The sequence below is a fragment of the Streptomyces sp. NPDC090442 genome (assembly GCF_044769405.1).
Classification (GTDB): domain Bacteria; phylum Actinomycetota; class Actinomycetes; order Streptomycetales; family Streptomycetaceae; genus Streptomyces.
Map to the genome: position 1 here is coordinate 55,683 of NZ_JBIVXW010000006.1, position 110,663 is coordinate 166,345.

The window sequence follows — 110,663 nt, forward strand, 5'->3', positions numbered from 1 at the left end:
GCGCTGCGGCCGACGACCACGGCGTGCCTGCCGGCCAGTTCGACGCCGTAGTGGTCCAGCAGGCGGACGATGCCGCCGGGCGTGCAGGAGGCGAAGCCGTCCATGCCGAGGCTCATCGCGGCGAAGGAGTGGGCGGTGACGCCGTCGACGTCCTTCTCGGGGGCGATGGCCTCGAAGGCCGCGCGCTCGTCGATGTGCGGGCCGACCGGATGCTGGAGCAGGATGCCGTGCACGCCGGGGTCGGCGGAGAGTTCGCCGAGGGTGTCGACGAGCGCGGCGGTGGTGGTGTCGGCCGGCAGCGCGACGTGCCGCGACTCGATGCCGGCCTTGGCGCAGCGGTCGCGCTTCATCCGGACGTAGGTGACCGACGCGGGGTCGTCGCCCACGAGGACGGTGGCCAGACAAGGGGCTTGGCCGGTGCCCGCGGTGAGTTCCGCGGCGCGGGCGGCGGCCTCCTCGACCATGCGGCGGGCGAGCGCGCTGCCGTCCATCAGGCGGGCGGTGGGGGACGTGGTCTGCGACATGGCGCCTCCTGAGCGTCGTACGTCGTACGGGATCGCCCAGGCGCACGGCATTGGCCGGTCAGGCCGAGCCGCTCCCCGGTGGTACTCCACCCAAGCGCCAGTCACGGCTCGCGCCCCACTGTAGGCGATGGCCCGGAGAAGGCCCATGGGTGGTGCCGCCCGCCGCGGTCATGGGGATTGCTGGCCTGGACTGGAGGTGTAGGGCGCGGTGGTGGCCTCCCATTGGCTGAGGATGCCGTCCCAGTCGTGCTGGGCGACGGTCATGGCGCTGGGGTCCCAGGTGGGGGCGGAGGCGAGTCCGGGTTGGGGTGACCAGGTGGCGGCGTCGGGTGGGGACCAGGAGGCGTAGGCGTCCTGTGTGGCGGCCCATGGGGTGGGGTGGGCGGCAGACGCCCAGGTGGTGTGCGGCTCGTAGGGCGGCGCGGGCGCTTGGGGTTCGGCGCGGGGGAAGTGGCCGGGATCGGAGGGGGCGGCGGGTTGGCCGTCGGTCATCCGGCGGTGCCGGCCGATGCGGTCGGTGGGCGCGGAACGGGAGGTGCTGGATTCCGCGGCGAGTTGGTGGGCCCGGGCGTTCAGGATGGTGACGTCCAGGCCCAGTTCGGTGGCGAGCGCGGTCAAGTCGGCACCGGTGTGGTGACTGTGGACCAGGACCGCGTCCAACGCCGGCGACCAGCCGGGCTCGCTGACGGGTGCCCCGACCGGCGCGGACGCGAGGTGGGGTGACGGGGCGGGGCGGGGCGGGACGCGGGTGGCGGCGGGTTCGGGCGGGGGCGCCGGGGCGGGGGCCGGGGGCACGGGAGCGGCGGCGCGGGGCCGGCCCGGTGGGGTCGGGATACCGACCGCGGGTGGCGAGGTGGGGCGGGCCGGTTCGGGGCGGACCGCGGCGCGGCGTTCCCGGGCGGACTCGTCGAGCAGGCTCTTGGCCACCGCCCGGGCGTCCTCCTTCCCGACCGTGCGACGGGCCAGGCGCACCTCGCGGGTGTCGAGCCCGAGCAGGTCGGCGACCACCTCGTCGCTGCCCACGGTCACCGCGAAGGCCGCCAGGGTCCGTGAGCGGCGGGCCTCGGCCTCGTCGAGGAGTCCCTGCGTCCGGCGGACCTCGTCATCGCTGATGCAAAACGCCTGGGCGAGTACCGCGTGGCGCTCCCACAACTCCCTCGGTTCCATGTCTGCGACAACGCTTTTTGGCCGTTCTTGGACCGGTTCTCCACCGGAGATCACTGTAAGAGGTGATATTCCCTGCATCACGCGCAGCGCTTTGGGATGTTATGAGACGAAGCACGGAGGCCGAACGGGGGTGCGCGCAGTGACCGTTCAACGGAACGAATCGTTTCAACGACCATGAGTGCTCCGACTTCCGTCACGGTCGCCGGCCACGGCCGGACCTCGTTCGTCCCCCGCCCCGCGGGGGACCGGCACGCTCCCCTCAGCACAGAGGCGGTGCGCGCATCGCCGCGGATCAACGCCGAAGTCATCCGACAGACGCCGGTCTACGCGGGGTTGTTGAAGACCTATTTGGAGCGGTCGGCGACGGTGCCCGGTGTCGCCGACCCGGAGTGGCAGCGACTGGTGTCCTACCGGGCGCTGATGGAGGAGACCGAGATCGCGCTCAACGCACTGCGGCCGCACCGGGCGCCGGACGTGCTGCCGGCGCGTCACCCCCTGCCCGTCGCGCCCGGCGGTTACGGACGCGAACTGACGTCGGCGTACGGGGCGTTGAGGCCGGTCGCCCACCCCTGAGGCCCACCCCTCCCCGCACATGCGCGTGGGCCCGGGTACCGGACCCGGGCCCACGGAGGTGCGAGGCGACGCGACGGTCAGAGGAGCCCGAGGAAGCCCATACCGAAGAGCCCGCCGCGGCCCAGGCCGGGGCGCTTGAGCTCCTCGTTCCCCCGCTCGTCGCCCTCATCGTGACGGCGGGAGTCGTCCCGGCGACCGACCTCGTCGTCCCCGCGACCGACCTCGTCGTCCCCGCGACCGAAGCCGCCGTCGTCGTCATAGCGGCGGTTCTCGCCGGTGCGGCCGAAACCGTCGTCGTAGCGCCCGCGCCCATGCTGGCCATGCTTCCCACGCCGACCTTCCTGGCCGTGAGACACGTGGCACCGGCTGTGCGCGGTGCATCGCGCGGACTGCGCGTTGCTGGGAGCCGCGGTCGCGACCCCCGCCGTCGGGACCGTCAGGGCCGCCGCGGCGAGGCCCGCCACCGCGAGCCCGCGAGGAATCGAACGAAGCATTGTTCCACCTTTGCTCGACTGGGCAGAAAACAGACATTCTCCTGCAAGCGCGACAATAATTGGCTTATACGACTAGATGTGGCGACCCGCCGGAGAATCACCGGAACGCACCACGAACCGGGGCGCGCCTCGCGCAACGGTGGGCGTCCGGTCTCACTCGGCCGGCGGCAGGTCCTCCATCAGGGTCCCCAGCGCCCGCCCCACGAGTTGGACGACGACATCCGGATCGGCGCCGGCCAGCGGCTGCTTGCCGACCACCACCCGCATCAGGCCGATGCCCAGCAACCAGGACAGCGCCAGATCGCCGCGCAGCGCGCCGTCGTCGGCGCGGGAGAGCGTGGCGAGCACCTCGGCGTACTCGTCGCCGAGCCCGCGGAGCGCCTCGGCGATCTCGTCGCTCCCGCCGATGGAGCGCAGGCAGACCTCCAGCGACCGGTCGTTGCCCGGGCCGCCGCCCTCGGCGAGCATGCCGCGCAGCGCGACCTCGAAGAGCCGCTCCGCCGGGGTGGTGCGCAACTGCTCATGGCCGCCGCGCGCCATCACCTCGCCGAACAGGGCCTTCTTGGAGCCGAAGTAGCGGAACAACAGGGCCTGGTTGACGCCGGCGCGGGAGGCGATGTCGCGCACCGTGGCGCGTTCGTAGCCGCGTTCGGCGAAGAGTTCGGAGGCGGCGTCGAGCAGCAGCAGCCGGGTGCCGCGGGCGCTCCGGCGGGGTTCGGCGGGGCCCGGACCCGGTGGGCTCCCCCCGGCCTCCTGCGTCGCCTCCTCCTGCGTGGCCTCCCTCATGGACACTCCCCTTTCCGTCGGTTTACCGGTTGGCCGCCGCGGTCCGTCGCGACGGCCAAGACGCCGTGCGCAATTCATCGTTGACCACCTCGCGCGCGCGTCCTACGGTATGTAAGCAGGTGCTTACACGAGGGAGGTCACCGTGACCACAGCCGACACAGCACCCCTTGCCTACCCCTTCAACATCGCCGAGAGCCTTGATCTTTCGGCGGAATACGAACACGCGCGCAGCCGCGAGGGCCTGCTGAAGGTCCAGATGACATACGGCGAGCCGGCCTGGCTCGTCACGCGGTACGCCGAGGCCCGATTCGTCCTCGGCGACCAGCGGTTCAGTCGGGCCGAGGGCGAACGGCACGACGAGCCCCGGCAGTCCGAGGGGAGCCGCAGCGGCGGGATCCTCAGCATGGACCCACCGGACCACACCCGACTGCGGACCCTGGTGGCGAAGGCGTTCACCGTCCGCCAGGTGGAGAAGCTCCGGCCGCAGGTCAAGGAGTTAACCCGGGAACTCCTCGACGAGTTGGAGGCCGCCGGGCCGCCGGTGGACCTCGTCGACCGGTACGCGCTGCCGATCCCGGTGGCCGTCATCTGCCGGCTGCTCGGGGTGCCGACCGAGGACCGGCCGCAGTTCCGGGTGTGGAGCGACGCCGCACTGTCGACGAGTTCGCTGACCGCCGCGGAGTTCGACGCCAACCGCGAGGAACTCCGCGCGTACATGCGGAAGTTGATCGAGCAGCACCGGAAGGAACCGCAGGACGACCTGATGACCGCGCTGATCGACGCGCGGGACGTCAACGACCGGCTCTCCGAGCTGGAACTGATCGATCTGTGCGTGGGCATCCTGGTCGCCGGGCACGAGACCACCGCCACCCAGATCCCCAACTTCGTGCTGGCGCTGCTGGACCACCCCGAGCAACTGGCCCTGTTGCGGGAGCAGCCCGAGCTGGTCGGGGGCGCCGTCGAGGAGCTGCTGCGGTTCGTCCCGTTGGGCAGCGGGGCGGGGCAGCCCCGCTACGCCCTGGAGGACATCGAGGTCGGGGGCACGCTGGTGCGGGCCGGCGAGCCGGTCCTGGTGGCGGTGGGCTCGGCCAACCGCGATGCGCTGCGGTTCGACGCACCGGGGAAGTTGGACATCCGGCGCGCCGGGAACCAACACCTCGGTTTCGGCCATGGTGTTCACCACTGCCTGGGCGCGCCGCTGGCCCGGTTGGAGCTCCAGGAGGCGATCTCGGCACTGATCACCCGGTTCCCGGGGCTGCAGGTGGCCGGGGACGTTCAGTGGAAGACCGAGATGCTGGTGCGCGGTCCGCGCGTCCTGCCGGTGGGGTGGTGACGCGATGGCGTGGAAGGTCGAGATCGACCCGGGGCTGTGCATCGCCTCGGGCTCCTGCCCGGCGATCGCCCCGGACCTGTTCGTGCTGGACGGGCCGCATGCCAGAGCCGTGCGGGACGAGGTCGCGGAGGACGAGCGGGCGCTGGACGCGGCCGATGTCTGTCCGGCGATGGCGATCACTGTGCGGGACGGTTCCGGGCAGGTGATCGGGCCCCGACCGTAGGGGTACGAGGGCAGTTGGCGGGGCGCGGCCGGGGGCCGCGCCCCGTTGCGTGCGCCCGGGCGCCATTCGGCGGTGCGGGCGGGCGCACTGAGGGTCGATCAGGGAAGAGCTCGGCCAACTCGGCGCGCGCCTCTTGCCAAGCCGAGATCGTACGTGTTCGGATTATCTCTACGGGGATGCCCGGCGCCACCGCATCACCGCAGATCAACACATGACCGCACGGCCCGCGGCGAGGGACCGCAGCGCCCCGCCGGGTGCCGCACCGACACCGACCACCCAGCCCCCGACTCGCTCCCCGGAGGGTCCTCGTGTTCGCTCTCTCGTCCGTCGATCTGCTCGATGTCTTCACCCGCGAGCTGCGGTTGTGCAAACTGCGCCGCGACGAGCACGTGGTGGTACTGGCCGAACCGGACAGCCGCGGCGACTACGTCGCGGCCGCGTTCGGCGCCGCCAAGGCGTGCGGCGCACACGTCATCGCGGCGACCGTGCCCGGCGGCACCCCCGCGCCGATGCCCAGCACCCACACCGGCGCCGGCCCCGGCCTGACCTCCGTCCTCAACGACACCACCGCCCAGGACCTGCTCAAGTCCGCCGACCTGGTGGTCGATCTGACCCGCGAGGGCTTCATCCACGCCCCGGTCCAGCAGGAGATCCTGCGGGCCGGCACCCGCATCCTCTTCGTCTGCGACGCGCCCGAGGTGCTGATCCGCAACCTCCCCAAGGAGGAGGACAAGGCCGAGGTGCTGCGCGGCGTCGCACTGCTCAAGCGGTCCTCGCAGATGCGGGTGCGCTCCGCGGCCGGCACCGACCTGACCGTCCAACTGAGCGGCTCCGAGCCCGAGTTCCAGTGCGGCTTCGCCGACGACCCGGGGCGCTGGGACCACTGGCCGAGCACCATGGTGCTGTGCTGGCCGGAGCTCTCCGACGGACAGATCGTGCTGGCGCCGGGCGACATCCTGCTGCCGTTCAAGGAGTACGTCCGGGAACCGGCGACCCTGCAGATCGCCGGCGGGCACATCGAGAAGGTCAGCGGCGGCGCCGAGGCCGACCTGCTCAACACGTTCTTCGAGGACTCCGGGGACACCTGGGCGCGCAGCCTCTCGCACATGGGCTGGGGACTGATGCGGACCGCCGACTGGTTCGCCACCGCGATGTACGGCAAGGACCAGCTGATGGGCATGGACGCCCGGGCGTTCGCCGGCAACTTCCTGTGGTCCACCGGCCCGCACCCGGTGTTGGGCCGCGAGTCCTACGCCCACCTCGACATCGCGATGCGCGGCTGCTCGGTGACGGTCGACGGGACCACGGTGGTCGCGGACGGCCGGCTCGTCGAGGACGGGCGGTGCGCCGACGGCTGAGCGGCCGCCCGCCCCCGTCCCGTCGTGCGCGAGCGGAACCTTCTGGAGGAAGAGTGACGCCCAGTCAGTGCTACGAAGTCACCATCGTCGGCGGCGGTCTCGGCGGCCTGACCGCCGCGCTGGCCCTGCGCCAGCGCGGACTGCGGGTGACCGTCCTGGAGCAGGCGCCCCAGCTCGGCGAGATCGGCGCCGGCATCCAGACCGCACCCAACGCCAGCCGGATCCTGCTCGGGCTCGGCCTACGCCGCCAGCTCGAAGCCATCCGCACCGAGCCGCTGGACCAGGTGCGGCGTCGCTGGCAGGACGGCAGCGTCGTCGCGCTCACCCCGCTCGGCCAGTTCTGCAAGGACCGCTTCAACGCCCCCTATTGGCACTACCACCGGGCCGATCTGCACCGCGTGCTCATGGACGCCTGCCGCGACCCGCACGGCCCGGGGCCGGTGGTGGCGATCCACACCGCGAGCCGGGTCGTCGCACTGGACCGCACCCGGCCCGAGCGGCCGGTGGCGCTCCTCGACGACGGGCGGCGCTTCGCCGGCGACGTGCTCCTCGGCGCCGACGGCGTCCGCTCGCGGGTGCGGGAGCTGATGGGCGCGCCCGACACCCTGCTGTTCTCCGGCGAGATGGCCTACCGGGCGCTCATCCCGGGCGAGTTGATCGCGGCCGACCCGGCCACCCGTTGGCTGGTGGACCGCTACCAGAGCACCATCTGGTACGGGCCGGGGCGACACCTCGTGCACTACCTGATCCGCGGCGGCGCGTACCTGAACGTGGTGGCGTGCGTCCCGTGCACCGACGAGGTCGCCGAGAAGTGGACGGTGACCGCCACCCCGCAGGACCTCGCGGACGCGTTCCCCGGCTGGGACGACCGGGTGCCGGCGATGCTCTCCAAGGCGAAGGAGAACGTCAGTTGCTTCGCCCTCTACCACCGGCGCCGCGACCCGGTCTGGACGGACGGCAACGTGGCGCTGCTCGGCGACGCCTGTCACGCCATGCTGCCCTACCAGGCCCAGGGCGCCTCGCAGGCCATGGAGGACGCCGCGGTGCTGGCCGAGGAGTTGGGCGCGGTGACGGTATCGGGGGTGCCGGAGGCGCTGCGCCGGTACGTCGACCGGCGGGCCAAGCACGCGGGGATGGTGCAGGAGGCGTCCTGGCGGAACAAGACCTTCTACCACTTCCCCGACGGGCCCGAGCAGCGGGCCCGCGACGAGCAACTGCGCCGCTTCGACGGGGAGTCGGACCTGTCCTACGAGTGGCTGTGGCGGGGGACGCCGCTCAACGACCCGGATCAGGTCGCGTTCTCCTACCCGTTCGCGCGCTGAGCGCCGAGCGCCCTCGGCCCGCCCCACCATCGGAGAGACGAACAGGAACCGCATGAAACCCGCCCCCTTCCGCTACCACCGGGCCCGCGACATCCAGGGCACCACCGCCTTACTCGCCGAGCTGGGCGACCAGGGCGACGACGCCAAGATCATCGCCGGTGGCCAGAGCCTGGTCGCGATGATGAACTTCCGGCTCGCCCGGCCCGGCCACCTGGTCGACATCGGCCCCCTGCGCGAACTCGACCACCTGGGGGTCGGGCCCGACGGCGCCCTGCACATCGGGGCACTGACCACCCATCACACCGTCGAGACCGCCCCCGCAGGGGCGTTGGGGCCAGGGTTCGCGGTGCTGCGCCGGGCCATGGAGTGGATCGGCCACCTGCCGATCCGGACCCGGGGCACCGTCGGCGGCAGCCTCGCGCACGCCGACGCCTCCGCCGAGTGGTGCCTGCTGGCCCACACCCTCGGCGCCGAACTGCGCGCCACCGGCCCGCAGGGCGACCGCCGACTGCCCGCCGCCGAGTTCTTCCTCGGCCCGTACACCAGCCTGCTGGAACCGGACGAGCTGCTCACCGAGGTGGTCTTCCCACGAACCGCGCCGCACGCCGCGCTCACCGAATTCGCCGAGCGCAGGGGCGACTTCGCGCTCGTCTCGGCGGTGGTGGACCTGGACGTCGAGGACGGGCGGGTGCGCGGCGGCCGGGTCGGGCTCGGCGGGGTCGCGCCGGTGCCGGTGCGGGTGCCGGAGGCGGAGGCGGTGCTGACCGGCGGCGGCTCGTTCGCCGAGTGCGCCGACGCGGCGGCCGCGGCCGTCGATCCACCGGACGACGCGGGCGGCAGCGCGGCCTACCGCCGGCGACTCGTCCGCGCCCTGGTCGAACGGGCGGCGTCCGAGGCCCTGGCCACGACGGAGACGACGGAGGCGAAGTCCCGGTGAAGGGCACGGAGAACAGCGCGGAGCACGGCGCCGGGAACGGTCCGCGGGACGACGGACGGCTCATCGGGCGATCGGTGCCGCGCCGCGAGGACCCCCGGCTGCTGACCGGACGCGGCCGGTTCGTCGACGACATCGCGCTCCCGGGCATGCTGCACGCCCAGTTCGTCCGCAGCACCGTCGCGCACGGCGAGATCACCGCGATCGACCTGGGCGCGGTGCGGGCGGTGCCGGGCGTGCTCGCCGCGTACACCGCCGACGACCTCCACCTGGGCGACATCACCGCCGAACTCGACCGCCCCCGCACCGAGTTCGTGCCGACCGCGATGCCGGTGCTGGCCCGCGACCGGGTGCGCTACGTCGGCGAGCCGATCGCCCTCGTCGTCGCCGAGAACGCCTACGCCGCCGAGGACGGGCTGGAGGCCGCCCGGGTCCGCTACGCCGTCCACCCGCCGATCACCGGCGAGGCGGCGGCCCTGGCCGACGGCGCACCGCTCCTGCACGCCGAGGCGGACCGCAACACCCTGGTGGACGTCGAACTGTTCGCCACCGACGGCATCGACGAGGTGTTCGCCACCGCCGACCACGTCGTCCGGATCGACGCCCACACCGGCCGGCAGAACGCGCTCCCGTTGGAGACCCGGGGCGCGGTGGCCCACTGGGACGACCGGGAGGAACAGCTCGTCCTCCAGACGTGCAGCCAAGTCCCGCACCAGGTCAGGACGGTGGCCTCGCGCTGCCTGGGGCTGGCCGAGCGCTCGGTGCGGGTGGTGGTGCCCGACATGGGCGGCGGGTTCGGGCTCAAGTGCGTGGTGGGGCGGGAGGAGATCGCCGCGGCGGCGGCCGCGCTCCGGCTGCGCCGCCCGGTGAAGTGGATCGAGGACCGCAAGGACGCCCTGACCGCGTCCTTCCTGGCCCGCGAGCAACACTACGACGTGCGGGCCGCGTTCGACGCGACCGGCCGCATCCTGGCACTCGACGCCGACGTGGTCTGCGACATGGGCGCCTACTCCTGCTATCCGTTCACCGCCGGCATCGAACCGCTGATGGCGGCGGCAGAGATGCCCGGCGTCTACAAGGTGCCCGCCTACCGGGTGCGCGGCCGGGCGATCGCCACCAACAAGGCGCCCTCCGCCCCGTACCGCGGGGTCAGCCGCCCGCAGTACGTGATGGTCGTGGAGCGGCTCTTCGAGCGCGCCGCCCGCGAACTGGACCTCGACCCGCTGGAGGTCCGCCGCCGCAACCTGATCACCGACTTCCCGTACACCGGCGTCAACGGCATCACCTACGACCCCGGCTCCTACCGCGAGTCGCTGGACCTGTGCGAGCGGACGCTGCGCGCCGAGGGCTGGTACGAACGGGCCCGCGCGGCCCGCGCCGAGGGCCGGTACCTGGGCATCGGCTACTCCTGCTTCAGCGAACGCACCGGCTACGGGACCACCGCGTTCGCCCAGCGCAAGATGACCGTCGTCCCCGGCTACGACCTCTCCGAGGTCCGGATGGACCCCGGCGGGGCGGTGACCGTCACCACCGGGACGATGAGCCACGGGCAGAGCCACGAGACGACCATGGCCCAGATCGTCGCCGACGAACTCGGCCTGGAACTGGACCAGGTGAAGCTCCGCCAAGGGGACACGGACCGGGTCGCCTACGGCTGGGGCACCTTCGCCAGCCGGTCGATCGCGGTCGGGGGCAGCGCCGTACGACTGGCCGCCGGACGGCTCGGCGAGAAGCTGCGCGCGCTCGCGGCGGCCCGCTGGGACGTCCCCGTGGAGGACACCGTCCTCGGTCCCGGCAAGGTGCTCCGCCGCGACGACCCCGACACCGCCCTCGGCTACCCCCAACTCGCCGAGATCGCCCATCTCCGCGCCGACCTGCTCCCCAAGGGCACCGAGCCGGGCCTCACCGCGACGGCCTCCTTCGACGTCTTCAACGACGGGACCTTCTCCAACGCCACCCACGGCACCGTCGTCGAACTCGACCCCGACACCGGCCGGGTGGAGATCCTGCGCTACGTCTGCGTCGAGGACTGCGGGGTGGCCATCAACCCGCAGGTGGTGGACGGCCAGTGCCGGGGCGGAATCGCCCAGGGCATCGCCGGGGCGCTGTTCGAGCGGGTCACCTACGACGCGCAGGGCGAGCCGTCGGCGACCAGCTTCATGGACTACAAGGTGCCCACCGCGCACGAGATTCCCGACGTGACGATCCACCACCTGGAGACGCCGTGCGCCTTCACCGAGACCGGCGCCAAGGGCGCGGGCGAGGGCGGCACGATCGGCGCGCCCGCCGCGGTGCTCAACGCCGTCAACGACGCCCTGCGCCCCACCGGCGTGGAACTGGACAACACCCCGATCACCCCCGAGACGGTGCACCGCGCCCTGCACCGCGAGCACTACCAGGAGAGCACCCGATGACCAGGCCCCCACAACCACCCGGCACCGCAACACCGGACCCCGTCGCTCCGCCCGACACCTCGCCGCTCGCCGAGCGGGAGCTCCAGCTCATGGCCCTTGACGTGAACGGGGTCCGCCACGAGGTGATCACCGAGCCGCGCCGCACGCTCGTCGACGTGCTCCGCCACGACCTGCGGCTGACCGGCACCCACGTCGGCTGCGAGCACGGCATCTGCGGGGCCTGCACGGTGCTGCTGGACGACCGCCCGGTGCGGGCCTGCCTGATCTTCGCGGCGCAGGCGGAGGGGGCACGGATCAGGACGGTGGAGTCGGTGGGGACGGGGAGTTCCCCCGGGAGCTCGGGGGACGCGGGGGTCGCAGGGTCCGCAGGGGCGTGCGCGGAAGTTGATGTTCCGGGTGGTGCGTCGACTGGCGGGGCGCACGACAGTTCGCCGGATGCCTGCGGCCGACGCGACCAACTCAGCGATCTGCAACGCGCGTTCCGGGATCGGCATGCCCTCCAGTGCGGCTTCTGCACGCCCGGATTCCTGATGCTGGCCGAGGGCTTCCTCGCCGAACGGCCGGACCCGTCGCGCGAGGAGATCCGCGAGGTGGTGGCCGCCAACCTGTGCCGGTGCACCGGATACCAGCCCATCGTCGAGGCGATCGAGGACTGCGCCGCGGCCCGGCGCGCCGCTCGCGCGACCACCCGTCCCGAACCCCGCAAGGAGAAGTGATGCAGCTCAGCAACGCGGTGCCGGTGAACGCGGCGCCCGATGCGGTGTTCGCGCTGATCAACGACGTGGAGCGGGTGGCGTCCTGCATGCCGGGCGCGGTGCTCGACGGCCGGGACGGCGACGCCTGGCAGGGCCGGGTCCGGGTGAAGGTCGGGCCGATCACCGCCGCGTACACGGGCACGGTGCGGTTCCTGGAGACCGACGCCGACCGCCGGCGGCTACGGGTGCAGGCGCGCGGGGCGGATGCCCACGGCAACGGGGACGCGGAGGCGGAGGTGACGCTGACCGTCGCCGAGGCACCGGAGGGCGCGCGGCTGGAGCTGGTCACGGACCTGGTGATCCGCGGCAAGCTGGCCCAGTTCGGGAAGGGCGCGATCGGCACGGTCTCGACGCGGATCCTGGAGCAATTCGCCCGGAATCTGGGCGGGTTGCTGGACGGGGAACGCGTCGGCGCGAGCGGAGGCGGGGCCGGTCTGGCCGGGGGGACCGCTGTGGCGCCCTCGGCTGCTTCCGGTGGGGCGACGGGCGTCTGCGCACCTCCTGTCGCCGCCGGCAGCGGCGAACTCGACGGCCTGTCGGCGCTCCTCGGGCCCGCCGCCGGGCCGTTGCTGGCCAAGTACGGGCCGCTGGCCGCCGCGTTCACCGTCGGGGTGTTCGAGGGCTGGTTGCTGGGGCGGCTGGCGGGGATGCGGCGGGAGCTCAGGACGCTGCGGAGGGCCGGGGCGCCGCGGCGGGGGCGCGCATGAGCCACTACGGGACGGCCACCGACCGCACGTATGCGCGCGCCGGGCTCGGCGCACCGGTGCGCCGCGGTCGGCGGCCCGCGCTCGTCGTCGTCGATCTGACCCGGGGGTTCACCGAGGACCGCTTTCCGACCGGGGCCGATCTGAGCGAGGTGGTGGCGGCCACCGCCCGCCTGATCGAGGTGGGCCGTCCGGCCGACGTGCCGGTGGTCTTCACCGCGATCTCCTACGCACCCGCCGAGGTGTCCGGCGGCCGGATCGCCTGGCTGCGCAAGGCACCCGGACTGGGCGCCCTGTTGGAGGGCAGCGAGGCGGTAGCGCTCGATCCTCGACTGCCGCGGCGGGAGACGGACACCTTGGTGGTGAAGAAGGGCGCATCGGCCTTCTTCGGCACCACGTTGGCCGCCACCCTGACCGCGCTGGGCTGCGACACCGCGGTGGTGTGCGGCGCGACCACCAGCGGCTGCGTGCGCGCCACGGCGGTCGACGCGGTGCAGTCCGGCTTCCCCGTATTGGTCCCCCGGGAATGCGTCGGCGACCGGGCGGCGGGCCCGCACTCCGCTGCCCTCTTCGACATCCAGGCCAAGTACGGCGATGTCGTGGCGGTGGACGACGCGGTCGCCTATCTGGGCGGCCTGACGGGCGACTTGGGCGACGACGCGCATAACCCGCCGCCGTAATCCGGCCCTTGTTCGACCGCATTTCCGTCCTCGTTGCCCGTTGTCCCTCCCTTCCCCTCCCCTCCCCTCCTCGCCTCCGTCTCCCCCTCATGCCCGCCCTCCTCGTCCTCGTCCTCGTCCGGAAGGATTCCGCCATGTTGGAGAGCCCGCGGTCCGGCTCGGCTTCCCGGTCCGTCCTCCAGTCCGCCCTCGCGGATCTGGCCGACCTGCCCGCCACCAGTCGGTGGGTGCGTTCGGGGTCGACTCGGTTGCACGTCCTGGATTACGGGGGTGGCGGGCCCGCGTTGGTGGTGCTGCCGGGAATCACCAGCCCGGCCGTGACCATGGACTTCGTCGCCCGTGAACTCACCGACCTGGTACGTCCGGTGGTGGTCGACGTGCGCGGCCGCGGGCTGTCGGACGGCGGCCCGGATGGTGCGTCGGGCGGCCAACGGGACGGCGGCGGATCGAACGGCCCCGGGGGCCACGACGGGGACGGCGGCGCCTACGGGCTGGCGGCGTACGCCGCGGACACCGAGGCGGTGGTCGAAGGGCTCGGCCTGGAACGGCCGTTGCTTTTCGGGCATTCCATGGGCGCGCGGATCGCGGCGGCGGTCGCGGCCCGCGGCAAGGTGGCGATCGGCGGCAGCGTACTGGCCGATCCGCCGATGAGCGGGCCGGGGCGCGGCCCGTATCCCACCGCGTTGGAGGCGTTCCTCGGGCAGTTGGCGGAGGCCGAACGCGGCACGGACGCCGAGGAGGTGGGGCGGTCGTGGCCCCGGTGGCCGCGCCGGGAACGGGAGTTGCGGGCGCGCTGGCTGTCCAGTTGCGACCGTGACGCCGTCGTCGCCACCCACCGCGGCTTCGAGACCGAGGACTTCTTCGACTGGTGGCCCGCGGTCACCGGCCCCACTGCGCTGCTGTACGGCGCGGAGAGTCCGGTGGTCACGGCGGCGGGGGCCGCACAGGCGCGGGCGTCGCTGCCGTCGGCCGCGGTCTCCGCGGTGCCGGGCGCGGGCCACATGCTCTTCTGGGACAACCCGTCGGTCGCCCTGGACGCCCTGCGCGCGGCGCTGCGCCCCATGCTGGTGTGAGTGGTGTGAGCATCATGACGGTCCGCGACTGCCGCCCCTGCGCACCGTGATTGAGTGGGCCCATGGCTGACGAGACCACGACCTCCACATCTGAATTCCCCGCGGCATCCCCGACTGCCGGCACCGGGGCGGCGATCCCAGCGGCCCTGACGGCCGCGCCCGGCTACCAGGTGCGCCGGCTCTACCAGGCGTACCTGGCCGTGTGGGTGCGGGCGGTCGATCCGACGCTCACCGGGCCGCAGTTCGCGGTACTGACCGCGGTGGAGGCGACGCCGGGGCGGGACCAGCGGTCGATGGCCTCGGCGGTGGCGCTGGACACCTCCACGATGGCGGACGTGGCCCGGCGGTTGGAGGGGCGGGGCCTGATAGTCCGCCGCGCCGACGCCGCCGACGGGCGCCGCAAGCTGCTGTTCCTGACCGAGGAGGGCCAGCGGACGCTGCGGGCCGCCCGCGACCGGGCCCGGCAGTTGGACGACCGGCTGCTGGCCCCGTACGACGCCGCACAGCGCGGCGACGTCATGCAGTTGCTGACGTCCCTGGCCGACCGCTGGGAGGGCCTGGCCGGGGAGTCCTGACCGGGCGCCCGGCCCGCACCGCCACGGCGCCCCCTGGATACACGCGCATACGACCGCCGTACACCCCGTACGCACGGTATGCCCGGTACGCCCCTAGGCGGCCCCGTGACGGACCACCACATCGGCCTGATCGTGCCCAGTTCGCACCTCACCATGGAGACCGAGCTCCCCCGGATGCTGCGGGCCCGGGAGGCCGAACTGCCCGAGGACCGGTTCGTCTTCCACAGCAGCCGGATGCGGATGCGGCACGTCTCGCCCGAGCAACTGCGGGCGATGAACGCCCAGACCGCGCGGGCCGCGCGGGAACTCGCCGACGCCCGCCCCGATGCCGTCGCCTCCGCCTGCCTGGTCGCCATCATGGCGCAGGGTCCCGGCCATCACTGCGCGGCGGAGGCGGAGATCGCGGAGGTGCTGCGCGGGCAGGGCGCGCCGGCGCCGGTGGTCTCCAGCGCGGGTGCGCTCCTGGACGGCGTTGCGGCCCTGGGCGCGCGCCGGATCGCGGTGGTCACGCCGTACCTCGGGGAGTTGACCGCACTCGTCTGCGCGTACATCGAGGACGCCGGCGTGGAGGTGGTGGACGCGCTGAGCCTGGAGGTGCCGGACAACCCGGCGGTCGCCCGGCTCGATCCGGGCGCGCTGCTGGACCACTGGCGACGGCTGGACCTGCGGCGGGCGGACGCCCTGGTGCTCTCGGCGTGCGTGCAGATGCCGTCGTTGGCCGCGATCGGGCCGGTCGAGGAGGCGTCCGGGCTGCCCGTGTTGTCGGCGGCGACCGCGACCGCCTACCGGGTGCTGGGCGAGTTGGGGCTGGCGGCCCGCGTGCCGGGGGGCCGGGCGGCTGCTGAGCGGTGAACTGGTCGGGTAGCGGCCGGTCCTGGTACGAGGTGACGGCGGGACGTGCCGCTGACTCCCCGGTGACTCGCGCGCGGTAGCCGCCCCTCCCGCTTCCTTTCCGGGGGCGGGGTGCGACGATGGGGCCTGTCATGGATGCGGGGCACGTTCTCAGGGGGCTGCGCGCCGCGGTGTTCGCGGCGGTCTGCGTGCTCCTGGCTGCGCTCGGGCACGCGGTGATGTCGAATGCCGCGGTGCCCGGCTGGATGCTGCTCGCGGCCGGTCTGGCGACCGCGGCCGGGGCCTGGTGCTTCGCCGCGCGCGAACGCGGGCCCGTACTGGTCGGGTTGCTGACCGTCGCCGCCCAGGCCGCGCTGCACAGCGCGTTCTCCTTTGGGCAGGCGGTCGCCGGCGCCGGCGCGGACCATGCCGCCCTCACCCGCGAGTGGGCGCGTACCTGGCTCTGTGGCGCTCAAGGGCTGTCGCTCGCGGACCTGGAGGCGGCGCGCGCCCTGTCCCCCATGGGGCAGACGGGCGCGGGCGCGATGAACATGTCCGGCTCGACCATGGCCCACACGGGCGGGTCCGCCATGGACATGTCCGCTACCGGCATGTCCTCCATGGGCATGCACGGCAGCGCCCTCGGGATGCTCGCCGCGCACCTGCTCGTCGCCCTGCTCAGCGCCTGGTGGCTGTGGGGCGGGGAGCGGGCGGCGTTCCGGTTGGTGCGGAGCGTCTCCGCCTGGTTGTTCGCGCCCCTGTTGCTGGTGCTGCGGGCGGTGCTCCCGGAGGCCCGCCCGGTCCCGCGTCCCGCCCGTCAGGAGCCGCGGTGTGCGGCGCGGCAGTTGCTGCTGGCGCACGCCATGTCCCTGCGGGGTCCCCCGCGTGAGCCGGCTGTCGCCTGACAGCACGGTCGAACTCCCGAGCCGGACCGCCACCGGAGCGTACGGGGCCACTGCCCCGTGCCCGGCGTCCCGGCTCCGACTTCACCGGTCGCCCGCGCCGTCGCGCGGCCGACCGGATCACGCGAAGGACTCCAGAGGACTCCACATGATGATTCCTGTCCGAACGCCGATGGTGACACGGCCGCTTGCGCCCGCCCCCGGTCAACGGGAGCAGGAGGGCCGCGGCGGGCGCCCGGCACTCGCCGGTTGCTCGGCTCTGCGCCTGACGCTCCCCGTTTGCTCAACACGACGCCCGGCGCTCCACAGTTGCTCGACCCGACAGCCTGCGCTCCCGGATTCCTCAATCGAGCCGCCGGTGCTCCCCCGTTGCTCAGCCCGCCCGTCGGCCCGAACGGAGGCGGGCGAGCAGCGCCTCGACCGCCGCCGACGTCGGTTCGAAGGGCTCCGGGGCCGCTTCGAGGGACGCTTGGCTCGGTCCGAGGGATCCTTGGGTCGGCTCGAAGGACGCTTGGGTGGGGCCGCCGGCGGCCGGCGGTGTGGCCGCCTCGTCGTCGTGCTCGGCGGCGCGGCCGACGGCCACGGTGAGCGCTCGCGCGCGGGCGCCCCATTGGCGACAGTCCCGACAGCCCGCCAGGTGGTCGTCGAGACGGCGGGTGGTGAGCCCCGGGGGCAGTGCCTCGCCGTCGAGGCGGGCCGACAGTGCCGTACGGATGCGCGAGCAGAGCATGCCCCCATCCTCCCCGAATTGGTCCGGACCGGCGAGGGGCGGTTGCGGCATGCGTGACGACGAGACGGTGACGGGCTGGGCGCTGGCCGCCCGGGACGGTAACGAGCACGCCGTCGAGCAGTTCGTGCGGGCCACCCAGCTCGATGTGCGGCGCTATGTCACGCACCTCAGCGGGGAGCCGCAGGCGGCCGACGACCTGGTGCAGGACACCTATGTGCGGGCGCTGCGCGGCCTGCCCCGGTTCGAGGGTCGGTCGTCGGCACGGACCTGGCTGCTGACGATCGCCCGACGGGTGGTGGCGGACCGGATCCGCACCCATGCGGTACGACCCCGGCTGTCGGCGACCGACGACTGGCAGTCCGCCGCCGAGCGGGCCCAGCCGCGCGGCGTGCCCGGCTTCGAAGAGGGCATCGCGCTGGCCGAGTTGTTGACGGCCCTGACGGCGCAGCGGCGGGAGGCGTTCGTGCTGACGCAGTTGCTCGGACTGCCGTATGCGGCGGCGGCCGGGGTGATGGGCTGCCCGGTGGGGACGGTGCGCTCACGGGTGGCCCGCGCCCGGGAGACACTGATCGCGCTCTTGGCGGAGGCGGAGACGGAGACGGGTACGGGGACGGAGATGGCGGCTGGCGCTGGGGCCGGGGCCGGGGCTGAAGCTGGGCTCAGGTCCGCGGAGAGGGCCGGAACGAGGGCCTCAGAACCCCCTGTTGCTCCCACTACTCCCGCTACTCCTGCTACTCCTTCTGCCCCTGTCGCTCCCACAGCTCCTGTCACCCCATCCGTCGCCTCCGCTCCCTCCCTCACGCCCGTCGCCTCCGTTGTTGCTTCCGCAGCGGCTGGTGCTACGCAGCGGAGACCGCTGCCGGGCGACCGACAACCGCGCCGGCTCGCCGCCGCCCTGGCCTGACAGGTCGGACACGGCGAGCTACGGGGGCTCAGGGGCGGGTCTCATCTCGCCCCTGAGCCCCGACGGCGGCATCAGGGTTCCCTGATCGCGTTTTCCGGGATTTCCCCGATCCCCAACGGCCGCCGCTCTTCGTACGGTTGAGTCATGAACCGAGACACCCGCATCCAGAACGCTCCGGCCGGGGCAGACCGGCGGCGGACCCTTGCTCACCGGCCCGCCTCCGCCGATCCGTCCCTCACGACGGCCGCGCGCTCCATACCCACACCCACGACCGCCTGATTCACCTCACCCAGCCCCGTCTTCTCCCCGCGCCACGCCTTCTCCCGCCACTTCACCACGCATCACCACACCACGCCTCACCCCGCCGCGTCCGCCGTGCGCTCTTGGCCGGGGCGCACCGCTCGGGCGTGGACGGTGAGGGGTGGGCTGTCGCGGAAGTGCAGGGTGAAGGCGAGGCGGTCGCCGGGGGCGAGCCGGGGCGGCGGACTGATCATGATGTCGAGGGTGGTGGGCGTCATGACCAGTGTGCCCCCGGCGGGCACGGTGGCGCCCTGAACCATCGCCATGGACCGGGCGTTGCGCCCGACGGGAACGTCGCGGCTGAGCATGGCGCGGTGACCGGGCGGGCCGGTGACGGCGGTGAGGACATCGTCCGCGGCGCCGGAGTTGCGCAGGGTGAAGAAGGCGGCGGTGGCGTCGTTCCCGGCAGGGATCAGGACGCGGCCCTCGGCAGCGGTCAGACGGGCGGGGGCGCCCGCGTTCCCGGTGGCGGCCCAGGCAGTAAGAGTGCCAAGGGTCGCCAGGCAGGTGACGACCGGCACGGCGACGGCAGCGAGGTGAGAGCGATTCATACGGTCTCCCAAGTTCCCCTGTTGCGGGGTGCGTTGTTGAGGTCGTCGCCCGACGAGGAGGCGGCGAGGTGACGGGCCGAGTCCGAGTGGACGGGGCGACGGCGGGCCGTCCGCGCAGCGGCAGACGGCTGCCAGGCGCGCAGGCGCAGGCTGTTGCCGACGACGAGAAGGGAGCTGGCGGACATGGCGGCCGCCGCGAGCATCGGGTTGAGCAGCCCGACGGCGGCGAGCGGCACCGTGACGAGGTTGTATCCGAACGCCCAGAGGAGGTTGATACGGATGGTGGCGAGTGTGCGACGCGCGAGGCGCACGGCGTCGGCGATGGCCTGGAGGTCCTCGCGGACGAGGGTGACATCGGCGGCCCCGATCGCGGCGTCGGTGCCGCTGCCCATGGCGATGCCGAGGTCGGCGAGGGCGAGCGCCGCCGCGTCATTGACCCCGTCGCCCACGACGGCGACCCGACTCCCCTGTTCCTTCAGGGTGGTGACCAGCGCGGCCTTGTCCTGGGGACGGGCTTCGGCGTGGACCTCGGTGATGGCGAGTTGCGTGGCGATCGCGTGGGCGGTGGCCGCACGGTCCCCGGTGGCCAGCACCGGTCGAAGGCCCAGCCGACGCAGGTGGTCCACGGCGCGGTATCCGTCGGGCCGCAGCGAGTCGCCAAGGGTGAGGACGGCTTCCGGGGTGTCGTCGACGGTGACGAGGACCGCGGTGCGGCCGGCGGACTCGGCGGCGCGGACCGCTTCCGGTAGCGGGTCCGGGAGTCGGGTGAGGTCGTCCGGCGGCCGGGCGACGGTCACCATGCGCCCGTCGATCATGCCGCGGACCCCGTATCCGGGCGTGGCCGCGAAGTCGCGGACGGCGGCGGCCGGTTCGAGGGGGCGCTCGGTCCCGAGTGACTCACGGGCGTGCGCGACGACGGCGCGGGCCACGGGGTGCTCGGAGCCCTGCTCCACAGTCGCGGCGAGCCGCAGCACATCATCCGGGTCGAGACCATCGGCCCGCGGCGTGAAGTGGCTGACGGTCATCCGGCCGGTGGTGAGGGTACCGGTCTTGTCGAGGACGACGGTGTCGATGCGGCGCAGGCGCTCCAGCGCCGCCGGACCACTGACCAGGATGCCGAGTTGGGCGCCCCGGCCGGTGGCGGCCAGCAGCGCGGTCGGGGTCGCCAGACCCAGGGCACACGGGCACGCGACGACGAGCACGGCAACCGCGGCGGTCACCGCGGCCTGGGCGTCGGCGCCCGCGCCGAGCCAGAATCCCAGGACGGTGACCGCAATGGTCAGCACGGCAGGGACGAAGACCGCGGCCACCGCGTCCGCGAGCCGCTGGGCCTGGGTCTTGCCGGTCTGGGCGTCCTCGACGAGCCGGGTGATCCGGGCCAGTTGGGTGTCGCCGCCCACCGCATCGGCCCGCACCTCCAGCAGACCGCCGGAGTTGACCGCGCCACCGACCACCTCATCGCCTGGTCCGACCTCGACGGGATGGCTCTCACCACTGATCAGGGAGAGATCCAGGGCCGAACTGCCGCTGACGACGGTGCCGTCGGTGGCCACCCGCTCGCCCGGCCTCACCAGGAACCGTTCACCGACCCTCAACAACCCGATAGGAACCCGGCGTTCGGAGCCGTCCGCCCCGCGCACCGAGACCTCCTTGGCGGCCAGTTCCGCCAGGGAGCGGAGCGCGGCGCCGGTGCCGCGCCGGGCCCGAGCCTCCATCCGCCGCCCGGCCAGCACGAACAACGGGACGCCGACGGCGGCTTCCAGATAGAGGTGGGCGGTGCCGTCGCCCGCCGTGGGCAGCAGGCTGAACGGCATGGTCATCCCCGGCGCGCCGGCGCCCCCGAGGAACAGCGCGTAGGTGGACCAGCCGAACGACGCGGCGACGCCGAGGGACACCAGGGTGTCCATGGTCGCGGCACCGTGCCGGAGGCCGCGCAGCGCACGGGCGTGGAAGGGAGCCGCGCCCCACACGGCAACGGGGGCGGCCAACACGAAGCAGAGCCACTGCCAGTTCCGGAACTGCCAACCGGGCACCATCGACAGGAACAGGACGGGGAGCGAGAGGAGAGCGGTCACCAACAGCCGACGACGCTCAGCCTGGACAGCGACACGGGCGACGACATCGGCATCGGTGCCGGTGCCGGCATCGGTGTCCACTTCAGCGCCGCGTTTGGTGCGGGTGTCCGCATCGGTGACGGCCCGGGAGCGGGAGCCAAAGCCGAAGCGGGAGCCGAAGCGGGAGCCGAAGCCGGAGCCGAAGCCGGAGCCGAAGCCGGAGCGGGAGTCGGTGCGAGCAGCTGCGCGGGCGCTGGAGTAGCCGGCAGCGCGGGCGTCGTCGTGGGGCTGGTCGCCATGGCGAGCGTCGGTGTGCCGCTGGCCACCGGGGTCGTCGTTGTTACGGCGGCTGGCGCCGGAGCCATCGTCGTTGCGGCGGGCGGCAGCAGAGCTGTCGTTGCTGTGGCGGTCGGCACCGGAACGGCCGTTGCTGTGGCGGTCGACAACGCGGCTGACGTTGCTGTGGCGGGGGGCACCGGGAGAGTCGTTGCGGCGGCTGTCGGCATCAGCACCGTCACTGTTGTGGCGGTCGGCACCAAGGCCGTCGTCGTCGCGGGCAGTGCTGTGGCAGGTAGTGCTGTCCTGGGAGGCGCTACCGCGGGAGGGAGCGTCGTGGTCGTACGCGGCGGGTGGCAGAGGCGGCGGGTCCGGGAGGGGGGTGGGTGGGGAGGGGGCGGGGGCGGGGAGGTGGGCGGTGAAGCCCGCGGCCTCGACGGTGGCGATGAGCTCGTCGACGGTGACCGTTGCGGGGTGGCTGACCCGGGCCCGTTCGGTGGCCAGGTTCACGGTCGCGGTGACGCCGTCCAGTCGGCCCAGTTTCCGCTCGACTCGGCCCACGCAGGCGGCGCAGGTCATCCCGCCGATGGTGAGGGTGGTGGTACGGCTCGGGTCCACCACCGTGGGCTCGGCGGGGTCTTGGGCAGGGGGATGCGCGGGGGTGGCGTCGCCGGACGAGGTCGGGCGGGGCCTCTGTCGGTGCGGCCTCGGGTGGGGTTGTGGGGTCATCGCTGTGCTCCCTGTGCCGTGTGGGTCGGGGCGGGGAGGGGTGCGGCTGCCGTGATTGCCATCGGCGGCTGCACCACCCGTAGGGCGCCTTGTGCGTCAAGCAGGCCCCGTGCGCCCGATACGGCACGTACACCCAACACATCCCGTACGGCCAACACATCCCGTACGGCCAGCCCATCCCGCGCGGCCGCTCCATCCCGCGCGGTCACTCCGTCCCCCGTAGCCAGCGCGCCCCGCGTGGCCAGTGCGTCCCCCAATGCCAGTGCGTCCAGTACGTCCCGTGCGCCCGGCACGCTCCGTGCGCCGTGGGGCTCCTCTGCACTCATCGCCGACATTCCGTGCATTCCAGGCATGTTGGGGTCGCCGCCGGAAGGGTCGGTGGTGCCCGGGCGGGTGCGGTCGGCGGGGTGGAGGCCGGGGGCCACCGGTCCGGCGGCGCTGCCCACCGCGTACGAGAGGGCGCCCAGCAGCGCAAGGAGCGCGACGAAGCCGAGCACCGCGGGGGCCGGCAGCAGCCGTCGGAAGGGCAGGGGGCGGGGCGAAAGCACGGGGCGTCGGGCGCGGCCGGGTGCCGGGGAGTCGGGTGCGGAGGCCCCGGGTACTGGGGTGGTCATCGCGTCATCGTGGCAGCTCGGAGCTGGGGCGGACGGACGATCAGGGGCCGATCGGCGCGTGAGGTTTGTCCCGTTCGCGGGGCGGAACTCGGGGCCGTTCCGAGCCGACTAACTGGGTTTGCCCGCACCCCATTTCGATGGCCTGGTTCCGGAATTGCCCGCGTTGTGGTGGGAACTGGGAGCGTTCCGCACCCGACCACTCAGACGCCGCACCGAACCGGTGCGGCGAACCGAAGGAGAGGACGGGCCGATGCCACGGGACGCGGCGGGGGTGCAGGAGGAGCGGTGGGGGCTGGTCGCCGTCGCCGGGATCTGCTCGTTCCTGGCCATGTTCGACATGGGCGTGATGACGGTGGCGGTGCCGGACATCGCGGGCGGCTTCGACGTTCCGGTCGCCGCCGCCCAATGGGTGGTGCTGGGTTACCAACTCCCGGTGGTTGCCCTGCTGTTGCCGGCCGGGCGGTGGCTCGATCGGGCACCGTTGCGGCCCGTGGCGCTCGGTGCGCTGGCCGGCTTCGGGCTGTGCGGCGCGGCGGCGGCCGCCGCACCGGCCGTCGCGGTGCTGATCGGGGCGCGGCTGCTCCAAGGGGCGTGCGGCGCGGTGCTGTTCGTGTTGATGCCGCTGTTGGCGGTCCGCGCGGTACGACCTGAGCTGCGCGGGCGGGCGATGAGCGTGCCGGCCACGCTCGGGCCGCTCGGGGCCGTCGTCGGGCCGGCGTTGGGCGGGGTGCTGCTGGACCACTGGGGCTGGCGCGCCGTCCTGTTGGTGAAGTTGCCGCTGTGCGCGCTCGCCTGGTGGGTGACCCGCCGCGGGCTCCCGCCGGGCGGACGGCCGGCCGCGCCCGGGCGGGCCGAGTGCCGGGACGCCGCGCTGGCCGGTACCGCCGTCGGGGCGCTGCTGCTCGGGCTGACGTTCACCGACGGGTGGGTCGGACCGGTGCTGTGCGGGTTGGCGCTGGTCCCGGGGGTGCTGTGGGCCCGGGGTGACGGTGGACGACGCGTGCGCGGCGCGCTGCGGGCGGCCCGTACGGGCGGGATCCACGGTGCCGTGCTGGCCCTCGCGGTGGCCTTCGCGGCGGTGCACTTCCTGCTGGCGGTGCACCTCCAACGCGCGCGGGGCGTCTCGGCGTTCGACACCGGGCTGACGCTGCTCGCGTTCCCGGCCGCGATGGCGGTGGCGGGGCCGGTGGGCGGTCGGCTCGCGGACCGTTACGGGGCCCGGCCGGTGGCGGTGACCGGGGCGACGCTGGTCGCCGCCGGGTTCGGCCTGCTCGCCGCGGCCGGGGACTGGTCGCCGCTCCAGGTGGGTTGGCGGCTGGCGGTGGCGGGGGTCGGCATGGGGCTGTACGGCGGGCCGACCCAGTTGATGGTGCTCGATGCGGCGGGGCCGGAGCGGATGGCCACGGCCGGTTCGACCGTCCAACTCGCCCGTAGCGCGGGCTTCGCGCTGGGCCCGGCGGCGGCCACCGCCTTGGGCAGCCTGGCCGGGACGCGCACCGGTCCGGTACTGGCCACGGCGGCGGCGCTGTTGGCTGCGGCACTCCTGGTCAGGCCGGCGGGGCGGGCCGCGACGACCGCGCCGGTGGGCTCGGCCCCCGAGCCGCCGCCGTAGTCGCGGGCCAGGCCCCTCGTTCCGCGACTCATGCCACCAAGCGGCACGCCTCACGTCGTACACCGCCAGCCGCCAGCCGCCAGCCGCCAGCCGCCAGCCCGAACGCCGTTGCCCCGGACACGGATGCCACCACGCACCACGCACCCCGTCCCACCCCCACCCCGCCCCTCCCTCACCCCCCACTTCACTTCCCTCCCCACCCCAAAGAAAGGCACCCCATGTGCGGCATCACCGGTTGGGTTTCGTTCGGCGAAGAGCCCGGGCGGCGGCCCCGCGTCATCGAGCGGATGACCGCCGCGCTCGCTCCCCGCGGGCCCGACGGTTCGGGTACCTGGGTCGGTCCGCATGCCGCGCTCGGGCACCGGAGGCTGGCCGTGCTCGACATCGAGGGCGGCGCACAGCCCATGGCGGCGAGCGCCACTGGCGCCCCACAGATCAGCGGGAGTCCCACCCGCGACACAGTCGTCCTCAGCTACAGCGGCGAGGTCTACAACCACCACGCGCTGCGCGACGAACTCCGCTCCGCCGGCAGGGAGTTCGCGACGCGGAGCGATACCGAGGTGGTGTTGCGCGGCTACCAGGAGTGGGGCGCGGGGCTGGCCGAGCGACTGGTGGGCATGTACGCGTTCGCCGTGTGGGACGCGGGGGCACACCGGCTGTTGCTGGTGCGGGACCGGATGGGCGTCAAGCCGCTGTACTACGCCCGGACGCCCGACGGCGGACTGGTCTTCGGCTCCGAGCCCAAATCGCTGTTCGCACACCCCGATTGCGTACCTCGTGTGGATGCGCAGGGGCTCCGGGAGGCGTACGGCCTGGTGTTCGGGACAGGGGCGACACTGTGGGCGGGGGTGCGGGAGGTGCCGCCCGGCGGCCTGGTGGCGTTCGACCGCGACGGGCTGACCGAGCGGCTCTACTGGCAGTTGACCGCGCGGCCGCATGGTGACCCGGACCTCGCGGCCACCACCGCCGGGGTCCGCGACCGGCTGGAGCACGCGGTGCGTTCCCAGTTGGAGGCCGATGTGCCACGGTGCAGTCTGCTGTCCGGCGGGCTGGACTCGACGGTCGTCACGGCGCTGCTCGCCGACGAACTGCGGCTCCGCGAGGGCCCGGAGGCACGGTTGCGCTCGTACGCCGTCGACTACAGCGACCAGGCGGAGCGCTTCACCGGCGATGTGCTGCGCACCGGGCACGATGCGCCGTACGCCGTCGAGGCGGGCGCGTTCATCGGGACCGCGCACCAGACCGTCGTGCTGGACCCGCAGGCGCTGCTGGACCCCGGGCATCGCACGGCCGTGGTCGCGGCCCGCGATTCGCCCATCGGCGTCGGCGACATGGACACCTCGCTGTACCTGCTCTTCGGCCGGATCAGGGAGCACTCGACGGTGGCGGTGTCGGGCGAGGCCGCGGACGAGGTGTTCGGCGGCTACCCGTGGTTCCACGATCCGGCGGCGCTGGCCGCCCCCACGTTCCCGTGGTTGCGGGTCACCAGTGACGAGGCGGCGATGCCGCTCCACCCGGACCTGGCCCGGGAGTTGCGTATCGGGGAGTTCCAGCGCGACACCTACCGCGCGGCGCTGGCGGCGGTGCCGCACCTCGACGGCGAGAGCCCGGCGCAACACCGGCAACGCGAGCTCCAACACCTGTCGCTGACCCGGTGGCTGCGCCAGCTCCTGCACCGCAAGGACCGGCTCAGCATGGCGCGGGGCCTGGAGGTGCGGGTGCCGTACTGCGACCACCGGCTGGTCGAGTACGCCTTCAACGCGCCCTGGGAGCTGCACCGGCACGACGGCCGGGAGAAGAGCCTGCTGCGCGCCGCGGGCGCCGGGCTCGCCCCGCGGTCCGTGCTGTGGCGGGCCAAGAACCACTATCCGGCCACCCACCACCCCGACTACAACCGCGGGCTTCAGCAGCTCGCCCGCGAGGCGTTGGACGCGGCCGGCGGGCGGGTGCGCGACCTGGTCGACGAGCGGGTCCTCGCCGCCAACCTGACGACCGCGCCGGAACGGCTGGAGTGGGGTCATCGGCTGCGGCTGGAACGCGTGGTGGACCTCGCGCTGTGGCTCGACCTCTACCGGCCGGAGATCGCCGTGTGAGCCGCCCGACGCCCCGAACGAGCCAGCCTCCCGAACGAGCCAGCGTCCCGGACGAACCGACGCCTCGAACGATCCGACGCCCCGTACGGGCCGATGCGCCCGCCTGCCCTCGCCCGCCCTCCCCCCATCTCCCGTCAGAGGAAGACCAGAGGAACACCAGATGAAACCCACCGCCCCCAACTCGCCGGACACCGTCGACCCGATGGACACCGCGGCCCCCACCACCCCCGGAAACTCGACGACGCCCCCAACGACGCCCCCAACGATGAAGCCGACGACGACCCCGACGACGAACGCGAGCGAGGTGCCGACCGCAACCCACCCGGTAGAGCCGGCAGAGCCAGCAGAGTCGGCAGCGTCGAGAGAGCTGGTGGAGCTGTACGGTCCCGCCTACAAACGCGACCCCTATCCCCTCTACGCGGAGTTGCGGGAGCGCGGCCCCGTTCACCGTGTCCGCTTCCCCAGCGGGGTGTGCGCCTGGCTCGTCACCGGCTACGAGGCGGCCCAACGGGCGCTGACCGACCCGCAGTTGGGCAAGCACCACTCGCGCGGCAACGCGGCCTGGCGGGCGCGCGCCTCGATCATGCCGGAGCCGCAGCACTCGCAACTCCAGGTGCATCTGCTCCACCAGGATCCGCCACGACACACCGCGATGCGACGGATGATCACCGATGCGTTCGCGCCACAGCGGGTGGAGGCGCTCCGTCCGCGCTTCCAGGAGTTGGCCGATGAGCTGCTGAACGGGTTCGCAGGCGTCGGCCGGGCCGACCTGGTGGCGGAGTTCGCGGCGCACTTCCCGTTCCGGGTGCTGGCCGAAGTGATCGGCCTCCCCGAGGAGTTCGCGGTCCGCTTCGACCGCGACTGGGGGAAGGTGGTGCAGCCGGTCGGGCCCGCGGACCCGGGCCGTCCGGCGTACGAGGCGCGGCTGCGCGGTCTCCAGCAGTACATCGCCGATCTGGTCGGGCACAAGCGGCGCGCACCCGGGGCGGACCTGCTGTCCCGTCTGGTGGCCGGTCGCGACCCGGGCGAGCTGACCCAGGAGGAACTGGGCTCGATGATCTTCCAGTTGTTGGTCGCGGGCCAGGAACCGGTCACCAACCAGATCACCACCGCACTGGTCGCCCTGCTCCGCCACCCCGAACAGCTCGCCACGTTGGCCGACCGGCCCGAGCTGTTGCCCCGGGCCGTCGAGGAACTGCTCCGCCACGACGCCGCGTTCGAGCTGACGACCTGGCGTTTCTTCGCCGAGGATGGCGAGTTGCACGGGACGCGGATCCCGGCCGGCGACTCGGTGATCGTCTCGCTGTGCGCGGCCAACCGCGACCCGCGTCGCTTCGCCGACCCCGACGCCCTCGACTTCGACCGCTCGCCCAACCCGCACCTCGCCTTCGGCCACGGCATCCACTTCTGCCCGGGGGCCGCGCTCGCCCGCGCCGAGTTGCAGATCGCGCTGGGCACCCTGCTCCGCCGGCTGCCGGGCCTCCGCCTGACCATCCCGGAGGACCAACTCCCGTGGATCCCGGCGGTCCTGGCCCGCGGAGTGAACCACCTCCCGGTGACGTACGGAGACAGTGACGGAGACGGAACCGGAACCGGAAGCGGGAACGAACCGGAGCTGGCCCCTGACCAGGCCCCCGGTCCCCGCACGTACGCCACCGGCTGCCCGATCACCGCGGCCCGCTCCACGAGCGCAACGGACTCACCAAGCGCACCCGCCACACCTGGCACACCAAGCTCACGGAACGCATCGCACACACCGGAACCCCGGGACAACGCATGCTGACACCGAACCCCCTCGGGACCGCCCACACCGACCACCCCATACCCACCACCCGCACCACCGCCTCCACCGCCCCCAGCACCCGCACCGCCTCCACCTGTGAGGCGATCCTCCGCGTCCTCCTCCCCTACCGGCGCACCCTGGACGACGCCCCCGACGGCGACGCCCCGGACGCTTTCCCCGTCCAACTGCGTCAGTTGGCCCCCTGGGTCGCGGCGGGGCGGCCGATCCCCTTCACCCTGCCGGGCTTCCCCTGCAAGTCCCCCAACCCCGCGAAGGTGCTCGGCCCGCTCCCCGACGAGGGCGAGCGGCTCGCACTGCGCTTCCTGGACGGGCTGTGCGCCCGTATCGCGGCCGTGTACCCACCCGGCGCCCGGGTGGTGATCTGCTCGGACGGGCACGTCTTCAGCGACCTCATCCGGGTACCGGACACCGACATCGACGCATACGGGGACGGGCTTCGGACGCTGCTCCAGGAGGAGGGCCTGGCGCCCCGGTTGAGCGTCTTCGATCTGCGTGCCGCATACGGGGACCTGCCCTATGACGCCAAGCGGGCCCGTATCGAGGCGGAGCACGCGCCGTCGCTGGCGGCGCTGCGGGCCGAGACGCGCGCCGATGAGGCCGCCCGGCGGCTGTACTTGGGCATCACCCGGTTCCTCTTCGAGGACACCGACCTCGGCGCCTACCCCGGTACCCGGTCGGCGTTGCAGCGGGAGTGCCGGGCGCGCGCCTACGGGGTGATTCGGCGGAGCCGGGCCTGGGGCGAGCTGATCGCCGGGTACCACCCGGGGGCGGTGCGGCTGTCGATCCACCCGCAGCCGCGGGGATCGGCCAAGTTCGGGATCCGGCTGCTGGACGCGCCGGACGTGTGGACGACGCCGTGGCACGCGTGCGTGCTGGAACACGGCGATGGGCGACGGGAGTTGCTGCGCCGGGCGGACGCCGAGCGGCGGGGCCGTCTGGTCCTGCGACAGGGGCACCCCAGCCACTTCGCGACAGCAACAACGACAACGACAACGACGACACCAGCACCAGCACCAGCACCAGCACCAGCACCAGCACCAGCACCAGCACCAGCACCAGCACCAGCAAAGCCGTACGCCGACCCTCCTGCGGCGTAAACGCCGCCGTGCCCGCAGCCCCCGACTCCCCGAGGACTGCGGGCACCCCTCGGCCCGCTATCCACCCCGGTGATCGAACGCGATCAACGGATCCCCCGTCAGCGGATGTTCCGTCACCGCTGCCCGCACCCCGAAGACCTCCGCCAGCAGTTCCGGCGTCAGTACCGTCCGGGGCGGTCCGGAGGCCACCAGCCGGCCGTCGTGCAGGACGTGCAGGCGGTCGCAGAGCGATGCCGCGGCGTTCAGGTCGTGCAGGGAGATCAGGGTGGTGCGGGCCCGGCCGCGGAGCAGGGTCAGCAGTTCGACCTGGTGGCGGACGTCGAGGTGGTTGGTGGGTTCGTCCAGCACCAGCACGTCCGTGTCCTGGGCGAACGCCCGGGCCAGCAGGACGCGTTGCCGCTCGCCGCCGGAGAGCGCGGTGAACCGCCGGGCCTCCGTGCCCGCCATGCCGACGGCGGCGAGCGCGCCCGCCACCGACGCCCGGTCGGTGGCGTCCTCGCCGGCGAAGGCCCGTTTGTAGGGCGTGCGGCCCATCGCCACCACCTCGCGCACCGTCAGCTCGAAGTCGGCGGCACGCTCTTGCGGGAGGGCCGCGATGTGGCGGGCGGTGCGGCCGGGGGGCAGGGTGGCGAGGTCGGTTCCGGAGAGCAGGACCCGGCCGGCGGTGGGGCGCAGATGCCGGTAGACGGTCCGCAGCACGGTGGACTTGCCGCTGCCGTTGGGGCCGACCAGCCCGACGATCTCGCCGGCGGCCGCCATCAGATGCACCCCGGCGACCACGTCCCGTCCGGAGTAACTGACCCGCAGCTCCTCGATGTCGATCCTCATCGTTCGGCCCCCAGCCGCCGGTCCAGCACGAACAGCAGGGCCGGCGCGCCGATCATCGCCGTGACGACCCCGACCGGAAGCTCCTGACCGTCCAGGGCCGTTCGGCAGACGACGTCGACCACCACCAGCAGCAGCGCCCCGGTGAGGGCGGACAGCGGCAGCAGCCGGCGGTGGTCGCCGCCGACGACCAGCCGGCACAGGTGCGGCACCATCAGGCCGACGAAGGCGATGGCGCCGGAGACCGCGACCAGGACGCCGGTCAACAGGCTGGTCACCACGAACAGTTCGCGGCGCAGCCGGGTCACGTCCACGCCGAGCCCGGCCGCCGTCTCGTCACCCATCAGCAGGGCGTTCATCGCCCGGGCCCGGGCCTGGAGCAGCAGCAGGCCGGCCGCGACCGCGAGCGCCGGCAGCCACAGCGCGCCCCAAGTGGCCCCGCCCAGGCTGCCCATCAGCCAGAACAGCACCCCCCGGGTCTGCTGTTCGTCGCCGGCCTGGAGGACGAGGTAGCTGGTGAAGCCGGACAGGAACTGGCCGATGCCCACGCCCGCCAGCACCAGCCGCAGCGGCGAGAACCCGCCGCCGCGCCGCGCCATGGCCCACACCAGCGCGAACGCGGCGAGCGCCCCGGCGAAGGCGGCCGCCGACATGCCGAGCCCCAGTGCCCCGCCGGCACCGGCGCCCAGCACGATCGCGGCGACCGCGCCGAGCGAGGCGCCGTTGGAGATGCCGAGGAGGTACGGGTCGGCGAGCGGGTTGCGCACCAGGGCCTGGGTCGCGGTGCCGACCAGCCCGAGGCCGGCGCCGACGCAGGCGGCCAACAGGGCCCTGGGAACGCGGAGTTGCCACACGATCAGCTCGTCCGTGCCGGGTTGCGGCGCGGCCCCGTCGAGCCGGCGCAGCACCACCGACCAGACGTGTCCGGGCGGCAGGTCGGTGGCGCCCAGCGACACCGCGGCGGTCAGCGCGCCGACCAGCGCCACGGCGAGGACGAGGGCGAGCGGCCCGGTGCGCGGCAGGCGCGTCCGCTCGCGTACCGGGGCGAGCGGCTGCGCCCCCACTAGCGGCCCCCCTTGAACCGCGCCGGGTACAGGGTGTGCGCGATCTCCTCGACGGTGTCGGCGTTGCGGGTGCCGGCGAGGGTGGTGGGCTCCGAACCGATCCGCAGGAACCGCTCGTTGCGGACCGCGGCCAGGCCCTTGGTGGCGGGGAAGGACTTGAGGAACTGCGCGGCCTGGTCGAACGCCTCGGCGTTGGCGGCCGCGTCGCCCCGGTCGCGGACGGCCAGTTGGATCCAGTCGGGGTTCTTAGCGACGACGTCCTCCCAGGAGACCGGCTTGAAGTCCCCGTCGCAGTCGCCGAAGACGTTGCGGGCGCCGGCCTGGGTGATCACGGCGTTGGCGACCTGCTTGCCGCAGACGGCCATCGGCTGCTTGGTGCCGGCGTCGAAGTCGAAGAAGAAGTAGCGGGGCCGCTCGGCCTCGGGCACGTCGGCGACGGCCTTGTGGACGGCGGCGACCTTGGCGCGCATGCCGGCGACGAGTTCCCGGGCCCGTGGCGCGGTGCCGGTGACGGCGCCGAGCCGGGTCAGGTCGCCCTCGACGCCGGACAGGTCGCGCTGCGGCCCCTTGGCCGTCGGGGCGCAGGCGGTGGAGGCGAGGTAGACGTGGCGGATGCCGGCCGCCTTGAACTCCTCGTCGGTCGGGGCGTCCCCGGCGCCGCCCATGCCCCCCATCCCGCCCATGGCGGCGAAGGTGTCGATGTAGAGGTCGGCGCCGGAGCCCAGCAGCTTCTCCTTCGGGATGACGGCCTTGCCGAGGACCGGCACCTTGGCTGCCCGGGCGCCGAGTTCGCCCGGCAACGTCCCCTTGCCGGGCGGGAATCCGGTGCCGATGACCCGGTCGCCGGCGCCGAGCCGGAGCAGCATCTCCAGGGCGGCGGCGTTGCTGGTGACGATCTTCCGGGGCGGAGCGGTGAACGTGGTCTCCACGCCCTTGCAGTCGGCGACCCGTACGGGGAAGCCGTCGCGGCCCGGTGGACCGCCGTCCGCCCCCGTAGCGCGTGTCCCGCCGCCTGAACCGCACGCCGTGGCGGCCAGCGCGACAACCGCCGCGAGTCCGCACCACTTTCCTGGGCGCATGGGCCTTCTCCCCTACCACTGTGACGCTCCGGCCGGTCCGCCGGCCGCGGGCCACCCACGTGGCCCGGCACAGGTAGTCGGGGAGGCACCGCCTCCGGTTCCCGCCCCCTGGCGTTCATGTCGTGCGCCGCGTCATCCTGAGCGAACGGCACACCGAACAACGGGGGAACGGGGACCCGCCATGAGCGACGACATGTCGAGCCACGACTCGTCATCCAGTTGGGACGCTTCGAGCACTTCGAGTCACGGCAGCTACGGCCACGACAGCCACAGCTCGTCGAGCAACGACTCCTCACACCACGGCCCTGCGCACCACGACTCCTCCCACCACAGCCCTGCGCACCACGACCCGTCCGGCACCCACGCGTCGAGCGACTACGCGTCGAGCGGTTACGCGACCTCGCATGCGCCCCACCATCACACCGCCCCGCATGCGCCCCACCACTCCACCACGCCTCACTCCACCTTCCACACCTCCGACGACCTGCCGGACAGCGGGAGCGACCAACCGGCGGCCGCCGACGAGTAGGCCCGGCGTCGGCGGCGGGCGGAGGAAGAGGAGGAGCACCGCCGGCGGTGGGTCCGGCGGCACAGGTGACGTGCGGCGGGCGGCCGGCCGCCGGCGCTCAGGGCCCCTCTTCGCCGCTCCCCTGGGGGCCGTAGAGCTCCAGGAGCCGGGTGCGGGTGCCGTGGAGGCGTTCGGCGACGGTCTCCGCGACGTAGCGGTAGACGGCGCGGCCCAGGACGGCGTCGTCCGCGCAGAGGCCGCGGACGACGGCCGCGTCGAATTCCAGCGCCTCGACGGGGCCGAGGGTCTGGGCGCCGAAGTGCCAGAGGTAGGGCGGGAACAGCCAGGACCAGCCGAGAAGTTCGTCCCGGCCCAGGGTTTCGACGACGGCCGCGCGGCGACCGGGGACCCGCTGGTCGAGTGCGACCCGGCCGGAGCGGATGATCCAGAACCGCTCGGCGCGGCGGCCCTCCTCGAAGACGCGGGTGTCGCGGGGCAGCGACACGAGCCGGGCGAGCTCGGTCAGCCGTCGGCGCCGGTCGGGCGGCATCGCATCGAACAGGTGCTTCACCTTGGGCATCTCGCCCTCCATCCACCACGTGGGATCACTTCAGAGCGTTCTGCACCATATGCGGAGGATGGGGCGGATGCCGGGAATGGCCGACCCGGAACCCGGCAACCAGAGCGCCGTCAGGCCGTCCGCCCTCAGGCCATCTGACGGCGTACCAGGTCGTGCAGCCGGCCGCCGGTGTCGGCGAGGAGCTCGGCGGGGGTGCCCTGTTCGACGATTCGGCCGTCGGCCATGACCAGGACCCGGTCGGCGTCCAGCACCGTGGAGAGGCGGTGCGCGATGACCACCCGGGAGGCGCTCAGCGCGCGGGTGCTGTCGATGACGATCCGCTGGGTCTCGTTGTCCAGGGCGCTGGTGGCCTCGTCGAAGAAGAGAATGCGGGGGCGGCGGACCAGCGCCTGGGCGATCATCAGCCGCTGTCGCTGGCCGCCGGAGATGGCGCCGCCGCCGGAGATCATGGTGTGCAGCCCCATCGGCATCCGCTTGATGTCCTCGGCCAACCCGGCCATCTCGGCGGCCGCCCAGACCTCTTCCTGGGTGAACGACTCGGCGCCGCTGATGCAGTCCAGGATGGAGCCGGTGAGCGGCTGGGCGTTCTGGAGGACCACCCCGCACTGGCGGCGGACGGCGGCCTGGTCGAGCGCGCCGAGGTCCTGGCCGTCGTAGAGGACGCTGCCGGAGACGGGCCGGTCGAAGCCGATCAGCAGGCGCAGCAGGGTCGATTTGCCGCAGCCGCTCGGGCCGACGATGGCGACGAACTCGCCGGGCCGCACCTGGAGGGAGACGTCGTCGAGAACCAGCGGGCCGTCCTCGCGGTAGCGGAAGGAGAGCCGGCGGGTCTCCAGGGCGCCGGAGAGCGCGCCCGGTTGGGAGCTGCCGCCGCGGACCTCGGGGGCCTCGTCCAGCACGGGCTTGATCTGCTCGAACATCGGCAGCGCCGCGGCGGCCTGGATGAGCGCGCCGGTGATCTGGGTGACCGAGGTGAGCAGCATCGTCACCGAGGTGTTGAAGGTCAGGAAGGCGCCGGCGGACAGGGTGCCGCGGGCCGGGCCGGCCAGCAGCATGAACAGCGCCAGGGAACAGACCGGCAGGTAGACGGCGTTGAGCACGGTGGTGAGGTTCTTGATCCGGCCGGCCCGCTGCTGGAGCTCCCGGGAGCGGGCGAACTCCCGCGCCCAGGCGGCGTAGGCGAAGGACTCCGCGGCCGCGACCCGCAGCTTGGGCAGGCCGCGCAGGGTCTGGAAGGCCCGGTTGTTGAGCTTGTTGCCGAGCACGATCAGGCGGCGCTGCCAGCGCAGTTCCCACAGGCCCAGGACGAGGAAGACCGCGCCGATGACGAGCAGCGCGGCGAGCGCGGCGAGCGCCAGCGGGACGCTGTAGAGGAGCAGCAGCACGAGGTTGATCGCGCCGACCGTGCCGGCCTGGACGGCGACCGGTCCGACGCCGGCCAGGACTCGGCGGATGGCGCTGATCCCCATGGCCGCGCTGGCCAGTTCACCGGTGGAGCGGGCGGCGAAGAACTGGGTGGGCAGGCGCAACAGCCGGTCCCAGACGGCGGGTTGGAGGATGCTCTCGATCCGGCCCTCGACGCGCAGCACGGTGAGGTTCTGGAGCAGGGTGAAGGCGGCCGCGACGACGCTGGAGACGATGACGGCGAGCGCGATCTGGACGATCAGGTCGCGCTGGGCCGCCGGTACGTAGACGCCGAGGACCTTGCCGGTGGCGATCGGGACGAGGGCGCCGAGGGCGACCGTGACCAGTCCGGCCAGGGCGAGGTTGCGCAGGTCGGTGCGGGTGCCGCGGAGGCTGAAGCGCATCAGCCGCCACAGCGTCAACCGGCGTTCGGGCAGCGGCCGGTAGAACATCACCGCCCGCGGCTCGAACTCCTCGGCGTTGTCCTTGCCGATCCGGATCCGCAGCCCGGAGGCCGGGTTGACCGCTTCGTAGCGGCCGCGCCGCCGCAGCAGCGCCACGGGGGCGCCGGACTTGGCGCGGTGGCCGACCAGGGGGCCGGCGTCGGCGCGCCACCAGCGGCCGTCGAGGCGGACGGCGCGGGTGCGTATCCGGGAGGCGAGGGCGATCCGCTCGACGGGGCTGACCCGGTCGTCGGCCGCGGTGCCCTTGGGCGGTTCGGTGAGGGTGATCCCGGCGGCGCCCGCGACCTGTTGGCAGACCGCGAAGGTCAGGTCGTCGCCGGCCCGGTCGCGCCGCGCGGCGGTGCGGGGGCCGCGCTCCTTGCCGATGGAGGCCAACAGCGCCTGGTCGGCGCGCTCGCGGACGGCCTCGCCGGCCTTGATGCCGGCGGCCGCGCGGTCCTCGTGGGCCCGCTCCTCCTGCTCGATCCAGCGGTCGACGGCGGACAGCAGCCGGTACTGCTGGTTGACCATGCGCTGCCACAGCGTGGCGTCGACGAGCAGATCGGCGGCGGCCTCGGCGCTGTAGGAGGCGCCGTACTGGACGCTGCCGGGCGGCACCGGCATCCACGGCACATCGTCGTCGGCCACCGCCTCGTCGCTGGGCCGGCCGTCCAACGGGGCCTCGAACAGCACGCCCAGCCCGCGGGCGGTGCCGAGCGCGAAGGCGTGTTCCACAGGGGTGGCGACCGGCGTCCCGTAGGGGGTGTCGTATCCGTACGCGTGGGGGTCGCCGCCGTGGTCGGGGCGGGGCAGTTCGCGCAGCGCGATGCGGCGCAGGCCGCAGTCGCCCGACGGGCGGCCGACGAGGGTGTGTTGGGGGCCCTGGACGGGCCCGAGCAGCAGGGTGCCGGCTTCGAGGCGGCCGAGGAAGTGCCAGTGGCCTTCTTGTGCGGCGTCGACCGCGAACAGGTCGAGGGTGCCGCCGGTGACCAACCACAGGACGTGCGGGCCTTCGAGCGGGACGTTGCGCAGCCCGGTGCAGTCCACGGGGGTGCCGAGGGCGCCCAGGGCGTGGCGGACGGCGTCGGCGCCGGGGACGGCGGCCGGTTCCGCGGGCGACGGCACACTGGGTCCGGCGTCCGGGGACGGGTATGCGGAGGCCACGTCAGTGCTCCTTGACCAACTGGGCGTAGGCGCCCCCGGCGGCGACCAGTTCCTCGTGCCGGCCGCGTTCGACGATGGTGCCGTGGTCCAGGACCACGATCTCGTCGCTGTCGCGGACGGTGCTCAGCCGGTGGGCGATGATGACGCAGGCGCAGCCGCGGCGCCGCAGGTTGTCCATGATGACCGCCTCGGTCCCGGCGTCCAGGGCGCTGGTGACCTCGTCGAGGACGAGGACGCTGGGGCGCCGGACCAGCGCCCGGGCGATCTCCAGGCGCTGCCGCTGACCGCCGGAGAAGTTGCGGCCGTCCTGTTCGACGCGGCTGTGGATGCCGTCGGGGCGGCGGGCGATGACGTCGTCGTAGAGGGCGGCGTCCTGGAGGGCGGCGATCACCGCGTCGTCCGGTATGGAGGGGTCCCACAGGGCGACGTTGTCCCGCACGGTGCCCTCGAAGAGGAAGACGTCCTGGTCGACGAAGGAGACCGAGGCGGCCAGCGCGCCGCGCGGGATGTCGGCGAGGCGCTGTCCGTCGATCCGGATAGTGCCCTCCCAGGGCGCGTAGAGGCCGGAGATCAGGCGGGAGACGGTGGACTTGCCGCTGCCGGAGCCGCCGACCAGGGCGACCTGCTGCCCCGGGCCGACGGACAGCGAGAAGCCGGTCAACAGCGGGGCGTCGAGCGGGCTGTAGCCGAAGGTGACGCCGTCGAGGGTGACATGGCCCTTGAGGCGGCGGGTGCCGGCGTCCGCGTCCGGGCGGGAGTAGTGGCTGTCGGCGGGGAAGCTCTCGACGTCCTTGAGGCGGGCGACGTCGGCGGCGAAGTCCTGGATGCGTCCGGCGACGCCGTTGAGGCGGGTGACGGGGGCGGTGAAGCGGGTCACCAGGGCCTGGAAGGCGACCAACAGGCCGATGGAGAGGTGGCCTTCGACGGCGCGCAGGCCGCCGATCCAGAGGATCAGCGCGCTGTTGAGGGTGGCGAGGGTGGGGGCGACGATCGCGAGCCAGGCGCTGGGGACGCCGAGCCGCTGCTGCACCTCCAGGGTGGTGGCGTGCTGGCCGGCCCAGCGGCGGAAGTAGCCGTTCTCGCCCCCGGTGGCCTTCATCGTCTCGATGAGGGTGAGGCCGGTGTAGGAGGTGTTGGTGAGGCGGGCGGTGTCGGCGCGCAGCTTCTGGGTGTGGGTGGCGCGCAGCCGGACGACGATGCGCATGGCGACGACGTTGAGCAGGGCCAGCAGCACGCCGATGACGGTGAGTTGGGGATCGTAGGTCCACAGCAGGACGGCGTAGAGGATGACGACCACGCCGTCGACGGCGGCCGCTGCCAGGTCACGGGCGAGGGTCTCGGCGACCGCGTCGTTGGACTGGAGGCGTTGGACGAGGTCGGCGGGCGAGCGCTGGGCGAAGAAGGTGACCGGCAGCCGCAGCAGATGGCGCAGGAAGCGGGCGCTGCTGAGGGTGGAGGAGATGATCCGGCCGCGCAGCAGGTTGGCCTGTTGCAGGCCGGTGAGGACGGCGGTGAGCGCCACCATCGCGGCCATCGCGGCGAACAGCGGGCCCAGCAGCGAGGTCTGGTTGCCGATCAGGAACATGTCGATGTAGGTGCGGCTGAGCGCGGGCACCGCGGCGCCGACGCCGACCAGCAGCAGGCTGGCGAGCAGCGCGGCCAGTAGGGTGCCGGTGGTGCCGCGCAGCCGGGCCGGCAGGGCGTGCAGGACACTGGGACGCCGGCCGCCCTTCGCGAACGCCTCGGACGGTTCGAAGACCAGCACGACGCCGGTGAAGCTGGTGTCGAAGTCCTCCACGGGCACGAAGCGGCGGCCCTTGTCGGGGTCGTTGAGGTGGACGCCGCGGCGGCCGAGACGGCGGCCCGTGCCGTCGTAGACGACGTAGTGGTTGAACTCCCAGAAGAGGATGGCCGGTGCCTGGACCTCGGCGAGTGCGGCCGGCTCCATCTGCATGCCCTTGGCGGTCAGGCCGTAACTGCGGGCGGCCTTGAGGAGGTTGCTGGCGCGGGAGCCGTCGCGGGAGACGCCGCAGGCGATCCGCAGTTCCTCCAGCGGCACGTGCCGGCCGTAGTGGGCGAGCACCATCGCCAGGGAGGCGGCGCCGCACTCCACCGCTTCCATCTGGAGGACGGTGGAGGTGCGGACCGGCTTCTTCGCCTTGGGGGCGCGGTCCGGTGCCCTGCGGCGGCGGGTGGGCGGCGCGCCCTCGGGGCGGTGTCGGCCGCGGCCGGCGGGCGGGAGGTGCTGCGGGGGCGCCGCGGAGGCGTCGGGGGCGGTCACGAGAGCAGCCAATCGATCGGGTGCTGCGCGGCCAGGTGGACGGCGGCGGTGGCCTGGGCCATGGAGTCGAGCCCGAAGGGTGGTCCGGTGGCGGTGGACCAGGCGTAGCCGGAGGCGGTGCGCGCGGTGTCGAGGGTGACCCGTACGGCGACGGGCTGGCCGTCGCGGGAGAACTGCTCGGCGAGTTGGGCGCTGCCGAGGAACGCGGCGATCCGTTGCCGGGGCTGGGCGGCGCGGCCGACGGCGGCGACGTGGCCGCGCAGCACGCCGTAGCGCTGGGTGGGGACGGAGGCGACAGTGAGGTCGACGGGGGCCCCGACCGGGAGCGTGGCGGCGCTCTCGGCCGGGACGTACAGGGTGGCCGTCAGCGGGTCCTGGGCACCGTTGGTCCGCTCCACGGAGGCGAGGTCGGCGCCCGTGGTGACGACCGCGCCGATGCTGGCGTCCAAACTGGTCAGCCGGCCGGCGGCGAGCGCGCGGACGACGGTGGTGGTGCCCTGCGCGGTGCGTATTCGGACCAACGGGGCGCCGGACGCGACCTGTTTGCCCTCCTCGGCGAGGACCGTGGTGACCTGGCCGGCGACCGGACTCTGGAGGACGTAACTGCCGTGGCCGTGGGTGAGGATGCCGGGGGCGCCGAGGGTGGCGGTGACCGTGCCGGTGACCGCCCAGACGGTCGCGGCGATCATGACGAGGACGGTGACGGTGAGCACCAACCAGCCCTGGGGGCGGGCGAAGCGCACCGGCAGGTCGAGTTCCTCGGGCGACTGCAGCTTGGAAAGGGCCTGTTGGCGGAACTGCACGACACTCTTCCCTCAACTGCCTGGGCTGGTACGGACGTACGAGAGTACGCCGCCGACGCGGAGGTCCGGCGGCGGGCCCCGGCGGTGGACAGCCGGGTGCCCCGGAATCCGGCCGGAGCCGGATTGTCCGGGGCACTCGGTGCGGCAGATCGGCAGGGAGGGGGCGCCGACTACCGTCGTGGCCGTTCGATGCCGGCCGTGCCGCGGGGCGGCACGTGATCGGCTGGATCAGATGCCGTTGGTCGCGCCGCCGACGATGCCCTGCACGTCCAGGCCGGTGGTCTGCTGGACCAGGCCGGTGACGTTGGCGACCGCGCCCGAGACGGGGGCGACGGAGTCCACGGTGCCGGTGACGCTGTTCAGGACGCCGCCGACGAGGCCACCGGACACGTTGTCCAGGTCGGCGTCGGAGATTTCCTGGGTCTGAACCTGGGCGTTGTTCATGGTGTTTCCCTTCGGACGGATCAATAGCAAGAAAAACTGCGGACGAGCCATCTGGTGGCCGGCCCGGCCGCGGCCACGGTAGTGCGGGTCCCCATTTCGGGAAACCCCGGCGACTGCCGCGGTGCGATGGATCAAAGCATGCGGGCGGGTTGCCCTGCTAATCGGATGAGCGGCGACCCGGGCGCGACTGCTCGAATGAATTACCGGACGTGCACGTACGTCCATGGCTTGGTCGAGGCATCTTCACATCTCCTCCGGTTTCCTTTCCGCGGAATCGTCGTTGCGAGACGCACGGAATGGGGCATTCCGGAAGCCCTTCATCGAGTGGCCGGACCGCACCCCGGCACGAAACACCGGCGCGTGTGCCGGCTGCGCATTCGGTGTGCAGATTTCCTGAAGGCCGTCGAACTTAACGCCCGACTAGCGCTCCGTGACCCCGCGAAGCCCGCCGCGCGTTTCCGCAGTACGACCCGGGTGTGACGGAGGTTTTAACCGAACATGATTGCCCGTGACTTCCCGTGCGACATTGATCGGAATCGTCACCGCTAATGCCCCGCCATTCCGATGGAAACGGATCGACCACTAGAGAACGGACATATTCGCATAACTGCGGTGGTGGCGTTCGGCGACCGCACCGCGGTGGCAGCCGGCCCCCACCCGGTGCACGGTGGGGAGATGGATCCCGCGGCGGCCCTGGACCGGATCGCGTTCCTGCTGGAGCGGCAGGGCGCGGTGACGTACCGCGTGCAGGCGTTCCGCACCGCGGCCTCCGTGCTCGACCAACTGCCCCCGGACGCGCTGCGCGAGCGCGCCGCGCGCGGAACGCTGGGGCGCCTCAAGGGACTCGGCCCCAAGACGACCCGGGTCATCGAGGAGGCGCTCGCCGGGCAACGCCCCGCCTATCTCGCCACGCTGGAGCAGGAGGCCGGCGGCCCGCTGGTCGAGGGCGAACGGGGCCGGGCGCTGCGCCGGGCGCTGCGCGGCGACTGCCATCTGCACTCGGACTGGTCGGACGGCGGGAGCCCGATCGCCGCCATGGCCCGGACCGCCCGCGACCTCGGCCACGCCTGGTGCGCGCTGACCGACCACTCCCCCCGGCTCACCGTCGCCCGCGGGCTGACCGCCGAACGGCTGCGTCAGCAACTGGACGTGGTCGCCGAACTCAACGAAGAACTGGCGCCGTTCCGACTGCTGACCGGCATCGAGTGCGACATCCTCGACGACGGCTCGCTCGACCAGGAACCGGAACTCCTGGACCGGCTCGACGTGGTGGTCGCCTCGGTCCACTCCAAGCTCCGCATGGACCGGGGCCCGATGACCCGCCGGCTGCTGGCCGCGGTGCGCAATCCGCTGGTGGACGTCCTCGGCCACTGCACCGGCCGGCAGCTCACCGGCAAGGGCCGCCCGGAATCGGCGTTCGACGCCGCGGAGGTCTTCGCGGCGTGCGCCGCACACCGCACCGCGGTGGAGATCAACTGCCGCCCGGACCGCCTGGATCCACCCCGCCGACTGCTGCGCCAGGCCCTCGACGCCGGCGCCCTCCTCGCGATCGACAGCGACGCGCACGCCCCCGGCCAGCTCGACTGGCAGATCTACGGCTGCGCCCGCGCCGAGGAGTGCGGAGTCCCCGCCGGCCGGGTCGTCACCACCTGGACGGCCCGCCAACTGACGACCTGGACCAGGACCGGCCGCACCCCGCGCCGGACCGACGCCTGACCCCACCCCACGCAACGGACACCGGGCCTCAACCCGCCCCGGGCGCGCCCGACTTCACCCCTCCTGCGCGGCGGCCGCCGTCCGCAGCGCCGCCAGCACCGGCCGGAACAACGGGTGCTCCTCCGCCCCGCGCCGCACCGCCGCGAAGACCCGACGGGTGGGCGCCACCCCGTCGACCGGCCGGACCACCACTCCCCCCAGGTCCATCCCGCGCAGCGCCGAGCGCGGCACCAGCGCCACCCCCGCGCCCGCCGACGCCAGCGCCACCACCGCCCGGAAGTCGTCGGAGAAGTGCGTCAGAAGCGGCCGGAACCCGGCGTACTCGCAGGCCAGGACGACCACGTCGTGGCAGGGGTTGCCCGAATAGGGCCCGATCCAGGGGGCCTTGGCCAGCGCGGACAGCGGCACCGCCGCCGCGTCGGCCAGCGCGTGGCCGGGCGGCAGCACCGCGTCGAACGGCTCCGCGTACAGCGGGACGCGCGTCAACCGGGGGTCGTCCGCGTCCGGCGCGCCCCGGTACTCGACGGCCACCGCCACATCGACCTGCCGGTCCAGCACCATCGGCAGGCTGGCGTCCCCCTCCGCGTCCCGCACCCGGACGTGGATGTCGGGCGCGGACGCGGCCAGCTCGGCAAGAGCCGGTGCGAGCACCAACCCGATGACGGTCGCGAACGCCGCGACCGTCACCGTGCCCCCCTCACCCTTGTCGTAGGCGGCCAGCTCCGCCTCGGCGCGCTCCAACTGGGCCAGTACGGCGTTGGCGTGGCCGAGCAGGATGTCCCCCGCCGGCGTCAGCCGGACCCCACGGGCGCCGCGCTCCACCAGCCGGTGGCCGGTCTCCTGCTCCAACGCCGCGAGTTGTTGGGAGACGGCCGACGGCGTGAGGTAGAGCGCGGCGGCCGCGGCGGTCACCGTGCGGTGGTCGGCCAGCGCCCGCAGGATGTGCAGCCGACGTGCTTCGATCATGGGACCAGTTTCGCAGGGCACGGCCGGACCGTGCCCCGCGACCGCCCGGTCAGCTCTCCAGCGCCGCGCGGGCGGCCACGAAGGCGTCCACGACGCGGTGCACGTCCTCGGTGGAGTGGGCGGCGGAGAGCTGGACGCGGATCCGGGCCTGACCCTGCGGAACCACCGGGTACGAGAAGCCGATCACGTACACCCCGCGCTCCAGCAGCAGCTCGGCCATCCGGCCCGCCTCGGCCGCGTCGCCGATCATCACCGGCGCGATGGGGTGCTCGCCGGGCAGGATCGCGAAGCCCTCCTCGGTCATCCGGGAGCGGAACAGCGCGGTGTTGGCGTGCAGCCGCTCGCGCAGGTCGCCCGCGGACTCCAGCAGGTCGAGGACCTTGAGGGAGGCGGCCGCGATCACCGGGGCCAGCGAGTTGGAGAACAGATAGGGGCGGGAGCGCTGACGCAGCAGTTCGACGATCTCGGCACGGGCCGCGACATAGCCGCCGGAGGCGCCGCCCAGCGCCTTGCCGAGGGTGCCGGTGATGATGTCGACCCGGTCCATCACCCCGCACAGCTCCGGGGTGCCGCGACCACCGGGGCCGACGAAGCCGACCGCGTGCGAGTCGTCGACCATGACCATCGCGCCGTAGCGGTCGGCCAGATCGCAGATCTCGGCCAGCGGCGCCAGGTAACCGTCCATGGAGAACACGCCGTCGGTGACGATGAGGGTGCGCCGGGCGCCCTCCGCCTCCTTCAACTGGGCCTCCAGGTCGGCCAGATCGCGGTTGGCGTAGCGGAGGCGGCGGGCCTTGCTCAGCCGGATGCCGTCGATGATGGAGGCGTGGTTGAGGGCGTCGGAGATGACCGCGTCCTCCGGGCCGAGCAGGGTCTCGAAGACGCCGCCGTTGGCGTCGAAGCAGGAGGAGTAGAGGATCGTGTCCTCCTGGCCGAGGAAGTGGGCGATCCGGCGCTCCAGTTCCTTGTGCACCTCCTGCGTGCCGCAGATGAAGCGGACCGAGGCCAGGCCGTAGCCCCAGCGGTCCAGGGCCTCGTGGGCGGCGGCGATGACCTCGGGGTGGTCGGCCAGGCCGAGGTAGTTGTTGGCGCAGAAGTTGAGGACCTCGCCGGGCTGTCCGCCGGCGGTGACGCCCACGGTGGCGGACTGCGGCGTACCGATCACCCGCTCCGGCTTGTGCAGTCCGGCGGCGCGGATCTCGTCGAGGGTGACGCGCAGGTCGTCGCGTACGGCGTCGAACATGAAAGGGGTCTCCTTATGGGGTGCGGGCGGGCGCTCGGGAAATTCCGGGAGCGTCGGGTCAGACGCTCCAGTCGAGGATGACCTTGCCGCCCTGGCCGCTGGCCGCGTCGGCGAAGGCGGCGTCGAACTCCTGGTACGGGTAACGGCCGGTGATCACGGGCGCGAGGTCGAGGCCGCCCTCCAGCAGCACGGACATCGCGTACCAGGTCTCGAACATCTCCCGGCCGTAGATGCCCTTGATCGTGATCATCGAGGTGACGATCTGGGACCAGTCGACGGCGAACTCCTCGGAGGGCAGCCCGAGGACGGCGATCCGGCCGCCGTGCGTCATGTTGCCGATCATGTCGCGCATGGCCTCGGGCCGGCCGGACATCTCCAGGCCGACGTCGAAGCCCTCGCGCAGGCCCAGTTCGCGCTGGCCGTCCGCGATGGAGCTGTGGGCGACGTTGAGGGCGAGGCTCACACCGACCTTGCGCGCCAGCTCCAGCCGCTGCTCGCTGACATCGGTGATCATCACCTTGCGGGCGCCGGCGTGCCGGGCGACCGCCGCCGCCATGATGCCGATCGGCCCGGCCCCGGTGATCAACACGTCCTCGCCGACCAACGGGAAGGAGAGTGCGGTGTGCACGGCGTTGCCGAACGGGTCGAAGACCGCGGCGATGTCGAGGTCGACCGGGACCCGGTGCACCCAGACGTTGGTCGCGGGCAGCGCCACGTACTCGGCGAACGCGCCGTTCCGACCGACGCCCAGGCCGACCGTGGCGCGGCACAGGTGGCGCCGGCCGGCCAGACAGTTGCGACAACTGCCGCAGACCAGGTGGCCCTCGCCGCTGACCAGATCGCCGGCCTTGATATCGGCCACGTCCCGGCCGGTCTCCACGACCTCGCCGACGAACTCGTGACCGACGGTCAGCGGCGCGCTGACGGCCTGCTGCGCCCAGCCGTCCCAGGCGCGGATGTGCAGATCGGTGCCGCAGATACCGGTCCGCAACACCTTGATCAGCACGTCACCGGGGCCGATCTCCGGCTCCGGCACGTCCACCAGCCAGAGTCCCGGCTCCGCCTTCTCCTTGACCAGTGCCTTCACCGCAACGACTCCCGTTAGAAAGAGATGACTGGAGCGACCTCACCGGACCCGATCCGGCCCACCGCTCTCTGGCCAGAAATCTTCCGTACGACGCCCCTTCCGGTCCATCGAGGTTTTCTTAACCGCGCCCTCAGCTCCCCTTCAGGCCCGCCCGCAACCGGGGTTCCGGGCATCGGCATCCGACCACTCAACTCACCCTCCTCCCAAGGGACTTCCCCTCAGTCCGGCGGCGGCGCCCCCGGTGCCGTCACCGTGAACAGTCCGCCGTCCGGGTCCCGCACCATCGCCTGACTGCCCGACCCGTCCCGGGTCGCGGTCACCGGGGTGACGGTTCCGCCGGCCGCCACCGCCGCCTCGGTCGCCCGCCGCACGTCGTCCACCCGGAAGTGCACGTGCCACTGCGGCCTCACCCGCGGGTCCGGGGCGGCCTCGACGCCGCCGCCACGCAGCGCCGCCACCACGTGCGTCCCGTCGTGCACGATGACCTCGTCGTGCTCGTACGTCACCTGACAGCCGCCGGGCCGATCCGTCGCCCAGTCGAAGACCTCGGCGTAGAAGATGGCCGCGGCGAACGCGTCCCTGGTCCGCAGCTCCAGGATCGCCGGCGCGTGGCCCGTGCCCACCGACCACGACAGCGTCTGGCCCTCCCAGAAGCCGAAGGTGGCACCGTCCCGGTCCGCGGCGAGCGCGGCCCGCCCGGGGCCGAGCTTGAGCGGCCCGACGGCGACGGTGGCGCCGCGCTCCCGGATCCGTCCGGCGGTGTCGTCGGCGCGCTCCACCGCGAAGTACGCGGTCCAGGACACCGGCACCTGGAAGCTCTGCACCAGCGCCCCGACCCCGGCGACCGGCTCCCCGTCGAGCATCGCGACCGCGAACTCCTCGCCCAGTGTGGCCGGCCGGAACCGCCAGCCCAGCACGGCACCGTAGAAGCTCTCCGCGGCCCGCAGGTCGTGCGTCAGCAGGCTGACCCAGCAGGGCGCTCCGCGCACCGGCGAGGTCGGGCATGGGGACGGCATCGGCATCTGCCTCCTGTGGCTCGGGCCGGTCCGACGGGTGAGCGTGGATCAGTCCGCGCTGGTCGGCGGGGATCGCGGCGGGTCCTCGGCGCCCTCACCCCACTGTGCCAGCGACCGCCCGCCCCCGCAGGTCGCCCGCTCGGGGCAGGGTCGGTTGTGCTGCCGATGGCCGGGCTCGATCCTGGAGGTACCGAACCGGGCTGGATTGATGCCATGAACGCGTGGACGGCGGCGACGAGCGCCGACTTCCGTGGGCCCCTCGACGTCACCAGGGCGGCCACGGCGGTACTGGATGCCCGCGGGCTGGTGATCGGCTGGAGCGCGGCGGCCCGGCACCTGCTGGGCTACGCGCCGGAGGAGATCATCGGCCGGCCGGCCGCCACCTTCCTCCCGGAGCCGGACCGGCCCCCGGCGGGCGACCGCCCACCCACGGGAATGGCCACCATCGCGACGTGGTCCGCGCGGCACGCGGACGGCCACCGGCTGCCGGTCGCCCTCACGATGTGCCCGCTGGCCGATGCGCTGCCGGGCGTCGCGCCCGGCCCGGCCCGGGTGCTGGTCGCCACGGCCCTGGGCGACCTGCGGGCGTGGGAGTCGCGGCAGGCGATGCTGCACGGGCTGGCCACCCAGTCGCCGGTGGGCCTGGCGATCTACGACGACGACCTCCGGCTGACGTGGTTCAACGCCTCGTACGGGCGGGAGATCGGGCTGCCGCTGCGGGAGTTGATCGGAAAGCGGGCGGACGAGCTGTATCCGGGCACGTTCGTGACGGAGGGGTATCCCAGGACGCTGGACTCGGTGATGCGTCATGTGCTGGCGACCGGGCAGCCGTTCCTCGATCTGCACTTCGTCGGCGAGCAGCCCACCGACCCGGGCACCGAGCACGTCTGGTCCTGCTCGTACTACCGGTTGCAGGATCCGGACGGGCGGGTGTTGGGGGTCTGCGAGGACTCCTTCGACATCACCGACCGCTATCAGGCACAGCGCCGGTTGAAGCTCCTGGTGGAGGCCGGCCGGAAGATCGGCACCACGTTGGACATGGTCGGTACCGCCCGGGAGATCACCGAGGTCGCGGTGCCCGACTTCGCGGCCGCGGTCACCGTCGACCTGCTGGGGTCGGTGCTGGCCGGCGGCGATCCGGAGCCGGGCGCGTCCGGGGTGCCGGAGCTGGTCCGGGTCGCCGCGCGCTCCTGCGACGATCCGCCGGACCGGCCGCCGCGCCCGCCGTACCCGATCTCCTACGCGCCGGGCACCCCGCAGTACCGGAGCCTGTCGTCGGGCGGGATGATCCGCGCGGAGCGGACGATGGTGATGCCGCTGCGGGCCGGTGGCGCCTCGATGGGGCTGGTCACCTTCGACCGCGCGGACTCCCCGGCGGTCTTCGACGGCGGCGAGATCGACCTGGCCGACGAGTTGGTGATCCGGGCCGCCGTGGCGATGGACAACGCCCGCCGGTTCACCCGCGAACACGCCGCGGCCCTGACCCTCCAGCGCGATCTGCTGCCCCAGCACCTGCCGCCGCAGTCCGCGGTGGACATGGCCTACCGGTATCTGCCCAGCGACGACCGGGCCGGGGTGGGCGGCGACTGGTTCGACGTGATCGGGCTGTCCGGCACCCGGGTCGGGCTGGTGGTGGGGGACGTCGTCGGGCACGGCCTCCAGGCCGCGGCCACCATGGGCCGGCTGCGGACGACGGTGCGGGCGCTGGCGCGGCTGGACCTGGCGCCCGACGAGCTGCTGAGCAGGCTCGACGACCTGGTGGGGCAGACCCCCGAGGAGCGCGCCGCCGGGGCCGGCGCGGAGCCCGGCCCGGACGACGTGGCCACCGGGGTGACCTGCCTGTACGCGGTGTACGACCCGGTGTCCCGGCACTGCACGATGGCCCGCGCCGGGCATCCGCCGCCGGCGGTCGTGTACCCGACGGGCGAGGTGTCGTTCCCGGACCTGCCGGCCGGCCCGCCGCTGGGACTGGGCGGCCTGCCGTTCGAGTCGTGGGAGACCGCGCTGCCGGTGGGCAGCCTGCTGGCCCTGTTCACCAACGGGCTGGTCCAGGGCCGCAACGGGGACGTCGACGCCGGGCTGGCGATCCTGGGCGACGTGCTGCGGGAGCACCGCCGGCCGCTGGCGGACCTGTGCGACCGGGCACTGGCCGCGCTGCTGCCGGACGGTGCGGCGCCCGACGACGCGGCACTGCTGCTGGTGCGGACCCGGGAGCTGGACACCCGGCAGGTGGCCGCCTGGGAGTTGCCCGCGGAGCCCGCCGCGGTCGGCACCGCGCGGGAGCTGGCCACCCGACAGCTCGCGGAGTGGGACCTGACGGAACTGTCGTACGCGACCGAGCTGGCGGTCAGCGAACTGGTCACCAATGCGGTGCGGCACGCCGCCGGCCCGGTGCACCTGCGGCTGCTGCGGGACCTGGCGCTGGTCACGGAGGTCTCCGACGCCGCTCACACCTCCCCGCATCTGCGGCACAGCGCGCTCGACGACGAGGGTGGACGGGGGCTGTTCATCGTCGCGCAGTTGGTGCAGCGCTGGGGGACGCGCTACACGCCGTACGGCAAGACGATCTGGGCGGAGCAGGCGTTCCCGCCGCACTACCCGGGGGCGCCGCGGCCGGTGGGCTGAGGCGGCGACCCGGTGTACGCCGTGCGGGTCGCCGGGGCCGGTCCCATGATGGAAACCAGCGAGGTCCCGGCACTCGGCGGGCGCGGACAGAGGAGGACCTGTGACGACCAATGGCAGGAAGACCCCGGCCGAGCAGCGGCCGTCGGAGCTGTACACCGGTAGCGAGCGGCCCTTCGACGCGGAGGACCTGGTCAGGGCGTCCGGACGGGAGCCCACCCCGCAGAGCCTGGAATGGGCCCGGCGTCTGATCGAGGAAAAGGGCCGGGCCGCCATCGAGCGCTACCTGCCCTGACGGCGGCTCCGCCACAACGTCGGTAACGGCCCGGGTGCGGCGGCGCCCGGGCCGTGGCGTACGGCGGGAAGGGTCGACCGCTAGCCTCTGCCCGCATGACCATCGATCGGATAGATCCGCCCCGGTGCGCCGGTGAGCGGGAGACGCTGCGCGCCTCTCTCGACTACCACCGCGCCACGCTCGCGCGCAAGACCGAGGGCCTGACCGACGCCCAGTTGCGGCAGCGGTCCATGCCGCCGTCGACGCTGTCCCTGCTCGGCCTGGTGCGTCATCTGGCCGAGGTGGAACGGACCTGGTTCCGCCGGACGTTGGCCGGTGAGGACGTGCCGATGATCTGGTCCCAAGAGGTGGACTTCCAGGCGGCGTTCGACGATGCGGAGGCCAACGGGGCCGCGGCCTTCGCCGCCTGGCAGGCGGAGGTGACCCACTCCCGGCGCGTCGAGGAGGCCGCCGCGTCGCTCGACGTGACCGTCCACCAACCCCGTTGGGGCGAGGACGTCTCGCTCCGCCTGATCATGCTGCACATGATCCACGAGTACGCGCGCCACAACGGCCACGCCGACTTCCTCCGCGAGGGCATCGACGGGACCGTCGGCCCCTGAGGCGTCCGGCCACTGACCGCCCAACCACCGCCGGGTGTAGGGGTGTTGAGGGAACCCCGCTCGTCGCCGCACCCAACGCAAAGGTCCCCTTCCCGTTGGGGAAGGGGACCTTTTCTTGAGCGCCCGGCCGGCCTTGCACCTGCATCTCCCACCGGTTGGTGGACGTCTTTCCTTGGACCACAGACGCGCGATTCCCGTCCACAGGACCGGAGTTGCACCATGATCATAGCGGACTTCGGAGGGTCTGGACGCCACGGTGGACGCGGCCCCGGACGGCAAACTTCCGGCCGATCATGACGGAAAAGTCCCCCTGTGCGGCATCCCGTGCCGGGTCGCCCCGGACGGGGTGCGATCGTGGCACCTCGATCCGTGGCAGGCCGCCGGGGCCTGTGGTGACGAGGAGGAACAGGCATGGCTGTGCCGAGTGAACGGCCCGACGGGCGCGGACGGGCCCGCGACCCGCTGCCGGACGACACGCTTCCGCTGCGCCTGTCCACCCCGCGCACCCCGTCGGCCGTCCTGCCCGGCGACGGCGAGCGGCACGCCCCGCCACCGCCACCGGAGGCCGAGCCGGAACCGAAGGGCGGCGCCGGCCGGTTGGCCAGGTCCAGCGCGCTGATGGCGGCCGGCACGATCGTCTCCCGGATCACCGGCTTCCTGCGCACCCTGGTCATGGCGGCCGCGATCGGCGTCAGCACGCTCAGCGACTCCTATCAGGTCGCCAACATCATGCCGACGATGATCTACGTGCTGGTCGGCGGCGGGGCGCTGAACGCCGTGTTCGTACCGCAGTTGGTGCGCGCGATGAAGAAGGACGAGGACGGCGGCGAGGCGTACGCCAACCGGCTGTTGACGCTGGTCACCGTGGTCCTGGCCGGCGTCACCGTGGTCTGTGTGCTGGGTGCTCCGCTGCTGGTGCGCGTCCTGTCGCCGGACATCGCCGGCGACCCGTCGCGGATGGCGCTCACCGTCGCCTTCGCCCGGTACTGCCTGCCCACCATGTTCTTCATGGGCGTCCACGTCGTGCTGGGGCAGATCCTCAACGCCCGCGGCCGGTTCGGCGCGATGATGTGGACGCCGGTCCTCAACAACGTCGTCACCATCGCCACGTTCGCCACCTTCATCTGGGCGTTCGGCGGCTTCACCGACTCCGGCGTCAGCCCGTCGACCATCACCCCCGAAGGCGTCCGACTCCTGGGCCTGGGCACCCTGCTCGGCCTGGTCGTCCAGGCGCTGGCCATGCTGCCCTACCTCCGGGACGCCGGCGTCCGGCTCCGCCCGCGCTTCGACTTCCGCGGGCAGGGTCTGGGCAAGGCCATGGGGTTGGCCAAGTGGACGCTGCTGTTCGTGCTCGCCAACCAGATCGGCATGACCGTCGTCACCCAGCTCGCCACCAAGGCGGGCGCCGCCGCCGAGCGGGCCGGCCACACCGGCGCCGGCTTCACCTCGTACAACTACGCGTTCCAGATCTGGCAGATGCCGCAGGCCATCATCACCGTCTCGGTGATGACCGCGGTGCTGCCGCGGATCTCCCGCGCGGCCCAGGACGACGACACCGCCGCCGTCCGCGACGACCTCTCCTACGGCCTGCGGACCTCCGCCGTCGCCGTCGTGCCCTGCGCCTTCGCCTTCCTGGCCCTGGGCGTCCCGATGGCCGGCCTGCTCTACGCCGGTTCCGGCACCGAGGGCGCGCAGGGCATCGGCCACGCGCTGATGGCGTTCGGTCTCGGCCTGATCCCGTACTCCGCGCAGTACGTCGTGCTGCGCGGCTTCTACGCCTACGAGGACACCCGCACGCCCTTCTACAACACCGTCGTCGTCGCCTTCGTCAACGCCGCCGCCTCCTGGCTGTGTGCCGCCCTGCTCCCGGCACAGTGGGCGGTCACCGGCATGGCCGCCTCGTACGGATTGGGGTTCGCCGTGGGCATCGCCGTCGCCTGGCGCCGGTTGCGCAACCGGCTCGGCGGCGACCTGGACGGCCGCCGGGTGCTGCGCGCCTACGGCCGGCTGAGCGCCGCGGCCGCGCCGGCCGCGCTCGCCGCCGGCGTCCTGGCCACCGTGCTGCGCCACGCGGTGGGCGGCGACGCCCTGGGGTCCCTGGTCGCGCTCCTGGCCGGCGCCGTCGTGCTGTTGGGCGGTTTCCTGCTGCTGGCCCGCCTGTTCCGGGTGCCCGAGCTCGACGCGATGCTCGCCGTGGTCCGCGGCCGCCTGGGCCGCTGAACTCCCGGGCCCGGGCCGCCCGTCGGGCCCGGGCCCCGCGGCCCGCTCACACCTCCGTCTTGATCTTCTTCATGGTCAGATGGGACTCCACTCGCAGGACGCCGCGCAGCCCGGTGAGCTTGCGGGTGAGGAACTCTTCGTAGGCGGCGTGATCGGCGACCGAGACGCGCAGGAAGTAGTCGGGGCGGCCGAAGAACCGGCGCAGTTCGACGACTTCTTCGTAGGACGCCACGGTGTTCTCGAAATCCTCGACCGTCTTGCGGTCGGTGGCGTACACCTCGACGTCGACCAGCACCTCCAGGCCACGGCCGACCGCCGCGGGATCGATGACGGCCCGGTAGCCGGCGATGACGCCGGCCTCCTCCAGGCGCTTGACCCGCCGCAGGCACGGCGGCGGCGTCAGCCCGACCCGCTTGGCCAGCTCGACGTTGGTCAGCCGCCCGTCCTGCTGGAGCAGAAACAAAATTTCGCGGTCGACGGCATCCAGGTCGATTCCATTGCCCATACGGCGATCATAGGGCCACAATCAGCAACCAAATAAGATCGAATTCGATCTAAAATTGCGACATGGCAATACCCCCGGCCACCATCGACGGTCCCCCCAGGACCGATCCCCTCGTAGCCCCCGCTCCCCCGCCCGCAACGCCCACCCCGTTCCGGGCCGCCGTCCAGGACTCCGCGTCCGTGGGCCTGGCGCTCGTGCCGCTCGGCCTCGCCTTCGGCGTGCTCGTCACGCACTCCGGGCTGGCCTGGTGGTGGGCGACCCTCTTCACCACCCTGATCTACGCCGGCTCGTTCGAGTTCCTGCTCATCGGCCTGGTCACCGCCGTCGCACCCCTGGCGACGGTCGCGCTGACCGCCTTCCTGGTCAACATCCGGCACGTCTTCTACACCCTGTCGTTCCCCCTGCACCGGGTGCGCGGTCGCCTGGCGAAGACCTACAGCACCTTCGCCCTCACCGACGAGACGTACGCGCTGACCACCACGGAGCGGGCCCGCTCCTGGCCCAGCGGCCGGATCCTCTGGCTCCAGTTCCTGCTGCACGTGTACTGGGCCGGCAGCGCCACCGTCGGCGCCCTGCTCGGCTCGCTGATCCCCGAGGGCGTCCGGGGCCTGGACTTCTCGCTGACCGCGCTGTTCACCGTGCTGGCCCTGGACGCCATCCGCGGCCGCCGCGGCGATCTCCCCACGCCCGCCCTCGCGCTGCTCAGCGCCCTGGCCGCCCGCCTCGCCTTCCCGGACCAGATGCTGCCGGCCGCCTTCGTCCTGTTCACCGTCGGCCTCCTGGCCCGACACCTCCTCGCCCGCAGGAAGCCCGCCCATGCCTGACACCCCGTACCTGATCGCCGCGGTGGTCGTCTCCGCCGCGGTCACCTGGGCCCTGCGCGCCCTGCCGTTCGCCGCCCTGGCACCGCTGCGGGCGAGCAAGACCGTGCAGTACCTCAGCAGCCGGATGCCGGCCGGCGTGATGGTCATCCTGGTCGCCTACGCCCTGCGCGACCTCCCGGTGACCCAGCCGCGCGCGCTCGCCCCGCTCGCGGCCCTGGCGGTCACCATCGGCCTCCATCTCTGGCGCCGCAACGCCCTGTTGAGCATCCTCGGCGGCACCGCCGTCCATGTGGCCCTCGCCAGCACGGTCTTCGCGCCCTGACCCACCGGCCCGGCCGCGCCGGCCGGGCCGGCCGGGCCGGCACCGCTCAGCGGGCCTTCACTCACGGCGATGTAGACAGGCTGAATTTATCAGTCCCACTTGTCGATTCGCGGCGGCGAGCCTACCGTGAAGGCATGCCGACCGTTTTGGGCACGCCCCTGTTCGGCGTGCAGACCATCGCCACCGACGAGACCCTCCAACCCGCCCGGCTCGGGCCGGCGTTGGAGGAACGCGGCTTCCAGGCCCTCTTCCTGGCCGACCACAGTCACATCCCGGCGGGCCGACCGACGACGGATCCGCGCGGCGGCGAACTGCGGCGGCAGTTCTTCCGCACGCTCGACCCCTTCGTCACGCTGGGCACGGTCGCGGGGGTCACCGAGCGCCTGCTGCTCGGCACCGGGGTCGCCCTGCTGGTCCAGCGGGACCCGTTGCAGACCGCCAAGGAGGTCGCCACGTTGGACTTCCTCTCCAACGGGCGGGCGGTCTTCGGCATCGGCGCGGGCTGGCACCGCGGGGAGATGCGCAACCACGGCACCGACCCGCGCACCCGGGGCGCGCTGCTCGACGAGCGGATGGCCGCGATCATCGAGGTCTGGACGAAGGAGCGGGCCGAATTCCACGGCCGGTACGTGGACTTCGACCCGCTCTTCGCCTGGCCCAAGCCGGTGCAGCGACCCCATCCGCCGATCTACGTCGGGGGCGGCAGCGCCAAGGCGATCGCCCGGGCCCGTCGGTTCGGCGGGTGGCTGCCCAACGCGGTCGGCGCGGACGACCTCGGGGCGGCGGCGGAGCAACTGGCGTCGGCGGGGCCGGACGTTCCGGTGATCGTCAACGCCGTGCCGCCCACCGCGGAGGCCGTCGCGGCCTACCGGGAGGCCGGGGCCGCGGGGATCGTCTTCCACCTGCCGGACGTTCCGCCGGCCGAGGCCCTGCGCCGGTTGGACGCGTTCGCCGCACTCATCGGCTGAGGGGCCGGGGCCTCAGATGCCGTCGGCGACCAGGTCGGGGGTGAGGGCGGCGAGGTCCGGGGCGCCCACCAGGGCCATGGCGTGGGCCAGTTCCGCGGTGAGGTCGGTGAGCAGCCGTTGCACGCCGGTCGCCCCGTCGACGGTCAGCGCCCACAGGGCCGGCCGCCCGACGAAGACCGCGGTGGCGCCGAGCGCGAGGGCGAGGAGCGCGTGCCGGCCGGTGCGCAGCCCGCCGTCGACGTAGAGTTCGGCGCCGCTGCCGGCCAGGGCCTCGGCGACCGGGCGCAGGGCCCGGGCGGTGGGGACGGCGCCGTCCAACTGCCGCCCGCCGTGGTTGGAGACCCAGATCGCGGCGGCGCCGGCGGCCAGACAGCTGCGCGCGTCGTCGGGCCGCAGCACCCCCTTGACCACCACCGGGAGTCCCGTGGTGGTGCGCAGCCAGTCGATGGTGGCGGGCGTCAGGTCGGCCGCCTTGTCCCAGCGCCAGTCGTCGAGCTCCCGCCGGTCGACGTTGGCCAGCAGGTGTTCCGGTGGGACGGTGTCCCAGACGCTCGGCCCGGTGCTGGACTTCTGCCCGACGACGGGGGTGTCCGCGGTCAGCACCACGGCCCGCGCCCCGGCCTCCTTGGCGCGCTCCAGCAGCTCCGCCGTCAGCCGCCGGTCCTTGAGGACGTACGCCTGCACCCACCACGGGGCGGGGCCCGCCAGGGCGGCGAACGGCACGCCAGCGTTGCTGGAGACGCAGGTCAGCGAGCCGGCGGCGGCGGTGCCGTGCACCATGGCGACCTCGCCCTCCGGGTGCGCCTGGCGCTGCAGCGTCGTCGGGGCGACCAGGATCGGGGTGTCAACGTCCGTGCCCAGGACGGACGTTCGGGTGGCGACGGAGCTGACGTCCCGCAGCACGCGGGGCAGCAGCCGCGGCTCGTCCCAGCACGCCGCGGCCTCCGCGGCCGACAGGCCGACGCCGGCGCCCTGCCGGAAGTAGGTCAGCACGGGGGCCGGCAGCCGCCACTCCGCCTCGCGCTCCCAGTCCTCAACGCGTCGCATCGCGGTGTCAGTTCCCCTCGTCACCGACGAAGGTGACCGTCTCGTCGAGGGGCGCCCGGTCGATGCGGACGGCCCCCGCGGCCGGGTCCTCGTGGCCGATCGACAGTCCGCAGAACAGCACCAGCCCGTCCGGCGGCGAGACGACCTCGGCGACCGAGCCGCGGTACACCGACCAGGCCACCTGCGCGCAACTGTGCAGCCCTTCGGCGCGGAGCAGCAGCATCACGCTCTGGAGGTACATGCCGAGGTCGGCCCACTGGGTCGCCCCCAGGTCGCGGTCGATGTAGCAGAACAGCGCGGCGGGGGCGCCGAAACAGTCCCAGTTCCTGGCCGCCTCCCGTCGCCGGGCCGCCGCGTCCTCCCGCGGGATGCCGAGCGCGCCGTACCGCTGGTCGGCGGCGGCCGATCGGCGTTCGTGGTAAGGGGACTTGAGCACGGCCGGATACATCTCGTACTCGCGCGGGTCCCCGGGGTCCCCCGCGGCCACCCGCTCGGCGGTGCGCTTCTTGAGCGCGGCCAGCGGGGCACCCGTCACCACATAGCTGTGCCATGGCTGGAGGTTGGCGCCGGACGGCGTGCGGGCCGCGGCGGACAGCACGCGCGCCAGTACCTGCCGGGGCACGGGCCGGTCGGTGAAGCCGCGCACCGACCGCCGGCTGTCCACCGCTTCGTAGACGTCCACGCCCAACGACCTCCCTCGGAAGCTCACTTCACCATGCGACACCCGAAGGCACCGGGGCGTCCACCGTAGACGGTCGGGAATAGCCGGTGCCGGCCGGCCCGTTGACACGGCATGACTGCTACCCCTTTCGACCCGCGCGCACTGCTCGCGGAGAGCCGGCTCGGCGTGCTGGCCACGATCAAGTCGGACGGCCGCCCCCAGCTCTCCCCCGTCCTGCCGTTCTACGACCGGGCGGCCGACGTCCTCTATGTGTCGATGACCGAGGGGCGGGCCAAGACGGCCAATCTGCGCCGGGATCCGCGGGCCGCGCTGGAGGTCACCAGCCCCGACGGCCGGGCCTGGGCCACCGCCGAGGGCACCGCGACGCTCGTCGGACCGGGCGCCGACCCGCAGGCCCCCGAGGTCGAGGCGCTGGTGGAGTACTACCGCCGCGCCACCGGGGAGCACCCGGACTGGGACGAGTACCGCACGGTGATGGTCTCCGACCGACGGGTGCTGATGACGATGTCGGTGGATCACGTGTACGGCGCCTCGCTGCGCTGAGGGAGGCCGCGCGTCCGCTCCGCGGCGGCGGGGCAGTCATCTCCCCGTCGCCACGGGGCCGTTGGGGCACCGCAGCCGTACGAGTCCCGGCCGGCCGGAGGGCGTACGGTGCCTCGGCGTGGGCACGAGAGTGATATCAAGGGCAGAGGTTGCCACTATCATCCAAAAGCGGTAATAGCCCTAGACCATCCCAACGCATATGATCTGCGGCATGGCGACTGCCTGCGTCCCAGACGCCACCGCCGAGGCCAACCGCGCGATACGCGAGTTCATGGCCGCCCGTACCGGTCGGCCGCTATGGCCCGAGGAACAGGAACAGTACGAGCAACTGCTCGCCACCTGGGCGGAGTCCGTGCGCACACGGACCCTCTCGATCTGACGGTCGAGACCTTCGCCCCCTGGATGGCGCGCTAGGGGAGGCGATCCACGACGCCACACCTCATACGTCCGCACCTGCCCGGTGAACCCGTCCATGCCGCCCTGACCACCACGCCCCGGGAGGGGCGGGGGCCAGGGCGGCGCTCCGGTGCCCGGACGACCCCTGCGATCAGCCCAGTTCGAGGCTGGTCACGCCGAAGGTGCGCTCGGCGGCCACCGGCGGGACGGGGCCGGTGTACATCCGGATGGTGTGCGAACGGGGCGTCAGGCCGCGGTCGGTGGTCAACGTGCGGGCGGCGGCGTTGGGTTCGGGGATGTCGAGGGTGACCTCGTCGGCGGGGTCGAGCTGGGCGGTGAGGGCGTCGAAGAGGGCCTCGGCGGTCGCCGGGGTGTCGGCGAAGAGCGGGCCGATGCGGTAGCCGGACTGGGCCGGGCGGAGCACGCCGTACCCGACGACCTCGCCGTCGCGCAGGTGGACCCGGGCGGTGCGGCCGGGGGTGGTCAACCAGCGGGTGACGAACTCCCGCCGGTCCGCGGGGAAGCAGCGGCGGTCGAAGGCGGCGATCGCGTCGTGGTGTGCGGCGGTCACCGGGTGGGTGTCCGGGGCGGGCCGGGCGCCGGGCGTGGGGCGGCCGGTGTAGCGGAGGGTGTCGTGCGCGGCGGTGAAGCCCGCGCGCCGGTAGGTGGCCTCCTGGGCGGGGACCGCGTCCAGGCCGACGGTCCGGGCGCCGACGTGCGGGAAGGCGGCGCGCCAGGTGGCCAGGCCCAGGCCCTGGCCGCGGAGGCCGGGCGCGACGAGGTAGAAGCCCAGGAAGGCGTAGTCGTCCGCGTAGTTGACGAGGGAGAGCGCCGAGACGGTGCGCTCGCCGCGGCGGCCGAGGAAGAAGCCGTCCGGATCGGCGGCGTGGAAGCTGCTGATGTCGTCGTCGCCGGGGTTCCAGCCCTCCTCGGCGGTCCAGCCGACGACCTCGTGCCAGCGCTCCAACGGGGCGGCGGCGACGGTGAGTTCGCCGTCCGGGGCGGCGGTCTCGGTCGGGGCGGTGGTGGTCGGTCGCATCGGGGGTCGAGTCCTTTCTGTCGTGGGCGTGGGTCAGATGAGGTCCATGGCCGCGACCTCGTCGGGGCTGCCGTAGCTCACCGGCCCCTGGAAGCGGCGGCGGGCGGTGGCGAACCACCAGACCGTGGCGATCACCAGGACCACCGCGAGCGCGATCGGCGCGTAGTTGAAGGACTCCGGGGTGACCGGGTACTGCTGCGGCAGCATGAACAGGACGTTGCTGACGACGATCCAGAGCACGGCGATCGCGGCGATCGGCTTGCCGTAGCGGCCGAGGTTCCACGGGCCGGTCTGGAAGTCGTCGAGCCGGAGCCGGAGGAAGATGGGCACGCCGTAGGAGAGGAAGAGGCCGACGACGTTGACGCTGACGACGGCGGTGAAGGCGGTGTGCGACCACCAACCGGGGATGACCAGGATCAGCGAGCAGACGGCGGCGAGCCACACGGCCTTGACGGGGGTGCGGGTGCGGTCGGAGACCGAGTGCCACCAACGGGAGCCGGGCATCGCGCCGTCGCGGGAGAAGGCGAAGATCTGCCGGGTGTTGCTGGTCATGTTGGCGAGCCCGCAGAAGAGCATGGCGCCGATGACGATCAGCAGCAGGAACTTGGCGGTGTGCACACCGAGCGCGTCGATGAGGATCTGTACCGGCGGGGCGTCCGCCTGCGCGGCGTGGTCGTAGTCGCGGATGGCGTACACCAGAGCGAGCATCAGGATCAGACCGGCGAGCGCGGAGTAACCGATCGCCCGCATGATGCCGCGCGGGGCATTGACCGTCGCCTTCACCGTTTCTTCGGACATGTGGAAACTGCCGTCGAAGCCGGTGAACGTCCAACTGGTGACGAGCAGTCCGAGCATTCCGCCGTAAATGGCGTTGGTGAAGCCGGTGTTGTTGGCGAAGTGGGTGGCGAACGACGGCGCCTGGTGGTGCGCGGGAATGAGCGCGAGAGCGGCGACGATGACCACCATGCCGATCAACAGCCACCACACGGAAATGCGGTTGACCAGCGCGACCAGCCGCACGGTGTAGGTGTTCGCGAGGGCTTGCACCAGCAAAATGGCCGCGGTGATGCCGACCGTCTGGGGAGCGGTGGGCTGATAGGCGGGCCATTGCATGGCGACGAACGCCTGGATGAAGGTGGCGGCGGCGAAGTTGGTCGCGGCGGTGCCGCCGACCTGACCAACGAAGTTGAGCCAGCCGGTGTACCAGGACCAGGCGCCCTGGTGGCGCTTGGCCAGCTTGCCCGCCGAGAAGTACAGGGCTCCGCTGGTCGGGTACGCGGAGGCGATCTCGCCCATGGCGGCGCCGACGAACAGCACCATGACGGAGACCCCGATCCAGCCGAAGATCAGGATGCGGGGGCCGCCGGCGTTCAGCCCGAAACCGAAGGACGAGAAGATGCCGGAGATGATGTTGATGATGGTGAAGGAAATGGCGAAGTTGTCAAAGGCGCGGAATCTTCGGGTGAGTTTCCGCGGATAACCCATGGCATGCAGGGTCGCGTCATCGTCGAGGGCGGCGGGGTCCACGCCGGGCTGGTTTTTCGAGCGGTTTGTGACGCGGGGCGGGGAGGACGTACGCTCGGGCACTACCGAAACCTTTCTGTTGGTGTGGGGGGCAACGGTCCGGTGGGGTATGTGGGGAATTCGTTCGACGCATCACGGATCGTGCGGAACGGGGAGTCCGCACGCCCTTCGAGCCCTGGTCAATTGCTCCTCGGGATCACCGAAGGCGCTCCAGGGCATCCGGGACGCATAGGGGCCCATGGCGGTGAGGACCTCGCGGGCCTCGAATTCGTGTTTCGCCATGAAAAGCGCATGGGCGAGATAGGCCAGATCCACGACCGGGGTGAAGCGGTAACCGGCCACGGTCGGGAACCAGTTGCGGTGGATGCCGGTCGCGGCGGTGATCCACTGCGGCTGCTCCCAGGTGCGGTCGGCCAACAGCGCGGCGGGGTTGTAGTCCTCGACGAGCGCCACCAGGGGCAGCAGTCGGAGCGGCGAGGCGGCCGCCGCGCGCTGGCCCAGGAAGGCGGCGACGTCCCAACTCGCGCTGGACGAGCCGCCGTGGCGGGTGAAGAAGAAGGACAGGAAGCGGTGGTGCGCCTCCCGGTGCCACGGGTCGAGCCGGAGGATGTGCGCGAAGAGGTACCAGGGTCCGGCGGGCGAGGTCAACAGCCCCTGCGGAGCGGGGTCCCGGGGGCGGTCGAGTCTGGCCAGGGCGAGCTGGGCGACCCAGGGGGTGGGGTCCTCGGGCGCCAGTTTCGCGGCCCGTTCGCAGGCGGTGCGCGCTATCCGGTCCAGGGCGCCGGCCCGCCGGTCGCCGGCGTCGGCCATCCGTAGCGTCCGCAGCATCGCCACCCGGGCCCACAACAGGGCCGCCTCCGGGCCCGGTTCTTCTGCCAGCCAGCGTTCGGCCAGGTCGGAGCCGGCGGCTTCGGAGGCCAGGACGAGCGAGCGGTGGGCCCGCACCTCGAAATCCCCGCGGGTCTCCCGCAACACCTCGTGGGCGCTGAAGTAGCGCCCGGCCCGGACATCCATACACGCTTGTGCCAGCGCCCGGTCATCTGCTGCTGGACTCCATACGTACTGCCCCTCGAATGAGCCGGCCGGCATGTTCCCCTCCCGGTGTGCGCGGGAGACTTGCGGCGCCCGCGCATTCCGTCCATGCCGAATTCGGCTGGACCGCCGCCGCTGGTCAGTCGGTGGCGGCCCACACCCTACTCATTTCCTCCTCTTTTCGAAAACAGTCGTCTGGAATATCTGGTTCCGCACCTTTTCGCCGGGAGGAGATTGAATCGCATACCAACGGGCCGGAGGTTTTGACCGGCATATTCACTCCTTCTCGCACACCAGCCACGCCACCAGACCCCCGAGCGCCGCGACCGCGCCCGCCACCAGGAACACCGCGCCCAGCCCCGCCGCGTACGCCCCGGGGGAAGCGCCGGCGCCGGTACCGGGTACGGAACGGTTAAAGACGGTGCCCAACAGGGCGATGCCCAGGGCCAGCCCGAGCTGACGGGCACTGTTGGAGGCCGCGCTGGCAACCCCGCTGTGGGCCGGATCCGCCGAGGCCATCGCCAGCGCCGGCAGGACCGGCGAGACCAACCCGGCGCCGATGCCGGTGACGATCAGGCCGGGCAGCAACACCGGCCAGGACGAGCCCGGTTGGACCAGGAGGAGCAGCAGATCACCGGCGGCCACCAGGAGGGTGCCGCCGCCGACGCTCCACCGGGCGGGCATCCGGTGCGGCGCCCCACCGGCCAGCGCGGAGGTCGCGAAGAAGGCCACCGGCTGGGCGGTGATGACCAGCGAGGTGGCGAACGAGCTGAGCCCGAGGCCGTTTTGGAGCCAGAGGGAGAGCACCGGCAGGAAGGCGAACCCGCCCAGGTAGTAGGCGCCGGAGGCGAGCAACAGCCCGTTGAAGGCCGGGGTGCGGAAGAGGTCCAGCGGCACCATCGGGCGCTTCGCGGCGCGTTCCACGAGGGCGAAGGCACACAGCAGCACCGCACCGAGCCCGAAGCCCGCCAGGGTCGAGCCGGCACCCCAACCGGCCTCGCCACCACGGATGAAGCCGAAGGTGATGCCGGTCGCGGCGAGACTGAAGGTGGCGATCCCCGGCCAGTCGATCCGGGCGGCGGTGCGGGCGTGGTCGGCCGGCACCTTGGTGGCCAGCCAGAGCGCCACCGCGCAGACCGGCAGTGCACCGTAGAAGATCCACTGCCAGGAGAGCAGTTGGGTGAGCATGCCGCCGGCGACGTTGCCGATGCCGGCGGCGGCGCCGGCGACCGCGCCCCAGACGGCGAACGCGCGGGCCCGGTCCCGCCCGGTGTAGGCCAGGCCGATCAGCGGGACGAGGGTGGCGAACATCGCGGCGCCCGCGATGCCCTGCACCGCACGCGCGGCGATCAACAGGTGGACGTTTCCGGCCAGTGCGCAGGCCAGGGTGGCGGCGGTGAAGACGGTCAGACCCAGGACGTACAGGCGCTTGCGGCCCAGGGCGTCACCGAGCGAGCCCATGCCCAGCAACAGCCCGGCCAGGGCGAGGGTGTAGACGTCAGTGATCCATTGCAGGGCGCCGAAGCCGGCGTGCAGCGCGCCGGCCATCCGCGGCAGCGCCACCGTCACGATCGTCGCGTAGACCAGCAGCAGGAAGGTCCCCAGACAGGCGGCCAGCAGAGGCAGCCATCTTCCTTGCCCTGGCGGGGAGTTGTCGGGCAAGGGGCGGGTACGGGGCGGCCGGCCGGCCGTGTGCGCGTCCATGGCCTCACCCTGCGGTAAGGGTCTGGTACGGCAGAACCCTTACGGGAGACTCCCGGCACCCATAAGGAAGTTGTAAGGAAATCGGGGCCAGGGAGCCGATTCCCGACCGTCGGCGGCGCGGGACTTCGGGTCGTCGGCCGCCCCGATTCGGCCCGACGGCAGGCCGGAAGTGCAAAACATGAAATCGGCTCAAGAACGCCCGTCATTAGCGGAAGCTACTATCCGGAAGCGCGCGATCACATGTAGCGTTCGTTCGCACCGGTGCAGTGACGGTTCTTCTCGTCACCGCTGAGCACGGGCACGGGCGCGAACGCACTCCCCAACAGGGAGGGGAGGGCGATTGCCCCGCCGAGCGCACCCGCATCACGAGTGCCGGGGCGTCGGCCCCCGCTCCGCACACCGGACCGCGCAGCGACCGCGGTTGCAGCAAGAACCGTGGGTCGCACGTCGAGCACCGCCATGTCTGTCCGAACACGCCTGCTTTGCAAGAGGAATGGGCCCAGATCATGTTTATGAACGCGTCGACGACCCCCCTTGCGTTGCGCCCGGATGCCGATTTCGGCCGGCCGGCAAAGGTCGGCTCCGGCGGAGCACCACCCCTGGCGGTCGACCGGCTCCCCGATGGCAAGTGGCAACTCACCCTGCACGACCTGGAGCCCGTATCGGTGCGCCGACTGGCCTCCGACAAGGTGCACATCATCCTCGCCCCGTCCTGCACCGACCCGTCCGTGATGCCCACCGAACCCCAACAACCGGCCGGCGAGGCCGCGGCGGAACCGATCGAGATCGACACCGCGGCCCGCACGGTCGCCATCGACGGGCGACAGCTCGACGTCCCCCGGCTGGAGTTCGACCTGCTGGCCCACTTGGTACTGCACCCGCGACGGGCCTTCACCCGGCAGCAGTTGATGGTCGCGGTCTGGCCCGACTGCCGCTCCAGCGCGCGCACGGTGGACGTGCACATCGCCCGGCTCCGGCGCCGACTGGGCCCGGGCCGCCGGAAGTTGATCAGCACCGTCTTCGGCGTCGGGTACAAGTACCTGCCCACCGGCTGAGGCCGGGCGCGCGGGCGGGACGGGCCGGGGCCGGCGCACGGGCGGCCGCCGGCCCGCTCAGCCGGAGGTGCCCGCCGTGCCGCCCGCCCGCGCCGTGGGGGCGTTGAGATGCTCCGGGGTGCCGGCCGACGGCTCCTTGCGGACGAAGGCGCGGCGCAGCGCGTGGTACGGGGCGCCCGGATCGAAGAAGGTGCGGTGCATACGGGCGAGTTCGTCGTCCCGGTAGGCGGCGAGCGGTCGCGCGGCCTCGTCGCGCTCCCGGCGGTCCTTCTTCGCGGCGATCCGGGACTGGACGCCGGGCGAGGCGGCCAACCGGCGGGCGAGCCGTCCGACGCGGTCGCCGAACTCCCCCGCGGGGCAGTCGACGACCCGGTCGACCAGGCCGAGCCGTTGGGCGCGGGCCGCGGTGATCGGCAGCGCGCGGTGCATCAGGTAGTCGGCGGTCTCCGGGCCGACCCGGCGGGGCAGGGTGTACGTCCAGTACTCCGAGCCGTAGAGGCCCATCAGCCGGTAGTGCGGGTTGAGGACCGCGGCGGCGCGGCTCCAGACCTCGTCGGCGGCGAGCGCGAGCATCGCCCCGCCGGCCGCCGCGTTGCCGCCGAGGGCGGCGACCACCAGTCGGTCGGTGGTGGTCAGCACGGCGTGGACGAGGTCGTCGATGGCGTTGACGTTGGCCCAGGACTCCGCGGCGGGGTCGGCGGCGGCCTCGATGACGTTGAGGTGGATGCCGTTGGCGAAGAAGTCCCGCTGTCCGCCGAGGACCAGGACGGAGGTGGGCCGGGTGCGGGCGTACTCGTAGGCGGCGAGCAGCCGTCGGCACTGGTCGGTGCTCAACGCGCCGCCGGGGAAGGAGAAGCGGAGGAATCCGGCCGGCCCGTCCTCGTGGTAGCGGATGTCGGCCCAGGTGCGGTGGGCGTCGTCGGCCTCCAACGGGGCCGGGATCTCGGGCAGCGGGGGGAGCCGGTCGCCGAGCGCCAGGGTGGCGGGCAGCTTGACCGGGGCGGGTTCGCCGGGGGCGCGCGCCGCGCGGAGTTCGGGGATCCAGACCGCGCCGTCGACGGTCGCCCGGCAGAGCGCGCCGTGGCGGGTGGCGAGCAGTTCGCCGGGGCGCCCGGTGAGGGTGTCCTCCCGGTGGCCGCCGTGCAGGAACCAGGTGCCGCCGAGGAGTTGGTCCCGGACGCCGGGGCGGGAGTCGGCGGCGCGCAGGGTGCGCAGGACGGAGGCGGTGGGGTCGACGGCCCAGTCGATGCGGCGGTCGTCCTGACGGAGCCGCGGGCGGGGGCGGCCGAGGAGGCGCTCCGCGGGCAGCGCGTGCTGCGGCTGCGGGCGGTGGGTGCCGGCGGCGAAGCGGTCGACGGCGGACAGCAGCGCCGCGAGCGCGGCGTCGGCGATCTCGTTGCGGTACAAGTCGCTCTTGCCGACCTCGGGGACCGGGCACTCGGCGGTCGCCCAGACGTCGCCGCCGTCCATCTCGTCGTTGGCCTGGAGGACGGTGACGCCCCAGCGTTCCGCGCCCAGATGGACGGCCCAGTCCACCGAGGAGGGGCCGCGGTCGCCGAGCGGGCCGGGGTGGACGATCAGGCAGGGCCGGGCGGACCAGACCTCCCGGGGCACGGCGGTGGTCAGCATCGGCGCGACGATCAGGTCCGGGGCGTGCCGGGGCACCAGCGCGGCCAACGGGGTGTCGCGGGTGACCAGTTCGACGCCGAGGTGGTGGCCGCGGTCGGCGAGTTCGGCGTGGACGCGCTGGGTCAGGCTGTTGAAGGCGCCGGCGAGGAGCAGGATGCGCACAGCGGGCTCCCTGAGGTGGCTGGAACCGGTGGACGTGGCGATCGTTCCGCGTGCACCGCGGGTGGGCGGCGGACCCGCTGGGCAGGTCACCCGATCGCATCCGGGCCGGGGCCGCCAGGCGGTGGACGAGGGAGGACGGGCGGCGTTCCGCGGCGCCCGCACCGCGTTAGTTGATTACTCGTCAGAAGTTCCGCGACCGGCCCTGCCATCGGAATCTCGCCAAAGTTGGCGCACCGCCCCTCGTTCCACGCACCTTCACATTGCCTTTCATTGACAGCTACTTGGCAATCCTTTTACCTTCGAAGCGTCGGTATCGGCGCAGGTCATCACGGACCGCGAGGTGCCGCGCTTCCCCTTCCCACACCTTTGGAGGTCCCATGGAGCAGCTCATCAAGAAGATGGCCCAGGACGACGTCTGGCAGAGCTGGGTGGCCGCCAACTCCGCCGGGCAGGACCCGCGGACGGCGAAGCACGGCTGCATCAGCGCCGCTCCCAAGGCCGGCTGCATCAGCGCCACGCCCAAGAGCGGCTGTATCTCCTGACGCCCGGCTGACGGCCCCGGCGGGCCGCCGACGGTCAACTCCCCCGCCGCCGGCCCGCCGCGGGCACCGCACCACCCACGCAACGGGGCGCACCCCCGCCCGTAGACACCCGAGGTATCCCATGGAAGGCCAGCCGACCGCCGAGGTCATCGAGCAGATCCGCGACATCCCGATCTACCGCGAGGCACTGGCGAAGGGCCATTTCCCGGTGCTCGACAAACCGCAGATCGCCCGCGGCTTCCCGGACAACTGGATGACTCCCCGGCTGGCCGCCGCGCTGGAGTCCGGCGAGGCCGAGTTCGTGCTCTCCACGGGCACCAACCACGCCCGCATGCAGCTGATCCGGCCCCCGTACTTCCTGCTGCACTCCTACTACCAGTTGTGGAGCGAGCACCCCGACCTCGCCGCCACCTGGGAAGCGGGGTGCCACCGGGTCTCGTTGACCACCGTCCTGGCGACCGAGCACGTCGCACGGGTCAACGCCGCCCGGCGCGGCGCCGTCCCCGACGCCGTGCCCGGCCCCGAGGACCGCCGGCTGGACGACCGCACCCGCTATCTGAACCTGCGGCTCGACCCGGCGCTGTGGAGCCGCGACGACACCGTCCGCATGCTCGACGAGATCCGCGCGGCCCAAGAGGCCCACCCCCAGGGCTGGTACCACCTCGACTGCTCCGGCTACCACCTCGCCCATCTGGTGCGGAAGGTCGGCGAGTGGGGGCTGTGGGACGACTTCCCGCCGCCCGCCAGCATCATCCACGCCTACGAGTACACCCCGGTGAACGTGCGGCGGTTCCTGCACCAGCACTTCGCCTGCCCGATCATCGACCTCTTCGGCAGCACCGAGCTCGGCTACCTCTACTCCAGCGACCGGCGCGGCAACTACCGCCCGCACCTGGACAAGATGAGCGTCGAACTGCACCCCGTCGCGCCCGGCAGCACCCTGTACCACCTCATCGTCTCCAGCGTCCGCAACCCGTACATGCCGCTGATCCGGTACCGCTCCGGCGACTGCGTACGGACCACGGACGGCACCCCCGACCCGCAGCGGATCGCCCAATTCTGCGGCCGGGAGAAGGAGTTGCTGCCCACCCGGCACGGCCCGGTGGCCCAAGGCGACCTGGACCGCTGCGTCGCCGAGGCGACCGCGCAGATCTTCGTCCACCAACTGCGCCTGGAGGGCGCCGCCGAGGCACGCCTCGCGTACACCACCTTCAACGGCGCGCCCCTGAAGGCGTCGGAGTCCACCGCGTTGGAGCGCGCCGTCGGCGAACTCACCGGCCGGCACTGCCGACTCGACCACCGCCCGCACATCCCCATCGGCCGGTCCGGGAAGTACTCCTGGCTCGCCAGAGGAGAGGCATGACCCACCGGACCACCGCGCCCACCGCACCGGCCCCGTCCCCGCCGGTCTCCGCCGAGGACCTGCGGGGCCTCCTCGGCGGGCCGCTGCACGACGAGGTCCTGGCCCACTTCACGGCCCTGACCGAGGAGCCCGAGGAGTACGTGGCGCGCCAGCTCACCGAGTGCCTGCGCTACCTCTACCTCGTCTCGCGCCACCACGACCGGCTCGGCGGACTGTTCCTCCCCGTCGAGCAGGACATCGACGAGATCTGGCACTACCTCATCCTCCAGACCCGGGAGTACCGCGCGCTGTGCGAGGAGCGGCTGCCCGGCCGGTACTTCATCGAGCACCGCAGCATCGGCTACGAGGAGTACCAACAGCAGCCGGGGCGCGAGCGGGCGATCGACGAGGCGCTGCGCTGGATCCCCCTGTACTGCCGGGAGTTCGGCCCGTTCGACGAGGGCGCCCTGCCGCACTGGACCATCGTCCGCTTCCTGCACCGGCAACTGGGGTGGTCCCTGGCGGAGATCGCGGCGCTGGAGCCGCGGGCCGCATGAGCGTCGCCGCGCCGCGGCGGCCGCTGACCGTCCTGGTGTGCGCGCAGGTGCTCAGCGGGGCCGGCCTGGCGGCCGGGATCACGGTCGGCGCGCTGCTCGCCGAGGACCTGCTCGGCTCGACCGGGCTGGCCGGGGTGCCCAGCGCCCTGTTCACCGGCGGCGCCGCGCTGGGCGCCGCCGCCATCGGCCGGCTCTCCCAACTCCGGGGCCGCCGCCTCGGACTCGCGCTCGGGTACGGGGCCGGCGCGCTCGGCAGTCTGGGGGTGGTGGCCGCCGCGGCGCTGCACAGCGCCCTGCTGCTGTTCCCCTCGCTGCTGGTCTACGGGGCGGGCACCGCGACGAACCTGATGGCCCGTTACGCGGGCGCCGAGCTGGTCCCGCCGGAGCGGCGCGGGCGCGCGGTGAGCACCGTGCTCGTCGCCACCACGCTCGGCGCGGTGGCCGGCCCCAACCTGGTAACGGTGACCGGGGACTTGGCCGTGACCTGGGGCGTGCCCCGGCTCGCCGGCCCCTTCCTGCTGGCCGCCGCGGCCTTCGGGGCGGCCGCCGCCGTCCTGGCCGTCCGATGGCGGCCCGAACCGCCGCCCGCGGCGGGGGAACCGGAGCGGAGCGGGGCCGACGCGCCGGCGCCGGACGACCCCGGGCGGGTGCGGCGCCGCGCCCTGGCGGCCGGCGCCGCCGTCATGGTCCTCACCCAACTGGTGATGATCGCGCTGATGACCATGACGCCGGTGCACCTGCGGGCGCACGGCCACGGCACCCAGGCGGCCGGTCTGGTGATCGCCCTGCACGTCGGGGCGATGTTCCTGCCCTCGCCGCTCACCGGGGCGTTGGTCGACCGGCTCGGGCCGCACCGGGTGGCCGCGGCGTCCGGGGTGACGCTGCTCGGCGCCGGACTGCTCGCCACCCTCGCCCCGCCGCACTCGGTGCCCGCGCTCGCCGTGGCGCTGGTACTGCTGGGCGTCGGCTGGAACTTCGGGTTGGTCAGCGGCACCGCCCTGGTCACCGCCGCGCTGCCGCCGGCCCGCCGCGCGGCGACCCAGGGGCTGGTCGACGTCGGGATCGCGCTGGCCGGCGCGACCGGCGGGGTCGCCTCCGGACCGGTACTGGCCGCCGGCGGCTTCCCCGTACTGGCCCTGGCCTGTGGGGCGTTGGCGCTCGCGGTGGTCCCGGTGGCCGTACTGGCCGCGCGGGACGACGGCGGCGCCCGGTGCCCCTGAGACGGTTGGCCAGTCCTGAAAAAGGCGGCAACATGCCGCAACCTGGCGTCATTTCTCGTTTTCATGCCGGAAACCTGGATGGTGCACTATGAGAGCGCGGTTCCCCGAGGACGCGATCGGCGCTCTGCGCACGCGACCGGAACCGCGTCCCGACGACCAGGACCGTGCGCACCCACGGCCGACCGCGCCACCGCCGCGCGGCGGCCCGCCCCCTGCCGAACGACCGGACGGCCCCGACGACTTGGGGCGAAGCGGAGGACGACGATGCGGAAGGACACCGGGAAGCCGGGCATACGCCCCCGGATACCCGCCCCGTGCCGACTGCCGCTGACCGCGCTCGTCGTCGTCCTGACGTTCCTGCTGGGCGCGGCGGCACCGGCGTACGCGGTCCGCTCCGCGCCGCCGGCCAGCGCGACGCCCGGATCGAACACCGCCTCGGCCGCCAGCTCCAACTCCGAGGAGGAGAAGCACTCCAAGCGCGAGACGGAGCGCAGCCGCCCCCGGCGGATGCCCCCGGCCGCGGAGGGGGTTCCGGCCACGCGCCGGCCACTGCCGCCGTGCCTGAGCGGCGCGGCCGGTGACGAGGCGACCCCGGCGCGGCCCACCACCGCCGCCGATGCCCCCAGAGCCGCGAGACCGGCCCAACTTCCCCTGCTGCACTGCATCTTCCGCTGCTGAGCGGACCCGTGGCGGCCGGCCCCGCGCCGCGCCCCGCCACCCTCCGTGCCACATCCACGCCATCCCCACGGTGGCTTCACCCTCAGCAGGAGACCTCCTCGTGGAGACCTTCATCCAGCACGCCCGGGGCCTGACGGCCCGTATTGCCGCACACCGCGAAGAACAGGAGACCTACGGCCGGCTCGCGGCCGGCCAATCCCCCCTCGCCCTGTTCATCACCTGCTCCGACTCCCGGGTCATCCCGTCCCTGATCACCGGGTCCCGGCCCGGCGAACTCTTCGAACTCCGCACGGCCGGCAACGCCGTGCCCACCTACCGACAGGACATGCCGGCCAGTGCGGAGGCCGCCACCATCGAGTACGCGATGCGGGTGCTGCGGGTCGCCGACATCGTCGTCTGCGGCCACTCGCACTGCGGCGCGGTCGGCGCCCGGGCCCGCGGCGAGGACCTGACCGGCGCCCCCGCGGTCCGCGACTGGCTGACCCAGCAACTCCCCGACGCACTACCGGCCGACGACGGCCCGGCCGCCACCACCGCCGTCCAGCGCCACGTACGCCAGCAGGTCGACCGACTGCGCGGCTACCCGTGCGTGAGGGAGCGGCTGGACACCGGTGACGTGCGACTGCACGGCTGGTTCTACGAGGTGCACACCGGTTCGGTGTCCGTGCACCGGCCGGCCGCCGACGCGTTCCTCCCCTTGTGAAGGCGGGCCGTACGTGATGAAGCGATTCCCCTTCCTCCGGGCGGACTTCACCGCCTCGCTCGTGGTGTTCCTGGTCGCCGTCCCGCTGTGCGTCGGGGTGGCGGTGGCCTCCGGCGTGCCGGCCGAACTGGGGCTGGTCACCGGCATCGTCGGCGGACTGGTCACCGGGCTGCTGCCCGGCTCCAGCCTCCAGGTCAGCGGCCCGGCCGCCGGGCTGACCGTGCTGGTCTTCGAGGCGGTCAAGGAGTACGGCCTGGGCGCGCTGGGCGCCCTGGTGCTGACCGCCGGACTCCTCCAACTGGCCATGGGCGCCCTCAAATGGGGGCGCTGGTTCCGGGCGATCTCGGTGGCCGTGGTGCAGGGCATGCTGGCCGGCATCGGGCTGGTGCTGATCGCCGGGCAGCTCTACGCCCTGACCGACGCCAACGCGCCGGGCAGCGGACTGGCCAACATCGGGTCGCTGCCGCGGCTGGTGTGGGACACCGCCGGCTCCCCCGCCGCCCTCTGCGCGCTGGCCGTCGGGGCCGGCACCATAGCCGTGCTGGTGCTGTGGCCCCGGTGGCGGCGCGCGGCGCGGGTCCTGCCGGCACCGCTGGCGGCGGTCGCGCTGGCCACCACCTCGGTCTGGGCGCTGGACCTGCCGGTCGCCCGGGTCCAGGTCAGCGGGCTGCTGGACGCCATCCAGCCGCCGGGCCTGGCCGACATCGGCCGGCTGACCGAACTCGGCGTGCTGGGCACGGTGTTGGCGTTCACCCTGATCGCCTCCGCGGAGTCGCTGTTCAGCGCCGCGGCGGTGGACCGGCTGCACGACGGGGCCCGGACCGACTACGACAAGGAGCTGATGGCCCAGGGCGCCGGCAACACGCTGTGCGGGGTCCTCGGCGCGCTGCCGATGACCGCGGTGATCGTGCGCAGCGCCGCCAACGTGCAGGCGGGGGCGCGCACCAAGGCGTCGCGGGTGTTGCACGGGGTGTGGCTGCTGCTGTTCGCCGCGGCGTTCCCGGCCGCGCTGGGCGTGGTGCCGGTCGCGGCGCTGGCCGGCGTGCTGGTGCACGCGGGTTGGAAGTTGATCCCGCTGCGGGAGCTGCGGCCGCTGTGGCGGGCGCACCGCGGTGAGGCCGTGGTGCTCTGCGTCACCGCGCTCGCCATCGTGACGGTGAACATGTTCGAGGGCGTGCTGATCGGCCTGCTGCTCGCCGTGGCGAAGACCGCCTGGGAGACCTCGCAGGCACATCTGGAGGTGCAGGTCCCAAGCGCCCCCGGACCGATCCGGGTCCGGGCCGTGGGCAGTGCGACCTTCCTGCGACTGCCCAAACTGCTCGACCAGTTGGAGTCGCTGCCCGCCGACCGGGACGTGGAACTCGACCTGAGCGGACTGCGCCACGTCGACCACGCCTGCCAGTCCGCGCTGGAGAACTGGGCGGAGCAACACCGCCGCAACCGCAGCCGGGCGGTGGAGCTGGTCTCCTGATCCTCCGAGTGCCGGGCCGCGCTCCCCAACGGGGGCGCGGTCCGGCCGACCGCGCTGGTCGGCGGGGTGGAGAGCCGGGACGGAAAATCGGGCCGCGGAGCCGGAATGATCGCGGCGGCCCCGCCGTTGACCCCGACACGAGGAGATCTCGACGGACGACGGAAGGCGGACGCAATGCCCCTGCAAGGAGAGTACGAGCCGAGCCCGACAGCATGGGTCCGCGAACAGGTCGAGCTGTACGAGGGCTCCGGCGGCACCGCGGGCACGACGATGCTCGGCCTGCCGGTGATCCTGCTGACCACCCGCGGCGCCAAGTCCGGCAAGCTTCGCAAGAGCCCGCTGATGCGGGTGGAGCACGAGGGGGCGTACGCCGCGGTGGCCTCCCTCGGCGGCGCGCCCAAGAACCCGGTCTGGTACTTCAACGTCCTCGCCGACCCCCGGGTCGAGCTCCAGGACGGCACGGTCCGGCGGGACATGACGGCCCGCGAGGTCACCGGCGAGGAGAAGGCGCGCTGGTGGGCCCGCGCGGTCGAGGCGTTCCCCACCTACGCGGAGTACCAGGCGAAGACGGACCGCGAGATACCGGTCTTCGTACTGGAGCCGGCGGCGGCACCGCACTGACCGCGGCAGCATGCCGGCGCGGGCACCGCGCCGGCGGTTCCCGTGCTGGCCGGGCCGCGCTGACGAGGTGCCCGCGCCGACGGCGCGCCGCCGGGTGGCCGGCCGGCCCCGCCGCCGCACACGCCCCTGACGTCGCACATCGCGTCAGATCGCCACCAGCGTCACCTCGGTGGCCTTGACGCTGGTCCAGACGGCGGCGCCGTCGGCGAGCCCGAGTTCCAGGGCCGCGGCGGGGGTGATCTCGGCGACGAGGTCGGGCGCCTCGGGCGAGGTGACCAGGACCCGCAGTCGGCTGCCGGCGGCGGTGATCTCCCGTACGGTGCCGGGCCAGACGTTGCGCGGGCTGCCCGCGGGCCGGTCGAGGTGGACCGAGACCGCCTCGGGGGCGATCACCGCGAGCGCCCGGGTCCCGTCGGGCAGCGGATCGGCGACGACGAGCCGGCCCCCGCCGGTGAGCGCCAGCCCGCCGTCGGCCGCGGTGCCGGGCCAGGCGTTGCGGCCGAGCATCCGGGCCACCCAGGGTGAGCGCGGATGGCGGGTGACCTCGGCGGGCGGGGCGTCCTGGAGGGCGCGACCGCCGTCGAGGACGAGCACGCGGTCGGCGAGCGAGACCGCCTCGACGGGGTCGTGCGTGACGATCAGGCAGACCCCGCCGAAGCCCGCGAGATGGCCGCGCAGGGTGTGCCGGACGTGCGCCCGGGTGGTCTGGTCGAGCGCGGCCAGCGGCTCGTCGAGCAGCAGCAGCCGCGGCCGGGCCGCCAACGCCCGGGCCAGCGCGACGCGTTGGGCCTGGCCGCCGGAGAGCTGGGCGGGCCGGCGATGGGCGAGCGCGCCGACGCCGAGCCGGTCGAGCCACTGCTGCGCGGTGCGCCGGGCCTCGGCGCGCGGGACGCCCTGGGCGCGCAGCCCGTAGGCGGTGTTGGCCAGTGCCGTCAGATGCGGGAAGAGGGCTCCGTCCTGGGGGACCCAGGCGACGCCCCGGCGGTGCGGGGGCAGTGCGGTGGCGTCGGTCTCCCCCAGGCGCAGGGCGGCCCGGGCCCGCGGGGTGAGCCCGAGCAGCGCGCGCAACAGGGTGGTCTTGCCGGCACCGTTGGGCCCGACGACGGCGACGGTGGTGCCGGGGTCGGCCCGGAGGGTGAGGGTGGTGAAGCCAGTGACCTCGGCGTCCAGCGGCCAGCGTGCGTGCGCGGACGGTTCCGGCGCGGGGGGCTCCGGGGCGCGGGCGACGGGGGCAGCGCCGGCCGGCCCACCGTCCCCCTCCGTCCGGCCGCCGGCGCCCCCGGTTGCCGCGCCCCCGACAGCACCCCCGACACCCTCAACGCCCCCACCCGCGGAACGTCGCACACGCCCCCCGCCGCCCCGACCGCCGCGCCGGGAGCGCTCGTTGGGCCCGCCCATCCAGCGCCCGCGCAGGCAGACCAGGACGGCCATGGCGATGACGAGCAGCAGCAGGGAGACCGAGGTGGCGGCCTCCGGGGAGTCCTGGAGCAGCAGATAGACCTGGAGCGGCAGGGTCTGGGTGGTGCCGGGGAGGTTGCCGGCGAAGGTGATGGTCGCGCCGAACTCGCCGAGCGCGCGGGCCCAGGTGAGCGCGGCGCCGGCGGCCAGCCCGGGGGCGACCATGGGCAGGGTGACGGTGCAGAAGACCCGTACCGGTGAGGCGCCGAGGGAGGCGGCGGTCTCCTCGTAGCTGGGGCGGAGCCCGGCGAGGGTGCCCTCCAGGCTGATGACCAGGAAGGGCATCGCGACGAAGGTGGCCGCGACCACCGCGCCCGAGGTGTGGAACGGCAGCACGATGCCGAAGGTGTTCTCCAACCAGGGGCCGAGGAGCCCGCGGCGGCCGAAGCCGAGCAGCAGGGCGACACCGCCGACGGTCGGCGGCAGCACCATCGGCAGCAGCACCAGGGAGCGCACCAGTACCTTGCCGGGGAAGTCGACCCGGGCCAACAGCCAGGCCAGCGGCACCCCGAGGAGCAGCGACAGGCCCAGCGCCCAGCACGACACCAGCAGCGAGAGCCGCAGCGCCTGGAGCACCGCGGGGCTGGTCAGATGGGTGCCGAGCTCGCCCCAACTGGTGCGGCTCAGCACGCCGACGAGCGGCAGCAGCAGGAAGGCGACTGCCAGCAGCGCGGGAACGGCCAGTGCCACGGGGGTGCGGGCACCGGGCGCGCGGCGCCGGGCGGCGCGCACCGGGTCGGGGGTGCGAAGGCGGCTCATCGGGAGTCCTGGGATCGGGTCGGGCGGCGGGGCCAGGGGTCCGGCGGGCGGCGGGGCGGGCCGCTCCCCCGAGTCGGACGGCCCCGCCCCCGCGCGGTCACGGCTTCTGGAAGCCCGCCGCCTGCAGCAGCTTCTGCGCCTCGGGGGTGCTCAGCCACTTGACGAACGCGGCGGCCGCCGCGGAGTGCTGGGAGGACTTCAGCGTGGCCGCCGGGTAGGAGGCGACGGCGTTCTGCGCGTCGGGGATGTCGATGGCGTCGACCTTGCCGGGCGCGGTGGCGGCGTCCGTCTTGTAGACGATGCCGGCGTCCGCCTCGCCCAGTTCCACCTTGCTGAGCACGGCCCGGACGTTGGGCTCCTGGGAGACCGGCTTGACGGTCAGCTGCTGGGCGTCCAGGACCTTCTTGCTGTAGCGGCCGACGGGCACCTCGGGGGCGGCCAGCACCACCTTCAGCTTGCTGTTCGCGAGGTCCTTCAGCGCACCGACGTTCTTGGGGTTGCCCTTGCCGGTGGCGATGACCAGGCGGTTCTTGGCGATGACGGTGGGCGTCCCGGTGTCGGCCTTCAGCCCGTCCATGGTCTTGGTGTCGGCGGTGACCAGGGCGTCGGCGGGGGCGCCCTGCTTGACCTGGGCGGCGAGCTCCTGCGAACCGGCGAAGGAGAAGGCGACCTTGGTGTCGGGGTGCTCCTTCTCGTAGGCGGCGCCGGCCTTCTTGAAGACGTCGGTGAGCGAGGCGGCGGCGAGCACGGTGAGCTTGGTGGTGGTGCCGCCGTCCTTCTTGGCGCTGTCGCCGCTGCCGCCGCCGGAGCAGGCGGCGAGCGGGACGAGGAGGGCTGCGGTGACGAGCGCGGAGGCGGCGCGGCGCCCGGTGACGAAGGGGGACATGGTGCGGGACTCCTTGTGACGCGGGCGAGGCGGTCGCCCGGGCGGACGGGGACATCAGCCGCGCCGAGTGGGGCCTCCCCTGCTCGGGACCTTCGAGAGCCCGGGGAAGGGCGACGCCGCTGGGTGGGCGGCCGCCCCGTCGGGGACGCACGGACCGGCCGCCTGATGGTGCGGTCGCGGGGTCAGGTGCGGTCGATGTGCACGCTGGTGGATTTCACCCGTGCCACCGCCTGCATGCCGACTTCCAGGCCGAGTTCCTCCACGGCCTCGCGGGTGAGCAGGGAGACCAGACGGTGCGGGCCGGCCTGGATCTCGACCTGGGCGGCGACGTCGCCGACCTTGACGGCGGTGACGATGCCCGGGAAGGCGTTGCGGACGGAGGTGTAGGCATCGTCCTCCTCGCCTCCTGCGGACTGACCCACCTCGATCGAGAAGGCGGCCAGATCCCGGCCGTCGATGAGGCGGCGGCCGCTGTCGTCGCGGTGGGTCGCGACCCTGCCGGCGTCCGCCCAGCGGCGCGCGGTGTCCGGGCTGACGCCCAGCAGGCGCGCCGCCTGGCCGATTGTGTAGGACTGCATGTGCGACACGATATGAGCTAATGCCTCGCATTTACAATCCTTGAGGCATTCCTCTATAGCAGATGCAAGGGCTATTGGAGGAAGGGACGAGCGCTTTTTCCGGGTGCCGGAATCCCGGGCGAAGACATCCGGAGCAGGGCCGGAACGTCGCACCCGGTGGGCCGAATCCGCCGAGGAATTCCCGCCCGAACGCGATTACAGTGCGAGGGACCGACGGGGCGATTCCCGACATTTCCCCGCCCCGTTCCGCGGCGGTTTCCGGCAGCGGCGAGCCCCGTCGCATTCACCCCCGCGGATATCCCCGCCCTTCTCTCCCCCAGCCCCGAGGAAGTGGTTCCCATGACCCTGAGCATCCGCAATCAGCTCCCCGGCACGGTTCTCGGCATCGCGTCGGGGGAGGTGATGTCGACCGTCGCGGTGCGGCTCGCCGGCGGCCAGGAGATCACCGCCGCGATCACCGTGGAGGCCGTCAACGACCTCGGGATCAAGGAGGGTTCGGCGGTGCGCGTGCTGATGAAGTCCACCGAGGTCGCGCTCGCCACCGGCACCGTCGACGGGCTCAGCATCCGCAACCGGATCCCCGGCACCGTCGTCGCGGTGGCCACCGGCGGCGCGATGGCCGGGGTCAGGGTGGCCGTGGCCGGCGGCGAACTGACCGCGGCGATCACCAAGGACGCGGCCGCCGAACTGGGCCTGGCCGCCGGCTCCGAGGTGACCGCGCTGGTCAAGTCCACCGAGGTCGCGCTGGCCGTCGAGGGCTGACCGGACCGCCGGCCCCGGCTACCGCTCCCCCGGCACCGGGCAGGCGCCCACCCAGATGTCGGTGATGGCGCTGATGTAGCGGGCACCGCAGCGGTCGGAGGGCACCACGAGTTGGCTGCCGTCGCCGTCCAGCGGGCGGCCGTCCATGGCGGTGGCCAGCAGGATCGGGGCGTCGCCGAAGTCGGCGTCGATCTCCGCCCAGGACAGCACCGTGTGGTGGCCGTCGCCGCCGGTGACGGTCAGCAGGAAGCGGGAGCGGTCCTTGCGCCGCCGGGCGTCGAAGGCCGGGCCGGCCGCGGCCAGCACCTCGCGCAGCAGCGGGCCGTCGAAGGTGTGGTGCTGCGGGCCGTTGGTGGCGCAGTCGAAGACCACCGGGGCGTGCCGCTGCGGCCAGCGCTCCCGCAGATCGGCGACGGTCAGCGCGAGCGGGTGCTGGAGCTGACCGCTGATCAGGAAGGGCCGGGCGGCGGGCAGCACGGCGTCCGGCACGCCGCGGGCGGCGGTGGCGCGGGGCGGGCTGAGACGGCTCATGGTGTCCCCCTGGAGAGGATCCGGGCGGCGGCTGCCTCCCTCTGATGCCCCGGCGGCAGTGGCCTCAATCACATATGCCATCCCACTACGCACGTTCTCCTTGCACAAGTGAGGCAAATGGTCGGATGGGGCGGCAGATCCGGGAACGCCCTCGATGCGCGCCGGACCGGCCGGTCCCGTGCCGGCCGCCGCGGGATCGGCGCGGCGGCCGGCGGTCACACCGAGCCCTCCCGCGACGGGTGCGCCCGGGCCGACCAGCCCGCCGGGCCGCCCGCGGCACGGTGCTCCGCCAGGGCCAGCCACACCTTGTCGCGGAGGAACGGCACCTCCGTGAAGCGCACCCCGGTGGCGTCGCGCAGCGCGTTGCCGAAGGCCGGCGCCACCGGGTTGAACGGGCTCTCGCTCATCGACTTGGCCCCCAACGGCCCGATGGCGTCCGAGGTCTGGGTGAAGTGCACCTCGGTGCGCGGGACGTCGGCGTAGGCGGGCAGCCGGTAGCGGCGGAAGGCGGGGGTGAGGACCCGGCCGTCGCCGTCGACCAGGACCTGTTCGAAGAGGGTGGCGCCGAGCGCCTGGGCCACCCCGCCCTCGACCTGGCCGCGGCACTGCATCGGGTTCATGACCCGGCCGGCGTCGGCCGAGTGCACGCTGCGCAGGATCCGGATCTCGCCGCTGTCGGGATCGACCGCGATCTTGAACCACTGGGCGTTGAAGGCCACCGAGCGCGGCGAGCCGCCCCAGTGCCCGGCCGCGGTCAGCTCCTCGCCCTGCGCCCGGGCGGCCGCGTGCAGTTCCTTGAGCGGGACCGGCCGGCCGGCGCACTCCACCGCGTCGGCGAGCAGCCGGCACTGGCTCCGCGGGGTGCGGGCGTGCTCGGCGGCGAAGGTGAGGATCTTCTCGGCCAGCCCGTTGGCCGCCCGCATCACCACCACGGTGCCGGCCGAGCCGAAGGCGCCGGTGTCGTGCCGGACGACGTCGGTGTCGGACTGCCGGATGGTGATCCGGTCGACGGTGGTACCGAGCGCGCCGGCGGTGATCTGTTTGTGCACGGTGGTGGTGCCGTTGCCGAACTCGGCGGTGCCGACGGCGATGTCGTAACCGCCGTCGTCCAGCAGGGTCACCGTGGCGTCGGCGTAGTGGCCGCCGGGCGGGCCGGTGGCGATCATCGCCATGGCGGCACCCTGGCCGACCAGCCAGCCCTCGGGGGCGTCCGCGGCGCCGCGGTCCTCGGCCATCGCGTCTCGGACGACCTTCAGGCACTGGTCCAGTCCGTAGCTGGCGATCTGGAGGTCCTCCTCCTCGCCGCCGGGGGTGATCATGTGCTCCCCCGGGCCGATGATGTTGCGCTCCCGGAAGACCAGCGGATCGATGCCCAGGCGGCGGGCCAGCTCGTCCAGGGCGGACTCCACGGCGAACGTGACCTGACCCAGCCCGTAGCCGCGGAAGGCGCCGGCCGGGACGCAATGGGTGTAGACGGAGAAGGCGTTGACCTTCTTGTGCGGGGCGCGGTAGACGGCCATCGACTCGCCGACGCTGTGGAACATCACCGCCGGGCCGTGGTTGCCGTAGGCGCCGGTGTTGGCGACCACCCGGAGTTGCAGGGCCGTCAGGGTGCCGTCCCGTTTGGCGCCGGCCCTGATCCCGATGGTGAACGGGTGCCGGGTGGTGGCGCCGAAGAACTGCTCGGCGCGGGTGAACTCCAGCTTCACCGGCCGGTGCAGCCGCCTCGCGGCGAGCACCACGATGTCCTCGGTCAGCATCTCCTGCTTGCCGCCGAAGCCGCCGCCCACCCGGCCGGCGACCACCCGGACCTCGTCCTCCGGTAGGTCGTAGAGGGCGCACAGGGCGCGCCGGGTCAGGAAGGGCACCTGGGTGCTGGAGCGGACCACGATGCGCTCGCCGGCGCCGTCCTCGCGCTCCTCGAAGGAGGCGAGGGCGCCGTGCGTCTCCAGGCTCGCGTGCTGCACCCGTTGGGTGCGGAAGGTCTCCTCGTAGACCACGTCGGCCTCGGCGAAACCCCGTTCCACGCTGCCGATCTCGCCGTGCACCTCGCCGACGACGTTCTCCTGCGGGCGGGCGATCCGGGAGGTTTCGGGGTCCTTGGGGTGCACCACCGGGGCGCCGGGCCGCATCGCCTCCTCCGGGTCGAGGACGTGCGGCAGCACCTCGTACTCCACCGCGATCCTGCGGCAGCCCTCCTCGGCGGCGGCCTCGGTGTCGGCGACCACGGCGGCCACCCGTTGGCCGACGAAGCGGACCACGTCGTCCAGGACGCGGGTGTCGTCGGGGTCCTCGGTGGGGTGCTCGTGGCGGGCGGAGGAGAACAGCCGCTCGGGGGCGTCGCGGTGGGTCAGGACGAGGCGGACGCCGGGGACCCGCAGCGCGTCGGCGGTGTCGACGGCGACGATCCGGGCGTGCGGGTGCGGGGAGCGCAGCAGCTTCATGTGCAGCAGTCCCGGGACCTCGATGTCGAAGGTGTAGCGGGCGGTGCCGGTGACCACCTGCGGGCCCGCGGGGGCGCCGAGGTTGGCGCCGACCGACTCCCCGGGCCGGGGCTCCTCGACGTGCGTGACGCCGCGGATCGCGTCCTCGATGGCGCGGTAGCCGGTGCAGCGGCAGAGGTTGCCCTTCAACGCCCGGGGCAGGTCGTCGAGTTGGTCCCCACTCAGCCTGGCGGTGGTCATCAGGAAGCCGGCGGTGCAGAAGCCGCACTGGAAGCCCTGGGCGGCGAGGAACTTCCGTTGCACCGGGTGGAGTTCGCCGTCCGGCTCGGCCAGGCCCTCGACGGTGGTGACCCGGCGCCCGGCGGCGCGGACGGCCGGGTAGAGGCAGCTGTGCACCGGCTCCCCGTCGACGTGGACGGTGCAGGCGCCGCAGTCCCCGGCGTCGCAGCCCTTCTTCACCCCGAACCAGCCGCGGTCCCGCAGATAGGTGCGCAGGCACTGGCCGGGCCGGGGCGCGACGTCGAACTCCCGGCCGTTGACGTGGACGACGTGGCTCATCGGGCGGCCTCCGTGGGGGACGGCGGACGGGGGGCGAGTTCGGCGCGGACCTCCTCGGCGAGCCGCAGCGCCATGTGGCGGCGCCAGGCGGGCAGCCCGTGGAGGTCGTCGAACCACTCGGCGTCGGTGACGGCGTCGTCGAGGGTGGCGCGCAGCGCGGCGGCGGTGGGCGGGAAGGGGAACCAGAGGCGGAAGGGGCGGACGGTGGCGGCGGTGACGGTGACGGCAAGGGAGCCGTCCAGGGGGTCGAGCGCGCCGATGACCAGGGCGGCGGAGCGGCCGAGTCCGTAGAGGGAGACCTGCCGGAAGGCGGTCCGGCAGGTCAGGGAGCGGGCGGGCAGGGTGACCGAGCGGAGGAGTTCGCCCTCGGCGAGGTCCTTGCGGCCGGCGCCGGTGATGAAGTCGGCGACCCTGACGCGGCGCCGGGAGCCGTCCTGGGCCTGGAGCAGACAGCTTCCGTCCAGGGCCGCGGTCAGCGAGATCATCGGTCCGGCCGGCAGGCCGTTGCAGAGGTTGCCGCCGACGGTCGCCATGTTCCAGATCTTGAACGAGGCGAGGAAGGCGCGGCAGCACTGCTCGAAGAGCGGCGCGGCCGGGGCCGGGAGAGTGGCCGCGAAGCGGGAGAGCTGGGCGATGGTGCAGGTGGCGGCGATCTCCAGGGAGCCGTCCGGGAGTTGGCCGACCGGCTCCCAGCCCATCCGGCCGAGGTCCACCAGGCGGCGGAGGTGCGGCTGGGGTTCGGAGAAGAGGTAGGTGCCGCCGCCCAGCCAGGCGTCGCCGGGTCGCCACGGGGCGTGCAGCCGGGCGTCCCGCACCTCCAGCACGGTGTTCAGGTCCATGCCGCCGAGTGAAGCAAGGCGGCGGCCCGGTGCACGACTGGTCCGCAGCACGGAAAACGCACCAACGCCCCGGCCCGGAGCTGGATGATCAACCAAGGGGGATATCGGCGAGACCGCCTGGCATTTACGATGCCAGAATCCGCATTTGCCTCGTGAATGTGAGATGCCGGGTTGGGTGCCCGGCAGCCGTCCAAGGAGCCACCGCATGCACGTCCACGACCTCCTCCAGCTCGATGCGCTCGACCTGACCCTCCTCTGGGGAGAGGAGCCGCTGCTCGTCCAAGAGGTCAGCGGGGTCACCGCGACCGACCTGGAGGCGCCGGCGCGGTTCCTCCAACCGGGAGAGCTGGTGTTGAGCGGGCTGGTGTGGTGGGCGCCCGAGGACGGCCGGGAGAAGGCGGACCGGTTCGTGGCGGCGCTGGCCGCGGCCGGGGCGGCCGCGCTGCTGGCCGGCGAGGAGACCCACGGGGCGGTACCGGACGTGCTGGTCGAATCCTGCCGCGCCCATCGCGTCGCGCTGCTCGCGGTGCCCGCGCACATCACGTTCCGGGACATCACCGAGGCGGTGTACCTGCGCCGCTGGGGCGATCTCAGCCGCCGCCCGGCCGGCCACTACGCGCTGCCGGAGAACGTGCGCACCGAGCTCGCCGGGCTGCTCGCCGGCGGCGCCGCGCCGGACGCCCTGCTGGACCGGGCGTTCGCGCACCTGGGCGGCCCGGCCTGCTGGCTACTGACCGCCACCGGCCGGACGGTCGCCGGTACCCCCGACGCACCCGACTTGACGCCACGCCAGGCCCGGCGGGAGCTCACCGCCGGCGCCGGCACCACCCTGCGCGTCGAGGGGGACACCGGCCCGTACGACGGCTGGTTCCTGCGGCTGCGCGGCGCGGACGACGCCCCGCCGCGGGTGCTGCACGAGATAGCCGAGGTCCTCGCCCAGCACCGGCACCACGCCACCGCCCGGCAGGCGGCCGCGCGCCGGGCCGCGGACGCGCTGCTGGCGCTGACCGCCGAGGGGGCCGGGGCGTTCGACGCGGCGCTGCACGACTGCGGGTTGCCCGCCGACGGCCCGTTCCGGGTCGTGGTGGCCGCGCTGGACGACGCCGAACCGGAGCCGGCGGTCCGGGCGTTGGCCGAGGCGCTGCGACACCACCCCGAAGCGCCTTTCGTCGCCGGCCGCTTGCCGGACGGCCGGGCGGCCGCGGTGGTCGCCGGCGCGCCCGACGAGGCCGTCCGGGCCCTGCGCGAGGCGTGGCCGGCACTGCACGACTGCCGGCCGGAGACCCCGCTGCACGCCGGCGTGAGCGGCCCGGCGGCCACCGCCGGTGACCTCAACGCGGCACTGGGGCAGGCCAGTTACGCCCTGGCCGCGGCCCGCTCGGCGGATCCGACGGGCGCCGGCGTCACCTCCGTCGACGATCTGACGACGCTGGGCGCGCTGCTCTCCGGGGTGCCCACGGAGGTCCGCGCGGCGTTCAGCAGCCGGGTGCTCGGCCCGCTGGCGCGCGCCGGCAGCACCTCGCACCGGATGCTGCTGGAGACGCTGGAGGTCTTCCTCGCCCAACACGGCTCCTGGGCGCGGACCGCGGAGATCCTGCACCTGCACGTCAACACCGTGCACTACCGCATCCAGCGGATCGAGACCCTCACCGGCCGCGACCTGTCCCGGCTCGACCACAAACTCGACCTGCACGCGGCCCTGTTGTGCCGCTGACGCGGCCGGTCGGCCACCCGCGCGGCGGGCCGCTCAGCCGCGCCCGTCCGGCCGGTCCACGTGCACATGGGTGGACTTGACCCGCGCGGTGGCCTCCATGCCGACCTCGATGCCCAACTCCTCGACGGCCTCCCGGCTGACCACCGACACCACCCGGTGCGGCCCCGACTGGATCTCGACCTGCGCGATCACGTCGTCGAGGGTGACCGCGGTGACGATCCCGGCGAAGGCGTTCCGTACCGAGGTGCGGACCTCGCCGGGCACCGGATGCGCCCCAGCGGCCCGCTCCTTGGCGAACGCGGCCAGACTCACCCCGTCGATCGCGCGGTTGCCGGCGCCGTCCCGGTCCATCCGCAACTGCCCGCCGTCGGCCCACCGCCGGACGGTCTCCGAGCTGACACCCAGCAGCCGCGCTGCCTGACCAATGCTGTACGAGGGCACGCCCGCACTCTAGATGACCAACGCGCGCCGGCCGACACCCCCTCCCCCGACGTTCCGTGACCGTTCCGCACCCCCACCCCCTCGGTTGAACGTGTTCAAAAACAGGTCTACAGTCGCCGACGACACAACTTTTGAACACGTTCAAGAAGGAGTCGGGGCGTGGACCTCACCGTCGTCGCGTACGTCATCTACCTGGTCGTCAGCATCGGCCTGACCATCTGGGTCGCCCGCACCCTCAGCCGGAACGGACGGCTCTTCCTCGCCGATGTGCTGCACGGGAACGAGAAGTTGGCGGACGCCGTCAACCACCTCCTCGTGGTCGGCTTCTACCTCGTGAACCTCGGCTTCGTCGCGCTGTACCTCCAGGACGACGCCACCCTCGCCTCGTCCCGGCAGGTCTTCGAGGCGCTGTCGCAGAAGCTGGGCGTGGTGCTGCTGGTGCTCGGGCTGATGCACCTCGGCAACGTCTTCGCGCTCAACAAGTTCCGCCGGCGCGGGATGTTGGACCGGGAGCCGAACCCGCCGGTGCTGCCGAACGCCTACACCTACCCGGCGCCCGCCGGACCGGTGCAGGGATGACGGCGACCGCCGTCGCCGTGGACCGGGGCGCCGCGGTCGCCCCGGTCCGCCGGCTCACCGTGCTCTACGACGCGCAGTGCCCGCTGTGCTCCTTCGTCCGCGGCTGGCTCGGCCGGCAGCGCCAGTTGGTGCCGCTGGACCTGGTGCCGGCCGGCTCACCGGAGGCCCGGCGGCTGCTGCCCGGGCTCGACCACACCGCCTCACTGGAGGAGATCACCGTGGTCGGGGACGGCGGGCAGATGTACCTGGGCGCGGCCGCCTGGGTCGTGTGCCTGTGGGCGCTGGCCGGGTACCGGCCGCTGGCCCACCGGCTCAGCGGGCCCGCCGGGTTGCCGTTCGCCCGCGGCGCGGTGCTCGTGGCGGCGAAGTACCGCGCGGCGCACCGCCCCGGCCCGGCACACCCGTCCGAGGATCCCTGGGGCGCCCCGGAGGGCTGCCGCGGCGGCTGCGCGGTGCGCGATTAGGCTCTGAGCGTGCCAGAGCAGAACCAGCCCCAACCGGCGAAGAGCGAGCAGACCCGCGCCCTGATCCTGGAGACCGCCATGCGGCTCTTCCGGGAACGGGGTTACGACAAGACCACGATGCGGGCCATCGCCAAGGAGGCCGGCGTCTCCGTCGGGAACGCCTACTACTACTTCGCCGGCAAGGAGCACCTGATCCAGGGCTTCTACGACCGGATCGCCGCCGAGCACCAGGCGGCGGTCCGCGACGTGCTGGACCGGGAGACCGACCTGGAGGCGCGGCTGACCGGGGTGCTGCGCGCATGGCTGGACATCGCCGGTCCGTACCACGAGTTCGCCGCGCAGTTCTTCAAGAACGCCGCGGACCCGGACAGCCCCCTCAGTCCCTTCTCGGCCGAGTCCGAGCACGCCCGCGAGGCGGCCATCGACGTGCACCGCGAGGTGCTGTCCGGCTCGAAGGCAAAGGTGCCGGACGAACTCGCCGACGTGCTGCCCGAGTTGATGTGGCTGTCCCAGATGGGGCTCGTCCTGTACTGGGTCTTCGACCGCTCCCCCGGCCGGGAGCGCAGCCGCCAGCTCGCCGCCCGCGGCGCCCGGCTGACCACCCGCGGGGTGTCGCTGGCGCGCTTCCGGGTACTGCGACCACTGGTCCAAGAGGTGCACGAGCTGTTCACCGACTTCCTCCCCGGCATGGCACAGACCGCGGTCGCCCGCAAGAGGACGGCGGAGTAACCACCGGTCGGCCGCCCCCGCCCACCCATACTGTGCCGATGAACATGACGGACACGGAGCTCGACGCGGTACGCGCGCGCTACGACCAGCAGTTGCGGCGGGCGGCCCCCGCCGACCCCGGCACCTCCATGGAGCGCGACGGGCCGGTGGTACGTCAGACCGGCGGGCCCGACGGCTGGAACGGCGTGCTCTGGTCGGACCTGGACGGCACCACCGCCGACGCCGCCATCGCGGCGCAGCGCCAGCACTTCGCGGCCCGGGGCCTGACCTTCGAATGGAAGACCTACGCCCACGACCGCCCCGCGGACCTCGGCGACCGGCTGCGCGCGGCCGGCTTCGTCCCGGGGCAGCCGGAGTCCCTGATGGTGGCGCGGACCTCCGACCTCACCGCGGAGCCCGAGCCCCCGGCGGGCGTGCGGCTGGCGACGGTGACCGGCACGGCCGGGGTGGAGCTGGTGGTGCGGGTCCACGCCGAGGTGTTCGGGAAACCCGCCGAGCGCCTCCGGCACCGGCTGCTCGCCCACCTGACACGGGACCCGGACGCACTGGTACTGGTGGTCGCACTGGCGGGTGAGACACCGGTGTCCGCGGCCCGCCTGGAACTCCCGGCCGGAACGGACTTCGCGGGCCTGTGGGGCGGCGGCACCCTACCCGCGTGGCGGGGCCGGGGCGTGTACCGGGCGCTGGTCGCCCGGCGGGCCGCGCTCGCCTGCGCGCGGGGATTTCGCTACCTCCAGGTAGATGCCTCCGAACAGAGCAGTCCGATCCTGTCCCGGCTGGGCTTCGCGACGTTGAGCACGACCACGCCGTACGTCCGCGAGCCCTGAGCCGGCGGAAGATCAACTCCCCTGACCGCGCGCCGAGTTGTGACGGTGACGACGGCCGATCCGCCCAACAGGCCCCCGACGGCGCCCCCGACGGTTACTCACGCGTCGCTTTAGTTCAGATTGCGGCGGTTTGTGGCGGATGTAAGCCTGATATCCCATTCGTCGAAGGAGTTGATCGCATGGTTACGGATCGCACAGCGCCGGTCGAGACGGCCGCCCTGACCGCCGAGATCGAGGGACTGCTCAGCCCTGCAGAGCCCGACGGTGTCTACCGGGACACCCGCGAGTGCGGAGGTGGTCTGCTGCTGCTCGGCCTGCTGCTGATCTCGCCCCCCGCCCCTCGTCCGAAGACCGGCGTTCGCTGAGGGGATTCGTGTTGGCTGAACAGACGCAGGGAGCAGTCCCGCTCAGCGCTGTGATCGCCGATGCCGCAACCGGGGTCGCCCTCGCCCTCCAGGGTGGGGGCGACCCCTATGCGCTCTCCCGGATCCTGCGCCAGGGCGATCCACTCGCCCCGGCCGCGGTCCGGGTCCTGGGCGCCGACGCGCTCGCGCCCTACGCACTGGAGCACCGGGCGGTGCCGGTGGGCGCGGACGACGAAGCGGTGGTGCGGCAGACGCTGGCGACTTATCCCCCTGGTACGGACGCCTCCGAGGTCTCGGCGTGGAGCTACCGCGGCCTGGTGGAGGCCACCCACGCCTACCTCCCCACGGGCGCGCAACCCTGGCCGCGCCCCCCGGAGACCGGCGCGGAATGGACCGGCTCCGATCCCTGGCCGCAGCTCGCCCACCGGGTCTCCCAACTCGCCGCGCTGGCGCTGCCCGGCCTGGCCAGCGACCTGGAAGAGCAACTGGCCCGTCGCACCGATGACTTGGCGCGCGGGTTCGTCCGGGCGGTGCGCCGCCGGGACTGGTTGCAGGCCGCCGGGGTTGGCCGCTGGCTGGCCCGGCTCCCGGGCGTGCCACCGACCCTGGGGCTGGACGCGGGGCTGACCTTCGTCCGGCAGATGGGCGGCGGCGACCCTCGGGTGTCGCTCCACGTGGTGGCCGCGCAGCGGTTCTTCGGGCGGGGCTGGTGACCGCCGGCCGGGGCGACCCGGAGCTGCTGGACGACCTCGTCGGGCGGAGCCTGGGCTGGCTGACCGAGTGGCGGGACCACTTCCGGCTCCCGCCGGACGCGACGACCGACGCCGACCCCAACCTCACCCTCAAACCCCTCGGCGAACTGGCCGAGCTGACCCAACTGATCGCCTCCTGCCACCCGCGGGCCGACTTCCGGGCCGCGGCGCAGGGGCTGTTCGCGTTCGCCTGGCGGGAGGCCCGCGAGGGGGAGCTGTTCGCCGAGCTGATCCGCGGGGAGCCGCACGCCACCTACCCGGTGGAGATCTACGGCGCCTTCGCACAGGCCGGGCTGCGGCACCCGACCGTGGAGGAGCTGGTGCTCACCACGACCGGGCTGCGCGGCTGGCGGGTGGCCCGCGAGGACCACACCCGCACCCTCGGGGTGCTCAACGCCGAGCGGCGGATCGGGCTCCCCCAACACGCCGCGTTCGACCCCGAGTTCGCCCTGACCGGGCTGGGGCTGCTGCCCGAGCCCTGGGCGCTGGACCGGAAGGCGGCGTACGGCGTGACGCACGACGTCTTCCACCTCACCGACTGGGGCCGCAACCGGCGGCGGCTGACCCCGGAGGCCGTCGGCTACCTGCGGCTCTGGCTGCCCTCCTGGCTGGAGAACTGGCTGGAGGAGCAACTGTGGGACCTGGTCGGCGAGTTGCTGGCGGTCGCCGCGTGCCTGCCGTCCGCCCCGTACGACGCGGCGGCCTGGCGGCGGCTGGCCGGCGCGCAGGCCGCCGACGGCGGCGTGCCCGAGACCGGTGCGGCGCCCCGCCCGGACGACCCGACCGAGGCGTTCCGGGCCTGCTACCACTCCACCCTGGTGACCGCGTTCGCCGGCACCCTCGCCCGTATCGCCTCGGAGGAGGCCGGGGTCGGCCCGGTGCCGGTCGGGGACGCGGCGGCGGTGGCCGGACGGACGCCCTGCGAAAGCGAGGCTGCGCTGTGACCCCGACGGCTGCGTCCCTAGCCACCCCGGCACTGCTGCACCGGGTCGGCGACCGAGCCCTGAGCTGGCTCGACGCGCACCGCGAGTACTTCCGGTTGACGCCCGAGGACCGCGCCACGGGCAGCGCGACGATCGAACGGCTCAAGCCCATCGGCGAGTTGGCGATCAACATGCAGGTGCTGTTCCGGGAGGGCGTGGCCGGGTCCCGGCAGCGCACCCGGGCCGGTGCGCTGTTGGACTTCGCCTGGCGGGAGTTGCTCGACGGTGGCAACGTGCTGGCCGCGCTCCAGCGCGACGAGCCGCACTCCCCGGTGCCGCTGGAGCTCTACGCACCGTTCTACGAGCTCGGCCACCGCCACCCGGGGCTGGAGGCGGGCCTGGGCGCATCCCGCCGGACCGGGACCTGGACGGCGTTGGAGATGGTGCCCAACCGGTGGCTCGGGGTGCTCAACGCCGAGCGCAAGCTGGGTCTCGCCCCCAGCGCCGACTTCGGCGAGGCGCTCGCGCACACCTGGCTGGGCCGGCTGCCCGAGCCGTGGACGGTGCAACTGCACATCGCCTACGACATCACCCACACCGTCTTCCACGTCACCAACTGGGGCGAGGCGCCGGGCCGGATCCCGCCGGACATCGCCGGCTACCTCGACCGGTACCTGCCGGCCTGGTTGGAGGACTGGGCGGAGCTCGAACACTGGGACCTGGTCGGCGAACTCCTGGTCGTGGACGCCTGCTTGCCGCGTCCCGCCCTCGACGCCCGGCTGTGGCAGCGGTACGCGGCCGCCCAGGCGGAGTCCGGGGCCATGCCGATCCAGCGGGCGATGCCCGAAGGCACGCCGGACGTGGTCTTCGACCAGGTCCACCACCCCACCCTGGTCGCCGCGTTCGCCTCGGCGATGGCCACCTCCCGCGCGCTGACCACCGACGCGGACTGATGCGGTCCGCAGCCGGCGGGCCGGCGACCGAGGAACGGCTGGCGGACACGCTGGCCCGCATCGACGCCCCGGACGTCGTGCTGGCCGTCACCCGACGGGGCCACCGGACCGTGCTCAGCGGCGGCAGCGCGCTGGCGCCGCCCACCCCGCGCCCCGCGCTGCGCTACGAACTCGGTTCGCTGTCCAAGACGTTCACCGTGCTGCTGCTGGCCGAGCTCGCGGTGAACGGGGAGCTCGCACTGGACGATCCGCTGACCGCCCGTCTCCCCCGCCTGCCGCTGAACCATCCGCGCTCCGGCCGGATCACCCTGCGGCACCTGGCCACCCACACCTCCGGGCTGCCCCGGATCCCCACCGACCTGCTGCTCGGCGCGCTGGTCCGCCCGTACGACAACGGCTACGCCGGCTACGACACCGAGCGGCTGCTGCGGACCTTCGCGCGGACCCGGCCCCGGCACCGGCCCGGAACCCGCTGGCGCTACTCCAACTTCGGTCTGGCACTGCTCGGTCCGGCACTGAGCCACACCACCGGCACCGGCTACCCGGAGCTGCTCGCCGCCCGGGTACTCAAGCCGCTCGGGCTCACCGACACCACCCTGGCACCCGGTACGACCGGCACCGACGCCGTCGGCCACCGGGCCAACGGCACCACCCCGGTGCGCTGCACCGACATGGGGGCCTTCGCCCCCGCCGGGTCGGTCCGCGCCACCCCCGACGACCTGCTGACCTACGTGGAGGCGCACCTGTACCCCGGGGGCAGCCCGCTGGCCGCCGCGCTGCGCGCCGTGCAGGTGCCGCTGCTGCGGCGCGGCTGGCGGCACCGCAACACCCACACCCTGACGTGGCACCAACACCCGGCGCCGCGCGGCCCGTTGCTCTTCCACGTCGGGGCGACCTTCGGCCAGCAGGCGTTCGCCGGCTACCACCCGGCGTCCGCCACCGGGCTGATCGCGCTCGCCACCCGCCGCGGCCACACCTGCCGGATGGTGACCTCCGCCTACGAGTTGCTGTACGCGCTCGCCGGCGACGACGGTCCCTCCGGGGCCGGCGCGCCGGTCACAACTCCCCGGTGAGGATGCGGGCGAGCAGCACCTCGGGATCCTGCTCGGCGGCCCGCCCGAAGGCCGCGGCGTACGCCGCGTCACCCATCGCCGCCCGGGCCCGCCGCTCGCACTGCTCGCGCACCGCGCGGTGTTCGGGGGTGCCGCGCTGCGGATGGCCCACCGTGCGCCAGATGGCCTGGCCGCCGCCGTAGACCTGGGCGGCGGCCGCGCCCTTGCCCTGGGCGGCGACCGCGGCGGCCAGCAGGTCCAGGCCGAGCGCGATCCCGAAGTTGTCGCCGATCCGCTGCTTGGCGGTGAGCATCGCGCGGGCGTGGTCGGCGGACTCCTCGGGCCGGTCCTGGAAGAGGGCGACCAGGGCGAGTTGGTAGTCGATGTAGGAGCGGGACCAGTACTCGCCGCGCCGGACGCAGCCGCGGCGCAGCGTGGTGGCCAGGCGCCGCGCCTCGTCGAGCCGGCCGAGGGCGGTGAGCGCGAAGAGCCGCACCAGGTGGCAGCGGAGCCGACTGGCGGAGGCGAAGGGGTCGTCCGGCGACGGCCCGAGGACCCGCTCGGCGGTGGCGTGGGCGGTCAGCGGGCGGCCGGCCATCAGGTGGGTCAGGCCGATGAGGTAGCCGGCGGCGAGCATCGCGTCGTGGTCGGCGGCCTCCCGGGCGGCGCGGGCGCACCGCCGGCCCAGGGTCTCGGCGGTGTGCAACTCGCCCTGGAGGAGCACCGCGACGCCGAGCGCCCACAGGGCGCGGGTGTGGGACGCGCCCGGAGTGTCCTGGGCGGCCAGTGCCCGCTCCAGGTAGTCGCGGGCCTCGTGCAGATGGCCGCAGCAGGTCCAGAAGAAGCCGATGGCCGCGCCGAGTTCCTGGGCGCCGGCGGCGTCGCTGGCCAGGAGGTGGTCCAGGGCGGTGCACAGGTCGACGTACGCCTCGGCGACCCTGCCGTACCAGGTGACCTGGTCGGGGCCGAGCCAGCCGCGCTCGGCGCTGCGGCCGAGGCCGACGAAGTGCGCGGCGTGCCGGTCGGCGACGATCACCGTCTCGTCGAGTTCGGCCAGCCACATCCGGCCGTACTCGCGCAGGGTGTCGAGCATCTGGAAGCGGCTGCCGTCGCGGGTGAGCACGGACTTGGCGGCCAGTCCGGCGAGCGCGGGGCGCACGGCGTCTGCGGTGAGCGGGCCGTCGGCGCAGACCGCGGCCGCGGAGCCGGCGTCGAAGGTGCCGCGGAAGACCGAGAGCCGGGCCCACAGCAGCCGTTCCAGCGGGGCGCACAGCTCGTGGCTCCAACCGATGGCGGTGCGCAGGGTCCGGTGGCGCGGGGTCCAGGACAACCCGGTGCCGTCCAGCGCGTCGAGGCGGGAGCCGAGCCGCTCGGCGACCTGGGCGAGCGGGCGGTTGGCCAGTTGGGCACCGGCCAGCTCCAGGGCCAGTGGGATGCCTTCCAGGCGACGGCAGATGAGGTCCGCGGCCTCGGCGTTGTCGGGGTCGGTGAGCCGGAGGTCGGGGGCGGCGGTGCCGGCCCGCTCGGTGAACAGGGCCAGCGCGTCGTTGTCTCCGGTGCACGACAGCGGGCCGATCTCGGTGACGCACTCCCCCGGGACGTCCAGCGGCTGACGGCTGGTGACGAGGACGGTGACGCCGGGGGCGGCGGTCAACAGGTCGCCGACCAGGTCCCGGCAGGCGGCGACGAGGTGTTCGCAGGAGTCCAGGACCAGGAGCAGGTGTTTGTCCGCGAGCCATTCGCAGAGCAGTGCCACCGGCGTCCGGGCCGAGTGGTCGGCCAGGCCGACCGCGTCGCAGACGGTGGCGACCAGCAACTGGTCGCCGTGTAATGGCCATAGTTGGGCCCAGCGGACGCCGTCGGGAAACCGGGGCGCGGCGGCGCCGGCGGCCCGCATCGCGATCCGGGTCTTGCCCACGCCGCCGGGGCCGGTCAGAGTGACCAGTCGACGCTGCGTCAACTTGCTGCTCAGATGCCGAAGTTCGGCTCTCCGACCGACGAAGCTCGTCGACTCCTCGGGAATGTTGCTCGCCACCGGCCCAGTTTGCCCCATGCCAGGGGCCTCGCTATCAGCCGTGCGGTGGGCGCGCATCAAGGGGTGACCAGGGGGAAGTTGGGGTCCGGTGCGCTGAGCAGGGCGAGCAGTGCGTGCAGGGCCGCACCCGGCTCACCCTCCTGAGTGACGGTGGTCGGGCCCCTACCGCCGAGCACCTCCCTGAGCTGGGAGGTGGTGAGGGTGAGGGCCGGTCCCGGGAGGGCGTCGGCGGCGGGGGCGCCGGGGGTGCTGAGGTGGGTGAGCGCGCCGTTGGAGAGGGTCAGGTGCCAGGTGCGGTCCTCGTCGGCGAGGTAGAGGTCGAGGGTGAGGCTCCGGTGCCAGGCGCGGGGGCCGTCGACGCGGATGGCCAGCGAGTCCAGGAGTTGGTCGACGGTACGGGCGCGGACCAGGTCGGGTGCGGGGGCGTCCGGGCCCGCGGTGTCGGGGCGGACGACGGCCGGGGTGCCGCGCAGTTCGCCGGCGGCGGTGAGGTAGTAGTTGCGCCAGGTGCCGTTCTCGCAGCCGTGGCCCAGCCGCTCGTAGACGGCGGCCAGTTCGCGACGGGCGCGCGGGTCGTCGGGGGCGGCGAAGACGGCGTGGTTGAGCAGGGTGGCGGCGAACCGCAGGTCGCCGTCGGCGGCGTAGCGCTTGCCGGCGTCCACGGTGGCCGCGACGCCGCCGAGCGTCTCCACGTAACGCCGGGCCTGTTCGACCGGTGGGTGCTCCCACAGGTGGGCCGGGTTGCCGTCGAACCATCCGAGGTAACGCTGGTAGATCGCCTTGACGTTGTGGCTGAGCGAGCCGTAGTAGCCGTGGTGCGCCCAGAGCCGTTCCAGCGCCGGCGGCAGCCGCAGTTCCTCGGCGATCTCGGGGCCGGTGCGGCCCTCGTTGAGCAGCCGCAGGGTCTGGTCGTGCAGGTACGCGTAGAGGTCGCGCTGGCCGGCGAGCAGCCGGCGGATGCGGGCGTTGCCCCAGGTCGGCCAGTGGTGGGAGGCGAAGGCGACCTCGGTGTCGGTGCCGAAGAGGGCCAGCGCCTCGTTGAGGTAGTGGGCCCAGCGCCGGGGGTCGCGGACCACGGCGCCGCGCAGGGTGAGGACGCTGTGCATGGTGTGGACGGCGTTCTCGGCGGTGCACAGCGCCCGGTGGGTGGGGGCGGCGAAGTTCATCGCGGCGGGGGCGTCGGCGCCCGGGGTGAGTTGGAAGACCAGGCGGACGCCGTCGACGATCTCCTCCTGGCCGGTGCGGGTGACGTCCACGGTGGGCGGCACGAAACTGCGGGTGCCGGCGGAGGGGGCGGTGCCCAGGCCGCAGCCGATCTGGCCGTCGGGGGCGGCGGGGAGTTGGGTGCCGTACATGTAGACGGCGCGGCGGGCCATCGCCGGGCCGGTGTAGAGCTGTTCGGCGACCGCGCTGTCGCGGAACCCGGCGGGCGCCAGGACCGGGACGGGCGGGTCCCCGGTGGGCAGCACGCCGCGGGCGCCGCCGAAGTGGTCGGCGTGCGCGTGGGTGTAGAGCAGGGCGGTGACCGGCCGGTCGCCGCGGTGCTTGCGGTAGAGCTCCAGCGCCGCGGCGGCGGTCTCGGTGGAGAGCAGCGGGTCGACGACGAGGACGCCGTGGTCGCCCTCGATGAGCGTCATGTTGGCGAGGTCCAGGCCGCGGGCCTGGTAGATGCCGTCGGTCACCTCGTACAGGCCGTGCCGCGCGACGAGCCGGCCCTGCCGCCAGAGGCCGGGGTGGGCGGTGTCGGGACGGTTGCCGGCGAGGAAGGCGTGGCGCTCGGCGTCCCAGACCACCCGACCGTCGGCCGCGGTGATCCGGGGCGGGTCGAGGGGGGCGATGAAACCGCGGTCGGCGTCGGCGAAGTCCTCGCGGTCGTCGACGGGCCGGGCGTCCTCCGAGGGCACAGCGGTCACGGCGCGCCACCTCTCCGGGACGGCGGGCCACCACGGATACATGGCCCACACGTTCGATTTAACCGAAGGTGTCCGGTCATCGCACGCGTGGACCGGACCGCAGCCGGATCAGCCCGTGCTCAGACCGGTTCGGCCTCGATGAGGGCGTAGCGGTTGGGGCGTGGGAAGGGGGCGACGGTGCGCAGCGCGAAGCACTGCTCGTCGTTCCAGTCGTGCAGCACGCTCTTGAGGAGGTAGACGTCGGCGCCCTCGGGGGCGGTGGCGAAGAAGTCGCCGGCCACCAGGGAGCAGCGGTCGGTCAGTCCGCCCTCGGCGAGCCGGGGGCGGACTGGGCGAGGCCCTGTCGTCGGACAGAGTGTGGTCCCCCTCCGGTGATGTCCGGTCAACGGCGTTAGGCGCGAGCCCCGGCAGGGCACAACAACGCCTGTGTGCCGTTGCGCACCACCGCGGGGCCCTCAATGGGCAGGTAACCCTAAGTCGGCCCGATCTTCGCGGCAATGCCTTATTCGCCATCTGCCCGTTCGGCATGACCGGCAGTACCACCGGGAGAGGAGGGACGCTCCCTGTCCCCCGACGACGACCGTCAACTCCGCGACCTCGCGGAAGAGTTCCCGCCCGACGCCGCCCCCTGTCCGCCCGTGCGGACGACGACGGCCTCCGAGGCGCCGCTCCGGCGCGCGGCGGTCTGGCTGATACTGGCCACCGCGCTCGCGGTCCTGGTCACCGGCGTGGCGCTGGCGCACGGGCTGATCCTGGCGGGCGGACTGGTGCTGGCCGGGGTCGCCGGCCAACTCGTCGCACCGCCCGCCCGCGACCACCACCGGTAGCCGCGCGGGGCCTCCCGTACGCCGCCGGACATGACCGGCCCGCTTGCCGTCGCTTTGGGCTCTCGAAGGGCAGGCGGGCCGGTGGTTCATGACACGCCCCGAGGGGGCGTACCCCTAGGTGATGCGGCGACTCCTCGATGCCACGGCGACGCACAGCGCGCCCAGCAGGAACGTCAGGGCGCCGATGACGACGTTGTTCCAGATGACTCCGGCGTCGGGCCCGCGCCCGACGACCCAGGGCGAGATGATCATCCAGGCGCCGATCGCGCACATCGCGCCGCTCAGGCCGTACATCCGCTCAGGGGTGACGGTGAACCCGATGGCCAGCAGGGCGATCGCGATGCCGACGATGAGGTTGTGGGACCTCAACGCCGGTTGCGAGGCCGTGAAGTGCACGACCCATGGCGATACCGCGCAGTACAGGCCGACCAGGAACACCGGCCCGTCGACGAGCACCACGTCCCGCCCGCCGAGCGTCCGCTCGAACCGGGCTCTCATCTCGGAAGCATCGGGGTGACCGGCGAGATCTCCCCTGGGGTGTGAGACGTCGGCCATACGACTCGCCTCCTTCGTTCACGCGTCGGGGCCGCTTCGCGTGGCATCAGCCGCGCACCTTTATTTTGCGCTTATGTCGCCTTTATGTGTAGAGGTCCCCGATGAGAATTTGGCCGGATCCGGTGGGTGGCACCACCGCTCAGGGCGGTCCCGGGACGCCGCCCAGGTGCGGCAGGTCATGGTCCAGCCGCTCCCGTTTGGCGCGGAGGTAGCGGAGGTTCTCCGGGCCGGGCGTCACCAGCAGCGGGACCCGCTCGGCGACCGCCACGCCGTACCGCCGCAGCGCCTCGCCCTTGCGCGGGTTGTTCGACAGCAGCCGCACCGAGCGGACGCCCAGGTCGCGGAGGATTCCGGCCGCGGCGCGGTAGTCGCGGGCGTCCACCGGCAGCCCGAGCGCGAGGTTCGCGTCCACCGTGTCCAGGCCGTCGTCCTGTTGGAGCCGCATCGCCCGCAGCTTCGCCAACAGGCCGATGCCGCGCCCCTCATGCCCCCGGAGGTAGACCAGCGCACCGCGCCCCTCCTGGGCGATCGCCCGCAGGGCCGCGGCCAGTTGCTCGCCGCACTCGCACGCCCGGGACCCGAAGACCTCCCCGGTCAGACACTCCGAATGCAGCCGGGCGAGCACCCGCTCGCCCGCCGACTCCCCCTTGACCAGGGCGACTTGCTCCGTCCCCGTTCGACGATCCAGATAGCCCACCGCCCGGAACGCACCGTAGGCGGTGGGCAGTTCGACCTCCACGACCCGTCGCACACCCGGGTCCTCGGCAGCGCCATCGGAGTCCGTCATGGCATGATCGTACCCACGTTCGGACCCGCGCGGCGGCCCCGCACCGGCCGCCGCCGGATCGTCAACTTCCGCCCCGTACCGCCGGATTGCTGCCGATCGGAGCCGCCGATGCCGACGACCGAACCGGGACGCCCAGGTCCCCCCACCGAGGGCCGGGGCCGCCGCCGCACCGCGCGGCCGACCCCCGGACCACCGGCCGACACCACCGAGGACGTCCGCGCCCGACGCCCCGCCCTGGCCCTGCTGCCCATCGGCAGCTTCGAACAGCACGGCGCCCACCTGCCGTTGACCACCGACACCCTGATCGCCTGCGCCGTCGCCGAGGAGATCGCCGCCCGCCACGAGGCGCTGCTGCTGCCCCCGCTGACCCTCTCCTGCTCCCACGAGCACGCCGACTGGCCCGGCACCGTCAGCCTCTCCGCGCGGACCCTGCACGCCGTGGTCACCGATGTCGCCGCATCGCTGTGGCGGTCCGGCCTCACCGCGCTGGTGCTGGTCAACGGGCACGGCGGAAACTACGTGCTGCGCAACGTCGTGCAGGAGTCCTCGGCGGCCGACGGGATCCGGATGGCGCTCTTCCCCGGCCCGGCGGACTGGGCCGCGGCCCGCGACCGCGCCGGCCTGGCCACCCCCGCGCACGCCGACATGCACGCCGGCGAGACCGAGACCTCGATCCTGCTGCACGTCCGGCCCGACGTGGTCCGGGACGGCTACGCCGGCGCCGACCACCGCGCGGACGAGCGGCCGCACCTGCTCACCCTCGGCATGGCCGGCTACACCCCCTCGGGGGTGATCGGCACGCCCTCCCTGGCCTCCGCCGAGAAGGGCGCGGCGCTGCTCGCCGGGCTGGCCGAGGCGTTCGACGGCTACCGGGAGGCGTGCGGTGTCCCCGACGCCTGAGCCGCTCGACGCGGACGCGGCCTGGGAGGCGCTGCTCGCGGTCCGCGGCACCACCGGTGCCGGGGCCGCCGGGCTGCGGCTCGACGGCAACGGAACCGGCCACTGGTCCCGGCCGGCCACACCCGCGGCGCAGGAGCTCGCCGCGCGCTACCTCCCGCTCTGCCTGTCCGGCCCCCGCGTGGCGTTCGCCCAGCTCGGGCAGAGCCTGGACGGCTTCATCGCGACCCGCACCGGCGACGCCGACTACGTCACCGGCGCGGCGGACCGCCGCCATCTGCACCGGCTGCGGGCCCTGGCGGACGCGGTGCTGGTGGGCGCCGGGACCGCGGTGGCCGACGATCCCCGACTGACCGTCCGCGCCTGCCCCGGGCCGGACCCGGTGCGGGTGGTGCTCGACCCGCGCGGCCGGGTGCCGCGGACGCGTGGGGTGTTCACCGACGGGGCCGCGCCGACGCTGTGGGTGGTCGGCCCCGAGGTGGCCGCGGGGCGCGTCGGGGACGGGGTCGAGGTGCTGGCGCTGCCGGACCGGGACGCGTTCGCCCCGGCGCGGCTGCGGACGGCGCTGGCGGCGCGCGGCCTGGGCCGGTTGCTGGTCGAGGGCGGCGGGGTCACCGTCTCGCGGTTCCTGGGCGCGGGCGCGTTGGACCGGCTGTATCTGACCGTGGCACCGGTCCTGCTCGGCGACGGCGTCCCCGGGCTGCGGTTCCCCGGCACGCCGGTAATGCGCCGGGCGCTACGGCCGCCGGTCCGGCGCACCGCGCTCGGCGGTGACACCCTCTTCGCGCTCGACCTCCGGGCGGCGGGCGGCGCGCAGCCGTGCGACCCAACGGACCAGCAGCACCCCGGCGCCGGGTAGGGCGGCGGCGAGCGCGAGCACGCCGTAGCCGACCGCGGTGGCCAGGCCCTGCGCGGCGCCCAGCCCGGCGGCACCGAAGGCCCAGGCCGCGACGCCCTCCCGCGGCCCCCAGCCACCGACGTTCAGAGGCAGCGCCATGGCCAGCAGGGCCAGCACCACCAGCGGCAGCAGCACCACGACCGGCGCCCGCACGCCCGCGGCCCGGGCCGCCAGCAGGAACGTCCCCAGGTAGCCGGCGAGGACGGCCAGCGACGACACCGCGACGCCCGGCCAGACGGCGCGCGCCGGCAGCCTCCGCCGGGCCTCGGCCCACGCGGTCCGCGGGCCGTCAGCCCCTCGGCCGTTCCGCCGCCGGCGCGCCCGCCCGACCAGCCACGCCCCCAGGGCGCCGACCACGACCACCGCGGACCCCACCGCGACCGCCGGCGCGTCCACCGCCCGGCCGAGCGCCGTCCGCACCGGCGACGGCCGGACGGCCAGCACCGCCGCCCCGGCCACCACCAACACGAGCTGTCCCGCGGCCCGTTCCAGCACCACGGCCCGCACGCCCCGCCCCACGTCCCCGGTGTCCCGCCCGTGCCGCACCGCCCGGTGGACGTCGCCCAGCACCCCGCCCGGTAGCGCGGCGTTCAGGAACAGCGCCCGGTAGTAGTCCGCCACCGCCCGCCCCAACGGGAGCCGCAGGCCCAGGCCGCGGGCCACCAGGCACCACCGCCAGGCGCTGCCCAGGGTCGTCAGCGCGCCGAGCCCCGCGCCGGCGGCCACCGTGCCCGCGTCGATCCGACGCAGCCCGTCCAGGAACGCCGCGGAGCCGAACCGCCACACCAGCCCGACCAGGATGGCCACGCCCCCGAACGTCCGCAGCCACGGCCAGAGTCGGCGCACCATCAGGCCACGGCGGCGCTGCCCGGCAGCGCCAGCAGGTCGGTGTGGTGCACGGCGACCGTCAACTCGCCGGCCGCGCAGGACTCCAGCCGGCGCCGCAGATACCCGTCGGCCTCGGCGGCCAGCTCCGGCCGCTGCTCCCGGGCGGCCCCCACCCACCCGCGCAGCCAGCGCTCGGTCAGCGCGCTCTCCGGCCCGCCCAGTTGCCAGGGGCTGGACCACGTCATCACCCGCGCCCCGCGCCGGACGAACGCCCCGGTGGCCGCCGCGACCGCGTCCGGGCCCAGCAGCCGGCGACCGCCCGCGGCCCGCCGCTGATGCGCGTTGAACGCCGCGGAGACGGCGGCGTCGAGCGGGTCGGGCGGGGCGAGTTCGACCCGGCCGGTGACCGAGAGCACCAGCAGCGCCGGGCACCCGGCGCCCGTGCAGGCCGCGGCGACGGCCTCCAGCTCGTCGCGGGTCAGCAGGTCGAGCAGCGCGGAGGCGGTGACCAGGGAGGTGTCGGCGAGGGCGGTGGCGGTCAGGCCGGCGATCTCGCCGTAGGCGGTGACCGCCGTAACGGGCCGGCCGTCGGCGGCGGTTGACGGCATCCGCAGCGCGGCGTGGGCGAGCAGGACCGGGTCGTGGTCCTGGAGGACCCAGTGCTGGGGGCCGGTCAGCCGGACCGCGAGCCAGCGGCCCATCGCGGCCGTGCCGCAGCCGAGGTCGCGGATCACCAGGCCGTCCGTGCCGCCGAAGCGTTCCGGGGCGGGGGCCGCGGCGAGGTGGTCGCGCAGCGGGCGGAGCAGTTCCGGCGCGCGGGCCGCATCGTCCGCCCGCTCTCGCAACTGGAGCCACTGCGGGCAGAACCGGGGGCTGCCGGCGGGACGCATCAGCGGTCCGGCGGTGCGGTCCGCAGTCGTTCCAGCGCTCCGGCCAGGGTGTGCGACGTCGTCTCCCACCTCTCCAGCATGGCACGACGGCCGTGCGCCGCGACCGTTAATCGCCGCCGCGCTTGTGGATCGCCGCACCAGGTGCGCAACGCGGCCACCAGCGCGGCCGGTTCACCGGGCGGGACCAGCAGGCCGGGCACGGTGCCGTCCGGGGCCCGCCCGACGGCCTCCGGTATCCCGTCGACGGCCGTCGCCAGCACCGGGACCCCGCGCGCCAACGCCTCGGTCAGCACCATCCCGTAGGGCTCGGCGTGCGAGGCGAGCACGAACAGGTCGGCGGCGGCGTAATGGGCCGCCAGCGCGCCGCCGGTCCGCGGCCCGGCGAACCGGATCCGGCCACCAATGCCCAACTCCCGTACCTGCCGGTGCAGTTGGGCGGCACACGCGGCGTCGCGCCCGTCACCGACGAAGGTGCAGGTCCACGGCGCGTCGGCGACGGCGGCCAGGGCGTCGACCAGGCGGCGATGGCCCTTGCGCGGGGTCAGCGACGCCACGCACAGCAGCCCGCCGGCGCCGTCGGTTCCCTGGGCGAGCGGCGCCGGGTCGACGCCGGGCCGGGCGACCGTCACCGGCGGCAGCCCGGGCCCGTGGTGGGCACGGATCCGGCGGGCCGTCCAGTCACTGGTGGCGAGCACCGCGTGGACGGTGCGCAGGGCGCGCCGCTCGCGGCCGTCGAGCCGGGCCGCGGTGTCGGGGTCGAGCCCGGTCTCGTCGGCCAGCGGCAGATGGACCAGGACGGCGAGCCGCAGCCGGGCCGCCGCGGGCTCCAGCACCTCGGGCACCCCACAGGCCACCAGGCCGTCCAGCAGCACCACGGCGCCGTCCGGCAACCGGGCCAGCAGGCCGGCCAGTTCGGCGGTCGCGGTCGCGTCCGGGCGCGGCCAGGCGCCGGGCACCGGATGGCGGTGGACGCGCCAGCCCAGGGCCGGCAGGTCGCGGCAGACCCGCAGGTCGTAGGCGTTGCCGCCGCTGGGCGTCGCGGGGTCGGCGACGCCGCCGGGCAGGACGGCGTGCACCACCCGCGGGCCGTCCGGCCCGGGCCGGGTCACCGGACGGCCCCGCACCGGGTCACAGGCTGCGCTCGTAACGGGCCCAGGCGATATGGGATTCGTGCAGGGTGACGGTGATGCCGGCCAGCTCGCGGGCGCCCTCGCCGAGGTTGCCGGCGTGCACCCGGTCGGCGAGCCGGTCGGCGATGACCCTGGCCAGCGCCTCGGTCGAGGTGTTGACGCCGGCGAAGGCGGGTTCGTCGTCGAGGTTGCGGTAGTTGAGCTCGGCGATCACCGCGCCGAGTTCCTGGGTGGCCAGGCCGATGTCGACGACGATGTTGTCGGCGTCCAACTCGGGGCGGCGGAAGGCGGCGTCCACGACGTAGGTGGCGCCGTGCAGGCGCTGGGCGGGCCCGAAGACCGCGCCGCGGAAGCTGTGCGCGACCATCAGGTGGTCGCGGACGGTGATGCTGAACACGGGGGTTCCTCCAGGTTTCGCGGTCGGCGAGGGTGCCTACACGGGGGCGTCGGCGGCCGGATAGCGGATGCGGTGGCAGAGCGCCGGGAGCGCGCCGGAGGCCAACCGCAGGAGCACCGACGGCAGTTCGGCGAAGGCGGACTCGCCGGTGATCAGCGCGTCGAAGGCTGGGTCGGCGAGCAGTTCGAGGGCGAGGGCGAGCCGGTCGGCGAAGGAGCGCCGGTTACGCCGGGCCGAGGTGACCGCGCCCACCTGGCTGCTGCGGACGGTGAGCCGGCGGGAGTGGAAGGACTCCCCCAGTGGCAGGGCCACCCGGCGGTCGCCGTACCAACTCAGCTCGATCACCGTGCCCTCCGGGGCGAGGAGTTCGAGGGCGCGCGTCAGGCCCTCCTCGGCGGCGCTGGCGTGCACCACGAGGTCGCAGTCGCCGCGGGCGTCACCGGGCAGCGCGAACGGGACGCCCAACGCGGCCGCGGTGGCGGCCCGCGCCGGATCGGCGTCGACCAACTGCACCCGCGCGGCCGGGTAGCGGACCAGCAGGGCGGCCACCGCCGACCCGACCATGCCCCCGCCGACCACCGCGATCCGGTCGCCGAGCAGCGGCGCGGCGTCCCACACGGCGTTCACCGCGGTCTCGACGGTGCCGGCGAGGACGGCGCGCGCCGCGGGCACCGCCTCCGGGACGGGGGTGACGGCGCTCGCCGGGACGACGTAGTGGGTCTGGTGCGGATAGAGGCAGAAGACGGTGCGGCCGCGGAGCGCGGCGGGCCCCTCCTCCACCACGCCCACGTTCAGATACCCGTACTTGACCGGCGCCGGGAACTCCCCCTCCTGGAACGGCGCGCGCATCGCCGCGTGTTGGCTCTCCGGGACGCCACCGCGGAAGACCAGGCTCTCGGTGCCCCGGCTCACCCCGGAGTAGAGCGTGCGCACCAGCACCTCGTCGGCGCCGGGCGGCGGCAGCGGGGCCGTCCTGATCTCGCCGCGACCCGGGGCGCTGAGCCAGAGGGCCTGGGCGACGCGCGGCAACGAACCCTCCTGGACGGTGCGGCGATGCGTCATGAATGCTGAGCGACGCGTGCCGGGACCCGGCGACGCCGTCACGATACGCGGCGTCCACCGGCTCCGCCACAGTGTTGAGGGAGGCGCGGTGGCCGTACAACAGCGGTACCGGACACGGCCGTTCGCCCCGGACCGGGCGGCCGGCCCGCTCGCGCAACTGGTGCTGCTGGCGGTGCTCTGCCGGGTGGTCGGGCTGGGCCCGGCCGGCTGGCTGACCGGGGCCGCCTTCGCGGTGGGCACCTGGGCGGCGCTCACCCGGGCGCTGCGCGGTTCCTGGCTGCCCTCCTTCGGGCCGGCCAACCGCGTCACGCTGGCCCGGGCCACCCTGGTCGGCGGGGTGACCGCGCTGGTCGCCGACTCCTTCGCCCGGCGGGCCCCGGTGGCGGTGCTGGTCGGGCTGGCCGCGGTCGCGCTGCTGCTGGACGCGGTGGACGGTCAGGTGGCCCGGCGCACCGGGACGGCGACGCCGCTGGGCGCGCGGTTCGACATGGAGGTCGACGCGTTCTTGATCCTGGTGCTCTGCGTCTACGTCGCGGTGCCGCTGGGCCCGTGGGTGCTGGCCATCGGGGCGCTGCGCTATCTGTTCGTCGCGGCGTCCTGGGCGCTGCCGTGGCTGCGGGCGCCGCTGCCGCCGAGCACGGCCCGCAAGACGGTGGCCGCGGTCCAGGGCGTGGTGCTGGTGGCGGCGGGCGCCGGCGTCGCGCCGCGGGGGCTGGCGCTGGGCGCGGTGGCGGGGGCGCTGGCGCTGCTGGTGTGGTCGTTCGGGCGGGACGTGGGGTGGCTGTGGCGGACCAGGGAGCGGGCGGCCGGCGCGGGCGCCGGCACCCCGGCGTAGCCGCGCGTCAGGTCCCGGCGTGCCGCCCCAGGTAGACGACCAGCGCCAGGAACAGCAGCACCAGGTTGGTCACCGCGATGTGCAGCAGCACCCGTATCCACAGGCTGCGGCGGGCCGCCTCGTAGGCCACGATCCGGTGCGGCACCAGGACGGTGGTGGGCAGCCGCGCCAGCCGGGTGCCGGGGCGGACGGCGGTGGCCCGGGCCCGGCGGACGCCGCAGCGCGGCGAGGTGCGGCGCCGGGCGGCGATCTCGGGGCAGGTCCGCCCGTGCCCGCGGGCCGGGCGCAGCGGGCCGCGGCCGAGGTGGCGGCGGCCCCGGCAGGCCGACCCGGTGTCGGTGGGTATGCACGTGCGGGAGCGGACCGCGCGCCACGGCGGCGGTCCCTTGCGTCGTGGTGCGGCGGACATCGGCGGTCACCCGGCTCCGGTGGTGCCGGCTCCCGCGGAGCCCCGGCGCGGTGCCGCGCCGCTCACTGTGCCGCCCCGCCCCGGGAGGGCCCGCCGGCGCCGCGGTCCGGGTCGATGCCGACGCCGTCCGCCGTCCGCAGCGCGTCGTCGAGTTCGTCCTCCGCCATGGCCAGCGCGTCGGGGTCGTCGGCGGCCCGCGCCGCGGCGACGGCGGCCCGTGCCGCGCGCACCCGTTCCCGTACCGACTCGACGAAACCGCCCACGCACGCCCTCCGCGTTCAGGCCAAGTGGCCATCGCGTTCATTCGTTGAACAGAGGAATTCCCCAACTGTAGACGAAGGACCCGCCGGGTTGAACGGGCGGGGCGCGACCGACGGGCCCGCCGAGGGCGTCGAATCGCGGGCCCACGCCGGGTACTTGCGCCCTTGAACCTGCCGCTGCGGGAGCTTCTACGGTGCCCGGACCGCGGCCGCCGCTCCCGGCGACCGCGCTGCGGACCGTTGTGGAGGAGCACGCGTCATGACCGCATTCGTCCTGGTGTCGGGCGGGTATACCGGTGGCTGGATCTGGCGGGAGGTGGCCGCGCTCCTACGGGAACGGGGGCACACCGCGCACCCGGTGACGTTGACGGGGATGGGCGACCGGCGCCATCTGGCCGGCCCCGACACGGACCTGGAGACGCACGTCGAGGACGTGGTGCAGGTCCTGGACCACGAGGACGTCCACGAGGCGGTGCTGGTGGGGCACTGCTACGGCCTGCACCCGTTGCTGGGCGCCGCGGACCGCCGCGTCGAGCGGGTGCGTTCGATGGTCTACCTGGACGGCGGGATGCCCTCGGACGGCGACGCGGGCGTCGACGTGATGCCCGCCCCGGCCGTGCGGGACCGGTGGTTGCGACGCGTCGTGGAGCTGGGCGGGGGACGGTTCGCGCCGCCCCCCGCCGCTGGACGACGAGGAGTTGTGGGGCTCGCTCGCCGGGGTCTCGCCGGCCGACCGGGAGCGGATGGAGCGGCTGGCGGCGCCCCAACCGCTGGGCACCATGACCCGGCCGCTCCGACTGACCGGCGGCGCCCTCGAACTGCCGGGCACCGGGATCTTCTGCACCGCCGACGGGGCCGGCATCGCGGTGCTGGAGGCCCTGGTGGCCGCCGGCGACCCGCGCTCCGCCCGGCTGACCGACCCCGAGGTCGGCTACTTCGACCTGGACACCGGGCACTATCCGATGCTCTCGCGACCCGGTGAACTGACGGAGGTCCTGGTCCGGGCGGCGGCCGGCGAGGGCCGCCGCCTGGGGTAGCGGGCTCAGCCGGCCTGTTCCCGGGCCGCCGCGACCCGCTCCCGGGCCTCGGCGAGGTCCTCCGCGGTGGGGGCGTCGTCCTGGCTGAGGCGGCGGCGCCAGTAGCCGGTGAAGTCGATCCGGCGGGCGTCCAGGCCGCGTTCGGCGAGCAGATGGCGGCGCAGCCCGCGGACCGCGCCGGCCTCACCGGCCAGCCAGGCGAAGGCCGGCTCCTCGGGGAGGCGGGCCGCGCGGACGGCGGCGAGTAGCGCGCCGTCCGCACCGGCCGGGGCGCGGTCCCGGTGGACCCAGTGGACGGCGAGGTCGGCGCGGGTCGACAGCGGCTGTTCCTCGGCCCCGTCCGCGACCTCGATCCAGGCCACCGCGCGGGCGGTGGCCGGCAGCGCCTCGGCGAGCGAACCGATGGCCGGCAGCGCGGTCTCGTCGCCGGCGAGCAGGATCAGGCCCGGGGCGTCGAGCGGCAGCGGCCGGGCGTACTCGGCGGCCGGCCCGTAGCGGGCGAGGGTGTCGCCCACGCGCGCGGCGGCCGCCCAACGGGTGGCCGGGCCGGCCTCCTGGTGCGCGCCGCGGTGGTCGTGCAGCACGAAGTCGACGGTGATCCGCCGCCGTTCGGGGTCGTGGGCGCGCACCGTGTAGCTCCGCATCACCGGCCGTTCGTCCTCGGGCAGCGCGAGGAACGCCTGGTACCAGCGCATCCCGTCGTCGCCGGGCACCTCCGGGAGCCGGGGCGCGCGCTGACCCGGTCGCGGGAAGAGGAGTTTGAGCTGCTGGTCGGGCCAGGTGGGGAGGGTGTCGAGGCCGTCCCCGGTGAAGGTGACGCGCGCCATGCGCGGGGTGATCCGTCGGACGTCGGTGACGTGGAGGTGGGCGACGGGCAGGGCTGTCATGGGAACTCCCGGTGACGGGGGCGGGTGGTCGGTGGGTCAGTGGTCCGGGGTGGCGCCGAGGTACTTCCGGAGGTGGTGCGCCGTCAGGGAGCCGCCGCGCTCGACGAGTTCGCGCGGGGTGCCGGTGACGACGACCCGGCCGCCGTCGTGGCCGGCACCCGGGCCGAGGCCGACGAGCCGGTCGGCGTGCGCCATCACCGCCCGGTGGTGCTCGATGACGACGACGGTGTCGCCGTCGTCCACCAACCGGTCCAGCAGGCGCAGGAGTTGGTCCACGTCGGCGAGGTGGAGGCCGGTGGTGGGTTCGTCCAGGAGGTGGACGGCGCCCTTCTCGGCCATGCGGACGGCGAGTTTGAGCCGCTGCCGTTCGCCGCCGCAGAGGGTGGTGAGCGGCTGGCCCAGACCGAGGTAGCCGAGGCCGACGTCCTGGAGCCGGTCGAGGACCGCGCCCGGCGAGGACTTCCCCGAGATCCGGAGACCCCGGTGAAGACCGTCAGCCGCCGCTTGGGAATGTCGACGGAGATCCCGGCCAGATTGTTCTCCCGGGCGCCCCGGACGTCGATGACATCGCGCCCGTCCGCGGCGACCCACCGCCGCGATGGGGGCCGCGCTCCCCCGCCCCGCTCGGATTCCATGACCCGCCCCCTGATATCCTTACACCATAAAGAGTGAGGTCGAGGACAATAGCTTTACACCCTAAGGAGTGGCAAGTTGGTGGTATTCGCGGGCCAGGGCGACCCCCGCCGATCCCTCTCCCTGCTGTGGCGCACCAAGCACGACGACGGCCGGGCCCGCGCCCCCCGGGGCCCCAAGCCGGCACTGACCGTCGAGGCGATCGTCGACGCGGGCATCGCGGTGGCCGACGCGGAGGGCATGGCCGCGCTCTCGATGCGCACCGTCGGCGAACGACTGGGCCGCACGGCCATGGCGCTCTACACCTACGTCCCCGGCAAGTCCGAGCTGGTGGACCTGATGTACGACCGGGTGCTGGCCGAGCTCCCCACCGACTACGGCCTGACGCCCGGCTGGCGCTCGGCGGTCGCGTCCTGGGCCGCCGACACCTGGGAGTTCTCCCTGCGCCACCCCTGGGTGCTCCAGGTCTCCCAGGCGCGCCCGGTCCTGGGCCCCAACGAGTACGCCTCCATGGAGACCCTGCTACGGGTGCTGTACGCCACGGAGTTGGACCCCACCACGCTCCGCCGGATCGTCGGCCTGCTCTTCCACTTCGTCCGCGGCGCCGCCCGGACCGCCGCCGAGTCCCGGCAGGCGGCCGCCGCCACCGGCGTCACCGACGAGGACTGGTGGCAGGCCCGCGCCGGCACCCTGACCGAGGTCGTCCCCGACTTCGCCGAGCGCTTCCCGCTGCTGGTCCGCCTGGAAACCGAGGGCGCCTCCCCGCCACCCGAGGCGGACTCCGACGAGTCCTACCTGGAGCGCGAGGCACGCATGACCTTCGAGGCCGGCCTCGCGGTGCTCCTGGACGGCATCGAGACCACCGTCGCCCGACGGTCCACGACGCCGCCGGTGCGGGGGCCGTTGGAGTGATGAAGCAGACGGGAGTACCGCGGGCGGTGTCGTCCGGGCGCGCGCCGGCGTTGTCCATCCGTGACCGTCCCACGCCTCCGCCCGTGGTTCCTGCCCGCCAGCCTCGCGGCCCTGTTGGGGGAGGCGCCGCCGGGCGAGCCGGCTGACGCTCCGTCCGATCCTGGACCGGGCCCGGCGGCTGATCCCCGGTCGGCCGCCGCGCGCACCGGCCCACCACCCCCCGCGCCCCGCACCCCCGACCCCCGCCCGCCCCGGGACAGTTGAGCGCCGCACACACCGTGTTCATCGGGCTACCACATGTGGCGAGCGCCGGTGATCGCCCATAGCTTCGGCTCATGGCACTACGACAGTTGCCCCGCGGGGCACGGCGAATGACCCGCCTGGGCTGTGCGGCGGCGGTCCTGGCCGGCCTGCTCGGTGCGGCCCCGCCGTCCCGGGCCGTGCCGGACCGGGACGGGAAGTCCCTCGTCGTCCGCCCCGGGCAATCGATCCAGCACGCGGTGGACGCGGCCCGCCCCGGTGACACCGTGGTCCTGCGCCCCGGCGTCTACCGCGAGAACGTGCGGATCAACAAGTCCCACCTGATGCTCCGGGGGACCGACGGTCGAACCGTGATCGCCCCGCCGCTCACCCCAACCGCCCCCACCACCCCGCCCACCTCACTCACCCCACAAGCGGCGACCCCTTGCGACGCGGCCGGCGACGGCATCTGCATCATCGGCGGCCCCGGCGGCCCGCTCACCGACGTCCACCTCCGGTCGCTGACCGTCGAGGGTTTCCGGCACAACGGGATCTGGGTCTCCGGCACCGAGGGACTGACGGTCCACCACGTCGTCGCGCGGCACAACGGCCAGTGGGGCATCGGCGTGGAGAAGTCCGTGCACAGCGTGCTCCGCGACAACCTCGCCACGGACAACGCCGACACCGGCATCTTCCTGGCCAACGCGGCCAACGAGAAGACCCCCGCCCTCGACACCCGCGGCACCCTGCTGCTGGAGAACCGGCTGGACGGCAACCGCATCGGCATCACCGCCCGCCGGGTGCGGAACCTGCTGATCGCCCACAACACCGTGGTCGGCAACTGCGGCGGGGTGTTCGTGGTCGGCGACGAGATCCGGCCCTCGGCCGGCGCGGTCACGGTCCGGGACAACAAGGTCGAGCGGAACAACAGGTTCTGCCCGACGACCAAGCGGCTGCCCTTCCTCCAGGGCATCGGCGTGGTCCTCACCGGCACCGAGGACTCGCTGGTCCAGCACAACCTGGTCCGCGACAACGTCGGCACCTCGCCGATGTCGGGCGGCGTGGTGCTCTTCCGCAGCTTCGTCAAGGCCGCCAACAACCGCAATCTCATCCGCGACAACGTGGTGCTGGGCAACGGCCCGGCGGACCTGATCAACATCGATCCGGCCGGTCAGGGCAACGTCTTCGTCAAAAACACCTGCCGGACCTCCAGGCCGCCCGGCCTGTGCCCATGACCGTGCCGACGACCACGGACACCCCCTCGGGAACGCAACGGGAGAAGAGAGACGGAATGACCACCGTGAGCCCCACCCCCCAGCCCGCCATGCGGCTTCGGGAACTCATCTTCGGCGCCGCGTGTGCGGCGGCCGTCCGCGCCGCCGCCCGGCTCGGCGTGCCCGACGCGCTGGGCGACGAACCCACCACCGCGGACAAACTTGCCGCCTCGGTGGGCGCCGAACCACGGCCGCTGCAACGGCTGTTGCGGACACTGACCTGCTACGGGATCTTCGAGGAGACCGAGGACGGCAGCTTCACCCACACCGAGATGTCCCGCCTGCTGCGCGAGGACACCCCCAACAGCCTGCGCTCGATCTCCCTGTGGTGCACCGAGCCGTGGACCTGGGACGCGTGGCCGCGGCTGGACGACGCGGTGCGCTCCGGCCGCAACGTCTTCGAGGACCTCTACGGCAAGGGCTTCTTCGACTACCTCCACCAGGACGCCCAAGAGTCCGCCCAGGTCTTCGACCAGGCGATGACCACCTCCAGCAAGCAGTCGGCCCGCGACCTCGTCGAACTCCTCGACCTCACCGGGGTGTCGTCGGTCGCGGACCTCGGCGGCGGCCAAGGCCACGTCGTGGCCGGCCTGTTGGAGAAGTACCCCTCCCTGCACGGCACGCTGCTGGACCTGCCGTCGGTCGTGGCCAACGCCGACCCCCGGCTGCGCGAGGGCGGCCCGCTCGCCGAACGGGCCCGGATCGTGCCCGGCGACTGCCGCACGGACATCCCCGTCCAGGCCGACCTCTACATCATCAAGAACATCCTGGAATGGGACGACGACAGCACCCGCCGCACACTGGGCAAGGTCATCGAGGCGGCCCGCCCCGGCGCCCGGGTCGTGATCATCGAGAACCTCGTCGACGACAGCCCGTCGATGAAGTTCACCACCGCCATGGACCTGCTGCTGCTGCTGAACGTCGGCGGGGCCAAGCACACCAAGGAGAGCCTGGTCCGGCACATCTCCGAGGCCGGACTGCTGGTCCACGACATCCTCGTCGTCAACCCGTACCTGCACGCCTTCGAATGCACCGTCCCCGCCTGACACCCCGTGTGGCGGTACGGCCCGCTCCCGAACGGGCCGCACCGCCACACGGCGGCGGCCTCCCCGCGGGACACGACGGGGAGGCCGGCCACCGGACGCCGCTGCGGATCAGCCGGCGCCGTCCCGCTCCCAGCGGTAGAACTCGCGGGCCATCGCGTCCTTCGGACTGCGCCAGGTCGCCGGGTCGTACGCGCTGACGTACGAGGACAACTTCCGGCTGATGGCCTGGAACTCCGGGTGCTCGTGCGCCTTGGCGATCTCCGGGCCGGGCGGGATGTCGGACTCGATGAGGTGCAGGTACACCTCACCGAACTGGAACAGCGTCCGCCGGTTGACGCCCACCAAATGGGGCAGCTCCGTCCGGTCCGAGGCCGCGAAGATCTCGGCGATGTCGGGAGCCGACCCGGGCTTCATCCGGGCGACGATCAGAGCGTTGTGCATCGGGGAGGTTCCCTTCGTTGCCGCCTGGGCGGCGGGCGGTCCGCGTCGGGCTGACGGGGCTTCAGTTGGCCGGGGCGGCGGCGCGCAGCTCGCGGTCCCGCTGCTCGATCCGGTCCCGGATGAGCTCCATCTGGATTCGGGAGTTGCGGTTGATGTGCGCGGTCATGCCCTTGTCGTCGACCGGGGCCTCGGCCTTCATGGCGAAGTCCTGGGTCCAGTGCATCGACGTGCCGCCGGGGATCTCCTTGTACTTCCAGAAGATGTCCATGAACTTGAACGGGCCGGTCTCCACACGGCGGGCGCGCACGGTCAACGCACCGCGGTCCGGGGTCCGTTCGGAGACCCAGCTCCAGACCTGCCCGTTCTCGTCGGGGTGCATGGTCAGCCGGAACGTCGTGGTGTCGCCCTCCTGGGACAGCACCTCGACCGAGGCGTACTCGCTGAAGAGGTGGGGCCAGTTCTCCAGGTCGTTGGTCATCTCCCAGACGAGGCTGAGCGGGGCGGCGATGGTGATCT

At 73.6% G+C, this 110,663-nt stretch carries 106 protein-coding genes, 5 pseudogenes and 1 riboswitch (2 of these 112 cut by a window edge); of the genes and pseudogenes, 60 read left to right on the top strand and 51 right to left on the bottom strand.

What is annotated here, in order from left to right:
• Positions 1–524 carry the 5' portion of a bifunctional 5,10-methylenetetrahydrofolate dehydrogenase/5,10-methenyltetrahydrofolate cyclohydrolase gene (locus ACIQU6_RS06810; protein WP_403480555.1) on the bottom strand. Its footprint begins 343 nt before the window's first position, so 524 of the gene's 867 nt are visible here — the first part of the coding sequence; the start codon lies at positions 522–524; its stop codon lies beyond the left edge, outside the window.
• A gap of 27 nt (positions 525–551) precedes the next feature.
• A riboswitch (ZMP/ZTP riboswitch) is annotated at positions 552–639 on the bottom strand.
• A 53-nt stretch (positions 640–692) separates the two neighbouring features.
• Positions 693–1,691, bottom strand: a complete 999-nt coding sequence (locus ACIQU6_RS06815; RefSeq protein WP_403480556.1) for a hypothetical protein — start codon at positions 1,689–1,691, stop codon at positions 693–695.
• A 174-nt stretch (positions 1,692–1,865) separates the two neighbouring features.
• Here ACIQU6_RS06815 and ACIQU6_RS06820 point away from each other — a divergent pair, with 174 nt between their 5' ends.
• Positions 1,866–2,264 carry a hypothetical protein gene (locus ACIQU6_RS06820; RefSeq protein ID WP_403480557.1) on the top strand — a complete coding sequence of 133 codons (399 nt, stop codon included), beginning with the start codon at positions 1,866–1,868 and terminating at the stop codon, positions 2,262–2,264.
• Positions 2,265–2,341: 77 nt separating this feature from the next.
• Here ACIQU6_RS06820 and ACIQU6_RS06825 read toward each other — a convergent pair whose 3' ends face one another.
• Positions 2,342–2,758 (bottom strand): hypothetical protein, encoded by a 417-nt coding sequence (locus ACIQU6_RS06825; RefSeq protein ID WP_403480558.1) that lies wholly within the window; start codon positions 2,756–2,758, stop codon positions 2,342–2,344.
• A 153-nt stretch (positions 2,759–2,911) separates the two neighbouring features.
• Positions 2,912–3,544 carry a TetR family transcriptional regulator gene (locus ACIQU6_RS06830; protein ID WP_403480559.1) on the bottom strand — a complete coding sequence of 211 codons (633 nt, stop codon included), beginning with the start codon at positions 3,542–3,544 and terminating at the stop codon, positions 2,912–2,914.
• Positions 3,545–3,686: 142 nt separating this feature from the next.
• Here ACIQU6_RS06830 and ACIQU6_RS06835 point away from each other — a divergent pair, with 142 nt between their 5' ends.
• The 13 genes from ACIQU6_RS06835 to ACIQU6_RS06895 all read left to right on the top strand — a co-directional run bounded on the left by ACIQU6_RS06835 (position 3,687) and on the right by ACIQU6_RS06895 (position 16,651).
• Positions 3,687–4,877 (top strand): cytochrome P450, encoded by a 1,191-nt coding sequence (locus ACIQU6_RS06835; RefSeq protein ID WP_403480560.1) that lies wholly within the window; start codon positions 3,687–3,689, stop codon positions 4,875–4,877.
• A gap of 4 nt (positions 4,878–4,881) precedes the next feature.
• Positions 4,882–5,100: a ferredoxin gene (locus tag ACIQU6_RS06840; protein ID WP_383411815.1), complete on the top strand. Its 219-nt coding sequence runs from the start codon at positions 4,882–4,884 to the stop codon at positions 5,098–5,100.
• Positions 5,101–5,408: 308 nt separating this feature from the next.
• Positions 5,409–6,458, top strand: coding sequence for a hypothetical protein (locus tag ACIQU6_RS06845; RefSeq protein ID WP_403480561.1), 1,050 nt, complete (start codon positions 5,409–5,411; stop codon positions 6,456–6,458).
• 53 nt (positions 6,459–6,511) lie between these two features.
• Complete coding sequence (locus tag ACIQU6_RS06850) at positions 6,512–7,780, top strand: FAD-dependent oxidoreductase (protein WP_403480562.1); 1,269 nt, start codon at positions 6,512–6,514, stop codon at positions 7,778–7,780.
• A 52-nt stretch (positions 7,781–7,832) separates the two neighbouring features.
• On the top strand, positions 7,833–8,717 hold the full coding sequence (locus ACIQU6_RS06855; RefSeq protein WP_403480563.1) for an FAD binding domain-containing protein: 885 nt from the start codon (positions 7,833–7,835) through the stop codon (positions 8,715–8,717).
• A complete protein-coding gene (locus tag ACIQU6_RS06860; RefSeq protein WP_403480564.1) occupies positions 8,714–11,128 on the top strand; it encodes a xanthine dehydrogenase family protein molybdopterin-binding subunit in 2,415 nt (804 codons plus the stop codon). The genes ACIQU6_RS06855 and ACIQU6_RS06860 overlap by 4 nt, the downstream gene beginning before the upstream one ends.
• On the top strand, positions 11,125–11,844 hold the full coding sequence (locus ACIQU6_RS06865; protein ID WP_403480565.1) for a (2Fe-2S)-binding protein: 720 nt from the start codon (positions 11,125–11,127) through the stop codon (positions 11,842–11,844). The genes ACIQU6_RS06860 and ACIQU6_RS06865 overlap by 4 nt, the downstream gene beginning before the upstream one ends.
• Entirely contained in the window at positions 11,844–12,590 is a 747-nt protein-coding gene (locus ACIQU6_RS06870) for an SRPBCC family protein (protein ID WP_403480566.1), read from the top strand. The genes ACIQU6_RS06865 and ACIQU6_RS06870 overlap by 1 nt, the downstream gene beginning before the upstream one ends.
• Entirely contained in the window at positions 12,587–13,267 is a 681-nt protein-coding gene (locus tag ACIQU6_RS06875) for an isochorismatase family protein (protein ID WP_403480567.1), read from the top strand. Before ACIQU6_RS06870 ends, ACIQU6_RS06875 begins: the two co-directional genes overlap by 4 nt.
• 134 nt (positions 13,268–13,401) lie before the next feature.
• Complete coding sequence (locus tag ACIQU6_RS06880) at positions 13,402–14,340, top strand: alpha/beta fold hydrolase (protein ID WP_403480568.1); 939 nt, start codon at positions 13,402–13,404, stop codon at positions 14,338–14,340.
• A 62-nt stretch (positions 14,341–14,402) separates the two neighbouring features.
• On the top strand, positions 14,403–14,915 hold the full coding sequence (locus ACIQU6_RS06885; protein ID WP_403480569.1) for a MarR family winged helix-turn-helix transcriptional regulator: 513 nt from the start codon (positions 14,403–14,405) through the stop codon (positions 14,913–14,915).
• Between the two features lie 105 nt (positions 14,916–15,020).
• The gene (locus tag ACIQU6_RS06890) at positions 15,021–15,767 is read left to right on the top strand and encodes an Asp/Glu racemase (RefSeq protein ID WP_403480570.1); all 747 of its coding nucleotides are present in this window, start codon (positions 15,021–15,023) and stop codon (positions 15,765–15,767) included.
• A 131-nt stretch (positions 15,768–15,898) separates the two neighbouring features.
• On the top strand, positions 15,899–16,651 hold the full coding sequence (locus ACIQU6_RS06895; RefSeq protein ID WP_403480571.1) for a PE-PGRS family protein: 753 nt from the start codon (positions 15,899–15,901) through the stop codon (positions 16,649–16,651).
• 370 nt (positions 16,652–17,021) lie between these two features.
• Here ACIQU6_RS06895 and ACIQU6_RS06900 read toward each other — a convergent pair whose 3' ends face one another.
• The gene (locus ACIQU6_RS06900) at positions 17,022–17,378 is read right to left on the bottom strand and encodes a zf-HC2 domain-containing protein (protein ID WP_403480572.1); all 357 of its coding nucleotides are present in this window, start codon (positions 17,376–17,378) and stop codon (positions 17,022–17,024) included.
• 49 nt (positions 17,379–17,427) lie between these two features.
• Between ACIQU6_RS06900 and ACIQU6_RS06905 the strand changes: the two are divergent.
• Positions 17,428–17,988: pseudogene (locus ACIQU6_RS06905) on the top strand (sigma-70 family RNA polymerase sigma factor); the annotation flags it as partial.
• Between the two features lie 438 nt (positions 17,989–18,426).
• Complete coding sequence (locus tag ACIQU6_RS06910; protein ID WP_403480573.1) at positions 18,427–18,561, top strand: hypothetical protein; 135 nt, start codon at positions 18,427–18,429, stop codon at positions 18,559–18,561.
• A 77-nt stretch (positions 18,562–18,638) separates the two neighbouring features.
• Here ACIQU6_RS06910 and ACIQU6_RS06915 read toward each other — a convergent pair whose 3' ends face one another.
• Genes ACIQU6_RS06915 through ACIQU6_RS06925 form a run of 3 tightly spaced genes read right to left on the bottom strand, consistent with a single transcriptional unit; the run spans position 18,639 to position 22,806 of the window.
• The gene (locus ACIQU6_RS06915; protein ID WP_403480574.1) at positions 18,639–19,133 is read right to left on the bottom strand and encodes a copper chaperone PCu(A)C; all 495 of its coding nucleotides are present in this window, start codon (positions 19,131–19,133) and stop codon (positions 18,639–18,641) included.
• Entirely contained in the window at positions 19,130–22,192 is a 3,063-nt protein-coding gene (locus ACIQU6_RS06920; RefSeq protein WP_403480575.1) for a heavy metal translocating P-type ATPase, read from the bottom strand. The genes ACIQU6_RS06915 and ACIQU6_RS06920 overlap by 4 nt, the downstream gene beginning before the upstream one ends.
• A complete protein-coding gene (locus tag ACIQU6_RS06925; RefSeq protein WP_403480576.1) occupies positions 22,189–22,806 on the bottom strand; it encodes a hypothetical protein in 618 nt (205 codons plus the stop codon). Before ACIQU6_RS06925 ends, ACIQU6_RS06920 begins: the two co-directional genes overlap by 4 nt.
• 250 nt (positions 22,807–23,056) lie before the next feature.
• Here ACIQU6_RS06925 and ACIQU6_RS06930 point away from each other — a divergent pair, with 250 nt between their 5' ends.
• From ACIQU6_RS06930 to ACIQU6_RS06945, 4 genes and pseudogenes are all read left to right on the top strand, one after another.
• Positions 23,057–24,418, top strand: a complete 1,362-nt coding sequence (locus ACIQU6_RS06930; RefSeq protein WP_403480577.1) for an MFS transporter — start codon at positions 23,057–23,059, stop codon at positions 24,416–24,418.
• A gap of 218 nt (positions 24,419–24,636) precedes the next feature.
• Positions 24,637–26,511 carry an asparagine synthase (glutamine-hydrolyzing) gene (gene asnB, locus ACIQU6_RS06935; RefSeq protein WP_403480578.1) on the top strand — a complete coding sequence of 625 codons (1,875 nt, stop codon included), beginning with the start codon at positions 24,637–24,639 and terminating at the stop codon, positions 26,509–26,511.
• A gap of 265 nt (positions 26,512–26,776) precedes the next feature.
• Positions 26,777–28,078: pseudogene (locus ACIQU6_RS06940) on the top strand (cytochrome P450); the annotation flags it as partial.
• Between the two features lie 209 nt (positions 28,079–28,287).
• Positions 28,288–29,412 (top strand): L-tyrosine/L-tryptophan isonitrile synthase family protein, encoded by a 1,125-nt coding sequence (locus ACIQU6_RS06945; protein ID WP_403480579.1) that lies wholly within the window; start codon positions 28,288–28,290, stop codon positions 29,410–29,412.
• Positions 29,413–29,469: 57 nt separating this feature from the next.
• Here the strand turns inward: ACIQU6_RS06945 and ACIQU6_RS06950 are convergent, their stop codons facing one another.
• From ACIQU6_RS06950 to ACIQU6_RS06960, 3 genes are read right to left on the bottom strand one after another with little or no spacing between them, the layout of a single operon-like run.
• The gene (locus ACIQU6_RS06950; protein WP_403480580.1) at positions 29,470–30,240 is read right to left on the bottom strand and encodes an ABC transporter ATP-binding protein; all 771 of its coding nucleotides are present in this window, start codon (positions 30,238–30,240) and stop codon (positions 29,470–29,472) included.
• Positions 30,237–31,301 carry a FecCD family ABC transporter permease gene (locus ACIQU6_RS06955; RefSeq protein ID WP_403480581.1) on the bottom strand — a complete coding sequence of 355 codons (1,065 nt, stop codon included), beginning with the start codon at positions 31,299–31,301 and terminating at the stop codon, positions 30,237–30,239. Before ACIQU6_RS06955 ends, ACIQU6_RS06950 begins: the two co-directional genes overlap by 4 nt.
• Positions 31,301–32,380, bottom strand: coding sequence for an ABC transporter substrate-binding protein (locus tag ACIQU6_RS06960; RefSeq protein WP_403480582.1), 1,080 nt, complete (start codon positions 32,378–32,380; stop codon positions 31,301–31,303). The genes ACIQU6_RS06955 and ACIQU6_RS06960 overlap by 1 nt, the downstream gene beginning before the upstream one ends.
• 181 nt (positions 32,381–32,561) lie before the next feature.
• Here ACIQU6_RS06960 and ACIQU6_RS06965 point away from each other — a divergent pair, with 181 nt between their 5' ends.
• Positions 32,562–32,909: a hypothetical protein gene (locus ACIQU6_RS06965; RefSeq protein ID WP_403480583.1), complete on the top strand. Its 348-nt coding sequence runs from the start codon at positions 32,562–32,564 to the stop codon at positions 32,907–32,909.
• 97 nt (positions 32,910–33,006) lie between these two features.
• Here ACIQU6_RS06965 and ACIQU6_RS06970 read toward each other — a convergent pair whose 3' ends face one another.
• The 5 genes from ACIQU6_RS06970 to ACIQU6_RS06990 form a co-directional block, all read right to left on the bottom strand.
• Positions 33,007–33,468, bottom strand: coding sequence for a cyclic nucleotide-binding domain-containing protein (locus ACIQU6_RS06970; RefSeq protein WP_403480584.1), 462 nt, complete (start codon positions 33,466–33,468; stop codon positions 33,007–33,009).
• 125 nt (positions 33,469–33,593) lie between these two features.
• The gene (locus ACIQU6_RS06975; protein ID WP_403480661.1) at positions 33,594–36,440 is read right to left on the bottom strand and encodes an NHLP bacteriocin export ABC transporter permease/ATPase subunit; all 2,847 of its coding nucleotides are present in this window, start codon (positions 36,438–36,440) and stop codon (positions 33,594–33,596) included.
• A gap of 40 nt (positions 36,441–36,480) precedes the next feature.
• The gene (locus ACIQU6_RS06980) at positions 36,481–38,760 is read right to left on the bottom strand and encodes an NHLP family bacteriocin export ABC transporter peptidase/permease/ATPase subunit (protein ID WP_403480585.1); all 2,280 of its coding nucleotides are present in this window, start codon (positions 38,758–38,760) and stop codon (positions 36,481–36,483) included.
• Positions 38,757–39,563: an HlyD family efflux transporter periplasmic adaptor subunit gene (locus ACIQU6_RS06985; protein ID WP_403480586.1), complete on the bottom strand. Its 807-nt coding sequence runs from the start codon at positions 39,561–39,563 to the stop codon at positions 38,757–38,759. Before ACIQU6_RS06985 ends, ACIQU6_RS06980 begins: the two co-directional genes overlap by 4 nt.
• Positions 39,564–39,791: 228 nt before the next feature.
• Positions 39,792–40,007, bottom strand: a complete 216-nt coding sequence (locus tag ACIQU6_RS06990) for a type A2 lantipeptide (RefSeq protein ID WP_403480587.1) — start codon at positions 40,005–40,007, stop codon at positions 39,792–39,794.
• 675 nt (positions 40,008–40,682) lie between these two features.
• On the opposite strand from ACIQU6_RS06990, the gene ACIQU6_RS06995 reads away from it, so the two are divergent.
• Positions 40,683–41,723 (top strand): PHP domain-containing protein, encoded by a 1,041-nt coding sequence (locus tag ACIQU6_RS06995; protein WP_403480662.1) that lies wholly within the window; start codon positions 40,683–40,685, stop codon positions 41,721–41,723.
• A 54-nt stretch (positions 41,724–41,777) separates the two neighbouring features.
• Here ACIQU6_RS06995 and ACIQU6_RS07000 read toward each other — a convergent pair whose 3' ends face one another.
• The 4 genes from ACIQU6_RS07000 to ACIQU6_RS07015 all read right to left on the bottom strand — a co-directional run bounded on the left by ACIQU6_RS07000 (position 41,778) and on the right by ACIQU6_RS07015 (position 46,035).
• Positions 41,778–42,689, bottom strand: coding sequence for a LysR family transcriptional regulator (locus ACIQU6_RS07000; protein WP_274917503.1), 912 nt, complete (start codon positions 42,687–42,689; stop codon positions 41,778–41,780).
• A 49-nt stretch (positions 42,690–42,738) separates the two neighbouring features.
• On the bottom strand, positions 42,739–43,932 hold the full coding sequence (locus ACIQU6_RS07005; protein WP_403480588.1) for a glycine C-acetyltransferase: 1,194 nt from the start codon (positions 43,930–43,932) through the stop codon (positions 42,739–42,741).
• 58 nt (positions 43,933–43,990) lie between these two features.
• Positions 43,991–45,019 (bottom strand): L-threonine 3-dehydrogenase, encoded by a 1,029-nt coding sequence (gene tdh, locus ACIQU6_RS07010; RefSeq protein WP_403480589.1) that lies wholly within the window; start codon positions 45,017–45,019, stop codon positions 43,991–43,993.
• Positions 45,020–45,237: 218 nt separating this feature from the next.
• A complete protein-coding gene (locus ACIQU6_RS07015; RefSeq protein ID WP_403480590.1) occupies positions 45,238–46,035 on the bottom strand; it encodes a VOC family protein in 798 nt (265 codons plus the stop codon).
• A gap of 213 nt (positions 46,036–46,248) precedes the next feature.
• Between ACIQU6_RS07015 and ACIQU6_RS07020 the strand changes: the two genes are divergently transcribed.
• From ACIQU6_RS07020 to murJ, 4 genes are all read left to right on the top strand, one after another.
• Positions 46,249–48,660, top strand: a complete 2,412-nt coding sequence (locus ACIQU6_RS07020; RefSeq protein ID WP_403480591.1) for a SpoIIE family protein phosphatase — start codon at positions 46,249–46,251, stop codon at positions 48,658–48,660.
• A gap of 100 nt (positions 48,661–48,760) precedes the next feature.
• The gene (locus tag ACIQU6_RS07025; RefSeq protein ID WP_383411717.1) at positions 48,761–48,952 is read left to right on the top strand and encodes a hypothetical protein; all 192 of its coding nucleotides are present in this window, start codon (positions 48,761–48,763) and stop codon (positions 48,950–48,952) included.
• 95 nt (positions 48,953–49,047) lie between these two features.
• Positions 49,048–49,554: a DinB family protein gene (locus tag ACIQU6_RS07030; RefSeq protein ID WP_403480592.1), complete on the top strand. Its 507-nt coding sequence runs from the start codon at positions 49,048–49,050 to the stop codon at positions 49,552–49,554.
• Positions 49,555–49,965: 411 nt separating this feature from the next.
• The gene (murJ, locus tag ACIQU6_RS07035; RefSeq protein WP_403480593.1) at positions 49,966–51,774 is read left to right on the top strand and encodes a murein biosynthesis integral membrane protein MurJ; all 1,809 of its coding nucleotides are present in this window, start codon (positions 49,966–49,968) and stop codon (positions 51,772–51,774) included.
• A 46-nt stretch (positions 51,775–51,820) separates the two neighbouring features.
• Here murJ and ACIQU6_RS07040 read toward each other — a convergent pair whose 3' ends face one another.
• Entirely contained in the window at positions 51,821–52,279 is a 459-nt protein-coding gene (locus ACIQU6_RS07040; protein ID WP_403480594.1) for an Lrp/AsnC family transcriptional regulator, read from the bottom strand.
• Between the two features lie 179 nt (positions 52,280–52,458).
• Here ACIQU6_RS07040 and ACIQU6_RS07045 point away from each other — a divergent pair, with 179 nt between their 5' ends.
• From ACIQU6_RS07045 to ACIQU6_RS07055, 3 genes are all read left to right on the top strand, one after another.
• Positions 52,459–53,103, top strand: coding sequence for an AzlC family ABC transporter permease (locus ACIQU6_RS07045; protein WP_403480663.1), 645 nt, complete (start codon positions 52,459–52,461; stop codon positions 53,101–53,103).
• Positions 53,096–53,425, top strand: a complete 330-nt coding sequence (locus tag ACIQU6_RS07050; RefSeq protein WP_403480595.1) for a branched-chain amino acid transporter permease — start codon at positions 53,096–53,098, stop codon at positions 53,423–53,425. Before ACIQU6_RS07045 ends, ACIQU6_RS07050 begins: the two co-directional genes overlap by 8 nt.
• A 134-nt stretch (positions 53,426–53,559) precedes the next feature.
• On the top strand, positions 53,560–54,393 hold the full coding sequence (locus ACIQU6_RS07055; protein ID WP_403480596.1) for an LLM class F420-dependent oxidoreductase: 834 nt from the start codon (positions 53,560–53,562) through the stop codon (positions 54,391–54,393).
• Between the two features lie 12 nt (positions 54,394–54,405).
• Here ACIQU6_RS07055 and ACIQU6_RS07060 read toward each other — a convergent pair whose 3' ends face one another.
• Both ACIQU6_RS07060 and ACIQU6_RS07065 read right to left on the bottom strand, forming a co-directional pair.
• Positions 54,406–55,440, bottom strand: a complete 1,035-nt coding sequence (locus tag ACIQU6_RS07060; protein WP_403480597.1) for an alpha-hydroxy acid oxidase — start codon at positions 55,438–55,440, stop codon at positions 54,406–54,408.
• A gap of 7 nt (positions 55,441–55,447) precedes the next feature.
• Positions 55,448–56,122, bottom strand: coding sequence for a nitroreductase (locus ACIQU6_RS07065; RefSeq protein WP_403480598.1), 675 nt, complete (start codon positions 56,120–56,122; stop codon positions 55,448–55,450).
• Positions 56,123–56,233: 111 nt separating this feature from the next.
• Here ACIQU6_RS07065 and ACIQU6_RS07070 point away from each other — a divergent pair, with 111 nt between their 5' ends.
• Together ACIQU6_RS07070 and ACIQU6_RS07075 are read left to right on the top strand one after the other, a co-directional pair.
• Complete coding sequence (locus ACIQU6_RS07070) at positions 56,234–56,665, top strand: PPOX class F420-dependent oxidoreductase (RefSeq protein WP_403480599.1); 432 nt, start codon at positions 56,234–56,236, stop codon at positions 56,663–56,665.
• Positions 56,666–56,876: 211 nt separating this feature from the next.
• Positions 56,877–57,044 (top strand): hypothetical protein, encoded by a 168-nt coding sequence (locus tag ACIQU6_RS07075; protein ID WP_274917486.1) that lies wholly within the window; start codon positions 56,877–56,879, stop codon positions 57,042–57,044.
• Between the two features lie 168 nt (positions 57,045–57,212).
• On the opposite strand, the gene ACIQU6_RS07080 is transcribed toward ACIQU6_RS07075, so the two are convergent.
• The 4 genes from ACIQU6_RS07080 to ACIQU6_RS07095 all read right to left on the bottom strand — a co-directional run bounded on the left by ACIQU6_RS07080 (position 57,213) and on the right by ACIQU6_RS07095 (position 62,360).
• Positions 57,213–58,100, bottom strand: coding sequence for a GNAT family N-acetyltransferase (locus tag ACIQU6_RS07080; protein ID WP_403480600.1), 888 nt, complete (start codon positions 58,098–58,100; stop codon positions 57,213–57,215).
• A 33-nt stretch (positions 58,101–58,133) separates the two neighbouring features.
• Complete coding sequence (locus tag ACIQU6_RS07085) at positions 58,134–59,585, bottom strand: amino acid permease (protein ID WP_403480664.1); 1,452 nt, start codon at positions 59,583–59,585, stop codon at positions 58,134–58,136.
• Between the two features lie 171 nt (positions 59,586–59,756).
• A complete protein-coding gene (locus ACIQU6_RS07090; RefSeq protein ID WP_403480601.1) occupies positions 59,757–60,713 on the bottom strand; it encodes a hypothetical protein in 957 nt (318 codons plus the stop codon).
• 219 nt (positions 60,714–60,932) lie between these two features.
• Positions 60,933–62,360 carry an MFS transporter gene (locus ACIQU6_RS07095; protein ID WP_403480602.1) on the bottom strand — a complete coding sequence of 476 codons (1,428 nt, stop codon included), beginning with the start codon at positions 62,358–62,360 and terminating at the stop codon, positions 60,933–60,935.
• A 512-nt stretch (positions 62,361–62,872) separates the two neighbouring features.
• Here ACIQU6_RS07095 and ACIQU6_RS07100 point away from each other — a divergent pair.
• Positions 62,873–63,415: a winged helix-turn-helix domain-containing protein gene (locus ACIQU6_RS07100; protein WP_403480603.1), complete on the top strand. Its 543-nt coding sequence runs from the start codon at positions 62,873–62,875 to the stop codon at positions 63,413–63,415.
• A 57-nt stretch (positions 63,416–63,472) separates the two neighbouring features.
• Here the strand turns inward: ACIQU6_RS07100 and ACIQU6_RS07105 are convergent, their stop codons facing one another.
• Positions 63,473–65,206, bottom strand: a complete 1,734-nt coding sequence (locus ACIQU6_RS07105; RefSeq protein ID WP_403480604.1) for an enoyl-CoA hydratase-related protein — start codon at positions 65,204–65,206, stop codon at positions 63,473–63,475.
• A 377-nt stretch (positions 65,207–65,583) separates the two neighbouring features.
• Here ACIQU6_RS07105 and ACIQU6_RS07110 point away from each other — a divergent pair, with 377 nt between their 5' ends.
• From ACIQU6_RS07110 to ACIQU6_RS07145, 8 genes are all read left to right on the top strand, one after another.
• Positions 65,584–65,748 carry a hypothetical protein gene (locus ACIQU6_RS07110; RefSeq protein ID WP_403480605.1) on the top strand — a complete coding sequence of 55 codons (165 nt, stop codon included), beginning with the start codon at positions 65,584–65,586 and terminating at the stop codon, positions 65,746–65,748.
• A 121-nt stretch (positions 65,749–65,869) separates the two neighbouring features.
• Complete coding sequence (locus ACIQU6_RS07115; RefSeq protein ID WP_403480606.1) at positions 65,870–67,111, top strand: hypothetical protein; 1,242 nt, start codon at positions 65,870–65,872, stop codon at positions 67,109–67,111.
• A complete protein-coding gene (locus tag ACIQU6_RS07120) occupies positions 67,108–67,647 on the top strand; it encodes a hypothetical protein (RefSeq protein ID WP_403480607.1) in 540 nt (179 codons plus the stop codon). The genes ACIQU6_RS07115 and ACIQU6_RS07120 overlap by 4 nt, the downstream gene beginning before the upstream one ends.
• On the top strand, positions 67,644–68,867 hold the full coding sequence (locus tag ACIQU6_RS07125) for an MFS transporter (RefSeq protein ID WP_403480608.1): 1,224 nt from the start codon (positions 67,644–67,646) through the stop codon (positions 68,865–68,867). The genes ACIQU6_RS07120 and ACIQU6_RS07125 overlap by 4 nt, the downstream gene beginning before the upstream one ends.
• 264 nt (positions 68,868–69,131) lie before the next feature.
• Positions 69,132–69,545, top strand: a complete 414-nt coding sequence (locus tag ACIQU6_RS07130; RefSeq protein ID WP_403480609.1) for a hypothetical protein — start codon at positions 69,132–69,134, stop codon at positions 69,543–69,545.
• Between the two features lie 100 nt (positions 69,546–69,645).
• The gene (locus tag ACIQU6_RS07135) at positions 69,646–70,248 is read left to right on the top strand and encodes a carbonic anhydrase (RefSeq protein WP_403480610.1); all 603 of its coding nucleotides are present in this window, start codon (positions 69,646–69,648) and stop codon (positions 70,246–70,248) included.
• 16 nt (positions 70,249–70,264) lie between these two features.
• Positions 70,265–71,719, top strand: coding sequence for a SulP family inorganic anion transporter (locus ACIQU6_RS07140; RefSeq protein ID WP_403480611.1), 1,455 nt, complete (start codon positions 70,265–70,267; stop codon positions 71,717–71,719).
• Between the two features lie 174 nt (positions 71,720–71,893).
• Positions 71,894–72,340 (top strand): nitroreductase family deazaflavin-dependent oxidoreductase, encoded by a 447-nt coding sequence (locus tag ACIQU6_RS07145; protein WP_403480612.1) that lies wholly within the window; start codon positions 71,894–71,896, stop codon positions 72,338–72,340.
• 144 nt (positions 72,341–72,484) lie between these two features.
• Here the strand turns inward: ACIQU6_RS07145 and ACIQU6_RS07150 are convergent, their stop codons facing one another.
• The 3 genes from ACIQU6_RS07150 to ACIQU6_RS07160 form a co-directional block, all read right to left on the bottom strand.
• The gene (locus tag ACIQU6_RS07150) at positions 72,485–74,557 is read right to left on the bottom strand and encodes an ABC transporter permease (RefSeq protein ID WP_403480613.1); all 2,073 of its coding nucleotides are present in this window, start codon (positions 74,555–74,557) and stop codon (positions 72,485–72,487) included.
• Between the two features lie 97 nt (positions 74,558–74,654).
• Positions 74,655–75,443 (bottom strand): molybdate ABC transporter substrate-binding protein, encoded by a 789-nt coding sequence (gene modA, locus ACIQU6_RS07155; protein ID WP_403480614.1) that lies wholly within the window; start codon positions 75,441–75,443, stop codon positions 74,655–74,657.
• Between the two features lie 182 nt (positions 75,444–75,625).
• Positions 75,626–76,021: a molybdopterin-binding protein gene (locus tag ACIQU6_RS07160; protein ID WP_274917466.1), complete on the bottom strand. Its 396-nt coding sequence runs from the start codon at positions 76,019–76,021 to the stop codon at positions 75,626–75,628.
• A gap of 339 nt (positions 76,022–76,360) precedes the next feature.
• On the opposite strand from ACIQU6_RS07160, the gene ACIQU6_RS07165 reads away from it, so the two are divergent.
• Positions 76,361–76,783 carry a molybdopterin-binding protein gene (locus ACIQU6_RS07165; RefSeq protein WP_403480615.1) on the top strand — a complete coding sequence of 141 codons (423 nt, stop codon included), beginning with the start codon at positions 76,361–76,363 and terminating at the stop codon, positions 76,781–76,783.
• A gap of 18 nt (positions 76,784–76,801) precedes the next feature.
• Here the strand turns inward: ACIQU6_RS07165 and ACIQU6_RS07170 are convergent, their stop codons facing one another.
• From ACIQU6_RS07170 to ACIQU6_RS07180, 3 genes are all read right to left on the bottom strand, one after another.
• A complete protein-coding gene (locus tag ACIQU6_RS07170; RefSeq protein ID WP_403480616.1) occupies positions 76,802–77,314 on the bottom strand; it encodes a molybdopterin-dependent oxidoreductase in 513 nt (170 codons plus the stop codon).
• A 215-nt stretch (positions 77,315–77,529) separates the two neighbouring features.
• Entirely contained in the window at positions 77,530–80,316 is a 2,787-nt protein-coding gene (locus tag ACIQU6_RS07175; protein ID WP_403480617.1) for a molybdopterin-dependent oxidoreductase, read from the bottom strand.
• On the bottom strand, positions 80,313–81,155 hold the full coding sequence (locus ACIQU6_RS07180) for an FAD binding domain-containing protein (protein WP_403480618.1): 843 nt from the start codon (positions 81,153–81,155) through the stop codon (positions 80,313–80,315). Before ACIQU6_RS07180 ends, ACIQU6_RS07175 begins: the two co-directional genes overlap by 4 nt.
• Before the next feature lie 205 nt (positions 81,156–81,360).
• On the opposite strand from ACIQU6_RS07180, the gene ACIQU6_RS07185 reads away from it, so the two are divergent.
• Positions 81,361–82,869, top strand: a complete 1,509-nt coding sequence (locus ACIQU6_RS07185; protein ID WP_403480619.1) for a helix-turn-helix domain-containing protein — start codon at positions 81,361–81,363, stop codon at positions 82,867–82,869.
• A gap of 33 nt (positions 82,870–82,902) precedes the next feature.
• Here the strand turns inward: ACIQU6_RS07185 and ACIQU6_RS07190 are convergent, their stop codons facing one another.
• Entirely contained in the window at positions 82,903–83,310 is a 408-nt protein-coding gene (locus ACIQU6_RS07190) for a molybdopterin-binding protein (protein WP_274917459.1), read from the bottom strand.
• A 159-nt stretch (positions 83,311–83,469) separates the two neighbouring features.
• On the opposite strand from ACIQU6_RS07190, the gene ACIQU6_RS07195 reads away from it, so the two are divergent.
• From ACIQU6_RS07195 to ACIQU6_RS07235, 9 genes are all read left to right on the top strand, one after another.
• Positions 83,470–83,889, top strand: coding sequence for a hypothetical protein (locus tag ACIQU6_RS07195; RefSeq protein ID WP_403480620.1), 420 nt, complete (start codon positions 83,470–83,472; stop codon positions 83,887–83,889).
• Positions 83,886–84,353 (top strand): thiol-disulfide oxidoreductase DCC family protein, encoded by a 468-nt coding sequence (locus tag ACIQU6_RS07200; protein ID WP_403480621.1) that lies wholly within the window; start codon positions 83,886–83,888, stop codon positions 84,351–84,353. Before ACIQU6_RS07195 ends, ACIQU6_RS07200 begins: the two co-directional genes overlap by 4 nt.
• Positions 84,354–84,431: 78 nt before the next feature.
• Positions 84,432–85,082 (top strand): TetR family transcriptional regulator, encoded by a 651-nt coding sequence (locus ACIQU6_RS07205; RefSeq protein WP_403480665.1) that lies wholly within the window; start codon positions 84,432–84,434, stop codon positions 85,080–85,082.
• Between the two features lie 38 nt (positions 85,083–85,120).
• Positions 85,121–85,909: a GNAT family N-acetyltransferase gene (locus ACIQU6_RS07210; protein ID WP_403480622.1), complete on the top strand. Its 789-nt coding sequence runs from the start codon at positions 85,121–85,123 to the stop codon at positions 85,907–85,909.
• 179 nt (positions 85,910–86,088) lie between these two features.
• Positions 86,089–86,274, top strand: coding sequence for a hypothetical protein (locus ACIQU6_RS07215; protein ID WP_403480623.1), 186 nt, complete (start codon positions 86,089–86,091; stop codon positions 86,272–86,274).
• An 11-nt stretch (positions 86,275–86,285) separates the two neighbouring features.
• Positions 86,286–86,987 carry a hypothetical protein gene (locus ACIQU6_RS07220; RefSeq protein WP_403480624.1) on the top strand — a complete coding sequence of 234 codons (702 nt, stop codon included), beginning with the start codon at positions 86,286–86,288 and terminating at the stop codon, positions 86,985–86,987.
• The gene (locus tag ACIQU6_RS07225) at positions 86,984–87,970 is read left to right on the top strand and encodes a DUF6895 family protein (protein ID WP_403480625.1); all 987 of its coding nucleotides are present in this window, start codon (positions 86,984–86,986) and stop codon (positions 87,968–87,970) included. The genes ACIQU6_RS07220 and ACIQU6_RS07225 overlap by 4 nt, the downstream gene beginning before the upstream one ends.
• Positions 87,967–88,902: a DUF6895 family protein gene (locus ACIQU6_RS07230; protein WP_403480626.1), complete on the top strand. Its 936-nt coding sequence runs from the start codon at positions 87,967–87,969 to the stop codon at positions 88,900–88,902. Before ACIQU6_RS07225 ends, ACIQU6_RS07230 begins: the two co-directional genes overlap by 4 nt.
• Positions 88,902–89,975, top strand: a complete 1,074-nt coding sequence (locus tag ACIQU6_RS07235; protein WP_403480627.1) for a serine hydrolase domain-containing protein — start codon at positions 88,902–88,904, stop codon at positions 89,973–89,975. The genes ACIQU6_RS07230 and ACIQU6_RS07235 overlap by 1 nt, the downstream gene beginning before the upstream one ends.
• Here ACIQU6_RS07235 and ACIQU6_RS07240 read toward each other — a convergent pair.
• The 3 genes from ACIQU6_RS07240 to ACIQU6_RS07250 all read right to left on the bottom strand — a co-directional run bounded on the left by ACIQU6_RS07240 (position 89,959) and on the right by ACIQU6_RS07250 (position 94,183).
• Positions 89,959–91,989: an ATP-binding protein gene (locus tag ACIQU6_RS07240; RefSeq protein WP_403480628.1), complete on the bottom strand. Its 2,031-nt coding sequence runs from the start codon at positions 91,987–91,989 to the stop codon at positions 89,959–89,961. The two genes, ACIQU6_RS07235 and ACIQU6_RS07240, sit on opposite strands and share 17 nt — an antisense overlap.
• A 56-nt stretch (positions 91,990–92,045) precedes the next feature.
• Positions 92,046–93,902: an alkyl/aryl-sulfatase gene (locus ACIQU6_RS07245; protein ID WP_403480629.1), complete on the bottom strand. Its 1,857-nt coding sequence runs from the start codon at positions 93,900–93,902 to the stop codon at positions 92,046–92,048.
• 119 nt (positions 93,903–94,021) lie between these two features.
• A complete protein-coding gene (locus ACIQU6_RS07250; protein WP_403480630.1) occupies positions 94,022–94,183 on the bottom strand; it encodes a methyltransferase in 162 nt (53 codons plus the stop codon).
• Positions 94,184–94,540: 357 nt separating this feature from the next.
• Here ACIQU6_RS07250 and ACIQU6_RS07255 point away from each other — a divergent pair, with 357 nt between their 5' ends.
• Positions 94,541–94,729, top strand: coding sequence for a hypothetical protein (locus ACIQU6_RS07255; protein WP_403480631.1), 189 nt, complete (start codon positions 94,541–94,543; stop codon positions 94,727–94,729).
• A 114-nt stretch (positions 94,730–94,843) separates the two neighbouring features.
• Here ACIQU6_RS07255 and ACIQU6_RS07260 read toward each other — a convergent pair whose 3' ends face one another.
• Together ACIQU6_RS07260 and ribA are read right to left on the bottom strand one after the other, a co-directional pair.
• On the bottom strand, positions 94,844–95,284 hold the full coding sequence (locus tag ACIQU6_RS07260) for an SPW repeat protein (RefSeq protein ID WP_403480632.1): 441 nt from the start codon (positions 95,282–95,284) through the stop codon (positions 94,844–94,846).
• Between the two features lie 139 nt (positions 95,285–95,423).
• A complete protein-coding gene (ribA, locus tag ACIQU6_RS07265; RefSeq protein ID WP_403480633.1) occupies positions 95,424–96,071 on the bottom strand; it encodes a GTP cyclohydrolase II in 648 nt (215 codons plus the stop codon).
• Between the two features lie 108 nt (positions 96,072–96,179).
• On the opposite strand from ribA, the gene ACIQU6_RS07270 reads away from it, so the two are divergent.
• Both ACIQU6_RS07270 and ACIQU6_RS07275 read left to right on the top strand, forming a co-directional pair.
• Positions 96,180–96,971: a creatininase family protein gene (locus tag ACIQU6_RS07270; RefSeq protein WP_403480634.1), complete on the top strand. Its 792-nt coding sequence runs from the start codon at positions 96,180–96,182 to the stop codon at positions 96,969–96,971.
• A 178-nt stretch (positions 96,972–97,149) separates the two neighbouring features.
• Positions 97,150–97,602: pseudogene (locus ACIQU6_RS07275) on the top strand (RibD family protein); the annotation flags it as partial.
• Positions 97,603–97,704: 102 nt separating this feature from the next.
• On the opposite strand, the gene ACIQU6_RS07280 reads toward ACIQU6_RS07275, so the two are convergent.
• From ACIQU6_RS07280 to ACIQU6_RS07300, 5 genes are read right to left on the bottom strand one after another with little or no spacing between them, the layout of a single operon-like run.
• Positions 97,705–98,715: a lysylphosphatidylglycerol synthase domain-containing protein gene (locus tag ACIQU6_RS07280; RefSeq protein WP_403480635.1), complete on the bottom strand. Its 1,011-nt coding sequence runs from the start codon at positions 98,713–98,715 to the stop codon at positions 97,705–97,707.
• Positions 98,715–99,584 carry an SAM-dependent methyltransferase gene (locus tag ACIQU6_RS07285; protein ID WP_403480636.1) on the bottom strand — a complete coding sequence of 290 codons (870 nt, stop codon included), beginning with the start codon at positions 99,582–99,584 and terminating at the stop codon, positions 98,715–98,717. The genes ACIQU6_RS07280 and ACIQU6_RS07285 overlap by 1 nt, the downstream gene beginning before the upstream one ends.
• Complete coding sequence (locus tag ACIQU6_RS07290; protein ID WP_403480637.1) at positions 99,584–100,693, bottom strand: glycosyltransferase family 4 protein; 1,110 nt, start codon at positions 100,691–100,693, stop codon at positions 99,584–99,586. The genes ACIQU6_RS07285 and ACIQU6_RS07290 overlap by 1 nt, the downstream gene beginning before the upstream one ends.
• A 19-nt stretch (positions 100,694–100,712) precedes the next feature.
• Positions 100,713–101,111 carry a 6-pyruvoyl trahydropterin synthase family protein gene (locus ACIQU6_RS07295; RefSeq protein ID WP_403480638.1) on the bottom strand — a complete coding sequence of 133 codons (399 nt, stop codon included), beginning with the start codon at positions 101,109–101,111 and terminating at the stop codon, positions 100,713–100,715.
• Positions 101,112–101,147: 36 nt separating this feature from the next.
• On the bottom strand, positions 101,148–102,140 hold the full coding sequence (locus ACIQU6_RS07300) for a dehydrogenase (RefSeq protein ID WP_403480666.1): 993 nt from the start codon (positions 102,138–102,140) through the stop codon (positions 101,148–101,150).
• Positions 102,141–102,261: 121 nt separating this feature from the next.
• On the opposite strand from ACIQU6_RS07300, the gene ACIQU6_RS07305 reads away from it, so the two are divergent.
• A complete protein-coding gene (locus ACIQU6_RS07305; RefSeq protein WP_403480639.1) occupies positions 102,262–103,008 on the top strand; it encodes a CDP-alcohol phosphatidyltransferase family protein in 747 nt (248 codons plus the stop codon).
• Between the two features lie 7 nt (positions 103,009–103,015).
• Here the strand turns inward: ACIQU6_RS07305 and ACIQU6_RS07310 are convergent, their stop codons facing one another.
• Positions 103,016–103,417 carry a hypothetical protein gene (locus ACIQU6_RS07310; RefSeq protein WP_403480640.1) on the bottom strand — a complete coding sequence of 134 codons (402 nt, stop codon included), beginning with the start codon at positions 103,415–103,417 and terminating at the stop codon, positions 103,016–103,018.
• 62 nt (positions 103,418–103,479) lie between these two features.
• Positions 103,480–103,680 (bottom strand): hypothetical protein, encoded by a 201-nt coding sequence (locus ACIQU6_RS07315; protein WP_403480641.1) that lies wholly within the window; start codon positions 103,678–103,680, stop codon positions 103,480–103,482.
• A gap of 256 nt (positions 103,681–103,936) precedes the next feature.
• Here ACIQU6_RS07315 and ACIQU6_RS07320 point away from each other — a divergent pair.
• Together ACIQU6_RS07320 and ACIQU6_RS07325 are read left to right on the top strand one after the other, a co-directional pair.
• A pseudogene (locus tag ACIQU6_RS07320) lies at positions 103,937–104,383 on the top strand (alpha/beta fold hydrolase); the annotation flags it as partial.
• Positions 104,384–104,456: 73 nt separating this feature from the next.
• Positions 104,457–104,714: a hypothetical protein gene (locus ACIQU6_RS07325; RefSeq protein WP_403480667.1), complete on the top strand. Its 258-nt coding sequence runs from the start codon at positions 104,457–104,459 to the stop codon at positions 104,712–104,714.
• Between the two features lie 5 nt (positions 104,715–104,719).
• Here the strand turns inward: ACIQU6_RS07325 and ACIQU6_RS07330 are convergent, their stop codons facing one another.
• Together ACIQU6_RS07330 and ACIQU6_RS07335 are read right to left on the bottom strand one after the other, a co-directional pair.
• Positions 104,720–105,601 (bottom strand): siderophore-interacting protein, encoded by an 882-nt coding sequence (locus ACIQU6_RS07330; protein ID WP_403480642.1) that lies wholly within the window; start codon positions 105,599–105,601, stop codon positions 104,720–104,722.
• A 36-nt stretch (positions 105,602–105,637) separates the two neighbouring features.
• Positions 105,638–106,048 (bottom strand): annotated as a pseudogene (locus tag ACIQU6_RS07335) (ATP-binding cassette domain-containing protein); the annotation flags it as partial.
• Positions 106,049–106,312: 264 nt separating this feature from the next.
• On the opposite strand from ACIQU6_RS07335, the gene ACIQU6_RS07340 reads away from it, so the two are divergent.
• The 3 genes from ACIQU6_RS07340 to ACIQU6_RS07350 all read left to right on the top strand — a co-directional run bounded on the left by ACIQU6_RS07340 (position 106,313) and on the right by ACIQU6_RS07350 (position 109,706).
• Positions 106,313–107,146, top strand: a complete 834-nt coding sequence (locus tag ACIQU6_RS07340; RefSeq protein ID WP_403480643.1) for a TetR/AcrR family transcriptional regulator — start codon at positions 106,313–106,315, stop codon at positions 107,144–107,146.
• Positions 107,147–107,481: 335 nt separating this feature from the next.
• On the top strand, positions 107,482–108,621 hold the full coding sequence (locus ACIQU6_RS07345) for a nitrous oxide reductase family maturation protein NosD (protein ID WP_403480644.1): 1,140 nt from the start codon (positions 107,482–107,484) through the stop codon (positions 108,619–108,621).
• A 56-nt stretch (positions 108,622–108,677) separates the two neighbouring features.
• Positions 108,678–109,706: a methyltransferase gene (locus tag ACIQU6_RS07350; protein ID WP_403480645.1), complete on the top strand. Its 1,029-nt coding sequence runs from the start codon at positions 108,678–108,680 to the stop codon at positions 109,704–109,706.
• A 108-nt stretch (positions 109,707–109,814) separates the two neighbouring features.
• On the opposite strand, the gene ACIQU6_RS07355 is transcribed toward ACIQU6_RS07350, so the two are convergent.
• The gene (locus ACIQU6_RS07355; protein ID WP_403480646.1) at positions 109,815–110,147 is read right to left on the bottom strand and encodes a TcmI family type II polyketide cyclase; all 333 of its coding nucleotides are present in this window, start codon (positions 110,145–110,147) and stop codon (positions 109,815–109,817) included.
• Between the two features lie 61 nt (positions 110,148–110,208).
• Positions 110,209–110,663: the 3' portion of an SRPBCC family protein gene (locus ACIQU6_RS07360; RefSeq protein WP_403480647.1), read on the bottom strand. It continues 22 nt past the right edge of the window; the window shows 455 of its 477 coding nt (coding positions 23–477); the start codon falls outside the window, past its right edge; it ends in the stop codon at positions 110,209–110,211.

What these genes read in the sequence shown, in the direction of transcription:
- ACIQU6_RS06815 (WP_403480556.1), bottom strand. Translation starts at nt 1,691, where the DNA reads ATGGAACCGAGGGAGTTGTGGGAGCGCCACGCGGTACTCGCCCAGGCG.
- ACIQU6_RS06820 (WP_403480557.1), top strand. Translation starts at nt 1,866, where the DNA reads ATGAGTGCTCCGACTTCCGTCACGGTCGCCGGCCACGGCCGGACCTCG.
- ACIQU6_RS06825 (WP_403480558.1), bottom strand. Translation starts at nt 2,758, where the DNA reads ATGCTTCGTTCGATTCCTCGCGGGCTCGCGGTGGCGGGCCTCGCCGCG.
- ACIQU6_RS06830 (WP_403480559.1), bottom strand. Translation starts at nt 3,544, where the DNA reads ATGAGGGAGGCCACGCAGGAGGAGGCGACGCAGGAGGCCGGGGGGAGC.
- ACIQU6_RS06840 (WP_383411815.1), top strand. Translation starts at nt 4,882, where the DNA reads ATGGCGTGGAAGGTCGAGATCGACCCGGGGCTGTGCATCGCCTCGGGC.
- ACIQU6_RS06855 (WP_403480563.1), top strand. Translation starts at nt 7,833, where the DNA reads ATGAAACCCGCCCCCTTCCGCTACCACCGGGCCCGCGACATCCAGGGC.
- ACIQU6_RS06865 (WP_403480565.1), top strand. Translation starts at nt 11,125, where the DNA reads ATGACCAGGCCCCCACAACCACCCGGCACCGCAACACCGGACCCCGTC.
- ACIQU6_RS06870 (WP_403480566.1), top strand. Translation starts at nt 11,844, where the DNA reads ATGCAGCTCAGCAACGCGGTGCCGGTGAACGCGGCGCCCGATGCGGTG.
- ACIQU6_RS06875 (WP_403480567.1), top strand. Translation starts at nt 12,587, where the DNA reads ATGAGCCACTACGGGACGGCCACCGACCGCACGTATGCGCGCGCCGGG.
- ACIQU6_RS06880 (WP_403480568.1), top strand. Translation starts at nt 13,402, where the DNA reads ATGTTGGAGAGCCCGCGGTCCGGCTCGGCTTCCCGGTCCGTCCTCCAG.
- ACIQU6_RS06885 (WP_403480569.1), top strand. Translation starts at nt 14,403, where the DNA reads ATGGCTGACGAGACCACGACCTCCACATCTGAATTCCCCGCGGCATCC.
- ACIQU6_RS06895 (WP_403480571.1), top strand. Translation starts at nt 15,899, where the DNA reads ATGGATGCGGGGCACGTTCTCAGGGGGCTGCGCGCCGCGGTGTTCGCG.
- ACIQU6_RS06900 (WP_403480572.1), bottom strand. Translation starts at nt 17,378, where the DNA reads ATGCTCTGCTCGCGCATCCGTACGGCACTGTCGGCCCGCCTCGACGGC.
- ACIQU6_RS06910 (WP_403480573.1), top strand. Translation starts at nt 18,427, where the DNA reads ATGAACCGAGACACCCGCATCCAGAACGCTCCGGCCGGGGCAGACCGG.
- ACIQU6_RS06915 (WP_403480574.1), bottom strand. Translation starts at nt 19,133, where the DNA reads ATGAATCGCTCTCACCTCGCTGCCGTCGCCGTGCCGGTCGTCACCTGC.
- ACIQU6_RS06920 (WP_403480575.1), bottom strand. Translation starts at nt 22,192, where the DNA reads ATGACCCCACAACCCCACCCGAGGCCGCACCGACAGAGGCCCCGCCCG.
- ACIQU6_RS06925 (WP_403480576.1), bottom strand. Translation starts at nt 22,806, where the DNA reads ATGACCACCCCAGTACCCGGGGCCTCCGCACCCGACTCCCCGGCACCC.
- ACIQU6_RS06930 (WP_403480577.1), top strand. Translation starts at nt 23,057, where the DNA reads ATGCCACGGGACGCGGCGGGGGTGCAGGAGGAGCGGTGGGGGCTGGTC.
- asnB (WP_403480578.1), top strand. Translation starts at nt 24,637, where the DNA reads ATGTGCGGCATCACCGGTTGGGTTTCGTTCGGCGAAGAGCCCGGGCGG.
- ACIQU6_RS06945 (WP_403480579.1), top strand. Translation starts at nt 28,288, where the DNA reads ATGCTGACACCGAACCCCCTCGGGACCGCCCACACCGACCACCCCATA.
- ACIQU6_RS06950 (WP_403480580.1), bottom strand. Translation starts at nt 30,240, where the DNA reads ATGAGGATCGACATCGAGGAGCTGCGGGTCAGTTACTCCGGACGGGAC.
- ACIQU6_RS06960 (WP_403480582.1), bottom strand. Translation starts at nt 32,380, where the DNA reads ATGCGCCCAGGAAAGTGGTGCGGACTCGCGGCGGTTGTCGCGCTGGCC.
- ACIQU6_RS06965 (WP_403480583.1), top strand. Translation starts at nt 32,562, where the DNA reads ATGAGCGACGACATGTCGAGCCACGACTCGTCATCCAGTTGGGACGCT.
- ACIQU6_RS06970 (WP_403480584.1), bottom strand. Translation starts at nt 33,468, where the DNA reads ATGCCCAAGGTGAAGCACCTGTTCGATGCGATGCCGCCCGACCGGCGC.
- ACIQU6_RS06990 (WP_403480587.1), bottom strand. Translation starts at nt 40,007, where the DNA reads ATGAACAACGCCCAGGTTCAGACCCAGGAAATCTCCGACGCCGACCTG.
- ACIQU6_RS06995 (WP_403480662.1), top strand. Translation starts at nt 40,683, where the DNA reads ATGGATCCCGCGGCGGCCCTGGACCGGATCGCGTTCCTGCTGGAGCGG.
- ACIQU6_RS07000 (WP_274917503.1), bottom strand. Translation starts at nt 42,689, where the DNA reads ATGATCGAAGCACGTCGGCTGCACATCCTGCGGGCGCTGGCCGACCAC.
- ACIQU6_RS07005 (WP_403480588.1), bottom strand. Translation starts at nt 43,932, where the DNA reads ATGTTCGACGCCGTACGCGACGACCTGCGCGTCACCCTCGACGAGATC.
- ACIQU6_RS07015 (WP_403480590.1), bottom strand. Translation starts at nt 46,035, where the DNA reads ATGCCGTCCCCATGCCCGACCTCGCCGGTGCGCGGAGCGCCCTGCTGG.
- ACIQU6_RS07020 (WP_403480591.1), top strand. Translation starts at nt 46,249, where the DNA reads ATGAACGCGTGGACGGCGGCGACGAGCGCCGACTTCCGTGGGCCCCTC.
- ACIQU6_RS07030 (WP_403480592.1), top strand. Translation starts at nt 49,048, where the DNA reads ATGACCATCGATCGGATAGATCCGCCCCGGTGCGCCGGTGAGCGGGAG.
- murJ (WP_403480593.1), top strand. Translation starts at nt 49,966, where the DNA reads ATGGCTGTGCCGAGTGAACGGCCCGACGGGCGCGGACGGGCCCGCGAC.
- ACIQU6_RS07040 (WP_403480594.1), bottom strand. Translation starts at nt 52,279, where the DNA reads ATGGGCAATGGAATCGACCTGGATGCCGTCGACCGCGAAATTTTGTTT.
- ACIQU6_RS07050 (WP_403480595.1), top strand. Translation starts at nt 53,096, where the DNA reads ATGCCTGACACCCCGTACCTGATCGCCGCGGTGGTCGTCTCCGCCGCG.
- ACIQU6_RS07055 (WP_403480596.1), top strand. Translation starts at nt 53,560, where the DNA reads ATGCCGACCGTTTTGGGCACGCCCCTGTTCGGCGTGCAGACCATCGCC.
- ACIQU6_RS07060 (WP_403480597.1), bottom strand. Translation starts at nt 55,440, where the DNA reads ATGCGACGCGTTGAGGACTGGGAGCGCGAGGCGGAGTGGCGGCTGCCG.
- ACIQU6_RS07070 (WP_403480599.1), top strand. Translation starts at nt 56,234, where the DNA reads ATGACTGCTACCCCTTTCGACCCGCGCGCACTGCTCGCGGAGAGCCGG.
- ACIQU6_RS07075 (WP_274917486.1), top strand. Translation starts at nt 56,877, where the DNA reads ATGGCGACTGCCTGCGTCCCAGACGCCACCGCCGAGGCCAACCGCGCG.
- ACIQU6_RS07080 (WP_403480600.1), bottom strand. Translation starts at nt 58,100, where the DNA reads ATGCGACCGACCACCACCGCCCCGACCGAGACCGCCGCCCCGGACGGC.
- ACIQU6_RS07085 (WP_403480664.1), bottom strand. Translation starts at nt 59,585, where the DNA reads ATGGGTTATCCGCGGAAACTCACCCGAAGATTCCGCGCCTTTGACAAC.
- ACIQU6_RS07090 (WP_403480601.1), bottom strand. Translation starts at nt 60,713, where the DNA reads ATGCCGGCCGGCTCATTCGAGGGGCAGTACGTATGGAGTCCAGCAGCA.
- ACIQU6_RS07095 (WP_403480602.1), bottom strand. Translation starts at nt 62,360, where the DNA reads ATGGACGCGCACACGGCCGGCCGGCCGCCCCGTACCCGCCCCTTGCCC.
- ACIQU6_RS07100 (WP_403480603.1), top strand. Translation starts at nt 62,873, where the DNA reads ATGAACGCGTCGACGACCCCCCTTGCGTTGCGCCCGGATGCCGATTTC.
- ACIQU6_RS07110 (WP_403480605.1), top strand. Translation starts at nt 65,584, where the DNA reads ATGGAGCAGCTCATCAAGAAGATGGCCCAGGACGACGTCTGGCAGAGC.
- ACIQU6_RS07115 (WP_403480606.1), top strand. Translation starts at nt 65,870, where the DNA reads ATGGAAGGCCAGCCGACCGCCGAGGTCATCGAGCAGATCCGCGACATC.
- ACIQU6_RS07120 (WP_403480607.1), top strand. Translation starts at nt 67,108, where the DNA reads ATGACCCACCGGACCACCGCGCCCACCGCACCGGCCCCGTCCCCGCCG.
- ACIQU6_RS07125 (WP_403480608.1), top strand. Translation starts at nt 67,644, where the DNA reads ATGAGCGTCGCCGCGCCGCGGCGGCCGCTGACCGTCCTGGTGTGCGCG.
- ACIQU6_RS07130 (WP_403480609.1), top strand. Translation starts at nt 69,132, where the DNA reads ATGCGGAAGGACACCGGGAAGCCGGGCATACGCCCCCGGATACCCGCC.
- ACIQU6_RS07140 (WP_403480611.1), top strand. Translation starts at nt 70,265, where the DNA reads ATGAAGCGATTCCCCTTCCTCCGGGCGGACTTCACCGCCTCGCTCGTG.
- ACIQU6_RS07145 (WP_403480612.1), top strand. Translation starts at nt 71,894, where the DNA reads ATGCCCCTGCAAGGAGAGTACGAGCCGAGCCCGACAGCATGGGTCCGC.
- ACIQU6_RS07150 (WP_403480613.1), bottom strand. Translation starts at nt 74,557, where the DNA reads ATGAGCCGCCTTCGCACCCCCGACCCGGTGCGCGCCGCCCGGCGCCGC.
- modA (WP_403480614.1), bottom strand. Translation starts at nt 75,443, where the DNA reads ATGTCCCCCTTCGTCACCGGGCGCCGCGCCGCCTCCGCGCTCGTCACC.
- ACIQU6_RS07160 (WP_274917466.1), bottom strand. Translation starts at nt 76,021, where the DNA reads ATGCAGTCCTACACAATCGGCCAGGCGGCGCGCCTGCTGGGCGTCAGC.
- ACIQU6_RS07165 (WP_403480615.1), top strand. Translation starts at nt 76,361, where the DNA reads ATGACCCTGAGCATCCGCAATCAGCTCCCCGGCACGGTTCTCGGCATC.
- ACIQU6_RS07170 (WP_403480616.1), bottom strand. Translation starts at nt 77,314, where the DNA reads ATGAGCCGTCTCAGCCCGCCCCGCGCCACCGCCGCCCGCGGCGTGCCG.
- ACIQU6_RS07175 (WP_403480617.1), bottom strand. Translation starts at nt 80,316, where the DNA reads ATGAGCCACGTCGTCCACGTCAACGGCCGGGAGTTCGACGTCGCGCCC.
- ACIQU6_RS07180 (WP_403480618.1), bottom strand. Translation starts at nt 81,155, where the DNA reads ATGGACCTGAACACCGTGCTGGAGGTGCGGGACGCCCGGCTGCACGCC.
- ACIQU6_RS07185 (WP_403480619.1), top strand. Translation starts at nt 81,361, where the DNA reads ATGCACGTCCACGACCTCCTCCAGCTCGATGCGCTCGACCTGACCCTC.
- ACIQU6_RS07200 (WP_403480621.1), top strand. Translation starts at nt 83,886, where the DNA reads ATGACGGCGACCGCCGTCGCCGTGGACCGGGGCGCCGCGGTCGCCCCG.
- ACIQU6_RS07205 (WP_403480665.1), top strand. Translation starts at nt 84,432, where the DNA reads ATGCGGCTCTTCCGGGAACGGGGTTACGACAAGACCACGATGCGGGCC.
- ACIQU6_RS07210 (WP_403480622.1), top strand. Translation starts at nt 85,121, where the DNA reads ATGAACATGACGGACACGGAGCTCGACGCGGTACGCGCGCGCTACGAC.
- ACIQU6_RS07215 (WP_403480623.1), top strand. Translation starts at nt 86,089, where the DNA reads ATGGTTACGGATCGCACAGCGCCGGTCGAGACGGCCGCCCTGACCGCC.
- ACIQU6_RS07235 (WP_403480627.1), top strand. Translation starts at nt 88,902, where the DNA reads ATGCGGTCCGCAGCCGGCGGGCCGGCGACCGAGGAACGGCTGGCGGAC.
- ACIQU6_RS07260 (WP_403480632.1), bottom strand. Translation starts at nt 95,284, where the DNA reads ATGGCCGACGTCTCACACCCCAGGGGAGATCTCGCCGGTCACCCCGAT.
- ribA (WP_403480633.1), bottom strand. Translation starts at nt 96,071, where the DNA reads ATGACGGACTCCGATGGCGCTGCCGAGGACCCGGGTGTGCGACGGGTC.
- ACIQU6_RS07270 (WP_403480634.1), top strand. Translation starts at nt 96,180, where the DNA reads ATGCCGACGACCGAACCGGGACGCCCAGGTCCCCCCACCGAGGGCCGG.
- ACIQU6_RS07280 (WP_403480635.1), bottom strand. Translation starts at nt 98,715, where the DNA reads ATGGTGCGCCGACTCTGGCCGTGGCTGCGGACGTTCGGGGGCGTGGCC.
- ACIQU6_RS07285 (WP_403480636.1), bottom strand. Translation starts at nt 99,584, where the DNA reads ATGCGTCCCGCCGGCAGCCCCCGGTTCTGCCCGCAGTGGCTCCAGTTG.
- ACIQU6_RS07310 (WP_403480640.1), bottom strand. Translation starts at nt 103,417, where the DNA reads ATGTCCGCCGCACCACGACGCAAGGGACCGCCGCCGTGGCGCGCGGTC.
- ACIQU6_RS07325 (WP_403480667.1), top strand. Translation starts at nt 104,457, where the DNA reads ATGACCCGGCCGCTCCGACTGACCGGCGGCGCCCTCGAACTGCCGGGC.
- ACIQU6_RS07330 (WP_403480642.1), bottom strand. Translation starts at nt 105,601, where the DNA reads ATGACAGCCCTGCCCGTCGCCCACCTCCACGTCACCGACGTCCGACGG.
- ACIQU6_RS07345 (WP_403480644.1), top strand. Translation starts at nt 107,482, where the DNA reads ATGGCACTACGACAGTTGCCCCGCGGGGCACGGCGAATGACCCGCCTG.
- ACIQU6_RS07350 (WP_403480645.1), top strand. Translation starts at nt 108,678, where the DNA reads ATGACCACCGTGAGCCCCACCCCCCAGCCCGCCATGCGGCTTCGGGAA.
- ACIQU6_RS07355 (WP_403480646.1), bottom strand. Translation starts at nt 110,147, where the DNA reads ATGCACAACGCTCTGATCGTCGCCCGGATGAAGCCCGGGTCGGCTCCC.